Annotated in this window: 85 protein-coding genes and 1 tRNA gene (1 of these 86 running past the window's edge); 54 read left to right on the top strand and 32 right to left on the bottom strand. The window is 65.3% G+C overall.

Annotated elements, in window-relative coordinates; all coding sequences use genetic code 11:
• Positions 1-51: 51 nt before the first annotated feature.
• A complete protein-coding gene (locus IFT63_RS16270) occupies positions 52-2,427 on the bottom strand; it encodes a DUF3772 domain-containing protein (protein ID WP_192085126.1) in 2,376 nt (791 codons plus the stop codon).
• 120 nt (positions 2,428-2,547) lie between these two features.
• The gene (locus tag IFT63_RS16265; RefSeq protein ID WP_042613258.1) at positions 2,548-2,796 is read right to left on the bottom strand and encodes a hypothetical protein; all 249 of its coding nucleotides are present in this window, start codon (positions 2,794-2,796) and stop codon (positions 2,548-2,550) included.
• 164 nt (positions 2,797-2,960) lie between these two features.
• Here IFT63_RS16265 and IFT63_RS16260 point away from each other — a divergent pair, with 164 nt between their 5' ends.
• The 3 genes from IFT63_RS16260 (at position 2,961) to IFT63_RS16250 (ending at position 5,422) form a co-directional block, all read left to right on the top strand.
• Positions 2,961-3,455 (top strand): lipocalin family protein, encoded by a 495-nt coding sequence (locus IFT63_RS16260; RefSeq protein WP_042613257.1) that lies wholly within the window; start codon positions 2,961-2,963, stop codon positions 3,453-3,455.
• Positions 3,456-3,459: 4 nt separating this feature from the next.
• On the top strand, positions 3,460-4,674 hold the full coding sequence (locus tag IFT63_RS16255; RefSeq protein ID WP_042613256.1) for an FAD-dependent oxidoreductase: 1,215 nt from the start codon (positions 3,460-3,462) through the stop codon (positions 4,672-4,674).
• A 232-nt stretch (positions 4,675-4,906) separates the two neighbouring features.
• Complete coding sequence (locus IFT63_RS16250; RefSeq protein ID WP_191771156.1) at positions 4,907-5,422, top strand: hypothetical protein; 516 nt, start codon at positions 4,907-4,909, stop codon at positions 5,420-5,422.
• A 104-nt stretch (positions 5,423-5,526) separates the two neighbouring features.
• Here IFT63_RS16250 and IFT63_RS16245 read toward each other — a convergent pair whose 3' ends face one another.
• The gene (locus IFT63_RS16245; protein WP_152620607.1) at positions 5,527-5,976 is read right to left on the bottom strand and encodes a PepSY domain-containing protein; all 450 of its coding nucleotides are present in this window, start codon (positions 5,974-5,976) and stop codon (positions 5,527-5,529) included.
• A gap of 121 nt (positions 5,977-6,097) precedes the next feature.
• On the opposite strand from IFT63_RS16245, the gene IFT63_RS16240 reads away from it, so the two are divergent.
• From IFT63_RS16240 to IFT63_RS16230, 3 genes are read left to right on the top strand one after another with little or no spacing between them, the layout of a single operon-like run.
• Positions 6,098-6,394, top strand: a complete 297-nt coding sequence (locus IFT63_RS16240; protein ID WP_042613254.1) for a PepSY domain-containing protein — start codon at positions 6,098-6,100, stop codon at positions 6,392-6,394.
• On the top strand, positions 6,394-7,056 hold the full coding sequence (locus IFT63_RS16235) for a response regulator transcription factor (protein ID WP_192085112.1): 663 nt from the start codon (positions 6,394-6,396) through the stop codon (positions 7,054-7,056). Before IFT63_RS16240 ends, IFT63_RS16235 begins: the two co-directional genes overlap by 1 nt.
• Positions 7,057-7,066: 10 nt before the next feature.
• Complete coding sequence (locus IFT63_RS16230; RefSeq protein WP_192085111.1) at positions 7,067-8,389, top strand: sensor histidine kinase; 1,323 nt, start codon at positions 7,067-7,069, stop codon at positions 8,387-8,389.
• A 100-nt stretch (positions 8,390-8,489) separates the two neighbouring features.
• Here the strand turns inward: IFT63_RS16230 and speA are convergent, their stop codons facing one another.
• A complete protein-coding gene (gene speA, locus IFT63_RS16225) occupies positions 8,490-10,379 on the bottom strand; it encodes an arginine decarboxylase (RefSeq protein WP_192085110.1) in 1,890 nt (629 codons plus the stop codon).
• Positions 10,380-10,555: 176 nt separating this feature from the next.
• On the opposite strand from speA, the gene speE reads away from it, so the two are divergent.
• From speE to IFT63_RS17630, 6 genes are all read left to right on the top strand, one after another.
• Positions 10,556-11,410, top strand: coding sequence for a polyamine aminopropyltransferase (gene speE / locus IFT63_RS16220; protein ID WP_042613250.1), 855 nt, complete (start codon positions 10,556-10,558; stop codon positions 11,408-11,410).
• Positions 11,411-11,640: 230 nt separating this feature from the next.
• On the top strand, positions 11,641-12,462 hold the full coding sequence (locus IFT63_RS16215; RefSeq protein ID WP_197974432.1) for a sugar phosphate isomerase/epimerase family protein: 822 nt from the start codon (positions 11,641-11,643) through the stop codon (positions 12,460-12,462).
• A complete protein-coding gene (locus IFT63_RS16210) occupies positions 12,462-13,163 on the top strand; it encodes an AzlC family ABC transporter permease (RefSeq protein WP_192085108.1) in 702 nt (233 codons plus the stop codon). Before IFT63_RS16215 ends, IFT63_RS16210 begins: the two co-directional genes overlap by 1 nt.
• Entirely contained in the window at positions 13,160-13,504 is a 345-nt protein-coding gene (locus IFT63_RS16205; RefSeq protein WP_192085107.1) for an AzlD domain-containing protein, read from the top strand. The genes IFT63_RS16210 and IFT63_RS16205 overlap by 4 nt, the downstream gene beginning before the upstream one ends.
• A gap of 1 nt (position 13,505) precedes the next feature.
• Positions 13,506-14,798, top strand: a complete 1,293-nt coding sequence (locus IFT63_RS16200; protein WP_192085106.1) for an aminotransferase class I/II-fold pyridoxal phosphate-dependent enzyme — start codon at positions 13,506-13,508, stop codon at positions 14,796-14,798.
• A 5-nt stretch (positions 14,799-14,803) separates the two neighbouring features.
• Positions 14,804-15,796 (top strand): PDR/VanB family oxidoreductase, encoded by a 993-nt coding sequence (locus tag IFT63_RS17630; RefSeq protein ID WP_197974431.1) that lies wholly within the window; start codon positions 14,804-14,806, stop codon positions 15,794-15,796.
• A 21-nt stretch (positions 15,797-15,817) separates the two neighbouring features.
• On the opposite strand, the gene IFT63_RS16190 is transcribed toward IFT63_RS17630, so the two are convergent.
• The gene (locus IFT63_RS16190; RefSeq protein WP_192085105.1) at positions 15,818-16,723 is read right to left on the bottom strand and encodes an aspartyl/asparaginyl beta-hydroxylase domain-containing protein; all 906 of its coding nucleotides are present in this window, start codon (positions 16,721-16,723) and stop codon (positions 15,818-15,820) included.
• 407 nt (positions 16,724-17,130) lie between these two features.
• Between IFT63_RS16190 and IFT63_RS16185 the strand changes: the two genes are divergently transcribed.
• On the top strand, positions 17,131-17,796 hold the full coding sequence (locus IFT63_RS16185; RefSeq protein ID WP_042613244.1) for an RIO1 family regulatory kinase/ATPase: 666 nt from the start codon (positions 17,131-17,133) through the stop codon (positions 17,794-17,796).
• Positions 17,797-17,998: 202 nt separating this feature from the next.
• Here IFT63_RS16185 and IFT63_RS16180 read toward each other — a convergent pair whose 3' ends face one another.
• Complete coding sequence (locus IFT63_RS16180; RefSeq protein ID WP_042613243.1) at positions 17,999-18,337, bottom strand: P-II family nitrogen regulator; 339 nt, start codon at positions 18,335-18,337, stop codon at positions 17,999-18,001.
• A gap of 137 nt (positions 18,338-18,474) precedes the next feature.
• On the opposite strand from IFT63_RS16180, the gene IFT63_RS16175 reads away from it, so the two are divergent.
• On the top strand, positions 18,475-18,729 hold the full coding sequence (locus IFT63_RS16175) for an accessory factor UbiK family protein (protein WP_192085104.1): 255 nt from the start codon (positions 18,475-18,477) through the stop codon (positions 18,727-18,729).
• 138 nt (positions 18,730-18,867) lie between these two features.
• On the opposite strand, the gene IFT63_RS16170 is transcribed toward IFT63_RS16175, so the two are convergent.
• The 6 genes from IFT63_RS16170 to IFT63_RS16145 form a co-directional block, all read right to left on the bottom strand.
• Positions 18,868-20,655, bottom strand: coding sequence for a peptidoglycan-binding protein (locus tag IFT63_RS16170; RefSeq protein WP_192085103.1), 1,788 nt, complete (start codon positions 20,653-20,655; stop codon positions 18,868-18,870).
• A gap of 85 nt (positions 20,656-20,740) precedes the next feature.
• Complete coding sequence (locus IFT63_RS16165) at positions 20,741-21,346, bottom strand: hypothetical protein (protein ID WP_249404507.1); 606 nt, start codon at positions 21,344-21,346, stop codon at positions 20,741-20,743.
• A gap of 58 nt (positions 21,347-21,404) precedes the next feature.
• A complete protein-coding gene (locus IFT63_RS16160; RefSeq protein WP_042613239.1) occupies positions 21,405-21,920 on the bottom strand; it encodes a hypothetical protein in 516 nt (171 codons plus the stop codon).
• 236 nt (positions 21,921-22,156) lie between these two features.
• Positions 22,157-23,227 carry a tartrate dehydrogenase gene (locus tag IFT63_RS16155; protein WP_192085102.1) on the bottom strand — a complete coding sequence of 357 codons (1,071 nt, stop codon included), beginning with the start codon at positions 23,225-23,227 and terminating at the stop codon, positions 22,157-22,159.
• A 176-nt stretch (positions 23,228-23,403) separates the two neighbouring features.
• The gene (locus tag IFT63_RS16150; protein ID WP_192085101.1) at positions 23,404-23,790 is read right to left on the bottom strand and encodes a glycine zipper 2TM domain-containing protein; all 387 of its coding nucleotides are present in this window, start codon (positions 23,788-23,790) and stop codon (positions 23,404-23,406) included.
• A gap of 174 nt (positions 23,791-23,964) precedes the next feature.
• A complete protein-coding gene (locus tag IFT63_RS16145; protein WP_192085100.1) occupies positions 23,965-24,915 on the bottom strand; it encodes a glutathione S-transferase family protein in 951 nt (316 codons plus the stop codon).
• A gap of 451 nt (positions 24,916-25,366) precedes the next feature.
• Between IFT63_RS16145 and IFT63_RS16140 the strand changes: the two genes are divergently transcribed.
• A complete protein-coding gene (locus IFT63_RS16140) occupies positions 25,367-25,636 on the top strand; it encodes a helix-turn-helix domain-containing protein (protein ID WP_192085099.1) in 270 nt (89 codons plus the stop codon).
• A gap of 105 nt (positions 25,637-25,741) precedes the next feature.
• Here the strand turns inward: IFT63_RS16140 and IFT63_RS16135 are convergent, their stop codons facing one another.
• The gene (locus IFT63_RS16135) at positions 25,742-26,173 is read right to left on the bottom strand and encodes a hypothetical protein (RefSeq protein ID WP_192085098.1); all 432 of its coding nucleotides are present in this window, start codon (positions 26,171-26,173) and stop codon (positions 25,742-25,744) included.
• Positions 26,174-26,432: 259 nt separating this feature from the next.
• On the opposite strand from IFT63_RS16135, the gene IFT63_RS16130 reads away from it, so the two are divergent.
• From IFT63_RS16130 to IFT63_RS16115, 4 genes are all read left to right on the top strand, one after another.
• On the top strand, positions 26,433-27,929 hold the full coding sequence (locus IFT63_RS16130) for a YifB family Mg chelatase-like AAA ATPase (protein WP_192085097.1): 1,497 nt from the start codon (positions 26,433-26,435) through the stop codon (positions 27,927-27,929).
• 63 nt (positions 27,930-27,992) lie between these two features.
• Positions 27,993-29,633 (top strand): AMP-binding protein, encoded by a 1,641-nt coding sequence (locus IFT63_RS16125; RefSeq protein ID WP_192085096.1) that lies wholly within the window; start codon positions 27,993-27,995, stop codon positions 29,631-29,633.
• Positions 29,634-29,700: 67 nt separating this feature from the next.
• Positions 29,701-30,372: a VOC family protein gene (locus IFT63_RS16120; RefSeq protein ID WP_192085095.1), complete on the top strand. Its 672-nt coding sequence runs from the start codon at positions 29,701-29,703 to the stop codon at positions 30,370-30,372.
• 26 nt (positions 30,373-30,398) lie between these two features.
• Entirely contained in the window at positions 30,399-30,797 is a 399-nt protein-coding gene (locus IFT63_RS16115; protein WP_192085094.1) for a hypothetical protein, read from the top strand.
• A 184-nt stretch (positions 30,798-30,981) separates the two neighbouring features.
• On the opposite strand, the gene ubiA is transcribed toward IFT63_RS16115, so the two are convergent.
• Both ubiA and IFT63_RS16105 read right to left on the bottom strand, forming a co-directional pair.
• On the bottom strand, positions 30,982-31,875 hold the full coding sequence (gene ubiA, locus IFT63_RS16110) for a 4-hydroxybenzoate octaprenyltransferase (protein ID WP_192085093.1): 894 nt from the start codon (positions 31,873-31,875) through the stop codon (positions 30,982-30,984).
• A 120-nt stretch (positions 31,876-31,995) separates the two neighbouring features.
• The gene (locus tag IFT63_RS16105) at positions 31,996-34,218 is read right to left on the bottom strand and encodes a polysaccharide biosynthesis tyrosine autokinase (RefSeq protein ID WP_192085092.1); all 2,223 of its coding nucleotides are present in this window, start codon (positions 34,216-34,218) and stop codon (positions 31,996-31,998) included.
• Between the two features lie 730 nt (positions 34,219-34,948).
• Between IFT63_RS16105 and IFT63_RS16100 the strand changes: the two genes are divergently transcribed.
• The 16 genes from IFT63_RS16100 to IFT63_RS16025 all read left to right on the top strand — a co-directional run bounded on the left by IFT63_RS16100 (position 34,949) and on the right by IFT63_RS16025 (position 50,542).
• Positions 34,949-36,115 carry a nucleotide sugar dehydrogenase gene (locus IFT63_RS16100; protein ID WP_192085124.1) on the top strand — a complete coding sequence of 389 codons (1,167 nt, stop codon included), beginning with the start codon at positions 34,949-34,951 and terminating at the stop codon, positions 36,113-36,115.
• A gap of 9 nt (positions 36,116-36,124) precedes the next feature.
• Positions 36,125-37,099 carry an NAD-dependent epimerase gene (locus tag IFT63_RS16095; protein WP_192085091.1) on the top strand — a complete coding sequence of 325 codons (975 nt, stop codon included), beginning with the start codon at positions 36,125-36,127 and terminating at the stop codon, positions 37,097-37,099.
• Positions 37,100-37,101: 2 nt separating this feature from the next.
• Positions 37,102-37,875, top strand: coding sequence for a WecB/TagA/CpsF family glycosyltransferase (locus IFT63_RS16090; protein ID WP_192085090.1), 774 nt, complete (start codon positions 37,102-37,104; stop codon positions 37,873-37,875).
• 99 nt (positions 37,876-37,974) lie between these two features.
• On the top strand, positions 37,975-39,288 hold the full coding sequence (locus IFT63_RS16085) for a Coenzyme F420 hydrogenase/dehydrogenase, beta subunit C-terminal domain (protein ID WP_192085089.1): 1,314 nt from the start codon (positions 37,975-37,977) through the stop codon (positions 39,286-39,288).
• A gap of 58 nt (positions 39,289-39,346) precedes the next feature.
• Positions 39,347-40,462, top strand: coding sequence for a polysaccharide pyruvyl transferase family protein (locus tag IFT63_RS16080; RefSeq protein WP_192085088.1), 1,116 nt, complete (start codon positions 39,347-39,349; stop codon positions 40,460-40,462).
• On the top strand, positions 40,459-41,895 hold the full coding sequence (locus tag IFT63_RS16075; protein ID WP_192085087.1) for an oligosaccharide flippase family protein: 1,437 nt from the start codon (positions 40,459-40,461) through the stop codon (positions 41,893-41,895). The genes IFT63_RS16080 and IFT63_RS16075 overlap by 4 nt, the downstream gene beginning before the upstream one ends.
• Positions 41,879-42,790, top strand: a complete 912-nt coding sequence (locus IFT63_RS16070) for a glycosyltransferase family 8 protein (protein ID WP_192085086.1) — start codon at positions 41,879-41,881, stop codon at positions 42,788-42,790. Before IFT63_RS16075 ends, IFT63_RS16070 begins: the two co-directional genes overlap by 17 nt.
• Before the next feature lie 94 nt (positions 42,791-42,884).
• Positions 42,885-43,811: a glycosyltransferase family A protein gene (locus tag IFT63_RS16065; protein ID WP_192085085.1), complete on the top strand. Its 927-nt coding sequence runs from the start codon at positions 42,885-42,887 to the stop codon at positions 43,809-43,811.
• Positions 43,812-43,831: 20 nt separating this feature from the next.
• On the top strand, positions 43,832-45,187 hold the full coding sequence (locus IFT63_RS16060) for an O-antigen ligase family protein (protein ID WP_192085084.1): 1,356 nt from the start codon (positions 43,832-43,834) through the stop codon (positions 45,185-45,187).
• The gene (locus tag IFT63_RS16055) at positions 45,184-46,269 is read left to right on the top strand and encodes an acyltransferase (protein ID WP_192085083.1); all 1,086 of its coding nucleotides are present in this window, start codon (positions 45,184-45,186) and stop codon (positions 46,267-46,269) included. Before IFT63_RS16060 ends, IFT63_RS16055 begins: the two co-directional genes overlap by 4 nt.
• An 87-nt stretch (positions 46,270-46,356) precedes the next feature.
• Complete coding sequence (locus IFT63_RS16050; RefSeq protein WP_192085082.1) at positions 46,357-48,240, top strand: acyltransferase family protein; 1,884 nt, start codon at positions 46,357-46,359, stop codon at positions 48,238-48,240.
• 96 nt (positions 48,241-48,336) lie between these two features.
• Positions 48,337-48,413, top strand: a tRNA-Arg gene (locus IFT63_RS16045).
• Positions 48,414-48,581: 168 nt separating this feature from the next.
• The gene (locus IFT63_RS16040; protein ID WP_192085081.1) at positions 48,582-48,974 is read left to right on the top strand and encodes a hypothetical protein; all 393 of its coding nucleotides are present in this window, start codon (positions 48,582-48,584) and stop codon (positions 48,972-48,974) included.
• Positions 48,975-49,405: 431 nt separating this feature from the next.
• Positions 49,406-49,627, top strand: a complete 222-nt coding sequence (locus tag IFT63_RS16035) for a hypothetical protein (RefSeq protein WP_192085080.1) — start codon at positions 49,406-49,408, stop codon at positions 49,625-49,627.
• Positions 49,624-49,914 (top strand): transcriptional regulator, encoded by a 291-nt coding sequence (locus IFT63_RS16030; protein ID WP_192085079.1) that lies wholly within the window; start codon positions 49,624-49,626, stop codon positions 49,912-49,914. Before IFT63_RS16035 ends, IFT63_RS16030 begins: the two co-directional genes overlap by 4 nt.
• A gap of 178 nt (positions 49,915-50,092) precedes the next feature.
• Complete coding sequence (locus IFT63_RS16025) at positions 50,093-50,542, top strand: PA2169 family four-helix-bundle protein (protein WP_042613224.1); 450 nt, start codon at positions 50,093-50,095, stop codon at positions 50,540-50,542.
• Between the two features lie 81 nt (positions 50,543-50,623).
• Here IFT63_RS16025 and IFT63_RS16020 read toward each other — a convergent pair whose 3' ends face one another.
• Positions 50,624-51,313, bottom strand: a complete 690-nt coding sequence (locus tag IFT63_RS16020) for a ComF family protein (protein ID WP_192085078.1) — start codon at positions 51,311-51,313, stop codon at positions 50,624-50,626.
• A 221-nt stretch (positions 51,314-51,534) separates the two neighbouring features.
• Between IFT63_RS16020 and IFT63_RS16015 the strand changes: the two genes are divergently transcribed.
• The 4 genes from IFT63_RS16015 to bioC are packed head-to-tail and all read left to right on the top strand — an operon-like array spanning position 51,535 to position 55,317.
• Positions 51,535-52,749: an aminotransferase class I/II-fold pyridoxal phosphate-dependent enzyme gene (locus IFT63_RS16015; RefSeq protein WP_192085077.1), complete on the top strand. Its 1,215-nt coding sequence runs from the start codon at positions 51,535-51,537 to the stop codon at positions 52,747-52,749.
• An 8-nt stretch (positions 52,750-52,757) separates the two neighbouring features.
• Positions 52,758-53,561 carry a pimeloyl-ACP methyl ester esterase BioH gene (gene bioH, locus IFT63_RS16010; RefSeq protein WP_192085076.1) on the top strand — a complete coding sequence of 268 codons (804 nt, stop codon included), beginning with the start codon at positions 52,758-52,760 and terminating at the stop codon, positions 53,559-53,561.
• A 36-nt stretch (positions 53,562-53,597) separates the two neighbouring features.
• The gene (locus tag IFT63_RS16005; protein ID WP_192085075.1) at positions 53,598-54,380 is read left to right on the top strand and encodes an SDR family oxidoreductase; all 783 of its coding nucleotides are present in this window, start codon (positions 53,598-53,600) and stop codon (positions 54,378-54,380) included.
• A gap of 28 nt (positions 54,381-54,408) precedes the next feature.
• The gene (bioC, locus tag IFT63_RS16000; protein WP_192085074.1) at positions 54,409-55,317 is read left to right on the top strand and encodes a malonyl-ACP O-methyltransferase BioC; all 909 of its coding nucleotides are present in this window, start codon (positions 54,409-54,411) and stop codon (positions 55,315-55,317) included.
• A gap of 207 nt (positions 55,318-55,524) precedes the next feature.
• On the opposite strand, the gene IFT63_RS15995 is transcribed toward bioC, so the two are convergent.
• Both IFT63_RS15995 and IFT63_RS15990 read right to left on the bottom strand, forming a co-directional pair.
• The gene (locus IFT63_RS15995) at positions 55,525-56,130 is read right to left on the bottom strand and encodes a YdcF family protein (RefSeq protein ID WP_192085073.1); all 606 of its coding nucleotides are present in this window, start codon (positions 56,128-56,130) and stop codon (positions 55,525-55,527) included.
• Entirely contained in the window at positions 56,127-57,089 is a 963-nt protein-coding gene (locus tag IFT63_RS15990; protein WP_192085072.1) for a pyridoxal-phosphate dependent enzyme, read from the bottom strand. Before IFT63_RS15990 ends, IFT63_RS15995 begins: the two co-directional genes overlap by 4 nt.
• Positions 57,090-57,242: 153 nt before the next feature.
• Here IFT63_RS15990 and IFT63_RS15985 point away from each other — a divergent pair, with 153 nt between their 5' ends.
• The 9 genes from IFT63_RS15985 to IFT63_RS15945 all read left to right on the top strand — a co-directional run bounded on the left by IFT63_RS15985 (position 57,243) and on the right by IFT63_RS15945 (position 67,788).
• Positions 57,243-57,785, top strand: a complete 543-nt coding sequence (locus IFT63_RS15985) for a hypothetical protein (RefSeq protein ID WP_192085071.1) — start codon at positions 57,243-57,245, stop codon at positions 57,783-57,785.
• A 542-nt stretch (positions 57,786-58,327) separates the two neighbouring features.
• Positions 58,328-60,217: a tRNA uridine-5-carboxymethylaminomethyl(34) synthesis enzyme MnmG gene (gene mnmG, locus IFT63_RS15980; RefSeq protein WP_042613216.1), complete on the top strand. Its 1,890-nt coding sequence runs from the start codon at positions 58,328-58,330 to the stop codon at positions 60,215-60,217.
• 111 nt (positions 60,218-60,328) lie between these two features.
• Complete coding sequence (locus IFT63_RS15975) at positions 60,329-60,859, top strand: gamma carbonic anhydrase family protein (RefSeq protein WP_182656299.1); 531 nt, start codon at positions 60,329-60,331, stop codon at positions 60,857-60,859.
• 131 nt (positions 60,860-60,990) lie between these two features.
• The gene (locus tag IFT63_RS15970; protein WP_249404506.1) at positions 60,991-61,683 is read left to right on the top strand and encodes an RDD family protein; all 693 of its coding nucleotides are present in this window, start codon (positions 60,991-60,993) and stop codon (positions 61,681-61,683) included.
• Positions 61,680-62,678, top strand: coding sequence for a stage II sporulation protein M (locus tag IFT63_RS15965; RefSeq protein WP_042613214.1), 999 nt, complete (start codon positions 61,680-61,682; stop codon positions 62,676-62,678). The genes IFT63_RS15970 and IFT63_RS15965 overlap by 4 nt, the downstream gene beginning before the upstream one ends.
• A complete protein-coding gene (locus IFT63_RS15960; RefSeq protein WP_192085070.1) occupies positions 62,668-64,290 on the top strand; it encodes a DUF4129 domain-containing protein in 1,623 nt (540 codons plus the stop codon). The genes IFT63_RS15965 and IFT63_RS15960 overlap by 11 nt, the downstream gene beginning before the upstream one ends.
• Complete coding sequence (locus tag IFT63_RS15955) at positions 64,287-65,483, top strand: DUF4350 domain-containing protein (RefSeq protein ID WP_192085069.1); 1,197 nt, start codon at positions 64,287-64,289, stop codon at positions 65,481-65,483. The genes IFT63_RS15960 and IFT63_RS15955 overlap by 4 nt, the downstream gene beginning before the upstream one ends.
• The gene (locus IFT63_RS15950) at positions 65,480-66,493 is read left to right on the top strand and encodes a MoxR family ATPase (RefSeq protein WP_249404504.1); all 1,014 of its coding nucleotides are present in this window, start codon (positions 65,480-65,482) and stop codon (positions 66,491-66,493) included. Before IFT63_RS15955 ends, IFT63_RS15950 begins: the two co-directional genes overlap by 4 nt.
• Positions 66,490-67,788 carry a DUF58 domain-containing protein gene (locus IFT63_RS15945; protein ID WP_192085068.1) on the top strand — a complete coding sequence of 433 codons (1,299 nt, stop codon included), beginning with the start codon at positions 66,490-66,492 and terminating at the stop codon, positions 67,786-67,788. The genes IFT63_RS15950 and IFT63_RS15945 overlap by 4 nt, the downstream gene beginning before the upstream one ends.
• A 36-nt stretch (positions 67,789-67,824) precedes the next feature.
• Here IFT63_RS15945 and IFT63_RS15940 read toward each other — a convergent pair whose 3' ends face one another.
• Both IFT63_RS15940 and IFT63_RS15935 read right to left on the bottom strand, forming a co-directional pair.
• Positions 67,825-69,003 carry a glutathionylspermidine synthase family protein gene (locus IFT63_RS15940; RefSeq protein WP_192085067.1) on the bottom strand — a complete coding sequence of 393 codons (1,179 nt, stop codon included), beginning with the start codon at positions 69,001-69,003 and terminating at the stop codon, positions 67,825-67,827.
• 3 nt (positions 69,004-69,006) lie between these two features.
• Positions 69,007-69,579 carry a DUF1190 domain-containing protein gene (locus tag IFT63_RS15935; RefSeq protein WP_192085066.1) on the bottom strand — a complete coding sequence of 191 codons (573 nt, stop codon included), beginning with the start codon at positions 69,577-69,579 and terminating at the stop codon, positions 69,007-69,009.
• Positions 69,580-69,768: 189 nt separating this feature from the next.
• Between IFT63_RS15935 and ilvD the strand changes: the two genes are divergently transcribed.
• Positions 69,769-71,604, top strand: a complete 1,836-nt coding sequence (gene ilvD, locus IFT63_RS15930) for a dihydroxy-acid dehydratase (RefSeq protein WP_192085065.1) — start codon at positions 69,769-69,771, stop codon at positions 71,602-71,604.
• A gap of 184 nt (positions 71,605-71,788) precedes the next feature.
• On the opposite strand, the gene dinG is transcribed toward ilvD, so the two are convergent.
• From dinG to aroE, 3 genes are all read right to left on the bottom strand, one after another.
• Positions 71,789-73,864 carry an ATP-dependent DNA helicase DinG gene (gene dinG, locus IFT63_RS15925; protein WP_192085121.1) on the bottom strand — a complete coding sequence of 692 codons (2,076 nt, stop codon included), beginning with the start codon at positions 73,862-73,864 and terminating at the stop codon, positions 71,789-71,791.
• 157 nt (positions 73,865-74,021) lie between these two features.
• Positions 74,022-74,375, bottom strand: coding sequence for a hypothetical protein (locus IFT63_RS15920; RefSeq protein WP_192085064.1), 354 nt, complete (start codon positions 74,373-74,375; stop codon positions 74,022-74,024).
• 2 nt (positions 74,376-74,377) lie between these two features.
• Positions 74,378-75,220 carry a shikimate dehydrogenase gene (gene aroE / locus IFT63_RS15915; RefSeq protein ID WP_192085063.1) on the bottom strand — a complete coding sequence of 281 codons (843 nt, stop codon included), beginning with the start codon at positions 75,218-75,220 and terminating at the stop codon, positions 74,378-74,380.
• Positions 75,221-75,287: 67 nt separating this feature from the next.
• Between aroE and IFT63_RS15910 the strand changes: the two genes are divergently transcribed.
• Positions 75,288-76,169, top strand: coding sequence for a PD40 domain-containing protein (locus IFT63_RS15910; RefSeq protein ID WP_192085062.1), 882 nt, complete (start codon positions 75,288-75,290; stop codon positions 76,167-76,169).
• A 65-nt stretch (positions 76,170-76,234) separates the two neighbouring features.
• Here the strand turns inward: IFT63_RS15910 and IFT63_RS15905 are convergent, their stop codons facing one another.
• The 4 genes from IFT63_RS15905 to IFT63_RS15890 form a co-directional block, all read right to left on the bottom strand.
• Positions 76,235-76,501: a hypothetical protein gene (locus IFT63_RS15905; protein WP_042613204.1), complete on the bottom strand. Its 267-nt coding sequence runs from the start codon at positions 76,499-76,501 to the stop codon at positions 76,235-76,237.
• 33 nt (positions 76,502-76,534) lie between these two features.
• Positions 76,535-77,524, bottom strand: a complete 990-nt coding sequence (gene hemB / locus IFT63_RS15900; RefSeq protein WP_042613203.1) for a porphobilinogen synthase — start codon at positions 77,522-77,524, stop codon at positions 76,535-76,537.
• Between the two features lie 24 nt (positions 77,525-77,548).
• Positions 77,549-78,466, bottom strand: coding sequence for a bestrophin family ion channel (locus IFT63_RS15895; RefSeq protein ID WP_192085061.1), 918 nt, complete (start codon positions 78,464-78,466; stop codon positions 77,549-77,551).
• Positions 78,467-78,591: 125 nt separating this feature from the next.
• Positions 78,592-78,840 carry a hypothetical protein gene (locus IFT63_RS15890; RefSeq protein WP_192085060.1) on the bottom strand — a complete coding sequence of 83 codons (249 nt, stop codon included), beginning with the start codon at positions 78,838-78,840 and terminating at the stop codon, positions 78,592-78,594.
• Positions 78,841-79,028: 188 nt separating this feature from the next.
• On the opposite strand from IFT63_RS15890, the gene IFT63_RS15885 reads away from it, so the two are divergent.
• Complete coding sequence (locus tag IFT63_RS15885; protein ID WP_249404503.1) at positions 79,029-79,493, top strand: hypothetical protein; 465 nt, start codon at positions 79,029-79,031, stop codon at positions 79,491-79,493.
• Between the two features lie 90 nt (positions 79,494-79,583).
• Here IFT63_RS15885 and IFT63_RS15880 read toward each other — a convergent pair whose 3' ends face one another.
• The 3 genes from IFT63_RS15880 to IFT63_RS15870 form a co-directional block, all read right to left on the bottom strand.
• The gene (locus IFT63_RS15880) at positions 79,584-81,383 is read right to left on the bottom strand and encodes a DUF885 domain-containing protein (RefSeq protein WP_192085058.1); all 1,800 of its coding nucleotides are present in this window, start codon (positions 81,381-81,383) and stop codon (positions 79,584-79,586) included.
• Between the two features lie 113 nt (positions 81,384-81,496).
• On the bottom strand, positions 81,497-83,722 hold the full coding sequence (locus tag IFT63_RS15875) for a S9 family peptidase (protein ID WP_192085057.1): 2,226 nt from the start codon (positions 83,720-83,722) through the stop codon (positions 81,497-81,499).
• 78 nt (positions 83,723-83,800) lie between these two features.
• Positions 83,801-84,490: a glutathione binding-like protein gene (locus tag IFT63_RS15870; RefSeq protein WP_042613197.1), complete on the bottom strand. Its 690-nt coding sequence runs from the start codon at positions 84,488-84,490 to the stop codon at positions 83,801-83,803.
• Positions 84,491-84,599: 109 nt separating this feature from the next.
• On the opposite strand from IFT63_RS15870, the gene IFT63_RS15865 reads away from it, so the two are divergent.
• From IFT63_RS15865 to IFT63_RS15855, 3 genes are all read left to right on the top strand, one after another.
• Positions 84,600-85,214 (top strand): TIGR00645 family protein, encoded by a 615-nt coding sequence (locus IFT63_RS15865; protein WP_192085056.1) that lies wholly within the window; start codon positions 84,600-84,602, stop codon positions 85,212-85,214.
• 161 nt (positions 85,215-85,375) lie between these two features.
• Entirely contained in the window at positions 85,376-86,413 is a 1,038-nt protein-coding gene (locus tag IFT63_RS15860; RefSeq protein ID WP_192085055.1) for an energy transducer TonB, read from the top strand.
• 146 nt (positions 86,414-86,559) lie between these two features.
• The gene (locus IFT63_RS15855) at positions 86,560-87,261 is read left to right on the top strand and encodes a transposase (protein WP_192085054.1); all 702 of its coding nucleotides are present in this window, start codon (positions 86,560-86,562) and stop codon (positions 87,259-87,261) included.
• A 57-nt stretch (positions 87,262-87,318) separates the two neighbouring features.
• On the opposite strand, the gene IFT63_RS15850 is transcribed toward IFT63_RS15855, so the two are convergent.
• Together IFT63_RS15850 and IFT63_RS15845 are read right to left on the bottom strand one after the other, a co-directional pair.
• Positions 87,319-88,503, bottom strand: a complete 1,185-nt coding sequence (locus IFT63_RS15850; RefSeq protein WP_192085053.1) for an ABC transporter permease — start codon at positions 88,501-88,503, stop codon at positions 87,319-87,321.
• On the bottom strand, positions 88,500-88,785 hold the 3' portion of the coding sequence (locus tag IFT63_RS15845) for an ATP-binding cassette domain-containing protein (protein ID WP_042613193.1). 461 nt of this gene lie beyond the right edge of the window; the window shows 286 of its 747 coding nt (coding positions 462-747); its start codon lies off the right edge, out of view — the gene reads right to left on this strand; its stop codon occupies positions 88,500-88,502. Before IFT63_RS15845 ends, IFT63_RS15850 begins: the two co-directional genes overlap by 4 nt.

Below are 88,785 nucleotides of genomic sequence, written 5' to 3'. Positions count from 1 at the left end.
CCACCCCGCCCCGCCAACCAACAGCCCTGCAGCTTTTGACGTTGCTCCTGCTCAGCCGACCCGATCAGCGTCAGGATCCCGCACCAGGTGGATATCCGTCGGCGCGGACAACGCGATGCCTCTCGCCGCCAGTTCCTGCAGCAGGCTGAAGAACAGATCGCTGCGCGCGCCGTACACCTGACGCGGGCTGGAGACGTAGGCAAAGCTGTTGATCGCCACCTGGCCACCGCTGATTGAATCGATGAACACCGACGGCGCCGGGTCGGACAGCACGCTGGCATGCGCCGTGTAGGCATCCATCAACACCTGCTTCACCGCCGCCACGTCCGCGTTCAACGGCAGGGTGAACTGGATCTGGATCCGGCCCTGCGCGCTGCCCATGGTCATGTTGCGCACGGTCTTGGTGATCAACTCCGAGTTCGGCACGATCAACGTCGATTTGTCGCCCACCGTGATCTCCGTGGAGCGCACGTTGATGCGGCGGATGTCGCCTTCCTGGTCACCAATCTTCACCCAGTCACCGATCTTCACCGGCCGCTCGGCCAGCAGGATCAGGCCGGAGACGAAGTTCTGGGTGATCGCCTGCAGGCCGAAACCGATACCCACCGACAGCGCGCTGACCACCAGCGCCAGCTGGCCCATGCCAATGCCCAGCGCGCCCAGTGCCCACAGCACCGCAAGGATGATGCCCAGATAGCGGGCCACGGTACTGATCGAGTTCTGCGCACCCGAATCCAGTTCTGTCTTCGGCAGGTAGGTCTCCACCAGCCAGCGCTGCAGGGCCTGCATCAACGCCAGACCGGCCAGCAGCACGACGATGGCCAGTACGATCTTGCCCGGTTCCAACGTGATGCCGCCGATCGGGATGCCATCGGACAGCGCCTCGATGCTGCCCAGCACCGACCCGACATTGCCGAACGGCGCGGTGAAGATCAGCAGCGCCAGCAGCACCAGCACGATGCGGCTGAAGGCTGACAGCAGCACGCCGGCCTGCTCCACCTGTGCTGCGCTGAGGCCGGTGGTCAGCACCACGGTGCGGCCGATGCGGCTGTCCGGATGCAGCATCCAGGTACACAGGTCGTCGGCGAACTTGAGCAGCAGGCTGGTGGTCAGCGCGACGATTCCTCCCCAGACCAGCTGCGAGGTCACGAACTTGGCGAAATTGAGGTAACCGAACAGCGAGGCGATGATCGCCGCGGCCACCACCACGTTGCCGGCCACGCGGGTCAGTACGATCCAGCCACTGCGGTGCGCCGGGCCACGAGCGCGTGCATCGGCCGCCTGCGCTTCGGCGCGCTCGGCGGCCTCGGCGGTCTGCCGCCGGTGCAACCGGGACAGCGTGACCAGCATCGCCATGATCAGGCACAGGTAGATCAGCGCGATCACCCCATCCAGCGCGATGGTGTTGATCTCGCTGGTGCGCGCCGCGCGATCCACCGCCGCCAGCATGATGCTGATCCAGCTCACCGCCGCCGCGCTCCACGCGTACTTGCGCAGGTTGCGCGCTGCGGTGTCGTCCAGGTCCAACAGGCGCCACGACGGCCGTTTGGGGGCCAGCAGGCAGGCACTCAGGGCGACGATGAAGGCGGCAAAGCACGTGGCGCCCAGGAAGTAATTGGAAAGGGACTGCAGGCGCGGCGGGATGGCACCGACCGCGTCCATCGCCGCCACCAGCGCCCAGGCCGCCAGCCCCGGTATCGCCGTGCCCACCAGCAGCAGCCAGACCGCAAGGCCGGTCCGGCGAAGGCGCCCCTGCGGCGCGTTTTCGGCGGCCGCATAACGCCGACCCAGCGCACGCAGCCACAGCCGCACCGGGAAGAACAGCACCAGGCACACGCCAAGGCCCAGCAGCGGCAGGCCCCAGCCCTCGCGCTTCAACGCATCGCGCACCGCGTTGGTACCCAGCCGGTACAGCGCCAGCACCCGCGTGGTATCGGCCGGTGCGGTCGCGGCGACCTGGCGCCACAAGGCCGGCGACAACGGCGACGCCACCTTGCGACCCAGTTCTTCGCTGAACTGGCTGGCCCGCAGCTTTTCGATGTCCGCGGCCAGCTGGTTGGCGTTGACCACCGCCAGTTCGGCCCGCTTGAGGGTGCCGTCGATGCTGTTCCGCCGCTTGGTCAAGTTGGTGCGCTGCACCTCCACTTCGCGTGCTTCGGTGCTGCCCTCCGCCACTTCGCCCAGTGGCGCCAGCTGCTCGTTGAGCTGGTCCAGCTGCGGCTGCAGCGCCTTGGCGGCCGCGTCCGCATCGTCCTTGGCCGCCTTGGCCCGCTCGCTCAGGGTGGCCAGCGTATCGGGCGTTTCAGCATCGTCCAGCGAGGCCCGCGCCGACTTCAGCGTGGCCTCGGCCCGGGCTACCTGGGCGTCAGGTGTCAGTTCGGCCGGCTCCTGCGCCAGCACCGGAGCGCTGGCCAGGAACAGCAACATCAGCAGGCCGACGGCGGCACCGCGCTTTGGAATCAGGCTGGAAAGAGACAAAACACGATACCGGCATACGCGGACCACCGCGCCTGCGCGGACTATACGACGTGTCGGGTGGGGATCGGGTCAGTACTTCAGGCGCAGCTCTTCCACCTGCGGTTGCTGGGCGGCGTACCACTCCTGGAACTCCTCTTCGGGAATCTCTTCCGGGGCGTACACCACGATCGGGTCCCAGGCGTGGTCGGTGGGCAGCGGTTGGCGCGGGCCGGCACGCAGCGTGTAGGCCACGCCCTCGTGGTCGACCACCTCTTCGACCTGCTCCCAACGCGCGCGCGCGAAGCTGGATTCGGATTTCAACAGGATCACCTGGTACATCGGCATCACTCCTTGTAACTGTTCGTCAGCATGGACCTGCATATCGGCCCGATAAACCCACGGGCCGCTACGCAGTGTTGCGGATACGCCATGGGAAAGCGGCTTCACCTGGCCATGGCGGCGAGCGCGGCAAGGTGGCCTACCGCCTCCGGGACGAGAGCCCCATGACCACCCCCAACGACCTCAAGACCGTCCCCGACCTCAAGCTGCCGCGTTACCTCGGCACCTGGTACGAGATCGCCCGCCTGCCGATGCGCCACGAACCCGAAGCCTGCACCGATGTCTCGGCCCATTACAGCCTGCAGGACAATGGCAACATCCGCGTCCACAACCGCTGCCGCATGGAAGGCGAGATCGAAGAAGCCATCGGCGAGGCGAGCGTCGTGGATAACGACAGCGCGCGGCTGGCGGTCAGCTTCCTGCCCAAGGGCCTGCGCTGGTTACCGTTCACCAAGGGCGACTACTGGGTGATCCAGATCGCTCCCGATTACAGCGTGTCGCTGGTCGGCAGCCCGGACCGGGATTATCTGTGGCTGCTCTCGCGCACTCCGCACCTGGACAAGACTGTTCGCGATCATTATCTGGCGACCGCTCGCCAGCAGGGCTTCGATCTGTCCAAACTGATCGATACCCCCCACACCGGCAAGCCGACGGCCTGAGTCCATGGACCTGAAGAGCGGGTATCCGTACTGGTCCATCCGCAATGGACTGATCCAAGCCTTCCCGCCGCTTGAAGCCGACCTGCACTGCGATGTGCTGGTGGTGGGCGGCGGCATCACCGGCGCATTGATCGCCGACGAACTGTCCGCACACGGCCACGATGTCGCGTTGATCGAACAGCGCGACATCGGCTGGGGCAGCACGGCGGCAAGCACCGCCCTGCTGCAGTATGAGATCGACACCCACCTGATCGACCTGGCCCGCCAGTACGGCCAAGACGATGCGGCGCTGGCCTACCACGCCTGCGCGCAGGCGCTGCCGCAGCTGCGCGAAGTCACCGCCGGCCTGCGCGGGGTGGATTTCAAGCAGATGGACAGCGTGTACCTGGCCAGCAAGCCGCGCCATGTGCCGGTCCTGCGGGAAGAGGGCGCGGCGCGCCGCAAGCACGGGTTGGACGCACGCTGGCTGGACCGCGGTGCCCTGCACGAACGCATGGGGATGGACGGCGACGCTGCGCTGCTGACCCGCCAGGCCGCGCGCGTGGACCCGTACTGCCTCACTTACCGGCTGCTGGAGCGGGTCAAGCGGCGCGGCGGCCATGTGCACGACCGCACCGTGCTGCATGCGCTGCAACCCACCGCGCGCGGGGTCACCGCACGCACCGAAGACGGGATCCAGATCCGCGCCAAGCACGTGGTGCTGGCCCAGGGCTACGCCAACCAGCGGTGGCTGGACCAGCGCGTGGCACGCAACCGCAGCAGCTATGCGCTGATCACCGATCCGCTGCACGCCGACGAACTTGGCGCACTGGCCACGACGATGGTGTGGGAAAGCGCGCGCCCCTACCTGTACCTGCGCAGCACCGGCGATGGCCGGCTGCTGCTGGGCGGGCTGGACGATGCGGTGGATGTCCCGGCACGCCGCGACCGCCGCGTTGACGGCAAGTCGAAGAAGCTCATGAAGGGACTGAAGCACTGGTTCCCGGCGCTGGACCCGATACCGGCGTTTGCCTGGGCCGGGACCTTCGCCGAAACCGCAGATGGCCTGCCGTTCTTCGGGCCGCATGCGCAGTGGGGGCCCCGCGTCCAGTTCGCGATGGCCTACGGCGGCAACGGCATCACCTATTCGATGATCGGCGCCGGCCTGCTGCGCGCGAACATCGAACGCAGGCGCCACCCGCTGCAGTCGCTGTTCGGCTTTGAGCGGCTGGAACGCTGATCGCCAACCCACGCAGGTCCTGCCGTCCGGCACGATGACGTATTCCCGCCCGATACGATCCCGCGGTAGCGCCGAGCCATGCTCGGCGAGCGCAGCGGCGTCTTTGTTGCCCGCCGAGCATGGCTCGGCGCTACCCTGCAGGCGCAACGACAGGCATCATTCAACCAGCAGCTGCTAGCGTCGCCATGAGGGTCCGCGTGCCCTGCCCCGTCCGCTGCTGGAGCGTCGTGCCATGATCCGCCCCTTGATCCTGCTGTGCCTGGCCTGCGCCCCCTCGGCGGTGCTTGCGCAGAGCGCTGCCGGCGCCACCGGCCCGCAGTCGGCCACCGGCCTGAACCTGGCCGTGCCCAGCGAACCGCTGCGCTATCTCAACGATCCCAGCTTCCAGCAGGATGCCCCAGGCACCTACTACGGGGACAAGAGCGGCCCCCGCGCACGTGCCGGCAGCGATAACGGCATCGCCGAGGTCACCGATGACAAGCTGCGCGTTTCGGGAAGTGTCAGCACCGGCATCGGCTATTCCGAAGGTTACGGCAACAGCCACTACAACGCGGCCACGCTGAACCTGAGCAAGAACTACACCACCGACGAAGGCAAGACCCGCGGGGTCAACGTCAACATCCACGTCAGCGAAGGCAAGGGACCGGGCTTCTTTGGTCCCTGGGATGGCCCGTATGGCGGTGGCTTCGGCGGCGGCTATGGTCCGGGCCCCGGCTACTGGGATCGCCCGCCGCCGTTCGGCTGGTAAGCCGGGTTCGGTAGCGGAACGACCGGCATGGCGGCATCCGGAAACGCCGCTGCGCTCGCCGAGCATGGCTCGGCGCTACCGGTTCAACGTTCGTGGCGCGTGGATCAATCCAACCAGCCGTCGCGCTCGCTGTCCAGGATGCGGCCATCGTGTCCGCTCAGGCGTACGTCCACTTTCTGGTTGCGCGCGTTGCGTGCTTCCAGCTGCCACGTTGCACCATCGCGCTCGACCGAATGGATGTCCTTCAGGCCCTGCTCCTTGGCCTTGGCCAGCAGCTGGTCGATGTTCAACTGGCTCCTGCCGTCGAACTCGTCGAAGATCTCGCCGGTCTTCGGGTCGACATAGACTTCGCGGAAGCGGCCATCGTCGCGGGTCACGTCGGCTTCCCACAGCCCGTCATCCTTTTCAATCTCGTGGATGCGGCTGTAGCCGGCGTCACGCAGCTTCTGTTCCACCTGGGCCAGGCCCAGCGGAGCGGCGTGGGCGGTGACCGCCACGGTGGTACCCAGCAGGGCGGCAACGGTGGCGCCAGCAATCAGGGACAGCTTGTTCATGGTGTTCTCCGGAAAGATGGACCGCAGCGGGTCCGGCCAACACAGTCTGCCCAGCACACCTAACAGCCACCTAGCCCCAGCTGTTAGCCAACGGTTAGTCCACTGCGCTATTGATAGGCGCATGTATCCGTTGAAAATCATCGTCGTGATCGCGCTCGCGCTGCTGCCCGCCCTGCCGGTGACGGCAGGCGACGACCATGCCCAGCAGACGGCGCGGCGTGCAGTGGAACAGGGCCGCTACGTGCCGCTGGAAGACGTGGTGCGCGATGCCATGCGGCGCCATCCCGGCAAGCTGCTGGAAGTGGAACTGGATGATGGCGTGTACGAAGTCGAGATCCTGCGCCCCGACGGCGTGGTGGTGGAGCTGGACTATGATGCGCGCAACGGCACGCTGCTGAAGACCGAACTGGACGATTGATGCGGATCCTGCTCGCCGAAGATGACCACGACCTGGCGCAACGCCTGCAGCCCCTGCTGGAGCAGGCCGGCTTCGTGGTGGATGCATTCGCCGATGGCCGTGCGGCCGAAGAACATGGCCAGGTCGAAGACGTGCAGGCGGCCATCGTGGACCTCGGCCTGCCGGGCCTGGATGGCCTGAGCATCATCGAACGCTGGCGCGGCAATGGCCGTACCTTCCCGGTGCTGGTGCTGACCGCACGCGGGCGCTGGCACGACAAACTGGCCGGCTTCGATGCCGGCGCCGACGACTACCTGACCAAACCCTTCCAGCCGGACGAACTGGTGCTGCGCCTGCGTGCGCTGATACGCCGCAGCACCGGCCATGCCAGTCCGCGCCTGCAGTGCGGGCCGCTGCAGCTGGACGTCAACGCGGGGCGCTTCAGCCTGCACGGCAGCGAGCTGGCACTCAGCCCGCAGGAATTCCGGCTGCTCGGCTACTTCATCCACCACGTGGATACAGTGATCAGCCGCGGGCGGCTGGGCGAGCACGTGTTCGACAGCGGCTTCGATCCCGATTCCAATGCGTTGGACGTGCTGCTCGGACGGGTGCGGCGCAAGCTGGACGTCGACCTGATCCAGACCGTGCGCGGCCAGGGCTGGCGCCTGACGGCACCCGCATGAAGGCGGCACAATGAAGCGCGCCTCGCTGCGCAACCGGCTGCTGCTGGCAGGCGGACTCGGCCTGCTGCTGGTCACCGCGCTGGCCACCGCCCTGCTCGGCCACCTGTTCGAACGCGCCGCGCGTGACAGCCTGGATGCGGCGCTGGAGCAGGACCTGCTGACTGTGCTGGCACAGGCCGAAGTCAATCCGGACGGGCGCGTGGTGCTACGGCAGGAGCCCAACGAAGCCCGCTTCCAGCGGGTGTTCTCCGGTGCCTACTGGCAGGTCGGTGCGGCCGACGGAACGCCCCTGCTGCAGTCGCGCTCATTGTGGGATGAAAGCCTCACCGCGCCGGCCGCAAGCAGCGCGGGCATTGCCGCCGACATCACCGGTCCGCTGCAGCAGCCGCTGCGCGTGCTGGCCCGCGAAGTCCGCCTGCCGCGCGCACAGGCGCCGCTGCAGGTTCTGGTGGCGCTTGATCGCAGCGACCTGCAGGCCCAGGTGGCGCAGTTCCGGCAACGCAGCGCGTTGGCCCTGGCGGTGCTGGTCGCGGTCTGGCTGGCGGTGCTGGGCAGCCAGATCCACTTCGGCCTGCGCCCGCTGCGGCGTCTGGGGCAACAGGTGGAAGGCGTGCGCCGCGGCGAAGCCCAGCGGGTGGACACCCGTGGCTTGAGCACGGAGATCGCGCCGCTGGCTGAGGAACTCAACGCCCTGCTCGACCATCACCAGCGCATGGTGGCGCGGGCGCGTACCAGCGCACAGGACCTGGCCCACGCGCTGAAGACACCGCTGAGCGTGCTCGCAGCAGAAGCAGAACATCCCGGTGGCGACTGGCAGCAGACCGTGCGCGCGCAGGGCGGGCACATGCAGGCCAGCATCGAACGCTATCTGGCGGCAGGGCTGGCGGTCGATCACCGGCAGCGCGCCGACGTTGCCCCGGTGGTGCAGTCGCTGTGCCGCCTGATGGCCCGCGTACACGGCGGGCGCGGCGTGCACTTCAGCAACGAGGCCATCGATCCGGCGCTGCGCTTTGCCGGCGATGCCGCCGATCTGGAAGAAATGCTCGGCAACCTGTTGGACAACGCCGGCAAGTGGGCCGCGCAGCAGGTGCAAGTGAGTGCCTGCGTGGACGCGCAACGGCTTCGCATCGACGTGCGCGATGACGGTCCGGGGCTGCAGGAATCGCAGCTGCAGACCGTGCTGCAGCGGGGCGTGCGGCTGGACCAGCGCGAAGGCAGCAGCGGCCTCGGCCTGGCGATCGTCGGCGACATCGCCGCCAGCCATGGCGGCGAGCTGAAACTGGAAAACGCCTCACCCGGCCTGCGCGCCACCCTGTGGCTGCCGCCGGGCTGACCCGCCGGTAGTGGTTTGGTGGGTGACGACCAACGGTCGTCACCCACCAGAAGAGGGTCGTCAACCACCACACGGCGGTCGTCCACCCACCACACCCCGCTTACATCAGCGGTTCGTCGGACAGGTACGTGTAACCGGTCAGCCCGGCTTCCAACGCCTCGGACAGCTCCTGTGCGCGCTCGGCCGTAAGGTCCGCTGCGGCCACCCGCTCGGCGTAGGTCGCGCGCAGTTCGGCCAGGCTGTAGCCCACGTAGTCCAGCATCACATCGGTGGTATCACCACGGCGCTGCTGGGTGATCGCATAGCCCCCCGCGTCGGCACGCACTTCCACTGCATCGGTATCGCCGAACAGGTTGTGGATGTCGCCCAGGATCTCCTGGTACGCACCGACCATGAAGAACCCGATCCGGTAGCTTTCACCGGAACGCAGCGCATGCAGCGGCAGCGAACTGTCCAGGCTCTCGTTGCCGACGTAGGTTTCCACCATGCCGTCCGAATCGCAGGTCATGTCGGCGATGATGCCGCGACGGTCCGGCTGCTCGTGCAGCCGCTCGATCGGCACGATCGGGAACACCTGGTCGATGGCCCACACGTCCGGGATCGATTCGAACACGCTGAAGTTGACGAAGTACTTGTCCACCAGCCGCTCGTTGAGCTCGTCCAGCACCGGCCGATGGCTCTTCTCGTCGAAGCTCAGGCGGGCACGCACGGCATGGGCGATGGCATAGAACAGGTCGTCGATGCGCGCACGCTGCGGCAGGTCGATCTGGCCCAGCGCGTAGCTGGACAGGCCTTCTGCATGGAAATGCTGGGCTTCCTGGAACAGCTCGATCGCCGGGCGCTGGCCCAGTTCGGAATGGATCTCGCGCAGGTGGCGGATCGATGCCGGCTCGTCGTCGTGCTGGTCCGGCACGCGGCCTTCCATCGCCTGTTCCACTTCGGACACGTTGGCGATCAGCACCGCATGGTGGGCGGTCATCGCGCGGCCGCACTCGGTGACGATGCGCGGCGGCTTCAAGCCGTGTTCCTTGCAGGCATCGGCCAGCGGCTGCACGATGCTGCTGGCATACGAGTTGAGCCCGTAATTGATCGAGCAGAAGCTGCGCGAACGGGTGCCTTCATAATCCACGCCCAAGCCACCGCCCACGTCGACGTGGGTGATCTTCGCGCCAAGCTGCGACATTTCCACGTAGTAGCGGGTGGCTTCGCGCATGCCGTTGGCGATGTCGCGCACGTTGGAGATCTGCGAGCCCATGTGGAAGTGAAGCAGGCTCAGGCAGTCGGCGTATTCGGTATCGCGCAACGACTTCCACAGGTCCAGCAACTGGCGCGGGGACAGGCCGAACTTGGCTTTGTCGCCCCCACTGTTCTGCCACTTGCCCGCACCCAGCGAGGCCAGCCGCATGCGCACGCCCAGGCCCGGCTTCACGTCCAGCGCCTTGGACTCTTCCAGCACCAGCTTCAACTCGGAAGGCTTCTCGATGACGATGTAGGTCTGCAGGCCCAGTTTGCGGCCGATCAGCGCCAGCCGGATGTACTCGCGGTCCTTGTAGCCGTTGCAGACGATCAGCCCGCCCGGGCGCGACAGCGCCAGCACGGCCATCAGCTCGGGCTTGCTGCCTGCTTCCAGGCCGAAGCCTTCACCGTGGTGGCTGGCCAGGGTGCCGGCCACGCCGCGGTGCTGGTTGACCTTGATCGGGTACACGGCGGTGTAGCCGCCCGGGTACTCCCAATCGGCCTGGGCCTGCGCGAAGGCGGCCTGCAGCTTGCCCAGGCGCTGGCCCAGGATGTCCGGGAAGCGCACCAGCAGGGGCAGTTTGGCCCCGTTGGCGCGCGCCGCATCGACCACATCGGGCAGCGAAACCACCGGGCCATCGGCCCCGGTCGGCCTCACCACCATGTGCCCGGCCTGATCCACGTCGAAGTAACCGTCCGCCCAATGCGGGATCGAGTAGGTCTTGCGGGCTTGGTCGAGGGACCAATCGGTCATGGAAGTCGGCCTGGTTGGTAAAAAAGGGGGTGCATGATAACCCCTGATCGACGAAGGGTTCGTTATCATGCGCGCCCGCGCCCGTGGTCGCTGCCCTGGACCTGAACGGGCGGGCCGCCCTGCGGCCCCGCTTCCGCCAGCCCGGCGTCCCATCCTCCGAAAAGGATTGCTCCTCCATGACTGACAACAGCAACTGGTATATCGAACACTTCGAGCGCACTGGCTCGGCCATCGGCTACCGCATCACCGGCAAGCTGGACGAAGTGCAGTCACCGTTCCAGAAGATCGAGATCTTCCAGACCACCGACTGGGGCAACCTGATGACCATCGATGGCGCCATCATGTTGACCAGCAAGGACAACTTCTTCTACCACGAGATGATCAGCCACCCGGTGCTGTTCACCCATGCCGCCCCCAAGCGCGTGGTCATCATCGGCGGCGGTGACTGCGGCACCCTGCGTGAGGTGCTCAAGCACAAGAACGTGGAAAGCGTGACCCAGTGCGATATCGACGAGCAGGTCACGGTGATGGCCCGCAAGCACTTCCCGGAACTGTGCGATTCCAACGATGACCCGCGCGCCGAACTGATGTTCGACGACGGCGTGGCCTACATGGCCAACTGCCCGGCCGGCAGCGTGGACGTGGTGATCGTCGATTCGACCGACCCGGTCGGCCCTGGCGAAGGCCTGTTCAACAAGGCCTTCTACGAGAGCTGCTTCAAGGCCCTGAAAGACGACGGCATCCTGGTGCAGCAGTCCGAATCGCCGCTGATGCAGCTGGAACTGATCAACGAAATGCGCACCGAGATGGGCAAGGCCGGCTTCGGTTCGTTCAAGACCCTGCCGTTCCCGCAGCCGTGCTATCCCACCGGCTGGTGGAGCGTGACCCTGGCGCGCAAGGGCGAAAGCGGGTTTGATTTCCGGCAGTCCGATGCGGCCGCCAAGGGCTTCGATACGCTGTATTACACCGCCGCGCTGCACACCGGCGTACTGGTGACCCCGCCGTTCGTGCAGGCCGCGCTGAAGCGCTGACCCGATCAAGGGTGGATAGGGCCGAGCGACCTCGGCCCTATCGCAGCCGCGGACCGCTTACCGCGCACGCCGGCAAACTGCCACCGCCCGGGTCGTTATTGACTGACATACGACGCGTTCTGCGCGGCGCAGAGTAGCTGCACATCCTGCAGCGAGCGTCGACCATGGACAGCCCGGTTTCCGATTACGCAGCGTTTCCCCCTTCGTCCGCCGCGTCATGGCCTGACTTCATGGCCGCGGCCGCCCAGCAGGACTACCTGGACGCCGAGTCGGGCCTCGCCCGCGCCTTGCAAGAGGGCTACAGCCACTGGTACGTGGATGGAAGCCTGCACGGCGAACGCCCGGAAGACTTCCCACCGGAGCGCCTGGAAACATTGCTGGAACTGATGCAGCAGACCGGCATGCGGCCGATCTATCACGGCAACTTCAAATCTCCGCTCGGCAGCGACGTTCCGGCACTGGCCGCCGCCGCGCTGCACTATGCGTGCCGCGAAGTCGATGTCTGCAGCCGGCTGGGCGGCGCGCCGCTGATCGTGCACGGCGGCGGTGTGGTGGAACCACGGCTCGTTGCCGACGTGCGCCGGGCGGGGCTGCACCAGCTGATCGCCAACCTTCGCGCACTGGTTGCCTATGCCGCACCGCGCGGGGTGCAGATCTGGCTGGAAAATCTGTGCAACTACACCCGCTTCCATCCCTTCTATTACATCTGCACCACCCCCGATGAAATCGCCACCGTGCTGGAGCAGGTCCCCGGCCTGCACCTTTTCTTCGATGTGTCCCACGCCTACGTCAACGGCGGCGATCCGGTGGAAATGTTCCGGCGCTTCCACCGTCGCATCGTCGGCATGTCCTTCAGTGACAACAACCAGGATCGCGACGCGCACTTGCCGTTGGGCGCCGGCAACCTGCCCTTCGGTGCGCTGGTAGCCGCCATCGCCACCGCGCGCTGGCGCGGCGTGGTGGGGTTTGAGACCCGTGGCGGCACGCTCGCCGACAGCGTGAAGCTGCTCAATGGGCTGCACCCCCCTGTTGACGATCAGGGAGACGTGTAATGAATGTCTCGCCAGCCACGCGCAACAGCTTCCTGCAGGGGTTCCGCGACTCCCTGCCCATCTGCCTAACCTTCGGGTTCCTGTTCTCGTCAATCGGCGCATTGGCCAGCAAAGCGGGATTTTCACTGCTGCAGGCTACCGTCATGACCTTGACCGTCCACGCCGCCCCGCTACAGGCCCTGATCGTCCAGCAGTCGGACACGCTGGGCCTGGTCGCCCTGCTGGTGGCCACGATCATGGTCAATTTCCGCTTCGTCATCATGTCCTCGGTGCTCGCCGAGCAGTTCCAGCATGTCAGCCTGGGGCGGTCGCTGCTCTCCGCACAGCTGTTGTCCATTTCCACTTTCACGCTTTCCAACCGATGCGGCAATGGGCCCGGCGATGTGTACGCCTACTACCTCGGGTGCGGCATCACGACGCTGGGCTGCGCCATCGCGGCCACCGCCGCCGGCCACCTCATCGGCGCGACGCCGTCAGCGCTGGTTGCGCAGCTCGTCACCATCATCTTGCCGGTGCACTTCACCGCGCTGGCCTGCCACGCTGCCGGTGGAAACCGGGCACTGCAGGCGACCGTGGCCGGCTTCGTGCTCACTCCGTTGATAGGCGGGCTACTGGGAAGCCTGCATGTGCTGGTGGTTCCGATCGGCATTGGCCTTCTTCTATGTGCGGTGGATAACCGCTCACAGAGGGCTGCGCCATGAACAGCTGGCTCCTGATCGGCACCGCTGCGGCCGCTTCCTACCTCATGCGTTCCATCCCCCTGCTGGTGTTCCGGCGACTGACCCTTTCGTCGGAAAGCCCGGTGGTCCGGTTGCTGCAGCATGCGGCCTCGGCGGTGATGGGCAGCGTGATCTACCTGGCCCTATTCGGCGAATCCTTCTTTACGCGACCTGCGGCGCATCTGCACGATGCCGACGCGCTGTTGAAGCTGGCAACCGTCATCCTGGCGGGCGGCCTGGCGCTGTGGCTGCGGAGTGTGTTCCGCCCCTTGATGGCCTGCACCGCACTCTACGCGGCGGCCTTGCTGCTGGGAGCCGGCTGAGATGACCGGCCCCGCCCTTCCCTCCGATGACCTCGGAAAACTGCGGGCATGGCATGCCGCCTGCCGGGACGCCCCGTTGGCAGTGGACATGACCCGTGGGCTGCCTTCTGCCGAGCAGATCGCGCTGTCGCACGCGATGCTGTCGCTGCCGGGACCGGCGCCCTTTGACAGCGAGGACGGCCAGGATTGGCTCAACTACGGCGGTCAACAGGGTATTCCCCAGTTGCGGGCCCTGCTCGCACCGTTGCTGCTCGGCGTTCCGGCCGCTCAGGCCGCAGTGGGCGGCAACAGCAGCCTGGCGCTGATGCACGCCGCCATCGGGTTGGCGTGGCGTACGGGCCTGCCCGGGCACGCCCCCTGGGCAGCGGCCAAGCAGGTGCGCTTCCTCTGTCCGGTTCGGGGGTACGACCGCCATTTCGCCATCTGCCGCGACCATGGCATTGCGATGGTGCCGGTACCGATGGGCGTGGATGGTCCCGACATGGACCAGGTGGAGGAGCGGGTGGCCCAGGATCCGCTGATCCGCGGGATGTGGTGCGTGCCCCGGCACTCCAACCCCTGCGGGGCCACCTACAGCGAAGAGGTGCTGCGCCGGCTGGCAACGATGAAGACCGCCGCAGCGGACTTCACCCTGTTCTGCGACAACGCCTACGCCGTCCATGACTTCGCGCCGCAGGCGTCGACGCTCCCCGGGCTGTACGACGCCTGCGCCACCGCCGGCAATCCGGATCGCGCGCTGCTGTTCGGTTCCACCTCGAAGATGACCATCCCGGGCGCCGGCATTGCGCTGTTGGGAGGAAGTGCGCGCCTGCTGGAGTGGTGGCTGGCGGCGCAGCGGGCGTGCACCATCGGGCCGGACAAGGTGAACCAGGTGCGACATCTGCGTTTCTTCGGCGACGCAGCCGGTGTTTCCCGCCACATGCAGCAGCACGGCCGCCTGCTCCAACAGCGCTTCACGCAGGTCATGCAGGTTTTCGCGCGTCGGCTTTCCGCGCTGCAGGACGTCCACTGGAGCCGGCCATCCGGCGGCTACTTCATCACGCTCTGGGTGCCGCCCGGTTGCGCGCGTCGCGTCGTCCGCCTGGCCGCTGAGGCCGGCGTGGCGATCACGCCGGCGGGAACGACCCACTGCAACGGCACCGATGCCAGCGACCGTTGCCTGCGCATTGCGCCGTCGCGCCTCTCTCCTGCCGACGCAGCACAGGCCGCCGCCATCATCGCAGGGTGCGTGTTGCTCGCCTGCGCGGAAGTGTCCAGCGCTCCAGGCCGTTATGTCTCCAACACACTGAAGTGAGTCCCGTGAACGCCCCCCTCTCCGACACCACCGCAGCGTGCCCGCAGGCCGTCTGGCAATCCACGTTCGTGAGCCGCCTGCAGCGTCGCAGCAGCCGCGTCATCGTGATCGAGCTCGCTCCCGCCACCGCCCTTCCGCTGGCAGGATTCACCGCGGGCGCGCACGTCGACCTGGCGCTTCCGGATGCGCGGGTGCGCAGCTATTCGCTGATGAATGCGCCTCAGCATGCCCGCTGTTACCAGTTGGGCATCCTGCTGGCTGCCGAAGGACGGGGCGGATCGCACTACCTGCATACGCAACTGCGCGAGGGCGATTCCCTGCAGGCCTCCTTGCCGCGCAATGCGTTCCCGTTGCATGAGCCGGCAGAAAACAGCGTGCTCATCGCTGGCGGCATCGGCATTACCCCGCTGCTGTGCATGGCCCGGCATCTTGCCGCACGGCAGCGTCCGGTGCACCTGTATTACAGCGCGCGTTCGCGGCAGGACGCGGTCTTCCTCCAGGACCTCGCGCCCCTGGGAAACGCGCTTACCTGCCTGTTCGACGACGAATGTGGGGGGCCGCCGGATCTGCTGCCACTGCTTGCGGCGCATCCGCTTGATACGCATTTCTACTGCTGTGGGCCGGGGCCGATGCTCGACGCGTTTTCGCTGGCCTGTAGGCGGCTTGGCATCACGCGCGCCCATGTGGAACGCTTCAGCGCTTCTTCGCGCCTGCCCGGCAGCCCGCCCCCCAAGGGATACGACGTCGTGCTGGCGCGCTCGCGCACGCGGCTCCATCACAACGGCCAGGGAAGCCTGTTGGACTTCCTGCTGCGCAGCGGCGTCGCCATTCCCAATGGCTGCCACCAGGGCATCTGCGGTAGCTGCGCCACGCGGGTGGTCAGCGGCGAGGTCGACCACCGCGATGACATCCTGAGCGAGCACGAACGACAGCATTCCTCACTGATGCTGCCCTGTGTGTCCGGTTGCCGTGGAACGCAGCTTGAGCTGGACATCTAGCCCGGCCGGGACCGGCCAGCGTCAGATCGCCCAGATGCCCGCGATCACCGCCACCACCAGACCCCACTTGATCGCGTGGTAGGCCAACGCACTGCGCGCACGAAGCGCCTTGGCCTTCAGCCGCACCTTGTACACGCCGCCAAATGCCTTGTTCACCCCACCGGTCGGGTCGCCTGGCAGGTTCGGCGAGGCGCCACCGGCCAGCAGCGTGGAGGCCACCGCCCGGTTGAACAGGCCAGGCAGGCCGAAACGCAGCGGGCGGGCGATATCGCAGAACAGGATCACGCGGTCCTGCTCGGTCTCGTTGTGCGCGTGGTGGATGTAGGTCTCGTCGAACATCATCCATTCGCCATCGCGCCAGCTTTTACGCACCCCGTCCACCTCGATGTAGCAGCGGTCATCGTTGGGCGTGCTCAGCCCCAGGTGCAGGCGCAGCGAACCGGCGAACGGATCGCGGTGCGGGCGCAGCTCGCTGCCCGGCGGAAGCTGGGCAAACATCGCCGCGCGCACGTCCGGGATCGACTCGATCAGCGCCACCGTCTGCGGGCAGAACTGCTTTGCCGATGGATGCGACGGGCCGTACCAGCGCAGGTAGAAGCGCTTCCAACCACGGCGGAAGAACGAATTGAAGCCGGCGTCGTTGAAGCTGCTCGAGGCGGCGATCTTCTGCGCATCGCGCAACGCCAGCGCCTCGTCGCGGATCACCGTCCAGTTCTGGCGCAGCGGTTCCAGCTGCGGGAAGTCCCTGCCCGGATCCAGGAACGGGGTGGTCGGCACCTTGGAAAACAGGTACATGACCACGTTGATCGGGGCCATGAAGCTGGAGTGGTCCAGCAACTGGCGCGACCAGCGCGCGCGGACCCTGCCGCGGTAATGGATGTACAGCACGCAGGCGATGAACAGCACGGCCAGCACGATCTTGATCATTGACGATTCCTCCGGCGGGGGCCGGACGCAGGTGGGCAGGGAACGGGCGGGCATGCAGCCGCGCCGGTCGCGCACGGGGACGTGCCGACGGGGGCGGTTCCGACCAGGCGCGCAGGGAACGCGCAATGGTCGGCAGCTGAGAGGCGGCGGTCAAGCGCCAAGCTGCCATTCATGTCTGGTTTGGCTTGAAGTGAACGCCGCCCAAGGCGCCAACGTGTTGATAAATAAAGGCGGCCCAATAAGTGAGACATCATTGTCCGAAATGCCATGACGCACTGTTGCGCGGCCGAACCCGTCACAATTATTTAATAGAAAACTGTCGGGTACTAAAATTAGCGCATTCGCTAATGCCCTTCCACCGGTTCGCTTGACGCTCTGCGCCACCCACCGGGCTGTCAGAGAACGCAATGGACACCCCTGCTCCTTCCCCCTCTACATTCTGCGGCGACGACGCCGCGATGCCGCTGCTGCTCAAGCGCGGCGAACGTTTCCTTGAACCGGACGTCTATCGCACCTGCATGGACGGACAGCCGGCCGTGGTGAAGGACTACACGCGCTACCGGGGCACCCCGATGTCCCTGCTTGCGCGCGTTCTGGTACATCACGAAGCCCACATGCTGCAGCGCCTGAGCGGCTGGAAGCATGCGCCCGCCCTGCTGGGCACCATCGGCGGCCTCGCGCTGGGCATGGAGTTCATTCCCGGGCAGACCCTGAGCACCGCGCAGGCGGTGGGCGGTGAAGTATTCGAACAACTGCAGCAGGCGTTGGACCGCCTGCATGCCGCCGGCATCACCCACAACGACCTGCATGGCACCAACGTGGTGGTCAGTGGGGGAGTGCCGGTGCTGCTGGACTTCACCTCGGCCTGGCGCACGCCGCGCTGGCTGCGGCGTAATCCGATCAGCCGCCAGCTGAGCCGCAGCGACCTGAAGAACCTGGTGAAGATGCGCCAGCGCCTGACCGGCCAGCGGCCCAGCGACGCGCTGGCCGCGCGGGTGGCCGACCCGGGCTGGGTGGCCGCCATCCGACAGGGCTGGAAGCGCTTCTACGCGTGGGCTAAACGGGTTGGTTAGGTAGCGCCGAGCCATGCTCGGCGGAGGGTGACGCGCCGCTGCGCTCGCCGAGCACGGCTCGGCGCTACCGTTCTGGCTCCGGTAGTGACGGCCGCTGGCCGTCATGCCCTTTGCATTTGGTGGGTGACGACCGTTGGTCGTCACGCCCTTGCCTTTGCCGCTGCGCTCGCCGAGCACGGCTCGGCGCTACCAGAGCGGCGCCTTACAGCGCGTCTGCATCCAGTTCGCCAGTGCGGATGCGCACCACGCTGCCCAGCTCGTACACGAATACCTTGCCGTCGCCGATCTTGCCGGTGCCGGCCGCCTTGACGATCGATTCGACCACGCTCTCCACCTGATCGTCGGTCACCGCGACTTCCAGCTTCACCTTTGGCAGGAAGTCCACCACGTATTCGGCGCCGCGGTACAGCTCGGTGTGGCCCTTCTGCCGCCCGAAGCCTTTCACCTCGGTCACCGTGATCCCGGTGACCCCGCGCTCGGCCAGCGCTTCGCGCACGTCATCGAGCTTGAACGGCTTGATCACCGCCATGACCATCTTCATCGTGGATCCTCCTGTACTCGGCCGCGAGGATAGCGCCTGTGTACCTGCAGTGGCGAGAGTATCCTTGGCATCCCTCATTCGTAATGCACGTGGCGCCCGCTTGCCGTGGCCGCCACGCGGCAGTCCCAGGAGCCCCCATGATCGACCTCAACCAGCTGGATGACCTCGCCCGCCGTCTCAGCGACCTGGTGCCGCCGGGCCTGCGCCAATCGCGCGAAGAGCTGCAGGCCACCTTCAAGAGCGCCCTGCAGGCCGGCCTGTCCAAGCTGGACCTGGTCACCCGGGAGGAGTTCGACGTGCAGCGCGCGGTGCTGCTGCGCACGCGCGAGAAGCTTGATGCACTCGAACAGGTAGTCGCCGCGATGGAAAAGCCAAAGCCGCCGGTCGAGTGACATAGCGCGGTGGGTGAGCAGCCCCGCTCCGGTGGGTGGGCAGCCCCGCTCCGGTGGGTGACGACCGTTGGTCGTCACGCTTCTCCGCCCAGCAGGTGACGACCCACGGTCGTCACCCACCGGATTACCACCGGAACCTCAGCGCATCGCCACCGCGGCGCGCTGCTGCTCTTCCTGACCCTGCTGCACCTGGGCACTCATACGCTCGCCCAGCAGCGTGGCACTGGTCTGCTCGGCGGCCGGCGCCGGCTGGCTCATGTCCACCATCGCGCGGAAGCCCGGCGTGGTGCCCATCACGAACGCCTTGCCATCCTGCACTGCCACGCCCTGCAGCTTCTCCGGGCTGTCGATGCCCGCCCGCTTGGCCATGTGGGTGATGTGCGCGGCCATGTCGTTGGACACCGCTGACGGCAGCTGGCCACGGATCGCCGCATGCAACGGGGTGTCCGCATGCCCGGCTTCGCCCAGCTGCGGTCCACGTACCGGGGCCTCATGCGAATGCCCGTGCGTGGCCTGCCGACTCTCACCCAGACGACCCAGCGTCTGCGGCCCGGCAATGCCATCGGCCTTCAAGCCATTGGCCTGCTGGTAGGCGGTCACCGCTTCGCGCGTGTGGTCGCCGAAGCGGCCATCCTCGGCCAACCGGTTGCCATTGGCATCGCGGATACCCTGGCGGTTCAGTTCCTGCTGCAGCTTGGCCACCTCTTCGCTGCGTGCGCCGTGGCGCAGCACCGAAGAGGCATCGTCCGCGCGCCCTTGCCCCGGTGCGGCGCCATCCTGCACGCGGCGCTGGTCCCAGAATGCTTCCGGGCTCTGCAGCTTCCCGGCCGGGTCCTTCAGCTGGTAATGCACGTGCTGGGCGTACTGATCGGCACCGTTCGGGCCGCGTCCGCCCATTGTGCCGATCGGCTGGCCGGCCTGGATGGTCTGGCCTTCCTTCACCTGCACGTCCTTCATGTGCAGGATCTCGTGCGAGTTGCCCTGCGCATCCAATATCTTCACCGTGCCGTAGCTGCCACCGGCGAAGGTCACCTTGCCCGAGATCGGTGCATTGATCGTGGGGTGCTGCCGATTGACCCCGGTCTGGCCACCGACATAGTTGAAGTCGGTACCGCCGTGGTCCTTGGCACCGCGCTCCTCACCGTAATGCCCGGTGATGTGCGGCTTGACCCCGTTCTGTGGCGGCAGCATCACCTGCATGGTGTGCTGGAACGATCCCGACTGCCGTTGCGCTGCCGCTGCCTGCACGGCGGCAACGCCTGCCACTGCGCCACCGGCCACGGCAGCGGCCGCGCCCACGGTCTGCGCCGGCGAAGCCTGCGTCTGCGTCTGGCTCTGGCCCTGCGACTGACCCTGCGACTGCGCCAGGCGCTCGTTGACGAACTGTTCGTACTCGGCAAGGCGCGGCATCACCTTGCTTTGCGCCAGCCCCAGGCCGCCGTAATCGCGGGTCGGGCCATCGTGGTGATACTTGTAGATGTATTCCTCGCCCTGGCCGCGACGCTGGGCCAGCTGGCGGTTATCGATGAAGTGCTGCACCAGCGCATCGGACTGCGCTTCCACATCGAAGCGGTTGCCGTTGTTGAGCTGGTAGGCGTTGCCGGTGCCATCGATGAACTGGCCCAGCCCGGAGGCGGACGTGGTGCCGGCGGCAGCATCCGGATTGAAGCCGGATTCGACGCGGGCGATGGCCAGCACATGCGCGGTCTCGCGCGGGGAAAGCCCGGCTTCGCGGGAAGATTCAATCAGCGTATCGATCACGCGTGACTGCACTTCCGGCGAGGCATCGCCCCAACGGCGCGATTCACCATGCAAGCGGCCATCGGTCTGATCGATAGGCTCGCGGTAGTGGCTATAGGGTTTTATCTGATCACTGCGGTATCCGGCCCCGCGGGGCTGGATCATGTTCTGGTAGATGTCAGGCATAGCGGTGCGATCCATTCTATGAAAAAGGGAATTTCCTTAAGGGGTGTTGCTCCAGGTGAAACGGTACAGCGTGCTTCCTATCACTTCAGGGTTTGAAGTAGGTCACCTCCGGGTGGGTCACGCCGAGCTTGGCCAACCACTGCTCGTACTCGTCGTTGTTGGGCTCCTGCGACGGCGCCTCGCCACGGAGCGGCGGGTTGCTGTGGGTCAGCTGCTTGCCGTCGGCGTCATACAGGTAGAACCATTCGCAGAACTGGCAACCGAATGGCAGCTCGCCGTACTGCACGACGAAATACGGCGTGTTGTCCTTGTCCTGCACGCAGGCAAGGCCCACGGCGGTGTAGTCGGTCATCTCGGCCGGCTTGTCCAAGGTGCGGCGCTGGCCGTCCTTTTCGATATCCAGCCGCGTCTGCGGCGGGACGTCATTGCCCTGGTCAGGCAGCCCCGCCACGGTCAGGCGGGTTCCCTGGCATTCGATGTGCATTCCTGTGTCGTCCTGCTGGGTGGAGGGGGTCGTGGAAGCAGTGGCGGGTGTCGCCGGGGGAGCAGCGGTGGCGCCTGCAGCCGGGGTGGCCGGCGCAGCCGGGGTGGCCGGCGCAGCCGGTGCGGCGGGCGCGGACGGTTCAGCCGCCGGATCGCTGCAGGCGGCCAACAGCAACATCAGGGCAGGGGCGACAAACTTTGACGTCATGCGTCGTGCTCCGGGAAGCGGCAGCAGGGCCCGTCAGCAGGCCCTGCCGCCAATGGCATCAGATCGATTGATCGTCCACGCTCTGCAGCTGCCAGCACGGCTTCTGCGCGAACGTATAGATCTGCTGGTCGCTGGTGTTCGGCTTGCGGATGAGCACCTGCACGCTGCCATCGGCCTGCGGGGTGACCTGCAGTTCGCGGCCTTGGCGCGACAGCGCCGCCGGGTCCGGAATCACCGGCCACTCCACCTCCGCCAATGGCACCTGCTTGGTCACCTTGGCCGGCTCGGGCTCGGCGTTGGCATCGATGGATTCGGTGAGCAGCGGGTCGGCGACGGACTTCTCCTGCAGGGCGATGTCGTTGCCGAAATGCGCCAGGAAGGTGTTGAAGTCGGCATGCGGGCACTGTGTGGCAGCATCAGCCGGAGCGGCGGGTGCGGTGGTTGCTGCAGTAGTTGCCGGTGCCGGGGTAGCCGGCTGTGTTCCTGCCGGCGTCGTCGGCTCGGTGGGTTTGCACGCGGTAAGGGCCAGGCCCAGCGAGAGCGCCAGCAGCGCGAGAGAGCGTGATTGAGACAACGGATCCTCCTGATCGGTCGTTCGCGCGCCTACGGCGGCGCGCGGGTGCATGGAGCATACCGGGAGACCTGTTAAGCGATTTAGACGGTTGTGAAGGTGTGCTTTCGGTCACATTTTCACGCACGCTGAATGCGGCGTAGAGCGGCGCAGGCCTGCAGTCCGCAAGGGCTCGGCGTGGGGGCCCCCGTACACGACGCTGAAACGCCCACGACTCAGCATCTGGAAGCCGCTTCGCGCTAGCCTGCCACCACCCTTGCCACCGCCTCACCCAACTGCGCCGTAGTCGCCTTGCCGCCCAGATCCGGCGTCAACGGCCCCTGCGCCAGCACGCCCTCGATCGCCGCCATGATGGCGTCGTGCGCTTCCTCGCAACCTAGGAACTTCAGCATCAGCGCGCCTGACCAAATCATCGCGATCGGGTTGGCGATGCCCTTGCCGAAGATGTCCGGTGCCGAGCCATGCACGGGCTCGAACAGCGACGGGAAATCGCGCTCCGGATTGATGTTGGCTGATGGCGCCAGGCCGATCGTGCCGGTGCAGGCCGGGCCCAGGTCGGACAGGATGTCGCCGAACAGGTTGCTCGCCACCACCACGTCGAAGCGCTGCGGCTGCAGCACGAAACGCGCGGTGAGAATGTCGATGTGCTGCTTGTCGACGGTGACCTCCGGATAGGCCGCGCCGACCGCATCCGCGCGGCCATCCCACCACGGCATGCTGATGGCGATGCCATTGCTCTTGGTCGCCACGGTCAGGTGCCGGCGCGCACGCGACTGCGCCAGTTCATAGGCGTACTTCAGCACGCGGTCCGCCCCGTGGCGGCTCATCACCGTTTCCTGGATGACGATCTCGCGCTCGGTGCCGGCGTACATGATGCCGCCCAGGTTGGTGTACTCGCCTTCGGTGTTTTCGCGCACCACCAGAAAGTCGATATCACCTGGCCTGCGCCCTGCCAGGGGGCACGGCACGCCCTCAAACAGACGCACCGGACGCAGGTTGATGTACTGGTCGAACTCGCGACGGAATTTCAGCAGCGACCCCCACAACGAGATGTGGTCCGGCACCGTGTCCGGCCAGCCCACCGCGCCGAAGAAAATCGCATCCATGCCCTGCAGCTGCGCTTTCCAGTCGTCGGGCATCATCTGACCGTGCTGCTGGTAGTAATCGCAGCTGGCCCAGTCGATGTGGGTGAACTGCAGGTCCAGCTGGAAGCGGCGTGCAGCGGCTTCCAGCACGCGCAGGCCCTCCGGCATGACCTCCTGGCCAATACCATCGCCGGGGATGACGGCAATCTTGAAGGTCCGGTTCATGGTCCGCTCGCATGGGGAAATGGATATTCCCGATGCTAGGCATTGACGGATCGCATTGCTATCAGCGCGAGCGTGATCATCCGTTCGGGCCAAGGTGCGCGCCTGCGAGTGGGTCCTGCAGGACGCGCTGGCCCGGTAGTGACGGCCGCTGGCCGTCAACCCGATCCGGAATCAACTCAGCGCCAACCACCATGATGGCGATCATTGCCACGACGGCCGTTGTTCCAATGACGGCGGTCATCGCGACGGTCGTGACGGCTGCTGCGCTCGTAGCGGTAGTCACGGTCATAGCGACGATCACGGTCGTAGCGATAGCTGCGGTTGTCGCGGCGATCCTTGGTGGTCACGTTGCCGATCGCACCGCCGGCCACCGCACCGCCTACCGTCATCAACGGGTCACCATTGGACAGGACGTGACCTGCGACACCACCGACCACTGCACCGATCGCAGTGTTCTTGTCCTTGCGCGACATGGCGTCGGCTTCGCTGGCGACGGTAACGCCGGCGGTGAGTGCCAATGCCAGGGCCAGGCCACGGAATACGGAAGCGGTTGAGGTAAGCATCGTCAAATCCTCCAACAGGACAGGTGATCAGTAGCGGGGAGCGGGCGGTGTGCTGTCCCCGCACGGTTCAATCTCGTCGCCGAAGATTGCCGGAACATTGCGTACCCGGACATGAACCGACCCCTGTTCAGGTTGGCGCAGGCGTTGCGCAAGCAGGAGAAATAACCCGTCCCCTTAGTAAGGAATAGCAGGCCCTGCCGGCACGATCCCGGACGGATTGATGTGTTTGTGGCTACCGTAGTAGTGGTGCTTGATGTGCTCGAAATTGACCGTCCCCTCCACTTCCGGGATGGCCATCATGCGTTGCACGAACGCATGCAGGCCGGGGTAATCGGCGATGCGCTTCACGTTGCACTTGAAGTGCACGTAATAAACCGAGTCGAAGCGGATCAGTGTGGTGAACAGCCGAATATCCGCCTCGGTCATGACCCCGCCAACCAGCCATTGCTGATCCGTCAGCAAACCATCCAGCCAGTCCAGAGTCTCGAACAAGGGCACGATGGCCTCGTCATAGGCTTCTTGGGTGGCGGCGAAGCCGGCCTGGTACACGCCGTTGTTGAGCGTCTCGTAGACACGCTCGTTGATACGATCGATCTCCTGCCGCAACGCCTCCGGGTAGTAGTCACCAGGTCGTGCACCCAGGTGATCGTAGGCGCCGTTGAACATGCGGATGATGTCGGCTGATTCATTGCTGACGATCTCCCCCTCCGTGCGGTCCCACAGCACAGGGACGGTCGCCTTTCCGGTCATGCCGGGCTTGGCGGCCTGATACAGCTGATGCAGATACTGCGCACCGCGCTCGGGGTCAGGCGTCACCAGCGGGCCCGGCGCGAAGTTCCAGCCGTTGTCGCCCATATGCCAGTTCACGATGGACAACGGGATCAAGGGCTCCAACCCTTTCAGCGCACGCACGATCAACGCACGATGGGCCCATGGGCAGGCCAGGCTGACGTACAGACGGAATCGCTCGGGCTCGGCGATCAGCACCGGTTGTCCGTTCGGGGCGCAGCCGCCGTCCGCGCTGAGCCAGCGGCGGAAGGTGGATTCCTCACGATGGAAATGCCCGTCTTCGCTTGCACCGCCTGCGGTACCGGTCTGCCATTCGCCATCAACCAACATGCCCATCGGGGGAGCCCTTTATCTGAGGTCGACTCCCGTTCTAACGCAGGCGGCGGCAACGTAGTGTCGAGCTTGCTCGACACCCGCCTGTATCGAGCAAGCTCGACACTACGCGGCAAACTCGGCAAGGCGCAGCGGAGCGCGTCCCTTTCAGTCAATGTAGTGGCAGTGATATGACGGATAAGAGCAGGCAGACGTTCCACGTGATCATGGGCGCCGTTGCGCTCGTGTATTGCGTTCTCTACGCGGGCTATCTCCTCGGCAAGGATCTGGCGAAACGGGATAACAGTGTCAGTGAAGCCGCGAAACGCTGATAGGTGAGCATCAGATCGGAACAGCCCCATCAACGCATCCGGGCTGGCTAGCGTGGTTACGCGCGTAATCCTTACAATCTTGAGGATTGTTTACTAAAGTAGCCCCGCCAGGTCAGAAATCCGAACGATTGGCAGGATTCCGCATGAAGATCACGCTCAAGAGCTATGAGGACCTGGGCCCGCTGGTTCGTGCCACGCGCAAGGCCCAAGGCATGCGCCAGGACGATACCGCCGAAGGTATCGGCGTCAGCGAGAACTTCCTCGCCAAGGTAGAGCGCGGGGGAGGAACCGTGCAGTGGCAGAAGCTTTTTCAGGTTCTCACCGAGCTGGGCATCCGCGTAGAAATCGACGTGCCAGATACAGCAATGGCCATGCTGCAGAAGCAGGTGAAGAAGCGTGGTGCCGCGAGATAAGCCAGCGTTTCATCAAGGGAGCCAGCGACTGTCGTCGTAGTCACTTCGGAGGCATTGACACAGCAGAAGCGCTCGTGGGCGGAACACGTGGCTTCCCGCCGTCCTTCACTCCGATGCCGGCAGGTTCACCTGGATCGGCACGTTATCAATCGCAGCCGCAACACCGGGCAAGTAGCCGATCACCGGAAGCAACATCGCCAGCATCGGCGGACGCTCCTCGCCTGACTGCACCCATCTCACCCCGCATGCTGCCACCGTGGCAACGAATAGTGCGAGGGCAACGCCCGCCCCGCGCCGCCAATTCAGCCGCATCGCAAGCAGCGCACCACCTGCGTGCACGGACACAGTGACGGCTGCCCATATCGCCGTCTGCTGCACTTGGAACGCATCTGACAGCGGGCGGCCCGACAGTGCCGAGGGAAGCAGATACACCAACGCACTCGCGCACAGCAGGACGTAGAACTCGAGCGCCCTCGACGCCGTCAACAGCGGAACATCCTTGAACCACAACCACTGTGCGGCAAGACTTGCGGCCAAAGCGAAGGCGTAAAAGAAGGAGATTTAGCCAAGATTGCTGGCCGACAGCGCCCAGCAGAGTGCTGCAATACCGAAGGCGGTATAAGTACGTGCCCGTGAAGCTTTCCCGACCATGCTGCGCGTCTTCTTCGCTTGAGTAGCCCACCCGATGTAGCAGCGGTCGTAAGTAGCTCCACCTACAGTACTGCCTTCCCTCCACCGACGTACAGCCAGCACCGCCTGCACCACACTAGGTTCCTGCATCCGAGGGAGTCACCGCATGAGCCTCGCGCTGGTCCACAGCCGCGCCCGTGCCGGCGCCGATGCGCCGCTGGTTCGTGTCGAGGTGCATCTGTCTGGTGGCCTGCCCGCTACACAGATCGTCGGCCTGCCGGAAACCACCGTCCGCGAATCGCGTGAACGCGTGCGCGCGGCGCTGCTCTGCGCGCGGTTCGACTATCCGCAGCGGCGCATTACGATCAACCTGGGCCCCGCGGATCTGCCCAAGGAGGGGGGCCGCTTCGATCTTGCCATTGCGATGGGCATCCTGGCCGCCAGTGGCCAACTGGACCCGCAGCAGGTGGTCCGCCACGAGTACGTGGCCGAGCTCGCGCTCACCGGCGAACTGCGCCCGGTCGATGGCGTGCTACCGGCCGCGATTGCCGCAGCGGAGGCCAACCGCACGCTGTTCGTGCCGCCCGCCAATGCCGCCGAAGCCGCGCTGGCCGAGCATGCGGATGTGCGCGTGGCGCGCACGCTGCTGGAAGTCTGCGCATCGGTTGAAAATCCCTCGCGGCTGCCCCGCGCGGAGCGTGCCAGCATCGAGGCCGATCCGCCGCTGGACCTCACCGATGTGCGCGGCCAGCCGCATGCGCGGCGTGCGCTGGAAGTCGCTGCGGCCGGCGGTCACCATCTGCTGCTGATCGGCAGTCCCGGCTGCGGCAAAACCCTGCTGGCCTCCCGGCTGGCCGGCATCCTGCCCGAAGCCAGCCAGGCCGAGGCCCTGCAGAGCGCGGCCATCGCCTCGATCAGCGGCAGTGGGCTGGATCCGCGGCGTTGGCGACAGCGCCCCTTCCGTGCGCCGCACCACAGCGCCAGCCCGGCCGCTTTGGCCGGTGGAGGGAACCCGCCGCACCCCGGTGAGATCTCGCTGGCGCACAACGGTGTGCTGTTCCTGGACGAACTGCCGGAGTGGTCACGGATGGCGCTGGAGATCCTGCGTGAGCCATTGGAATCGGGCCATATCCGCATCAGCCGCGCGGCGCGCAGTGCGGTGTTCCCCGCGCGTTTCCAGCTGGTCACCGCGATGAACCCCTGCCCTTGTGGTTGGGCTGGGGATCGCAGCAACCGCTGCCTGTGCACCAGCGAGCGCATCCAGCGCTATCGCGGCCGGGTATCCGGACCATTGTTGGACCGCATTGATCTGCATGTGACGGTGACGCGGCTTTCGCCAGAAGAACTGCGCGAGGGGGCTCCGGCAGGCGAGTGCAGTGCGGATGTACGCGCACGGGTGATCGCGGCACGTGAACGCCAACTGCAGCGTGGCGCGCTCAATGCCCATATGGACAGCAAGGCACTTCGTTTGTGCGCGCATCTTTCCGAGGCCGACCAGAATCTTCTGGAGCAGGCTATCGAGCGGTTGCAGCTATCTGCTCGTGCAATGCACAGGATACTGAGGGTGGCGCGCACGATTGCGGACCTGGCGGGGAGCGATGGCATCGGCACCGCGCACCTGGCCGAGGCGATCGGCTATCGGCAGCTGGATCGGGGGGCGTAGGCGGCCGCCACCCACACCGCCACTCAACCGGGTATCGTGCCAGACACGCCCCGGAGCCCGCCCATGACCTATCAACGTGCCGTGGATGACTTCAACCTTCACGACTGGGAAGGCCGCCTGCACGGCGACCTGCAGAACGGCATCAATGCCTGCGTGGAATGCTGCGACCGCCATTGCGGCAGTGATCGCTTGGCGCTGCGCTGGATCAGCACTGACGGCAGCCTGCACCTGTACACCTTCGAAGACCTACGCGACGCCGCGACCAGGGTCGCGCATGTGCTCAGCGCTCAGGGCATCGGCCGCGGCGACGTGGTGGCCGGCATGCTGCCGCGCACCCCGGAACTACTGGCCACGATGCTCGGCACGTGGCGCGTGGGCGCTGTGTACCAGCCCCTGTTCACTGCCTTCGGCGCCAAGGCCATCGAATCGCGGCTGCGCACCGGTCGCACCAAGCTGGTCGTCACCGACCACGCCAACCGGCACAAGCTGGATGATGTCGAATACTGCCCGCAGGTCGCCACGATTCTTCCCGCCGGCCAGTCCGCCGATGCCGCGGACATCGACTGGCGCGCGCGCCTGGCCGACGCCGGCAGCGCCCCCTTCGAACCGGTGATGCTGCGCGGCGATGAGCTGATGGTGCTGCTGTCCACCTCCGGCACCACCGGCGCGCCGAAGGGCGTTCCGGTACCGCTGCGGGCGCTGATGTCCTTCGCCAGCTACATGCAGTTGGCGGTGGATCTTCGTCCCGGTGATGTGTTCTGGAACATCGCCGATCCCGGCTGGGCCTACGGGTTGTACTACGCCGTCATCGGCCCGCTGATGCTCGGCGAGGCCACCACCTTCAACGAGGCGCCCTTTACCGTGCAGGGCCTGCACGAGGTGATCGAACGGCTGGGCGTGACCAACCTGGCGGGCTCGCCGACCGCCTACCGGCAGATCATCGCGGCGGGCGAGGCATCGGCCGCGCGCGTCGCTGGCCAACTGCGTGCGGTGAGCAGTGCCGGCGAGCCGCTGAATGCCGAGATCGCCCGCTGGTTCGCTGCCCACTTGTCCACCACCGTGCTGGACCATTACGGCCAGACCGAAACCGGCATGGTGGTCAACAACCATCACGCGCTGGGGCATGCGGTGCGTGCGGGGTCGTCCGGCTTTGCGATGCCGGGCTACCGGGTGGCGGTGCTGGGCGATGACGGCCGCGAGCTGCCCGCACGCACGCCGGGCATCCTGGCGATCGACATCGCGCGCTCGCCGCTGATGTGGTTCACCGGCTACTACGGTACTGATACACCGGCTATCCGCGATGGCTACTACCTGACCGGCGACACCGTGGAGTGCGAGGACGACGGTTCGATCAGCTTCATCGGGCGATCCGATGATGTGATCACTTCGTCCGGCTACCGGATCGGTCCGTTCGACGTGGAAAGCGCACTGCTGGAGCATCCGGCTGTCGCCGAGGCAGTGGTGATCGGCGTACCGGATCCGGAGCGCACCGAGATCGTGAAGGCCTTCGTGATCACCAGTAGCGGGATCCAGGGCGATGCGGCCTTGGCTGCGCAGCTGCAGCAGTACGTGAAAACACGGCTGTCCGCGCACGCCTATCCGCGGCTGCTGGAGTTCGTCAGCGAGGTGCCGAAGACGCCGAGTGGCAAGGTGCAGCGCTTCGTGCTGCGGGCAGCCGAAGTGGCGCGACAGGCGGGGCAATGAGCTGGCGCGCGTGCGCTAGAATCGCATCAGGAGAGGCATGGGCCCTGCGCCCCTGCAGTGACTGAACATGCGTATCCAAAACCTCACCCTTCCCGTATCCGATCCCGACAGCGTCGCCCGCTACTTTCGCGACGCGCTGCAGCTGCCCGTGCACGAATACCAGGTAGTGATTGGCTGGAGCACCATCACCCTCGCTCCCTCCGATGGACGGCCGGTCGGCGGCGTGCACCTGGCCTTCAACGTGCCGGATCACCGCTTTGTCGAGGCGACGGCATGGTTGCGCGCTCGCACGCCGTTGCAGCGCTCGCCCGATGGCAAGGACTACTTCGCGCTTGAAAGCAGTTGGCAGTCCCAGTCGGTGTACTTCACAGGCCCGGATGGGCTGATACTGGAATTGATCGGCCGGCGGCGCCTGCCCGCGTCATCGCGCGTGGGGGCCTTCGATGGCAGCGAGCTCACCTGCCTGAGCGAGGTCGGACTGCCGGTTGCCGATGTGCCGGCGACGCAGCGTGTGTTGAGCGAGCGCTTCGGGCTGCAGCCGCTGTCGGAACCTTCGCAGGTGTTCGCACCGATGGGCGATGACGAAGGCCTGCTGATCCTGGTGGATGCCACGCGTCACTGGTTCCCCGAACAGGTGGACCTGCCGAATGCACAGGGACTGGTGGTGGAGATTGAAGCGCCTAGTGGGGCTGCGGAAGTGGCCGATGCCGGCCAAGGCTGGAGCGTGCGCAGCCGCTGAGGGCCCTCAAAAACAAAGCCCCGCGGGTGCGGGGCTCTGCTTCTTCAGCGCAGTGCAACAACTCATTCTTCTTCTTCGTTGGTGCCCTGCTGCTGGTTCTGGTTGCGCTGCTGCTGTTCCTGCTGCTGTTGCTGCTGCTGGTCGCGCTGACCCTGCTGACCCTGCTGGTTCTGCTGGCCCTGCTGGCCCTGCTGGCCCTGCTGGTTCTGCTGACCCTGCTGGTTCTTCTGGTTCTGCTGATTCTGCTGATTGGCCATCTGGATGTCTCCCTAAAGCCGCATGCGGAATGCCGCGGTCATGGCCATCCTCTGCAGGCGCTGGTTAACCATGTGTGCGCATGTGTGGAGGACGGCGTCACGACGTTGCTTGCGCGCCTGCAAAACACCTCGAAACCCTTATGGCACAAGCACCTTAAGAGTTCATAATGGGATTGCATGTGTTCATGGCGCGGCGTGCTTTGGCCTATTCAGCCGTAGCCTGGATCGTGACGTTCCGATGACGATCTCCACCAAGCGTGCCCACCAAGGGACGCCATGCCGTTGCATGGGGTGGGTGACGACCGTTGGTCGTCACGCTCTTCCCGCTGCGCTCGCCGAGCGTGGCTCGGCGCTACCTGACTGCCAGTGCCAGCGCGAGCCCCGCGAACAGCGCCGCCCCCACCCAGTTGTTGTGCAGGAACGCCTTGAAGCACGGATCGCGCTCGCGATTGCGGCACAGCCAGAACTCATACGCCACCAGCCCGGCCGCCACGCCTACCGAAACGAAGTAGTACACCCCCAGCTCTGCCCGCACGCCCACCAGCGTCATCGCCGCCAGGAACAGCGCGTACAACACGCCCTGGATCACCAGGTCCAGATCCCCGAACAGGATCGCGGTGGAATGCGAGCCCATCTTCAGATCGTCATCGCGGTCCACCATCGCGTACCACGTGTCATAAGCGGTGGACCACAGGATGTTGCCGACATACAGCAGCCACGCCAGCGCCGGCACCTCACCTTGCACGGCAGCGAAGGCCATCGGAATGCCCCAGCCGAAGGCCATGCCCAGGTACACCTGCGGCAGGTGCGTATAACGCTTCAGGTACGGGTAGCTCGCCGCCAGGAAGATGCCGACGAAGCTCAGCGCCACGGTCAGCCAGTTCATCGTCAGTACTAGGGCGAACGCCACCAGCATCAACGCCGCGAACAGCATGAGCGCGTGCCGACTACGTACCGCCCCGCTGGCCAGCGGACGATCCTTGGTGCGCTTGACGTGCGGATCCAGCCAGCGGTCGGCGTAATCATTGATTACGCAGCCCGCCGAGCGGGTCAGCCAGACCCCGGCGGTGAACACGAACAGCGTCCACAGCGGCGGCAGCCCGCCCGACGCCAACCACAACGCCCACCAGGTGGGCCAAAGCAGCAGCAGCGTACCGATCGGGCGATCGGCGCGCATCAGTTTCCAGTAGTGCCGCCAGCGCGGCGTCGCATCCGCGCGGGACGCATCAAGGGGAGTGTGTGACATGGGGAAATGATACTCCCGCCGGACAAAGGCCCAGGTAGTGACGGCCGCTGGCCGTCATGCGTCAGCAATCGGTGGGTGACGACCGTTGGTCGTCACGCCTTGGCCCTCAGAACAACAGCCTCAATCCTTGCCGTCAGACTTGTACTCGTAGTACCCGTAGCTGTAATAGCCCGTCGCACGCTTTTCCACCGCGTTGAAAATCGCGCCCTTGATCTGCACGCCGTTCTGTTCAAAGCGCTGCAGGGTAAGCAGGATTTCCTTCGCCTGGTTCACGCCGAAACGGGTGACCAGCAGGCTCGATCCGGCATGCGTAGCGACCAGCGCCGCATCGGTCACGGCCAGGATCGGCGGGGTATCCACGATGATCAGGTCGTACTGCGCCGACAGCGACTCCAGCATCTGCTGGAAACGCGGGTGCATCAGCAGCTCGGCCGGGTTCGGCGGAATGTCACCACGCACCATGTAGTGCATGTTGTCCAGGCCCGGCACCGGATGGATGGCCGCCTCGATTGCCAGCTTGCCACCCAGAACGTCCGAAAGACCCTTCTGGTGCGAGATGCCCAGCAGCTTGTGCAGGGTGCCCTTGCGCATGTCCGCATCGATCACCAGCACGCGCTGGCCGGCCTGTGCGATGACCGCGCCCAGGTTGCTGGACACGAACGTCTTGCCAACACCCGGACGTGGGCCGGAGATGGTCAGGATGTTGTTTTTGGCTTCCAGCATGGCGAAGTGCAGGCTGGTCCGCAGGCTGCGCAGCGCTTCCACCGTGGGATCTGCCGGGGAGCTCACGGCCAGCAGATGCTGGCGGCCATCGGCAACAACGCGCGTGCCGTGCTTGCCCTTGCGCAGCTTCGGCAGCGTGGTGGACACGCTGAGCGGGATGGCGGCGTAGACAGGCAGGCCGAGCTCTTCGATAACCGCCGGGTCTTCGATGCCCGGGTTCAGCATGCGCTGCAGGAACACGAAGGCCGTGGCGAGGAAAGCGCCAAGCAGGGTGGCGATGGCCACGATCAGCGACTTGCGCGGCTTGACCGGGTGAGCGATGTCCACGGCGGCCGGATCAACGATGCGCACGTTGCCCACCGCACCGGCACGGGCGACGTCCAACTGTTGGGCCTGGTTGAGCAGCGCGGTGTACATCTCGTTGCTGACCTGCAGGTCACGGGTCAGGCGCAGCAGTTCCTGCTGCGTATCCGGCAGCTGGCCGACCTGGCGCTGGAAACCGACCTTGCGGCCTTCCAGGCTGCTGATCTGCGACAGCAGGGCGCGGTAGGCGGGATGTTCGCGGGTGAAGCTGCGATCCATCTCCGCCTGCTTCAGGCGCAGCTGCTGGATGCTGGCCTCAACGGCAACTTCCTGGTCCAGCAGACCCTTGGTCTGCATGGTGATGTCGACCGAGTTCGCCTTCGATTGATAAGCGGTCATGGCGACCTGCGCCTGCTCCACCTGGCGGCGGACCACCGGCAGCTGCTCGCGCACGAAATCAAGCTGTGAGGCTGCTTCAGCGGAGCTGCGTTCGACGTTCTGGCGGACATAGGCATCGGCGACACGGGCGATGACCGCCTCTGCCAGCATCGGATCCTCGTTCTCGTAGCTGAGCTGCAGAATGCCCGATTCCTTGCCCTGCTCCACCGCCTGCACAGCCTGCTGCAGGCCGGACACCACATCGAAGCGGCGCAGCTTTACTACGTCAAAGCGCGTATCCGGATTGGCGCGCAGGGCGACCACTTCCAGCGTCACGCCACGGCCTTCGGCGGCCTTGCCCGCCTGGCCGCGCAGGATTTCTTCGCCTTCGTCGTCGTACAGCACGAAGCTGCCCGAAGCGCCGGCCTGCAGCACCAGCGGCGCGCCGATCATTTGCGCAGGAACGTCCAAGCGGTGGATCTGCACGGCTTCGCCACCCCAGCCGTAGCTGCTGGCACCGAAACGCGGCGGCGCGACAGCGTCGGGGGTGTCCGGCTTGAATTTGCGTGCGAAGTACTCGCCCACCAACGGGAATCGACGCGGGGTAATCACGGTGTCCAGCTGCAACTGGTCCACCGCAGTACCAATGACGGTGCGCGAGGTAAGCAGCGCGACTTCGGTCGTCGCCGCAGCACTGGTCGGGGCACCCATCGATGCGAGGTCCGAAATGCCGGGGATAGCTGGCACCTTCGACTCCACTTGCACCATGGACTGCGCCTGGTACACCGGCGAGGCGAGCAGTGCGTAGGCTGCGCCGACGATGAAGAACAGCACCGTCGTGCCAATGATCCACCACTTACGGTCAATCAGAACGCCCAGCAGCTCCCGCAGATCGATCTCGTCTTCCTTGACCACACTTGATCCCGTTTGCTTTGTCATTGCTTCCACTTGATTCAGGACCAGCCGCGCAAGGCGCAGGGCGGATCGGTCGGATTTCTATATCAGGGCAACCCAGGACAATCGCTCCTACGGGCCACCAACCACGTCGCATCATGAAGCCTGTAGCAGGGACCAATTCCTTTCCCCATCAAGCACTTGACACCGATGCTCAGGGCCAAGCGCGACAGTTTACCGCATCACAGCAAACGAGCGGGCCGTTATGCCAGGCTGGGACCGAGAAAAGTGTGACGCAGTTCCAACGAATCTCGCTTGTGGTAAGGCGTGTCTGCTGAAGCAAGATTACGCATGCCGCGTGAGCCCACGATTGGTATCATCGCTGCCCCGATCGGCGAGGGCATGAACCTGTTCATGACCCTCTGTGCAAGCAGCCGACCCGCTATCGGACAACAGCGATCAGGACTGAAGGACCAGTACCCATGCCAGCGCCACGCTCCGCAGCACCCCTCTTTCGAAGCATGGATGAGAATGAATCACGCCATGCCTGCGGTGGCTATAAGTGTGATTCCGATGGAATCTGTCGCATCTGCCTGTAGTACGATCCCCTACGCTTGCCGGGAGCAGCCCTACAGGGAGCATCCCGCAGCACAAGTTCCATCAGTAACGGGTAGTGGCGAACAGTGGCGCGTCTGAGGGGGCACGCGCCTTTACTGGCTTCGTCATTCCTGCCTCCCCCATCGCAGTGCGTAAAAGATACAAAGGATCCCCCGCAATGAAGATTGCCGTGGCCGGGACAGGGTATGTCGGCCTGTCCAATGCTGTCCTGTTGGCGCAGCACCACCAGGTTGTTGCATTTGATATCAACGCCGCACGCGTGGAAAAGATCAACGCGCGCAAGGCGCCGATTGAGGACCGCGAGATCGAAGATTTCCTCGCCAACAAGCCACTGAACCTGATCGCCACGCTGGACCGGCGCGAGGCTTACGAAGGCGCTTCGTTCGTCATCATCGCAACACCGACCGACTACGATCCGCAAACCAATTACTTCAACACCTCCTCGGTGGAGTCGGTGATCCGCGATGTGCTGGAGGTCAATCCAGATGCGGTGATGATCATCAAATCCACGGTGCCTGTGGGTTGCACGGCAGAATTGCGGACACGGTTCGGCACTGAGAACATCATCTTCTCGCCGGAGTTCCTGCGCGAAGGCAAGGCGCTGTACGACAACCTGCACCCCAGCCGCATCATCGTAGGCGAGCGCTCCGAGCGCGCCGCGACGTTCGCCGGCCTGCTGCAGGAAGGAGCCATCCGCAAGGACGTGCCGACGCTGTACACCGACGCCGCAGAAGCGGAGGCGATCAAGCTGTTCGCCAACACTTACCTGGCGATGCGCGTTGCCTACTTCAATGAACTGGATACGTACGCTGCCACTGCCGGCATGGATACGCGGCAGATCATTGAAGGCGTGAGCCTGGATCCGCGCATTGGCGGCCATTACAACAACCCCTCGTTCGGCTACGGCGGTTACTGCCTGCCGAAGGACACCAAGCAGTTGCTGGCCAATTACAGCAACGTGCCGCAGAACCTGATCAACGCGATCGTGGATGCGAACCGGACCCGCAAGGACTTCGTGGCCGATGAGGTGATCCGCCGCAAGCCGAGGGTTGTTGGCATTCACCGGCTGGTGATGAAAGCCGGATCGGACAACTTCCGGGCCTCGGCCATCCAGGGCGTGATGAAGCGGATCAAGGCCAAAGGCATTGAAGTGATCGTTTACGAACCCGTCTTGGATGAAGCGACGTTCTATGGATCGCGGGTGGAGAAGGATTTGGAGGCATTCAAGCGCGAAGCGGATGTCATCGTGGCCAATCGGGTGACGCATGACCTGCAGGATGTCGCCGACAAGGTTTACAGCCGTGATCTTTTTGGCGCTGACTGAGGTTGCCGTATGAGAATTCTTGTAACAGGAGCGGCAGGCTTCATTGGCTTCCATAGCGCCACACGCCTGCTTGATGCAGGCCACGAGATAGTGGGAATCGATAATATGAATTCTTACTATGACATCGGATTAAAGGGACGACGCCTAGCCCATCTCGAGGCGCGCGACGCTTTTTCATTCATGAAGCTGGACCTAGCCGATCGTGACGGAATGGCACATTTGTTCGAAACAAGTGGCTTTGATGCTGTCCTGCATCTTGGTGCCCAGGCCGGGGTCCGCTACTCCATCGACAATCCTTTTGCTTACATAGACAGCAACGTGACCGGCACCCTCACCGTTCTGGAAGGATGTCGTCACCACAAGGTCAGACACCTCGTGTATGCGTCCTCATCCTCGGTGTATGGCGGCAACACCAAGCAGCCATTCTCGATCGAAGACCGCGTTGACGACCCTGTATCACTCTATGCGGCCACAAAACGGTCCAATGAGTTGATGTGCCATACCTACGCGCGCCTTTATGGCGTGCCTATCACAGGACTTCGATTCTTTACCGTGTATGGCCCTTGGGGCCGCCCTGATATGGCCTACTTCAAGTTCGCCAATGCAATCACTGAGGGGCGGCCAATTGACGTCTACAACGATGGCGACATGCTCAGGGACTTTACATACATCGACGACATCGTCGATGGAATAACATCGCTGATCGAAGCGCCTGCACCCGGCGCGAGCGACCCGATTCCTCATCGGGTCTATAATTTGGGAAATAACCGACCGGAAAAGCTCATGGATATGATCACCCTCCTTGAGCAAAAGCTGGGCAAGACGGCTGTGAAAAACTTCCTGCCCATGCAGCCGGGCGATGTGTATTCAACCTATGCCGACATCGAGGCGACCGCCCGCGACATCGGGTTCTCGCCGAAGACAAGTCTTGCCGATGGCTTGACACACTTCGCCGATTGGTATCAAACGCGCCATCAGGCCTGACCATGTCAACGACCTCCTACGCCTTCCCTATCGTGTCAATCGGCGGCTTGCCGACCGCGTCCATTACACGCACTGCGCTCGCGCAGTGCATGGCGCAAGACTGCGCAAGTGCACGTGAGCAGCCCGACACATGGCTGCCCCGCGTTGTGTTTTCATCGAATGGACAAGGCATCGCACTTGTCGGCCGGGATGAGGACTTTGCTCGAACCATGCTGCAAGCCGACATCATCCATGCCGATGGCATGCCGGTGGTATTCGCCAGCCGGTTGACTGCGAATCCGCTGCCAGAACGCATTGCAACGACCGACTTCTTTCATGATGCAGCCCGCATTGCTGAAGAAAAGGGCTTGCGCTTTTACATGCTGGGCGCCACTTCTGCACAGAATGCAACTGCCATCGCGGCTATTCGGGCCAGCTACCCCGATCTACAGATCGTTGGTAGCCATGACGGCTATTTCGGAGATGACCAGGACGCTGAAATCTGCGAGAACATCCGCAATAGTGGCGCAGATGTTGTGTGGGTCGCACTCGGAAAGCCACGCCAGGAGCACTGGTCCATCCGCAACCGATCCCGACTTCAAGGTGTCGGCTGGATCAAGACCTGCGGCGGGCTTTACTCCTTTCTCGCCGGTGATGCACCAAGGGCACCTTCATGGATGCAGGCGGCCGGACTGGAATGGCTGTATCGAGCTGCCAAGGAGCCAACGCGTCTTGGGTGGCGGTACCTTACGACGAACCCTTATTCGCTATATCGCCTTCTCAGGTACACCAAGTAGCCGCAGGCCACCGCAGCACTGAACAAGCAGTGAGAGAACCGTTCCCGGAGGAAGGGGCAGGTGCATCTCGCTCGAACATATAGTGAGATCAATGAGCCGATGAAGAATGCCAGCAGCCAGAATCCCGTAAGTCCTTACTGCACCGGATGCGGCGCGTGCATTGCTGATTCCGATCAGACGCTGCGCATGGATTGGGATGTGCACGGCTTTCTTGTCCCACACAAAATATCCGATCGCCCGGTACCTGAGTTGGCTATAAAGGCATGCCCGTTCGCAGCGGCTGCAGTGGGAGGCGCCACGGATGAGGATAAGCTGGCAGAAGACCTCTTCCCGGACGCGCCGACGTCCGACCCAGAAATCGGCAGATTCGAACAGACTTACATTGGATACTCGCCAAGCCATCGCGAGACCTCGTCATCTGGCGGCTTGGCTACCTTTGTGTTCGATGAAGTGCTTACCCAAGGAATTGCCACCCACCTCTTTGTTGTTCTGACTGATGGTGCCGGCTACAAGTATCGGCTCGTGGAAGGCAACGCCGATCTAGTGACCACGTCGAAGACCCGGTATTTCCCGGTCACGCTGCAGGAGTTTTTTGAACTGGTCCCCACACTGGACGGAAGAATCGCGGTCTCCGGTGTGGCCTGCTTCGTCAAGGCCGTACGAATGCGACAGAGGTCGTTCCCGGAATTCGATCGGAAAATTGCTTTTGTTGTCGGCATCATTTGTGGCGGACTAAAAAGTAAATATTTCACCGATTACCTCGCAGACAGCGCCGGCGCTGGCGCACGCTACCGTCATCCGGAGTATCGCGTAAAGGACGCAACCGCGTCCGCCAGCAACTATGCGTTCTCGGCTGAGGGCGAAGACGGCACTGTGCACACCATGAAGATGGCCCGCGTTGGTGACATGTGGGGAACCGGAATGTTCAAAGCCAAGGCATGCGATTTCTGCACCGATGTGCTGACTGAATTAGCCGACATATCGCTCGGTGATGCGTGGCTTCCAGAGTACAGAACTGATGGGCTCGGGAACAGCGTCATCGTTACCCGATCGCGACTCGCTGATGACATCATTCGACGGGGTATCGAGCAAGGCAACCTGCATGTAGCGAGCTGCGCGCCCTCGCAGATAACGAGTTCGCAGCGGGCAAGTTTTCTCCACCGGCGCGACGCGCTCAAGTTCCGGATAGGTCAGGCCAGAATACAGGGACAGCCTGTCCCTGAAGTGAGGAGTCGCGTTCTAAAGCGGATCTCCTTCTCATATGCACTTGTACAGATCCAACGCGAACTTACCCGGTCAGCCAGCTTCACCAGTTGGCGTCGGTCGAGAAGCGCCAATGGGTTTGATAGGACGATGCGACCATACCGCATACTCCTAAAGATAGTCACGCGACTAAATCGCATGCTGAGATGATGGATTTGCCGCCGCCACGCAGCAAACCACACCCCCACCTTCTCCTCGAAAGCATCTTATGAATATCCTGCTCCTCACTTACTCGTTCAACTACAACTACGGAGGGTTGCTTCAAGCGTATGCTACCGTGAAGTATCTGGAGAGCCAGGGCCATTCAGTTACGGTACCCAAGAGTCATCCAGCATACCTGGTCGGAAACACGTCTCTGTTTCGTGGGCTTGGATTGCGCCGAAAGAATCCACTAGGTTCTGTTCTGAGGCGCTTGCGTCAGTTTGTTCGTTACAAGCGGTTCGACAGCTTCCGTTCGCTGCTTCCGATCGACCCCTCCCTCTCCAGCAAGGAAGCAATCGCTCGGAGCGTTGTGCGTTTCGACGCGGTACTCACTGGCAGTGACCAGACATGGAATACAAAATTCATGCCGTCATATGAGCCGTATTTCTACCAGGGCTTTATTGCAAAGGGTCCGCTCAAGGTCAGTTATGCCTCCTGCTTCGGTACGCGACAGCAAAAGGAAGAGATCCTCGTCCAGGCAGCAAAGGACCTTGGCGATTTCGACCACATTGCCGTCCGGAACGAGGTCAGTCGGGAGATTGTCGAACGTCTGACACAGAACGATCCTGCCGTGGTGGTGGATCCCACCTTGTTGCACGACTTCAATGAACTGCGCATCCCCGACGAGGTGAAGCAACACCACCCATTCATCATGGTCTACGCACTGGACGTCGATAACTTCGTGGTGGCTGAAAGTATCGTTAAGGAAGTCCAGGTTCGCCAGCCCGGCATTGAAGTCCACTTCGTCAACGGCGAGAAGAACTTCGAAAAACCTCACTGGGCGACGCACCTTGTCAATTCCTATGGCCCAGCGGAATTTCTTGCGTCGATGCAGGAAGCGAGCTTGATCGTGACCGATTCCTTCCACGGCTTGATATTCGCTCAGAAATTCGCGAAGCCTTGTATCGGCTACTCATCCGGCTGGCGTTCAGAGCGCATCGTCAGCATCATGAGTGACTTTGATGCCAGCGACCTCTTGCTCCTCGATGGCGAGCCGGCCAACGTGAAGATCGTGGTTTCAAAGGTGATGGAGAAAGGGGCACGCTTGCAACTGGGCGCTGCGTTGCAGGCAAAGATATCCGCATCCAAGGCGTACTTGGCGACTGCTCTTTCCAACGCATGAATCTCAGCTCTGTCGGCCGCAAGGGCTTTCTCCACCTGTTGCTGATCGTCGTATCCAGCAGGGCATCAGCGTTCCTTGCGCAGTGGGTGATGGGAATCTTTCTTTTCAAAGAAGATTTCGGCGTCATCGCGATCATTTCGGTGATCTACCTGTTTGCGTCGGGCTTCAAGGAAGTCGGGCTTTACCAGATCCTTCAGGAGCACCGCACCAATTTTGAAGAGAAGGCCCCGGAGCTGGTCTCATCGGCGCAGATCGTCAACCTGACCGGTGTCCTGCTACTGTTGTGTGCCGCTCCTCTGATCGCACATCAGTACGAAGACACACGGCTGCTCTGGATTACGGCCGCGCTGGTTCTCGCCATGCCGTTCAACATCGCTGCCTTGTCATACAAAGCCAAGCTGGCCATCAGTTTTGACTTCAAGCGCATCTCCCGTGTGGAATCCGTCTCGATCCTTGCGAGCAATCTCAGCATGGCAGCGCTTGCCGCGGCCGGCGCCGGTGTCTATAGCTTTGTGGCATCCCAGATCATCCTCACACTGACAGCCTTCATCATGTATCGCGCGGGACAGACGCCGATTCGAGCAAAGCCATGGCCTGGCCTCCATGCGCTTCGAGGCTTCATCGCGCGGTCCAAGTGGCTTGTCGTGAGCTCCTATATGAATAACGTTGCGACACGCGGGGACTACCTCGTCCTTTCCCTGGTCGTCGCCAAGGCTACGTTAGGGCTGTATTACTTCTCGTACCAGTTGATGGCCGCCTCAGTGCAGTTGATAGGCATGGCGCTCAACCATCTCCTGCTTCCGCTGTTCTCGGCAATCAAGGACGACATTTCTCGAGTGCGCTCCGGGCTGCATAAGGCAGCGGAGGCGCTGAGTTTGATTTCCGGGGCACTATGCCTCTCGCTCCTGGTCTGGTTCCCTTTCGTGATCCACTTCGTCTGGCGCGGGAAATGGGACGATGCGATCTCATTGACACTGATTGTAACGGTCGTCGTCCCGCCTCGACTCCTTTCCTCGCCGCTTGGATCTTCAGCTCTGGAAGCAATGGCCCGTTATCGCGCGCGCACATTACTTTCGATCGTCGACGCAGTATCCCTGATTGGGCTGGTCTGGATTGGCGGGGTGCTTTACGGCGTAGTCGGCGCGTGTGTCGGAGTGGCGATCCAGCGAGTCACAGCGGGGATGCTTTTCTATTTCGCTGCAGCCGTCGCAGTTGACCTAGGGCCGCGAGGCGCAGCGTGGCAGCTCATCAGGCACATGGGGCCCTATATTCTCTGTGTCGGCTCGTTGGGCGTTTTTGGCTACTTCGTCGTCGGCTACGATGCATACCTTTCCCAAGGATTTTGGCAGACCCTACTTACGTACCTTCCCTTGATGGCCCTCTATGCAGCTCTCAGTCGAAAGCAGATCATCCGCCATGTCCTCAGACGCTGATTTTTCAGGAACAACTGTAGATGTACACCTCTGCCTATGCGCGGACGGACGGTATGTTGATTTCATCATTCCTGCGGTTGAGTCGATTGTGCGCTCGGCTGCGCCCGGCAGCCGCATTGCAGTTGACGTGATCGTTGACCATGAGCCACTGCCTGCCTTCAAGCAGGCATTGGAGATGTTCTGCCCCGGACGTAATAGCATCCACGTCATACGCGCCGATCAGTTCGCCGACCTGCTTGAAGTGACCCATATTTCGCGGGGCATGTACTACAGGTTGATGATCCCGGAGCTGGTCAAAGCCGATAAAGTACTCTACGTAGACTGTGACATCCTTGCCCGCCACGACCTCAGCGCGTTGTTCGCGACTCAGCTGGGAGATGCCCTGGCTGCGGCAGTGGTGAACCCTTTTCACGATGCAAGCAGGCTCGGCCTGGCACCGGACGAAGTGTATTTCAACTCGGGCGTCATGCTGATCAACACGCGTGCATGGCGCGAGTTCGAGATGAAGCGGCGGGTCTTGGACTACCTGCGCAGCAATGTTGACCTGCTGCGCATGCCAGATCAGGATGCCCTGAACGTGATGATGCGCGGAAAATGGATCGAGCTGGACCCCTCCTACAACTGTCAGGTCTCCATGCTGATCCGGCATGAGGAGCTTGCGCGCGAACTTGCGCCAAGGTGGAATACTCGCTTCTTGGCTGACCCTGCCATCATGCATTTTTCCGCGGGCCACAAACAGTGGCACAGCAGCAATCGTATTCTTTTCTCGAAGGAATACAGGCTTCTCAGTACGCATCTCATGGAGAGGCGTCGCGGACTCGCGCAGGATTTTCTGATAGGTCGGCTTCGACAGTTGAAGTATGCGGTCCTTGGGGCAAATCCCTACTTCTATTGACTCATCGAAGTGGGTCTGGCGACTGGAGCGAGACGCCCAGCAGATCAAGGGCAGCCCCCGCTGCCTGCCTTTTGAAGCAGCATGGAGTTACAGCATGACCACGCGCGATCCCACCGGAACCACGGAACTCGTTTCCGTCGTCATCCCGCTATTCAACAGAAAGGACACGATCCTGCGAGCAGTTCAGTCGGCCCTTGATCAGAGTCACAGGAACATTGAAGTTGTGGTCGTAGACGACGGTTCAACTGACGATCCCGCCAGCGTCCTCGACAGTGCTGATGATCCCCGGATCAGGTACGTCAGACAACCCAACAGCGGAGCGTGCGCTGCGCGAAATCACGGAATTGATGTAGCTCGTGGTGAGTACGTTGCTTTTCTCGATTCAGATGACGCTTTCCTTCCTGATCACCTGTCGACGTCGATTGCTGCTCTTCGAACCGCTCCGAAATCCACCGTCGTGTACGGTAGGATCCGCGTTGATCGTGGTGAAGAGCGATATTTCACCAAGCCTCCGAGAGCTCCGCGACACAACGAGCCGATTTCAGAGTACCTGCTCTGCGACCGTGGTTTCATCCAGACATCCACGGTAGTGCTAAGACGCCAGTTTGCTGCACAGGTGCGCTATAAGGTTGGCCTGCGATTTGGCCAAGACACCGATTTCGCTATCCGCTTGGCTGCCGCAGGGGCCAGGTTTGTCATGCTCGATTCGATCCAGGCGCAATGGACGGACCATGCGCAGGCAGGCCGGGTTTCCAACGCGCTCGATGCGGCAGCGAGACTCGAATGGCTGGACAGCGTATCTGACTTGATCACACGGCGAGCACGCGAAGGCGATGAGGGCTGGTATGTCGCCAAGTCACATTTCAAGCGAGGCAAGCCGCTGAAGGCAGCCTGGCTGTACGCCAGAGCAGTCGCGCACGGTTGCTACAGCCCCTCACTGGCCATGCGGATTGGTGCTCAGATCTTCTTGTCAACGGCGGCGTACCGTAAAATCGCCGATCTGACACTCAAGCCTCGCTGAGGCCCCAGGCATATCCGATCATGAAAATCAGCGCGCTAAGAGTGCTCACGACAACCTTCATGCTGACGCCGCTCTGGTGGGTGTTGGGCACGGGATTCTTTGTATTTCATATTGCCGCGCTGCTTGCTGCCGTAGCAGCGCCACAGGCGCTGCGGCCGCGTGATGCGTTCCAGTATTTGCTGCTCACGCTGATCAGCTTGCTTGGATTGTCAATGATGATGTCTGCCGCCTCTGGTGCAGCGGATCTGTCGCGCGTTGTCGCTGCCCTGAACAACATTTCCATTCTCCTCAACGGCTACATCTTCTACAGCTTTCTCAACCATAGCTTCCGGACGAATGCTGGGGCACTCGACAATCTATTCAAAGCACTGGGGAAGGTGGGCCTGTTCTCGGTAGTGATTGGTGTCCCGTGCGTATATCTTCTGTTCTTCCGCGGCGTCGATAGTCTTTCTTTTCCGACACTTTTTGGAATCATGACCCCGCCGCAGGACAATCTGCTGGGGCTTTACCAGAAATCCTGGCTCATTGACGTCGACTGGTTCGCCGAATCCAGCATTCCCAGGCTCACGATACTCTCGACCAACGCCACCTCGAGCGCAGCTTTGATCGCCTTCGCCAGCTATTTTTTCCTGGCGTCACTTAACCGTGGTCGCCGCGCCCTCAGCTATGCCTTCATTTTCGCACTTCTTTGCACGATGGCCGCTACGCTGACTCGCGGCGCCATTTTAGGCGTTGTTATCGGGCTGGCAATCTACTTCGTGCTTTCGCTGCGAAAGAACAGAAAGCTGATAGTGGCAGGCTCAGTGTTGGCCGCAGTTATTGGTCTCACCTTCGCGGCACCAGTGCTCGAGGCCATCAATTCGGCGCGGCAGGCATCTTCGGATACACGGTTCGCCATCTATGAGATGTCTCTCGATGTGACACTCAATGAAGGTCCCTTGATTGGGCTTGGCGTGAAGCCAAGGCTGGACCAGACCGCAATTCCCATCGGATCCCATTCGACGATACTGTCGTTGCTAGTCCGAGGTGGACTCATCGGCGCAGCGCTTTCATTCACACTGTTCCTCGTAATCCCAGTTGTGTGGTCGGCCAAAGCACTACTCAGGGCACTGGCGGCCGGACATGTTGGCGACCCCCGCGGCTACTCCATCGCGATGATCGCAGCAATGCCCTCGTTCCTGGTTTATTGCATCTTCCAGGATATCGACGCGTACGCTCCGCTTTCTGCCTTCCTGTTTGCCTACCTTGCCGTGATCTCGTTCATTGCCAAGGGGCCATACTTCTCCAAAGCAGCAACCGCACAAGGCGAGGATCGAGCAAAGGCGGCTCCGTCCCGCCAAGCCTTCTGGCAGCCACAGCGGAACTCGGGCCGGTGATCCCTGTAAAGTACACCTCCAATGCAGCGATGAAGAGGCATGAACGTGCAGCGCGCTCATCGTACTGGGACAACTGGAAAGGCATCGCAATTGTTGCGGTAGTTATAATCCACTCCTGCGGCGAGCTTTCGAACTTCCCTCCGGACTCCCTTACGGGCTTGTTTGGCATCGGATTACGTCAAGCAGTAAACTTTGCAGTTCCGATTTTCTTGGCGATCGCCGGCTTCTTCGCTGGGCGCGGCTCATCCGGCCCTTCAGGCGAGTTCTATCGCAAGAGACTGACCCGAATACTTGCTCCATACTTGGTCTGGACCACGATCTATCTTGTCCGCGATGGATTGGCTGATTCATTGACCATTAGACAGGTGATCAAGGGCTACTTCTTCGGCACCGGAATCGGCATTGGCTATTTTGTAATCGTACTAATCCAGTTTACGTTACTTACACCGTTCATCACGCGCTTGAATAGCCGGCGCAAGCACTTTTCGATCATGATCACAATGACCGTCGTCGGAGTATTCTTCACTTACTACTTCCCAGCGCTTCACCCAGATAGTCCGCTGGCCAGATTCCCGGCGTATGCCTTGCCGTTCTTCGTGTGGTACCCCTTCTTTCATCTCGGAGTCTACGTCTCCCAGCAAGGCGTGGCTGGCATCACGTTTGACAGGCCACGCACCTTTATCGCCCTTGCCTTCACCTTCGCCGTCGCAGGCTTCATCGAAGGGTACTTCTGGGCCATTCAGGGCAACTATGGCTTTGGAACTTCGCAATTGAAGTTGAGCAACATCCTCTATTCAGCATCACTTTTCCTGGCAATAGCTGCATTGTCTAGGGGTAACAGCGTCTTCAACCACGAGTCATGGCTCGCAGTAGCGGGGCGAAACTCTTACGCGATCTACCTCATCCACATGATGCTGCTGGTCCCGTTCCAGCAGGTTGCAAACAGCTACTCAGGGCTTGTCGGAGTTCAGCCGCTCTATATTTTCATCTCCGCATCAACGACATTGATCGCTTGCGTCGCCCTCGCATTGATTCTTCGCCGACTGCTTCCTCAGCGCGTAGCAACCATGGTTCTTGGCTGACCTGTTAAAACTAGAAACTTGAACGCTCCGCTGATGTAACGTCGTTCAACCAGAGTCAACAGAAAATCCAGCAATAAAAGGTCCTGCATGAGCCCCCCGAAGTATCGTCCGGATATAGATGGCCTCCGATCGCTCGCCATCCTTCCCGTCCTTCTGTATCACGCAGGGGTTCCAGGGTTTCCCGGCGGCTTCGTTGGCGTAGACATCTTTTTCGTCATCAGCGGCTACCTGATCACGCTGATCCTCGTCCGCGAAATTTCGGAAGATCGCTACAGCATCAGGTCATTCTATGAGCGACGTATCCGAAGGATATTCCCTGCGCTGCTTACAGTACTTGCCTTTGTCTTGGCTGCATCACCAGCTTTCCTTCTACCAAGCGAGTTCGCCAGCTTGGGTCGCGATTCCATATCGGCACTTCTTTTTGTCGCGAATATAAACTTCTGGCGACAATCCGGCTACTTCGCGGCCGACGCAGAAGCGAAACCACTGCTTCATATGTGGTCGCTCGGGGTCGAAGAGCAGTTTTACCTGGTTGCACCGCTCGCGCTTTTCGTGATCTTCCGATTCGCGCCTCGCCTGAAGGTCCCCCTGATCTTCGCGGGTTTAGCCGCCTCTCTAGCAGCATGTATTTACTTCACTCCGCTAAAGCCCAGTGCATCTTTCTACCTTCTGCCAACTCGTGCATGGGAGCTGCTCGCTGGTTCGCTTTTGGCAATTCTTTCCTCAAGGCGAGACCAGTCCTTTCGCTCTACAGCAAGGCTCCTAGATAACGTCCTCGGCGTCATCGGCATTTGCCTGATCTTGTTTGCGGTGACGTACCTTACAAAGTCCGCAGAATTCCCTGGCTACTGGGCCGTCCTGCCAGTGTTGGGTGCTGCCCTCTTGATCTCCAGTGGCCAATCGAGCTGGACCGGGCGACTGTTGTCGACCGCTCCCTTGGTACGCATCGGACTCATTTCATATTCGCTATATTTGTGGCATTGGCCATTAGTGGTCTTTTTCCGGAATTCGGGCTGGCTGGAAAGTTCTGGAGGAAAACTTTCGGTCATCGGTCTCTCTGTTGCAGCCGCCTGGCTCACTTGGCGATTCATTGAATCGCCTACCCGAAACAAAGCCGCTTTCAGCGGCCGACATCTTGCCTTTACGGTAGTCATTTCGTCCCTGTTGGTAATTGCAACGTCGGCGGCATATTCGTCGCTGAGGGGATGGCCTTCTCGCTTCCCTGAGTCTGTAGTCGCCTTTGATGCTAGTCGGGACGACCGCAGCTCTGACCGTGAGCGTTGTCATTTCGAGGGCGGGCTTCCCTCGGTTGAGACCTCCTGCGTGCTGGGCGAAGGCGGCCCGTCCGTGGCAGTCTGGGGTGACAGCCATGGCGTTGAGCTCGCAAAGGCGATCAGCGAGGAGGGTTTCGCCGTCCGGGAGCTCACCTACTCTTCGTGCCCACCCGCACCGGAACAGCCCAGCAAGCCTGACCGCCCCTATTGCCGGGCGCACAATTCCCGGGTTTTCGACTACCTTTCATCGGACACCTCAATCCAGTCCGTTGTGCTTGTCGCTTACTACGGCGAGCCCATTGGACAGTCGTATTTGCTTCAGACCCGCATGGCCGACACTGCAAGGCGACTCAGGGACGCGGGTAAGCAAGTAATTATCGTAGGGCCCTATGCTGGAATCGACGGACACTCCGATGTTCCTACATATTTGGCTCGCGGGGGCCTGCCTTTCGTCAAATTGGATTCCGAGGGAGTCAACCGCTTCCAGCAGACAATGGAGGCGTCAGCGGAAATCTATATGCCAACCGATCTATTCTGCCGTTCCGGTCAATGTGCGCTTACCGCAGGAGGCTCCTCTCTGTTCTTCGATGCCCATCACCCCAGCATGCAGGCAGCCAGAGCGCTCGCAAAGGGGCTTGCTCCGCATATCCGCGGAACGCGGAATGGGATTACAGATTCGACCTCAGTCCCCAGATGACCGGGAGCCCCGCCTTATCATGCTTCGCCCAATTGCGGTCCGTGGCCGGCCTCAACTGCCCAATCATCCAACTTTCCGCTACACTAGTCGGCCAGCGCGCTCGTAGCTCAGCCGGATAGAGTAGTGGCTTCCGAAGCCATTGGTCGGGGGTTCGAATCCCTCCGGGCGCACCATCTCCCTCGCTTCCCCCCCAGCGTCCCAGGCCTACCGCCCGGACGCCGCGAACAGGCCCCCTGAAGGCCTGTTCAGCCACGGCAGCGACGCTTCACACCCCCTCCAACTCCCCTGCGACAGCATCGGCCTCCCACGGGCACCTGCCCGCCTGCAGAGGAGTGGCATTGATGAATATCCTGCGTACCCCGCTCGCCCGGTCCCTGGCCGTGGCTGTCGCCTTCGCCATGGCCGTCCCCGCTTTCGCTGCGCCGTCGAACAAGTGGAACGTCGAGCTCAAGGGCCGATCCAAGATCGACGGCGAGATCACCCTCGCGGTGACGCCGCAGGCAGGCGAAGCCACCAATGTCGCCATCGCCATCCCGGCCGCCACCAACCACGAAGCGGCTGCGGTGCTGATCTCCAATGCGTTGTTCAAGGAGTTCGGTGCGGGCGTCTACAGCATCAAGACCGACGACACCGATGAGGTCGAGATCAAGGCCGTCAATGGCAACCGCGATTTTGATGTGATCGTCGTACGCAACACGGCAGATGGTCTGGAGCTCAAGCTCGACCGCGATTGAGCCAGGCGGCCCCCGCGCCATGCGGGGGCCTGCCTTGAACCGGCGGCGCATTCCGCATTACAGCCCCCGTGGACACGTAGCCTTCGACTGACGCCCTGCGCGGCCGTCCATGCGACGCGCCGACCCTATACCGCACCCACAAAACTGCAACTTTGCCCATGTACGCAAAGGCGCCTGACTGATGGGATGAACCTGCTGGCGACGAAGAGCGCCAGCCGGGATTCGCATCCTGATTTGAAGGCGGTATTTGGCTCTGTTTTGCCCTCTGGGCACGGCGGAGAATGCACTGCATCGCGCACCGTTCATACGGCGGGCGATGTGGGGGATCCCTGATCCGCCGGATTTTTGACCGTCTTCAACCGGTATGCGAACCCGCATCGCCCGCCACCTGACGCCTCGGCGCAGGTGGCCCCAGCCTTGTGAGGTTCGTCATGGATACGCCGACTGAATCGCAACATCCCCGGAGCGCCAAACGCCTGTACACGCTGATGGGCGACAAGACGCACGACTTCCCGCCCCACTTCATCGAACGTCTTGAGCGGCGGCTGGAGGAGTTCGAAACCTCCCTGACGAGCGCCCACGTCGTCCTGCACCCGCAAGCTGACCCTGACAACGGATGCGACGCCCGGCAGGACACGGGGAGGCAGGAATGACGCCCTATCAGCAGGCAAAGGCGCATCTGGCCAACCGCCGTGCCGCTGAGATGGCCGAGTACCTCGACGGCCGTCTGCACATGGCCCACTACGATGAGAGCACGTTCGCGCGCTCGTTGCTGTCGGTAGCCGAATTGCACGGCATAAGCCTGGTTGCGCAGCAGTGCGGCCTCAGCAGCGAGTCCATGCGACGGCAGTTGAACGGCACCCGTCCGTTGTATTTCGACAGCGTGCTGGGCGTGATGCGTGCACTGGGAATCCAGCTGCGGGTAGAGGCCTCCGCCTGAGCCCGCCCAGATGGCCATTCAAGGGCTGCATGCCGGCAGCGTCAGCCCCCGTTGGGCCACATGACGGGCGCATCAAACGGTGCTCACCTGCAGTGGACTCGCTCCTGTCCAAGGTGGTCTCCAACGGCACGGCATCACTCCCGCCGTTCCATTCGACCACTCACACGGAGCACTATCCATGAGCACCCAGTCCAAGATCGAACACAGCCTCAATGACCTGATTGAGATCGCCCGTGATGGTCAGAAGTTCTACAGCGAAGCCGCCACCAAGGTGAAGGACGCCGAACTTGCCGCCCTGTTCACCCGCATCGCCGGCAGCAAGGCCGACATCGTCACCTCGCTGAGCGCGACCGTTGCCGCCACCGGCGGTGAGCCGGCGGAACACGGCACCTTCGTCGGTTCGGTGCAGAAGATGTACGGCAACATCCGCGCCACCCTGGGCGACACCGAGTACGGCTACGTTGCCGAACTGGAAGAGTCCGAAGATCGCCTGCTGAAGGCTTTCAAGGACGTGCTGACCGACAACGACGTGCCGGCCCCGGTGCGCACCGAAGTCACCCGCCTGTTGCCGGAGGTGCAGGAGACCCATGCGGTCATGCGCGCCCGCAAGCATGCAATGAAGTCGTAAGACTCCACGCTGCATCTTTCTGAAAGCCGACGCTGCCTGGCAGCGTCGGCTTTTTTGTGGGCGCCATGAAGTGATGCCCCATCACGGCACCCGCGCACAAACCCACGCGTTCACCTCTTTGCACCCTGCTTTCCGCAACGTCTCCGCACACGCATGAAGGGTGCTGCCCGTGGTCATCACGTCGTCCACCAGCACCACCGCCTCCGGCACCTCCCCCACTACTGCGAAGGCACGATCCAGGTTGTGCCGACGCGCATCGGCGTTGCGCTTGGACTGTGGTGCAGTAGCGCGGATCCGGCGCAGTCCTTTCCAGCGCGGTGCGCCGATGAGGCGGGCCAACTCTGCGGCCTGATCGTAGCCGCGTTGCCGCAGGCGGCGGGGATGGAGCGGCACGGCGACCAGTGGCGCCAGCGGCCACGGCGGTGGATTGAGGGCCATCAGCTGCGCCATCAATCGCCCTGCGGCCAGATCGGAATGGAATTTATAGCGCAGCAGCAGCCCGGACACGGGGTCTTCGTAGCGCAGGCTGGCCCAGCAGGCATCCAGCGGTGGCGGGGATTCTTCGCAGTGGAAGCAGAGTTCGTTGGCGTCCTCGTGCAACGGAAGTGCGCAGCGCGCGCAACCGTCGCTATGCCAGGGGAGGGTCAGGCTGCAGGCACCGCAGAGTTCGTGGCCGCGTTCGCCGGGGTCGGCGCAGATCTGGCAGACCGGGGGCAGCAGGCCGCCCAGCAGGGAATTGGCGAGGGTGCGGATGGTGGTGGGCAGCGGCATGGTGGGGATCAGGATGCGGCTGCTGGGGGGTGTCTGGTATCGGAGGACGGCGCGGAGTGCAGCGGGGCTATGCCCCGCCTGTGACGACCAACGGTCGTCACCCACCGAAGAGCGTTGACGACCAGCGGTCGTCACTACCGACCGGCGGTGGGGTCGGCTCACGGACCCGTTGGCGGTGGGTTTGTTACGCTATCGGCCCGTTCATCTGTAGTGCCCCCCCGATGGCCCGTCCTGATCTGTTCGAGCGAATCCAGACCCTGCGCGCCAGCGCGGATAGCCTGCGTTCGGGCGCGCCGGTGCAGGCCGTGGGCCGTCGTGATGGCGTGCGCGTCGATGTCGATGGCCATGCGCTGACCAGCTTCCGCGGCAGCGATTACCTCGGCTTGGCGCAGCAGTTCGGCGTGGTCAATGCGCTGCAGGATGCCGTCGCGCGCGAAGGCGTCAACGGCGGTGCCGCGCCGGCCGCCGGTGGCCGCCATGCGCTGCACCAGGCGCTGGAAAGCGAAGCCGCCGAGTGGCTGGGCCATCCGCGTGCCCTGTTGTTCAGCAGTGCCTATCTGGCCAACCTGGCCGTGCAGCAGGTGCTGCTGTGCGAAGACGGCGATGTCTGCGCGCAGGACCAGCTCAACCATCCCAGCCTGCTGGATGCCACCGCACTGTCCGGTGCGCGACTGCGCCGTTACCCGCATCTGGATGCCGAAGGCGCGATGCGCCAGCTCAAGCATGCCGCCGAGGGCGCGGCGATGCTGGCCACCGATGCGGTGTTCTGCATCGATGGCGATAGTGCGCCGCTGCGCTCGTTGACGCTGGTTGCGCGCATGCAGGAGGCGCTGCTGTGCGTGGACGATACGCATGGCATCGGCGTGCTCGGCGAGGGCGGCCGTGGCAGCGTGTCGGCCGCCGGGCTGGGCACCGCCGATGTTCCGCTGCAGGTGTTCGCGCTGGATGCCGCACTCGGTGGCTCCGGCGCGCTGGTGGTCGGCGACGCCGCGCTGCTGGCGCATCTGGCCGCCACCGCGCGGCCCTATCTGTATTCCCCCGCCCTTTCGCCCGCATTGACTGCTGCATCGCTGGAGGCAATGCGGCTGGCGCGCCGCGATGACTGGCGCCGCGAGAAACTGGTGGAGCTGGTGGGCGTGTTCCGCAGCGCCGCGCGCGGCCACGGGCTGGGCCTGATGGCTGCCGAAACCCCGATCCAGTCGTTGTCCTTCGCCACCGATCAACAGGCCATCGCGCTGGCGCAGAACCTGCAGCAGGCCGGCATGTGGGTCGGCACGGTGCCGGCCAGCCTTACCGGCGATGGCGCGGCGCGCGTGCGCGTCAGCCTGTCGGCGTTGCACGTGCCTGCGCAGGTGCAGGCCCTGGTGGATGCGATCGCGCGCGCACGCGATGGCCTGCACGCCGGCACGTTGCTGCCCGCCGCCGCGCTGGCCTGACCCCGCGCATGCATATCGCCGTCAGCGGCAGCGGCCCGGCGCTGGTCCTGATCCATGGCTGGGCCCTGCAGGGCGAGGTCTTCGCGCCGCTGGTGGAACGCCTTTCCGATCAGTTCACCCTGCACGTGGTGGACCTGCCCGGGCATGGCCGCAGCCGCGACGATGCCACCCCGCTGGAATGCGAATCCGTGGTGGCTGCCATTGCCGCGGCCACGCCGTCGGCGGTGTGGTGCGGGTGGTCGCTGGGCGGCCTGTTCGCGCTGCATGCCGCCGCGACCCGGCCGCAGGTGCAGGGGCTGGTGATGCTGGCCTCCTCGCCACGCTTCGTGCGTGAGGACAGCTGGCCGCATGCGGTGCCGGCACCGGTGTTCGCGCAGTTCGCGCGTGACCTGGCCGAGGATTTCCCGGCCACGGTGGATCGCTTCCTCGCACTGGACCTGATGAACACAGACCCGGCCCGCGCCGACCTGCGTGGCCTGCGCCAGCGACTGGTGGATGCCGGCGCGCCGGCCCCGCGCGTGCTGGAAGCAGGCGCGCGGCTGCTGCAGTCGGCAGACCTGCGCGGTGTGTTGCCGTCGCTGCGCACGCCCAGCCTGTGGTTGCCCGGCCACCGCGACCGACTGGTGCCACCGGCCGCAGCGCATGCCGCCGCAGCGTTGTGCCCGGCCGGTGCAGCGACCGCGCAGACCATCGCCCATGGGGGCCATGCGCCGTTCCTCGGCCAGGCCGACGAGGTTGCAGCGCAGCTGAAACACTTCATCACGGCCCAGGTAGTGACGGCCGCTGGCCGTCAACCGACAATGCAGCACTGACGGCCAACCGCTGTCCGCAACAGAAGGTGGACTGACATGGATCTTGGAATCGCAGGCCGTTGGGCTTTGGTGTGTGGCGCAAGCAAGGGCCTCGGCCTGGGCTGCGCGCGTGCGCTGGCGGCCGAGGGCGTGAACGTGGTCATCGTCGCCCGCGGCGAGCAGGCCCTGCAGCAGGCGGCCGACGCCCTGCGCGCCCTGCCCGGTGCCGGTCAGGTAGTCGCGGTGGCCGCCGATGTCACTACCGAAGCCGGCCGCGCCACCGCGCTGGCCGCCTGCCCGCAGGTGGACATCCTGGTCACCAACGCAGGCGGCCCACCGGCCGGGGACTTCCGCCAGTTCGAGCGCGATGACTGGATCGCCGCACTGGATGCGAACATGCTCGCGCCGATCGCCCTGATCCGCGCCACCGTGGACGACATGATCGCGCGCGGTTTCGGCCGCATCGTCAACATCACGTCCTCGTCGGTGAAGGCGCCGATCGACATCCTGGCGCTGTCCAACGGCGCGCGTTCCGGGCTGACCGGCTTCGTCGCCGGGCTGGCGCGGCGCACGGTGTCAGCCAATGTCACCGTCAACAACCTGCTGCCGGGACAGTTCGACACCGACCGCCTGCGCGGCAACTTCGCCTTCCTGGCCAAGCAGCAGGATGCCGATGCGGAGACCATCGCCGAGCAGAAACGCCGCCACATTCCGGCCGGGCGCTTTGGCCAGCCCGACGAGTTCGGCGCGGCCTGCGCGTTCCTGTGCAGTGCACAGGCCGGCTACCTCACGGGGCAGAACCTGCTGATCGACGGCGGCGCCTACCCGGGCACCTTCTGACGCCGCACCCTGCTCCACCGAGACCCGCATGAACCAGCGTACCGATCCCCGTCCCGATCCCCGTCCCGATCCCCGCCACGTGCGCCGCGCGTTTTCCCGCGCCGCCGCCACCTACGATGCGGCCGCCGCGCTGCAGCGCGAGGTACAGCAGCGCCTGATGGAATCGCTGGAGTATCTGGAAGCCCGCGTGCCGGAGGTGGTGCTGGACGTGGGTGCAGGCACCGGACATGCCAGTGCGCTGATGAAGAAGCGCTGGCCGAAAGCGCAGGTAATCGCGCTGGACGTGGCCGAACCGATGCTCGCCCAGGCCAAGCGCCAGGCCGGCTGGTGGAAGCCGTTCCAGCGCGTGTGCGCCAGCGCCACCGCGCTGCCGCTGGCCGACAACAGCGTGGATGTGATCTTCAGCAATCTTTGCCTGCAGTACGTGGATGACCTGCCGGCGGTGTTCGCCGGCTTCCGCCGCGTGCTCAAGCCCGGCGGACTGCTGCTGTGTTCCACCTATGGGCCGGAGACCCTGATCGAACTGGCCGAAGCCTTCCACGCCGCCGACGAGCAACCGCACGTGAGCCGCTTCGCGCCCATCGCCCAGTTCGGCGATGCGTTGATGATGGCCGGCTTCCGCGACCCGGTGCTGGACCGCGATCTGTTCACCCTGACCTACGACGACCTGCCCGCGCTGATGGCCGAATTGCGCGCGCTGGGGGCGACCAACGCGCGGCTTGATCGGCGGCGCGCACTGACCGGGCCGGGGCGTTTCAAGGCGGCGGCAGCGGCGTATGAGCCGATGCGGCGCGCCGACGGCAAGCTGCCCAGCAGTTGGGATGTCATCTATGCCCACGCATGGGCGCCACAGGCCGGCGCGCCGATCCGCGAACAGGGCCAGGACATCGCGGCGGTGCCGGTTTCGGCGATCCCGATCCGCCGCCGGCCGGGTTGAAACCGCGGCGCTCCGCGCTCGCGGTAGCGCCGAGCCATGCTCGGCGGCTCGTCGTCCGGACCGCGCGCCACCTCTGATACAGCCCGCGCTGCGCGCTCGCGGTAGCGCCGAGCCATGCTCGGCGGCTCTTCGTCCGGACCGCGCGCCACCTCTGATACAGCCCGCGCTGCGCGCTCGCCGAGCATGGCTCGGCGCTACCAAAGCGGGTCACCAACCCGCCTGCACGAACAGGTCGCGGTGGAAGTAATAGATTTCCTGCGCCAGGAAGCGCCAGCTGGTGTGGAAGCTGCGGAAGCGCGTGCTCGGCGTGGACGAGGCCAGCGCATCGATGCCCATCGCTTGGCTCAGCCGCAGCGCGCGTGCCATGTGCAGCGGATCGCTGACAATGATTACCCGGTGCAGTCCGCGCTGGTCCATCAGCCGCTTCGCTTCCACCAGGTTCTGTACGGTGTTGCGTGACTGCGTTTCGATCAGGATCGCCTTCGCAGGTACGCCCTGCTTCAGCGCGTAGCGCCGCGCCACCTGCGATTCGGAAAAGCGCGCACCACTGCCGCCATAGCCGCCGGTGAAAATCAGCAGCGGCGCATAGCCGGCTTCGTACAGGTCAAGCCCGTGGCGGATGCGCTCCTGGAACACCGGCGACGGCTTGGCATCATAAGCGGCGGCACCGAGCACGATGATCGCATCGGCCTTGGCCGCCTGGTCGCGTTCGCCGATCCACATGATCCAGCCGGTCACGCCCAGCAGCCACACCACCACCAGCACGAACAGGCGCCACATCCAGCCCAGCAGGCCGACACGGTGGCGGCTCATGCGGCCGACCAAGGCAAGGCGTCGGTGTCCACGTTGCCGCCGGACAGCACCAGCCCCACGCGCAGGCCGACGAAGCGCTGCGGCTGCGCCAGTACCGCCGCCAGGGCAATCGCCGAGGACGGTTCCACCGTCTGCTTGAGCACCTGCCACAGCAGGCGCATGGCGGCCACGGTGGCGGCATCGTCGACCACGATCACCTCTGCGCCCGCCGCCTGCAGCACCTGGAAGTTGGGTGCCCCGAGCGTGCCACGCAGCCCATCGCAGACCGTATCGGGCACGAAGTCGATGCGACGCTCACCGGCCTGCAACGAGCGCGCGGTGTCGGCAGCGCCGGCCGGTTCGGCCAGTACCAGCCGGGTCTGCGGGGACACCTGCTGCAGCGCCAGTGCCGTGCCTGCGGCGAGTCCACCGCCGCCTACCGGTACCACCAGCACGTCAAAGGGCCCTTCGGCCTGCAGCAGTTCCAGTGCGGCAGTCCCCTGCCCGGCCATCACCGCCGCGTCGGTATACGGGTGAACCAGCGTGGCGCCTGTATCGGCCTGGACCTGGGCGCACATCGCTTCGCGTGCGGCGATGGTCGGCGCGCACTGCCACAGCGTGGCGCAGTGGCGGGCGATGTTGGCCAGCTTGGCGGCCACCGCCCCTTCGGGCACCACCACGTGGCAGGCAATGCCGCGGGTGACCGCGGCCAGCGCCAGCGCGGCACCGTGGTTGCCGGACGAATGGGTGACCACCCCAGCCGGCGCCTGCTCGGCAGGCAACGACCACACCGCATTGCAGGCACCGCGGAACTTGAACGCGCCGCTGCGCTGCAGGTGTTCGGCCTTGAACGCCAGCTGCGCGCCGGCCAGCGCGTCGAGCGTCTGCGAGCGCAGCACGGGCGTCACGGCCGCATGCGGCGCGATCCGCGCGGCGGCTTCAAGTACGGCATGGGCGGGGGGTGGTGGCGCCTCGTTCATCTGCAAAGATTAACGTATGCCCCCACCCGCTCGCAGCGCCTACCGCGGGCCCCCTCGGGCCGATTGCCAACCATTCATGCTTGGGCGGGCGAATTTAGCGGCGATTCAATGCGAAAGGCTAAGCTGGAGACCTTACCCTTGGGGGGCCGTACCATGAAGATGCGCTTGATCGTTGCCGGAGGCCTGTTGCTGGCCTTGTCCGGCTGCGCCACGTATGATTATGTCGGCAGTGGCGGTGGTGGCGGCGGCAGTGGGTATTACCATGGCGCCCCGTCCACGCAGTACCGCTACCCGGCGGGTTATCCCTACGGCTACGGCAGCAGCCCCTATGGTTACGGCAGCGGCTACTACGGTGGTGGCTATTACGGTGGCGGCTATGGCTATGGTTACCCGGTCTATCGTCCCTACCCGAATTATCGTCCGCCGCATCATGGCCACCGTCCGCCGGGCAATCGTCCGCCGGACCGTCCGCGTCCGCCGAACACCCGCCCGCCGGGCAACAACGGCGGCTCGCCGTGGCGCAACCTGGATTCCAACACCCGTCCGTCGCGTCCGCCGCAGGGCCAGGGCATGAGCCGTCCACAGCCGCAGCAGGTACGTCCGTCACCGCCGCCACGCCCGGCGTCGGCACCGCGTCCCAGTGGTTCGCCGTGGCGAAATTTGAACCGCGCCACAGAACGACAGCAGGAGCGGTGATCGCCTCTTGAACCTTCCGCCGGGAAGGTTCAAAGTAGGCCCGGATTGACCCGCCGCGTCCAAAAGTGACAAAGTCGACGCAGCCGGTCATACGATCTACGTCGATATCCGCCAGGAACATCTGGATCCCCCCTGTTCCGGCCCTGTCGGATGTCGGCACCTAAAAAGACAAGGCCCCGCGCAAGCGGGGCCTTGTTGTTTCAGCGTCTGTTGCAGGTGGAACGGCCTTGCTCCAGTGTTCCGGAAAAAAACAGGGCCGGACAGTCCCCCGACTGCCGGCCCTACGCTTCCCCAATGTGCATCTGGACCAGCCCCTGTTCCAATTCCGGTCCATAGCGCCAATGGCGCCGATCACGCTGGGTGCTAAGGATATATCTGCAGGTTCCATGCCAACTTTAGGGTCGATTCACGAAATCCGCCCGGATTTCTGTCCAGCGGGGCGAACGGAGTCTGACCCCGGCCACGATTGGCGTTAAAATCGCCACCCTCCAAGGCGCCTGCGCCTGCCCAACCGATGGCTGCGGCCACCCCCTGCGTTCCCCATGACCGACTCCTTCCATCGCTACGACGTCATCGTGATCGGCGGCGGCCACGCCGGCACCGAAGCGGCCCTCGCCGCGGCACGCGGTGGCGCGCGCACCCTGCTGCTCACCCACAACATCGAAACCGTGGGCGCGATGAGCTGCAACCCGGCGATCGGCGGCATCGGCAAGGGCCACCTGGTCAAGGAAATCGATGCACTGGGCGGGGCGATGGCGCATGCCGCCGACCGCGCCGGCATCCAGTGGCGCACGTTGAACGCGTCCAAGGGACCGGCGGTGCGCGCTACCCGCTGCCAGGCCGACCGCAACCTGTACCGCATGGCGATCCGCGCCATCGTGGAAGCGCAGCCGAACCTGACCGTGTTCCAGGCCGCCGTGGATGACCTAGTCATCGAGGGCGACCAAGTGCGTGGCGTGCTCACCCAGACCGGCCTGCGCTTCGATGCGGCAGCGGTTGTGCTGACTGCCGGCACCTTCCTGGCCGGCAAGATCCACGTCGGGCCCACCCAGTACGCCGCCGGCCGCATGGGCGATCCGCCGGCCACCACGCTGGCCGCGCGCCTGCGCGAACGCCCGTTCCAGGTGGACCGGCTGAAGACCGGCACGCCGCCGCGCATCGATGGCCGTTCGCTGGATTACAGCGTGATGGACGAGCAGCCCGGCGACGATCCGCGGCCGGTGATGTCCTTCCTCGGTTCGGTGGATGAGCATCCGCCGCAGGTCAGTTGCTGGATCACCCATACCAGCGCGCGCACCCACGACATCATCCGCGAGTCCCTGCATCGCTCGCCGCTGTACAGCGGCCAGATCGAAGGCATCGGCCCGCGTTACTGTCCGTCCATCGAGGACAAGGTGGTGCGCTTCGCCGAAAAGGAAAGCCACCAGATCTTCGTCGAACCCGAAGGCCTGGGCATCGTGGAGATCTACCCCAACGGTATTTCCACCTCGCTGCCGTTCGATGTGCAGCTGGCGATGGTGCGCAGCATCCGCGGCTTCGAGAACGCGCATATCACCCGCCCCGGCTACGCCATCGAATACGACTACTTCGATCCGCGTGGGCTGAAGGCATCGCTGGAAACCAAGACCGTGGGCGGGCTGTTCTTCGCCGGCCAGATCAATGGCACCACCGGCTATGAGGAAGCCGCCGCGCAGGGCCTGTTGGCCGGTTTGAATGCCGCCCGCCAGGTGCGTGGGCTGGATGGCTGGTGCCCGCGCCGCGATGAAGCGTACCTCGGCGTGCTGGTGGATGACCTGATCACCCACGGCACCACCGAGCCGTACCGCATGTTCACCAGCCGCGCCGAATACCGGCTGCAGCTGCGCGAAGACAACGCCGACCAGCGCCTGACCCCGGTCGGCCGGCAGATGGGCTTGGTGGACGACCGCCGCTGGGCGGCGTTCGAGACCAAGCAGGCCGCAGTGGGTGCCGAAAGTGCGCGGCTGCGTGCGCTCTGGGCAACGCCGGGCAATGCCCTGGGCCGCGAAGTGGAACAGGTGCTGGGCGTGGCGGTGAGCCGGGAAACCAACGTGCTGGACCTGATCAAGCGCCCGGAACTGGACTACGCCAAGCTGATGCAGGTGCCGTCGCTGGGCCCGGGCGTGGACGATGCCAAGGTGGCCGAACAGGTGGAGATCGGCGTCAAGTACGCCGGTTACCTTGACCGCCAGCGCGATGAGATCGAGCGCCAGCAGCGGCATGAATCCACCCCGATCACCGAGGGCTTCGATTACGCGATCGTGCGTGGGTTGTCGGCCGAAGCGCTGCAGAAACTCGAACGCGTGCGGCCGCAGACCATCGGCCAGGCCCAGCGCATCCCCGGCATGACCCCGGCGGCGATTTCGCTGCTGCTGGTGCACCTGGAGCGTTCGCGCCGCGGGCGCGTGGCGTAAGGCGGCCGCTGCGCTCGCCGAGCATGGCTCGGCGCTACCCTTATGGCCGAGCATGGCTCGGCGCTACCTTTTTTCTGCCGGGCAGGGCTCGGCGCTGTACCGGAGAACCCGATGAACCCGCTACGCCCCTTCCGCGACAAGATGCCGGTACTCGGCGCGCGTGCCTACGTGGATCCCGCCTGCACGATCATCGGCGATGTGGAAATAGGCGAGGATGCTTCGGTGTGGCCGGGCACGGTGATCCGTGGTGACGTCAACTTCGTGCGCATCGGTGCACGCACCAACGTGCAGGACGGCACCATCATCCATGTCAGCCACCACAGCCCGTTCAACAAGGCCGGCTATCCCACGCTGATCGGCGAAGGGGTCACCGTCGGGCATGGCTGCATCATCCATGCCTGCAGCATCGGCGATTACAGCCTGATCGGCATGGGCGCCTGCATCCTCGATGGGGCGCGGGTGGAGAAGCACGGTTTCGTCGGCGCCGGTGCGGTGGTGGGCCCGGGCAAGGTGGTCGGCGAAGGCGAGCTGTGGGTAGGCAACCCGGCCCGCCCGGCGCGCATGCTGAAGGACAGCGAGATCGAAGCGCTGCACTATTCGGCCGACCACTACGTGCGGCTGAAGGACGAGTACCTGGGCTGAGGCCCAGCTGCGGTAGAGCCGACTTCAGTGGGCTCGGTGAACGCGACAACCTGCTAAAGTCAGACTCCGACCCAGGATGACGTCGAGACTCACATGCCCGTGGCCGCCTGCCGGAGAGGAATCCGGCACAGATGACCGCAACGCCGATGCTGGATACCTACCGCGAAGTGGTCACGCCGGAAGGCGTGCCGTTGCAGCTGCGTGCCGCCGGCCCACTGCCGCGGGCGCTGGCCTGGCTGATTGATTTCGCGATCCGCGCGGCGGTGCTGATCGTGCTGGCCTTCCCGCTGGCACTGCTGGACGAGTTCGGGCGCGGGCTGCACCTGGCGTTGATGTTCCTGCTCTACTGGGCCTACACCATCGTGTTGGAAGCGATCTGGGGCCAGACCCTGGGCAAGCGGGCGATGGGCCTGCGGGTGATCTCCCGCGATGGGGCACCGGTGGGCTGGAGCGGATCAGTCACGCGCAACCTGCTGCGCACCGTGGACATGCTGCCGTTCGGCTACGCGCTGGGCCTGCTCAGCAGCCTGTTCGATGCGAATGGACGGCGGCTGGGCGATCTGGTCGCCGGCACCCTGGTGGTGCATGGCGATGCGCGCATCCGGGCGCCGGCCGCCACCATCGACAGCGCGCTGCCGCCCCCGGTTCCGCTGCAACCGCTGGAACAATCGGCAGTGATCGCCTTTGCCGAACGCGCGCCACTGCTGACACCGGCCCGCCAGCAGGAACTGGCAGCCATCGCCAGCCCCCTGACCCAGGCCAACGGGCAGGTCGGCGTGCTGCGCCTGTATGCCATGGCCAACTGGTTGCTGGGACGGCGATGAAGCAGGAACAGTTCGTCAGCCGTTACCAACCCGAATGGCAGGCCCTGGAAGCCTGGCTGGAGCAGCGTGCGCACCTGGGCCGTCGCCGCCGCGCGCGCGCACCGGTGGATCCAGCGTTGCCGGCCGATGCCGAATTCCCGCAGCGCTATCGGCGCCTGTGCCAGCAGCTGGCGCTGGCCCGCCAGCGCGGCTACAGCCCGCAGCTGGTGGAACACCTGCAGCAGTTGATGCAGCGCGGCCACACGCTGCTGTATCGCACGCCCGCGTTCCGCTGGCGCGGGGTGCTGGAGTTCCTGCTCGCCGATTTCCCGCAGCTGGTGCGCAGCCAGGCCACGGTGATGTGGGTGGCGCTGGCCTTGTTCGCGGTGCCGCTGGTAGGCAGCTTCGTGGCCGTGCAGCTGCGGCCGGAGCTGGTCCACCTGTTGATGGACAACGCACGCCTGGCGCAGGTGGAACGCATGTACGACCCGTCTTCACCCAACCTGGGCCGCGACAGCGGCACCGACTGGATGATGTTCGGCTACTACATCATGAACAACATCAGCATCGGCCTGCGCACCTTCGCCAGCGGCCTGCTGGCCGGTGTCGGCACGGTGCTGGTGCTGCTGTTCAACGGCATCACCATCGGCGCGGTGGCCGGGCACCTGCAGCACGTCGGCCACGGCGATCCGTTCTGGCGTTTCGTGGTGGGCCATGGTGCCTTCGAACTCACCGCGATCGTGATCGCCGGCGGCGCCGGCCTGCAGCTGGGCCTGCGGCTGGTGGCGCCCGGGCGCAGGCGCCGTCTGGATGCACTGGTGGAAGGCGGACGGATCGGCGCACGGCTGTGCTTGGGCATCGCCGCGATGCTGCTGGTGGCCGCCTTCATCGAAGCATTCTGGTCCTCCATCGCCAGCGTTCCGGCGTGGGGCAAGTACAGCGTCGCCGCAGTCCTGTGGACGCTGGTACTGCTGTGGCTGTGGCGCGGTGGCCGCGGGGGTGCGCATGCGGATTGACCAGCTCAACGTAGCGCTGCGCGCACGCAGCAGTTGGGAGGCGATGGAACTGGGCATGGCGCTGGTACGTCGCCAACCGCGGGCGGCGTGGGGCGCTTGGTTGCTGGCCAGTGCGCCGCTGTTCCTGCTGTTCAATGCACTGGCGTGGTGGCACGGCGATGCCTTTGGCTGGGCGTGGCTGCTGTTGTGGTGGTGCAAGCCGGCGTTTGATCGCGTGGTGCTGTATGTGCTCTCACGCGATGTATTCGGCGAACCGGTGACCGCGTGGCAGGCATTGCGCACGCAGCGCGGCTGGGGCGTCAGTGGATTCTGGGGTTACCTCGGCTGGCGGCGCTTCAGCCCGGTACGCAACGTATGCCTGCCAGTGAACCTGCTGGAAGGCGCCGACGCGCCGTTGCGCAGCCTGCGCCGGCGCGCGGTGCTGAGCGCGGCGGCCGGTCCCTCGATGCTGCTCACGCTGCTGTGCCTCGGCTTCGAAGCGGTGCTGGTGATCGGCGCGCTGTCGGCGATCTTCCTGTTCGTGCCGGTGGAACTGTTGAGCGATTCCTGGCGCGCGGCGTGGGAACTGGTGCGGCAGGACACCCCGGCCTGGGCGAAATTTGGATTGAATGGCGTGTTCTGGCTGGTCGCCAGCGTGATCGGACCGTTGCATGTCGGGGCGGGCTTCGGCCTGTATCTCAACCGCCGCACGCAGATGGAAGCGTGGGACGTTGAAATCAGCTTCCGCCGCCTGCGCGAGCGCCTGCAGCAGGCCGCGCCGTTGCTGCTGCTGGTGCTGCTGTTCACGCTGCCGGGGGCCTATGCACCGGTGCACGCGCAGGACGCCCCACAGGACGTGGCCGACGACGCGGCAGCGTCAGCCGAGGAAGAAGAGGAAGAAGAAGAGACGCTTTCGCCGATCGATCCCGACGACACGCCGGCCGGCATCTTCGGTGATGCACCGGTCGACACCGCCGGCTTCCGCCAGGCCGTGCAGCGCGCGTATGAAGACCCGCTGCAGAGTCCCACGCGGGAGGTCACGGAGTGGAAGACACGTGAACCCGAGGACGAAGCCGAGCGCAAGGAACGCGAGCGGCTGAAGCGCGAAAGCGACGCAGGGAAATCCAAAGAGCTGGTGGGATCGGCCGCGAAGATGGTCGCGCTGGCGATGGAATGGGGACTGTGGCTGCTGCTCGGGGTGCTGCTGCTGATCCTGCTGCTGACCGCGCGGCGCTGGCTGCCGTGGCTGCGCGGATCCGGCCGGCGCAAGCCCGCCGCTCCGGGCGCGCTGGTCGAAGATTCGATCACCCTGCCCGAGGTGGTGCCGCCCGACGTGGCGACCCGCGCACGCGAATTGTGGGGTCGCGGTCTGCCGCGCCAGGCGTTGGCCCTGCTGTACCGCGCCAGCGTGGGGACGGTGGTCGACCGCAGCGGCGTGGTACTGCCGCCGGGCGCCACCGAAGCGCAGGTGCTGCGTGCATCGCGCCGCATGCCCGACGCGCGCGACCGCGAACTGTTCGGTGCCATCGTGCGCATGTGGCAGTACGCCGCCTACGGCAACCGCCTGCCCTCGCGCGATGCCTTCCAGGCACTGGCTGACAGCCTGCAGGCGCAGTACCGGTGGCCGGCATGAAGGCGCGCGTGCTGTGGCCTTTGTTGATCGGCCTGGCGGTGTTGGTCAGCGTGCCGCTGGTGGTGTGGTTCCTGCGTACCCATGAGCAGGTGACCAGGACCGAAACGCTGCCGCCGCAGGGCGAGGCCAGTTACAACCCGTTGTACGTGCTGGGCCAGGCGCTGCGCGCCGATGGCCTGCAGGTGCAGGCACGCGCGCGGCTGGACATGGCAGCGATGTCTCCCGCTGCCGGCGATACCGTGGTGCTGCTGCAGGACAGCGGCGAACTGCCCGCACCGGAAGTGGCCGCACTGCTGGCCTGGGTCCAGCGCGGCGGCCACCTGCTGGTGCGCACGCCCCCTACCGGCGACGATGACAAGCGCCAGGAACCGGCCCTGCTGCAAGCGCTGGGCGTGGGCAGCCTGGGCTTTGGCAGTGCCTGCCAACCGTTCCAGGTAGAAGGCGAGGACCGCCACCGGGAGTTCTGCAGCGGACGCCGTTTCGACGTCAGCGATGCCGCCTACGCCAACGTGCAGCGCGAGTGGGGCAACGAAGACGGCTATGTGTTTGCCCGCATCGGTCACGGCCGCGGCGTGGTGGATGTGCTGGCGGACATGGAGTTCATGAAGGGGCAGACGGACACCGACTCCTTCCTGCCGGCCGCGTTGCGCCCGGACGGGATCCAGACCGCCGCTGTCGATGGCCTGCACGACCGTCCGCACCGCGACCTGACCCGCTACCTGCTGCAACCGAACTACGGCAAGGGCACCATGTGGCTGGTGTACGCCAGCCGGCCGCCATCGCTGTGGGCGCGGATGTTGTTCGAGGGATGGCCGGTCTGGCTGCCCTTGTTGCTGTCCCTGCTGGGCGGGCTGTGGATGCGTTCGCAGCGCTTCGGCAGCGAACTGCCCTCGCCGCTGGCCGAACGCCGGTCGCTGCTGGAACACGTGCGCGCCAGCGGCGAACTGCTGCTGCGCCAGCGCCAGGGCCCGCGCCTGCATGCCGCGGTACGCGGGCTGTTCCTGCGCCGGCTGCAGGCGCGCGCGCCAATCGCCGCCGCACTGGAAGGTGCCGCCCAGGAACATGCCATCGCCGCCCTGCTGCAATGGCCGGCCAGTCGCGTGCACACCGCGCTGGCCGCGCCCGCTGCCAACGACCTCACCGCCCTGAAAGAGCGGATTGCCCTCCTGCTGCAGATGAGACGCCTGCTATGACCGAACTGGAAAACACCCCTACGACCCCGCCACCGCTGGGTGGGCCTTCGCCGGTTGCCGGTGACCTGGTCGAACGCGTGGACGCGATCCGCGAAGCGGTCGGCCATGCCTTCATCGGCCAACAGGAGGTGCTGGACCAGATCCTGATCGCGCTGCTGGCCGGTGGCCACGTGCTGATCGAAGGCGTGCCCGGACTGGGCAAGACGCTGCTGGTGCGCGCGCTGGCACAGGCGCTGGAGCTGGACCACGGCCGGGTGCAGTTCACCCCCGACCTGATGCCCAGCGATGTCAGCGGCCACGCGGTATACGACCCCAAAAGCGAGAGCTTCAAGATCCGCCGCGGGCCGGTGTTCACCAACCTGCTGCTGGCCGATGAGATCAACCGCGCGCCGGCCAAGACCCAGTCGGCGCTGCTGGAAGTGATGCAGGAAGGCCAGGTCACCATCGAAGGCAAGTCGTTCCCGCTGGCGCCGCCGTTCATGGCGCTGGCCACGCAGAATCCGGTGGAACAGGAAGGCACCTACCCGCTGCCGGAAGCGCAGTTGGACCGTTTCCTGCTGAAGATCATCATCGATTACCCGGCGCTGGAAGAAGAGAAGCGCATGGTCGATGCAGTCACCACCGGCCGCAGCGCCAGCGACTTCGACCTGCAGCGGGTGCCGCGCGTGCTCAGCGCCGGCGACGTGGTCGCGCTGCAGCAGGCCACGGCCGCGATAACCGTGGATGCCGAAGTCATCGACTACGCGGTGCGCATCGTCGCCGCCACCCGCAAATGGCCGGGCATCGCGCTCGGCGCGGGGCCGCGCGGCAGCATCGCACTGGTGCGTGCCGCACGTGCACAGGCGCTGTTGTCCGGGCGCGATTTCGTCACCCCGGACGACGTGCGCGATATCGCACGCCCGGCACTGCGCCACCGCATCGCGCTGGCACCGGAGCTGCAGATCGAAGGCCAGGACGCCGACGATGTGCTTTCGGCCCTGCTGGCCAAGGTGGACGCGCCGCGCCGATGAGGCCTGCCCTGCCCCTGCTGTGGCTGCTGCTGGCCTGGGCCGGCGTGGGTGGTGCGGTGCTGGCCGGCTGGCTGCCGCGCTGGGGCTGGTGGGCGCTGCTGGCGGCCCTGCTGGTGGTCGGGCTGGTCGACCTGCTGCGGCTGCGCCGGTTGCCCTCGCCACGCGTGCAACGGCACATGCCGGAATCGCTGGCGCTGGACGTGCGCCGCGAGGTGCAGCTGAGCCTGCAGGCCGAGCAGCCGGTGCGGCTGGAGGTGTTTGATCTGGTGCCTGGTGGGTGGCACAGCGAAGGCCTGCCGCGACGGCTGCGCCTGCGTGCCGGCTTTGCGACCACGCTGGCGTACCACGTGCAGCCGCCGCAGCGGGGCGCGTTCTGCTTCGATGGCGTGCAGCTGCGCCTGCAGTCGCCGTGGCGGTTGTGGAGGCAACGGCGCACCGTACCGCCTGCACTCGATGTGCGGGTGTTCCCGAACTTCGTGCCGCTGACCCGCTTTGCCTTGTTCAGTGCCGAACAGGCCTCGCGCATGGTCGGCGCGCACCTCAAGCGCCGGCGCGGCGAAGGCACCGATTTCCACCAGATGCGCGAGTACCGCATCGGTGACAGCCTGCGCCAGATAGACTGGAAAGCCACCTCGCGCGCGCGCCGGCTGGTATCGCGCGAGTACCAGGACGAGAAGAACCAGCAGATGCTGCTGATGCTCGATACCGGCCGCCGGATGATGGCCAGCGACGGCGGGCTTTCGCACTTCGACCAGGTACTGAATGCCGCGCTGGTGCTGTCCTACCTGGCGCTGCGGCAGGGCGACGGCGTGGGCCTGCATGCCATTGGCGGCGAGCCGCGCTGGGTGGCCCCCAAGCGCGGCATGGGCACCATTGACGACCTGCTGCGCGCCAGCCATGACCTGCAGCCACAGCCGGTGGCGACCGATTACCTGGCAGCGGCTACCCGGCTGTCGGTACTGCAGCGGCGGCGCGCGCTGGTGATGCTGGTGACCAACGTGCGCGATGAGGACATCGAAGACCTGCTGGCGGCGGTGAAGCTGCTGCAGCGGCGCCACCTGGTGTGCGTGGCCAGTCTGCGCGAACAGGTACTGGACCAGGCCCTGCTGCAACCGGTGGACGAGACCACCGATGCCGCCCATGCCGGTGCCGCGGCGATGTACCTGGAACAGCGTGCGCAGGCACATGATGCGCTGCGCAGCCATGGCGTGATGGTGCTGGATGTCACCGCCGAAGCCCTGCCCGGCGCGCTGGTGGAGCGCTACCTGTCGGTCAAGCGCGACGGCCTGCTGTAAGCGGTAGTGACGACCGCCGGTCGTCACCGCGTTGGGTCAGACGTAGATCTGCGTCGGCGCTTCATCGATGATCGCGTGCGGCACGAAACGCGCACTGTCACGGGTGATCGCGCTGTCATCCTCGCGGATGCCGATCCCACAGGCGTGGTCGCCGATCACCCAGCTGCCGATCAGCGGATAGCCGCCTTCGAAACGGGTCAACGGATGCGCCTTCTGCAGGATCGCCGGGCCATCGTAGGGTCCGTCACTACGCTGTACGCTGCCATCGTCCAGGTGCATTTCGATGTTGGCGCCTTCGCGTGAGAACAACGGCTTGCGGACCCAGCCCGCGCCCAGCGTACGGCCATCGTCGAAGTGCGATTCCAGCAGGTTCGGGTGCCCTCGGTGTCGCTCCCACAGCAGCGGCAGGATGCCCTTGTTGCTCAGCACCGCCTTCCATGCCGGTTCCAGCAGCTGCACTCCGGACGCCGGCAGCGCGCGGCCGAATTCCTCGGCCATCAGGTCTTCCAGCGGATACAGCTTGAACAGCGTGCCGATCACCGTGTCATCCAGCGCGGTGAAGCGTCCATCTTCGGAGAGTCCGATGTCTTCGATGGCGATGCCCTGGCCATGCAGGTTGGCCTGCGCGGCGCAGTCACGCAGGTATTCCACCGTGCCCACGTCTTCCTGCGAACTGCCCACGGCGCTGAAGAACAGCGGCGGCGGCAGCTTGGCGGCGAGCTCACCGAAACGCTCCACCAGGGCTTCATGCAGGGCGTTGAACTGGTCGGCGTGCTGCGGCAGGCGGCCGGCATTGCGCTGGTCTTCCAGCCACTGCCACTGGAAGAAGCTGGCTTCGAACAGCGAGGTCGGGGTGTCGTAGTTCAGTTCGTATAGTTTGGCCGGGCCGCTGCCGTCATAGGCCAGGTCCAGGCGGCCGTACAGGTGCGGCTGGCGCTGGCGCCAGCTGTCGGCGATCCAGTCGCGGTAATGCGCCGGGATCGCCAGCTTGTCCATCAGCGCATCGGACGCCACGACCTCGTCGACCAATGACAGCGCCATCTGGTGCAGTTCGGCGCTGGGGTCTTCGATGTCCTGTTCGATCTGGCGCAGGGTGAAGGCGTAGTACGCCGTTTCATCCCAGTACGGCTGGCCGTCGATGGTGTGGAAGCGGAAGCCGGCTTCTTCGGCACGAGCGCGCCACTGGGCGCGCTCGGCAATGCGTACACGCTGCATCGATCAGCCGCCGAAGCTGCCGCCGCTACGGCGCGCACTGGTGCTGCCGAAGCCGGCACGGCTGGCGGTGGTGGCGCGGTTCGGCACGTTGCTGACCGGGGCCAGGCCGGCCTTGCCGGCACCGATGCCGCTGGCCGTGTTCAGCCCGCCGCTGCCACCCGGGGCCGCGCGCGCCCAACCGGCGCTCTTGTCCTGGTAAGCGGGACTGGCGGCGGCCGGCTGCTGGGCCAGGCCGGCACGTCCGCTGTTCATCATCTGCGACATGAAGAAGCCCATCATCATCGGACCGATGAACGAAGTGCCCGCCGAGGTGCGCTGTTCCACGCACTGCTCCGGCTTGTAATCGGCTTCGCAGGCCGCCTTGTCGGCGTACTTCGGCGCGGCATCGGCAGACTGCCGCTGCGCCTCGGCAAAGGCAGTGCGGCACGAGGAGGGATCGCCGGTGGACTCGGTACAGGCCTGCACGGAGGTATACAGCCCTTCCTGCACCTGCACCGGTTCGTCCTTCTGGCAGGCGGTGAACAGCAGCGGTGCGGCGCTCATCAACAGCAGCGCGGTGGTGCGGGAACGTTTCATGGCCTCGTGCCTCATGCGGATCAACCCACCAATAATGCCGCATCAGCGCCTGCAACCAAAGTCGGCAAAGCAAGCAAGATGAACGGCGGGTCAGAACGGCGCTCGCGGAGTGGTTGCAAACGCAACCGGAAAAATTGGGCATCATCGGGAGACACCCACGTCGTACGGCCCGCCCGTTCCTGCCAGCCCATGCCTGAGTACCGTTCCCGCACCTCCACCGCCGGCCGCAACATGGCCGGCGCCCGCGCCCTGTGGCGCGCCACCGGCATGAAGGACGGCGATTTCCACAAGCCGATCATCGCCATCGCCAACTCCTTCACCCAGTTCGTGCCCGGCCACGTGCACCTGAAGGACCTCGGCCAGCTGGTAGCGCGTGAGATCGAGCAGGCCGGCGGCGTAGCCAAGGAGTTCAACACGATCGCGGTGGATGACGGCATCGCCATGGGCCACGACGGCATGCTGTACTCGCTGCCGAGCCGCGAGATCATCGCCGACTCGGTGGAATACATGGTCAACGCGCATTGCGCCGATGCCATCGTCTGCATTTCAAACTGCGACAAGATCACCCCCGGCATGCTGATGGCCGCGATGCGCCTGGACATCCCGGTGATCTTCGTTTCGGGTGGCCCGATGGAAGCGGGCAAGACCAAGCTGTCCGACCACAAGCTGGACCTGGTGGATGCGATGGTGATTGCCGCCGATGACAGCGCCTCCGACGAAAAGGTCGCCGAGTATGAGCGCAGCGCGTGCCCCACCTGCGGTTCGTGTTCGGGCATGTTCACCGCCAATTCGATGAACTGCCTGACCGAAGCGCTGGGCCTGTCGCTGCCGGGCAACGGCACCACGCTGGCCACCCACGCCGACCGCGAGATGTTGTTCCGCCGCGCCGGCCGGGTGATCGTGGAACTGTGCCACCGCTGGTATGGCGGCGAAGACCCGCGCGCGCTGCCGAGCGGCATCGCCACCGCCGCGGCGTTCGGCAACGCGATGACGCTGGATATCGCCATGGGCGGTTCGACCAACACCATCCTGCACCTGCTGGCAGCCGCCCAGGAAGGCGGCGTGGACTTCGACCTGACCCACATCGACGCGCTGTCGCGGCGCGTGCCGCAGCTGTGCAAAGTGGCGCCGAACACGCCGGAATACCACATCGAAGACGTGCACCGTGCCGGCGGAGTGTTCGGCATCCTCGGCGAACTGGACCGCGCCGGCCTGCTGGATACCGCGGTGCCGACCGTGCACAGCCCCTCGCTGGCCGATGCGTTGAAGCGCTGGGATGCCACGCTCACCGATGACGCGAAGGTGCATGAGTTCTTCGCCGCCGGACCGGGCGGCATTCCCACCCAGGTGGCTTTCAGCCAGGCCACGCGCTGGCCGTCGCTGGACCTGGATCGCGCCGAAGGCTGCATCCGTTCGCTGCAGCACGCCTATTCGCTGGAAGGCGGGCTGGCGGTGCTGCGCGGCAACCTGGCGGTGGACGGCTGCGTGGTGAAAACCGCCGGCGTGGACGAGTCCATCCATGTGTTCGAGGGCAACGCACGCGTATTCGAAAGCCAGGACGCGGCGGTGGCGGGCATCCTCGCCGACGAGGTGAAAGCGGGCGACGTGGTGGTGATCCGCTACGAAGGACCGAAGGGCGGACCGGGCATGCAGGAGATGCTGTACCCGACCAGTTATCTGAAATCGAAGGGTCTGGGAAAGCAGTGCGCCCTCCTGACCGACGGGCGCTTCTCCGGCGGTACTTCGGGCCTGTCGATCGGCCACGTGTCGCCTGAAGCCGCCAGCGGCGGGGTGATCGGCCTGGTGCAGGATGGCGACCGCATCCGCATCGACATCCCCGCCCGCGGCATCACCCTGCTGGTGGACGAAGCCACCCTGGTCGAGCGTCGCGCTGCCGCCGATGCACGCGGCTGGAAGCCACGGGAAGCACGCCCGCGCAAGGTGACCAGCGCACTGAAGGCCTACGCGCTGCTGGCCACCAGCGCCGACAAGGGTGCCGTGCGCAATACCGCGCTGCTGGACTGACGAGCGGGCGCGAGCACGGTAGCGCCGAGCCATGCTCGGCGAGCGCAGCGGAAGGCAGGAGCGTGACGACCAACGGTCGTCACTACCGGCAGCCGTGGTAGCGCCGAGCCATGCTCGGCGAGCGCAGCGGAAGGCAGGAGCGTGACGGCCAGCGGCCGTCACTACCGAATCCGAGCGAAGGCGGTCAGCCGATGATGCGCTTGAACGGGGGCAGTGCGTCGATGATGCGCTTGCCGTAGCGGCGGCTGAGCAGGCGCGAATCTAGGATGATCACGCGGCCGGTGTCGGTGGAGGTGCGGATCAGGCGGCCGGCGAACTGGGTCAGCGTGCGCAGCGCGTGCGGCACGGCGATCAGGTTGAAGGCATTCAACCCGCGGGCTTCGAACCACTCGCTCAGGGTGGCGGTCTGCGGATCGGTCGGCACCGCGAACGGCACCTGGGTGATCACCACCGTGGTGCAGGCCTCTCCCGGCAGGTCCAGGCCTTCGCCGAAGGAGTTCAGCCCGAACAGCACCGAGCCTTCGCCAGCGGCAACCCGGCGCAGGTGCTCGTCGATCAGCCGGGTCTTGGACATTTCACCCTGCACCAGCACCTGCTTGCGCTTGGCGGCAGGCATCAGCCCAGCCACTTTTTCCATCTTCCAGCGCGAGGTGAACAACACCATCGAGCCCTTCTTCCAGTCCAGTTCCTTGCCGAGGTAACGCGCCACTTCGCGCGGGTGGCCCTCGCGGTCATCCGGCGTGACCGGGAACGGCGGCACGATCAGCTCGGCCTGGTTGGGCAGGTCGAAGGGCGAGGACAGCGACACCATTTCGGCGTCCTCCGGGATGCCGTTGTCGATCGCCAGTGACTGGAAATCACCGCCGCCGGTCAACGTGGCCGAGGTCATCACCACCGAGTCCACTTCGTCCCACAGCAGCTTGCGCAGTACATGCGCGGCCGATACCGGCGAGCCGTGCAACACCAGGTCGCCTTCGCGCGTGGCGGTGATCCAGCGTGCCATCGGCGGCGCGCCTTCCCTGTCTTCGCGGCGCCAGGCCTGCCACAGGTTGTACTGGCCTTCGATCATTTCCAGCGCCATGCCAAGGTTGCGCTGCAGGCGCTCGCGGGCGGGGTCGTCCTGCTTGCCCTTGGCCACCTGTGCATTGGCCGCGTGCGCCCAGTTGAACAGGCTGCGGGTGTCATCGGCCAGCGCTTCGATCGGCTCGCGCCAGGCCTCCGGCAGGCGCCCGTTGGCCGCGCGCCACATCGGTTCTTCGTCGGCCGGCGCCGGCATCCACAGGGCTTCCACGTGATCGCGGAACGCGCGCAGCTGCTTGGCCACGTTGGTGGCGACATCGATGGCCTCGTTCGGCAGCAGGTTGCCCAAACGGTCTTTGTCCACCGCACGGTAAGCACCGGCGATCAGGATCTGCAGGCGTCCCACGCGCTTGGCCATGTCATCCAGGGCCAGGCTGGCCGCGCCCTGGTCGATGGCTACGTTGCCGATGTGGTGGCCTTCGTCCAGCACCAGCAGCATGTCCGAAGGCGCGGCGATCAGCGGCTGGTTGTTCTCACTCTCGCCGATGGACAGCGCTGACAGCAGCAGCGCATGGTTGGTGACCACGATCTGCGCATCGCGCACGGTGTTGCGCGAACGCAGCACCGCGCATTGCGCCGAATAGGCGCAGCGCCGTCCGGCACAGGCAGAGGCCGGGGTGGTGATGCGGCCGCGCAGTCCCGGGCTGATGGTTTCCGGGGCGTTGTCGATGTCACCGTCCCAGCTGCCGGAGGTGAAGGCCACCGTCAGACGCGCGGCGATGTCCATTTCAATCGGTGCCAATGGCCGGTCGTACAGCGGCTGCTCGTCTTCGAACATGCCCCCTTGCGAGGCCTCGCCCTGCGCTTCGGCGGCATTGCGCGTGCACAGGTAACGGGTGCGGCCCTTGGCCAGCGCCACGGTGGCTTCCAGCCCGGTGGCCTTGAGGAAGTTCGGGATGTCACGCTCGACCAGCTGCGACTGCAACGCCACGGTGCCGGTGCTGATCACCAGCTTCTTCTTGGTGGCGATGGCGATCGGTACGCCGGCGGTGAGGTAACCCAGGCTCTTGCCGACGCCGGTCGGTGCCTCCACCACGCCTACGCCGCCGCTCCTGGCCAACGCACGCGACACCACGCCGATCATCTGGCTCTGTGAGCGGCGTGTGGCAAAGCCGGGGGTATTGGCCTGCAGCGTGGTGTACGCCTTGCGGATTGCATCCTTCAGGGCGTCATCAAGCATGCGCGGCACGGCGACGGGTTCGGTCACGCCAGGATTACCGGTACGGGATCAGGCTGCATATTGTCGCACGCTGGACCGCCCCACCCGGTTCGGCGACGCTGAACCTGTCAGCCCGCTGCGGGCCGGTCCCTGCGCTGCCGCAGGGACCTGTCAACGGTCAGGCTAGGCGCGGCACGCCACCGCGCAGGGCGCGGGTCAGCGCCCAGACCACCAGCACCAGGCCGAACGCTTCGACCAGCGACAGCGCGAAATGGACGCCGTTGAGGATCATGCCGAGCCCGGCAATCGATCCGTACTGCCCGCTGTTGATCAGCCACAGCGGCAGCAGCGAAGCCAGCAGGCCGAACACACTGGTCGCGGCCAGCAGCAGCAGCCCGGTCAGCGCGCCAGTGCGCACCGGGCCGCGGGGTACATCCATCACCCAGACCAGACCGACGGTCAATGCGATCAGCACCGGCAGGCGCACCGCCGCCATGCTCAACACGGTCATCAGCAGATCGGTGCTCTCCATGTTCATTCCTCTCCGGTGAGGCGCGTGTTGCCACGCAGCCCGACATACACCGCGTCGGTGTCCGGGCGGACTTCATGCCACTGCTGGAAGCTCTCGGCGGCCTGTTCGACCAGCATGCCCAGGCCATCGACGGTGTTGCGGCATTCGGCCGAACGCGCCCACGCCAGGAAGGCGATGGCGGCGTCGCCGTAGTTGAGATCCACCGCCGTAGTCATGCTGTTGACCAGCGACAGCGGCAGCTTGAAGGACGCACTGGGATCGCGGCCGGCCGAGGTCGCGTTGACGATCAGTTCGAAGTCGCCCAGGTCGTGCAGGTCGTCCCAGTAGCGGCTCAATGCACGGCCCGGCTCACCCATCGCATCGATCAGCTCATCGGCGCGTTCCGGCGTGCGGTTGACCACCACCAGTTCGCGGATGCCAGCATCCAGCAGCGAGGGCGCCACCGAGCGTGCCGAACCGCCGGCACCCAGCAGCAGGACGCGGCGGCCGCGCAGATCCTGGCCGTGGCGGTCGGTGAGGTCACGTACCAGCCCGGCACCGTCGGTGGTGTCGCCGTGCCAGCGGTCACCCTTGCGCAGCAGCGTGTTGACCGAGCCGGCACGGGTGGCGCGCGCGGTGCGCGTGGTGCACACCGCGAAGGCCGCTTCCTTGTGCGGAAGGGTGATATTGGCGCCACGTCCGCCTTCGGCCGCGAACGCTTCCAGCGCGGCAAGGAAGCCGTCCGGGGCTGCGTCGATGGCACGGTAGTCCACCGCGATGCCTTCCTGCCGGCCGAACGCGGCGTGGATGTCCGGCGACAGGGAGTGGGCGATGGGGTGGCCAAAGACAGCGTAGCGATCGGTCATGGAATCCTCGGATGGTTCGAAGGGGACGCCCTACACTGGGCCTCCCTGTACTGCCTGGACCTGGACGATGCGATCTGCCCTGCCCCTGCTGGTTGTGGCCGCCAGTTTACTCTGCACCCCCGTGGCGATGGCGTTGAATGAGTTCGGCATCGAAGGCATGGGCGTTGTCTCGACCAAGGCCGGGGAAGGCCGCGCCAGCCTCCGCCCGGACGGCCAGCGCATCGTGTTCGCCAGTGACCGCGTCGGCGGCAGCGGTGGCTGGGACCTGTGGCAGGCCGAGCTGCGCGAGGGCCGCTGGCAGGCGCCGCAGCCGCTGGCTTTGAACAGCACGGCCGATGACCTGGACCCATACTTCAGCCACGACGGGCGCTGGCTGCTGTTCGCCTCCGACCGCGATGGGGCGATGGCGCTGTACCGGGTGGCCATCGATGCGGACGGACACTTCGGCGCAGCGGAGCGCTGGCAGGAGGGCGGGGTGCTCACGGCGGAGCGCGGCGCGGCCTTGAGCGCGGACGGGCAGCGCTTGCTGTTCGCGCGGCAGGCTGGCAAAGGACGCGGTTGGGACCTGCATTTCGCCCCCGTAAGCGAAGGAAAGCGTGGCCCGGCGGTTGCGCTGGAGGCACTGAACAGCGCGGCCGACGAAACCGACGGCGAGTGGTTGGGGAGCGACGGTGCGGTGGTGTTCACGCGTGCCGGCGAGGGCACGGCGCAGCTGTGGCGCAGCGACTGCGCGTGGTCCGCGGCGGCGGTGCAGCCGGTGGCGTTGTCGTTCAATACGGCCGACGGGATGACCCGTGCCGCGGTGGTCGATGCGGCCAAGCCGGGTGAGCTGTTGCTGGTGAGCAGCAGCGCACGCGCACCACGCGCGGGCGGTAGCGATGTGTATCGGATGATGGCGCCACGGGCGGTGGCGGTGGCCGGGTGTGGGGTGCGGAAACTGGCCAGGTAGCGCCGAGCCATGCTCGGCGGGCAGTGGCCGGCGCGTGGGTAACGGCAGACGGCCAGCGGCCGTCTTTACCGGTCCAGCAGGCTGGCGCGGGCCTGTTCGTACTCTGCTTCGCTGATGCGGCCCTCGTCCTTGCGCCGGTTCAACGCGGCCAGTTCGGCCTGCACCGCTTCGGGCAGCTGCAGCTCGCGCGATACGCGGGCGGCGGCCGACGGCAGTTCCGGTGCACGCCGTTTTTCGCGGAACGACGCCAGCGCCAGCCAGACGATCAGCGCGCCGAACACTACCACCCCGATGATCCAGATCATCCAGTGGCCAACGCCCAGGATCTCCATCGTTCCGTCCTCCTCGTGCAGAAGCCGCTATTGTCAGCGCTCGTGCAGCCAGCGCGCCACCTGCGGCGCGAAATAGGTCAGCACCCCATCGGCGCCGGCGCGCTTGAAGCACATCAGCGATTCCATCACGCAGGCACGTTCGTCCAGCCAGCCATTGGCCGCGGCCGCCTTCAACATCGCGTACTCGCCACTCACCTGGTAGGCGAACGTTGGCACGCCGAAGGTTTCCTTGACCCGCCGCACCACGTCCAGGTACGGCATGCCCGGCTTGACCATCACCATGTCCGCGCCTTCTTCCAGGTCCAGTGCGATCTCGCGCAGGGCCTCGTCACCATTGGCCGGATCCATCTGGTAGGTCTTCTTGTCGGCCTTGCCGAGGCTGCCGGCACTGCCCACCGCGTCGCGGAACGGACCGTAGAAGGCCGATGCGTACTTGGCCGAGTAGGCCATGATGCGGGTGTTGATGAAGCCGGCCTCGTCCAGCCCACGGCGGATGGCGCCGATGCGCCCGTCCATCATGTCCGACGGCGAAATGACATCCACGCCGGCCCGCGCATGCGACACCGACTGCTTCACCAGTGCTGCCACGGTGATGTCGTTGAGCACGTAGCCACTGTCATCGATGATGCCGTCCTGGCCGTGGGTGGTGTAGGGGTCCAGCGCCACGTCGGTCATCACGCCCAGCGTCGGGAAGCGTTCTTTCAATGCGCGCACGGCACGCTGCGCCAGCCCGTCATCGGCCCATGCGGCTTCGGCGTCCAGCGACTTCAATGCCGGATCGATCACCGGGAAGATGTCGAGCACCGGGATGCCCAGCTCCACCGCCGCTTCACCGACCTTCAGCAGTTCTTCGATGGACAGGCGCTCCACGCCCGGCATCGACGGGATCGCGGTGCGGCCGGCATGCTCATGCACGAACACCGGATGGATCAGGTCGTCCACGGTCAGCGTGTTTTCACGCATCATCCGGCGCGAGAAATCATCGCGGCGCATGCGACGGGGGCGGTACAGGGGGTGCGACATGGGGGGCTCCGTCAAGGCATCAGGTCACTGCAGGCGATAGTCGCGCGGCAGCAGGGGGTCGGGTAGCGGGCGCTGGCCGAGCGCGTCCAGCTGGTCGATTTCAATGGTACGCACCATCGCATCCAGCGGCAGGTCGTTGGGCTCGGTACCGAAGGGGTCTTCCATCTCTTCGCCCAGCTGGTCCAGGCCGAAGAAGGCATACGCCAGCACCGCCGACAGCACCGGCGTGGCCCAGCCCAGTGAACTGGCCAGGCCGAACGGCAGCAGCACGCAGAACAGCCACGCGCAGCGGTGCAGCAACAGGGTATAGGCGAACGGCAGCGGGGTGGCGAGGATGCGCTCGCAGCCGGCCTGGATGGATGACAGCGCATGCAGGCGCTCTTCCAGCTGGGCATACAGGATCGGCGACAGCCGGCCGGCGTGCAGCGGCACGGCCAGCTCGGCGGCGATCATCGACAGCAGCGTGTCCAGGGTGTTGCGACGGTCATGCAGCAGCACGCGCTGGTCGGCATCCAGCCATCGGCGTGCCGCCTGCGCTTCGTCCGCGCCGCGCAGGCGCGCGGCCAGGCCGTGCGCGAAGGCAATGGCGAGATGGCCGATACGCGTGCGCCGTGGCGCATCGTCGGGCAGCAGCTGCTGCACCTGGCGGGCCAGCGAGCGCGACTCGAAAATGAGCTGGCCCCATAGCTTGCGGCCTTCCCACCAGCGTTCATGGCAGGCGTTGTTGCGGAAACTGAGGAAGATCGACAGCACCAGGCCAAGCAGCGCGAACGGCGCGGAGGACACCCGTTCCATGCCCGGCACGTTGCCCAGTTCGACCACGGCGGAAACGGCGATGGCCAGCAGCAGGATCGCCAGCACCTTGGGCGCCACCGCCGGAACGATGGAACCCCGCAGGATGTACAGCAGCTGCCAGCCGTGCGGACGTGGGCGGATGATCATGGGGCGTCGGGGGCGTTGCGCGCCGATCTGGCGCTGGGCAGGGCCGGGCGGCCCTCGGGCTGGTCATTGTACGCCCCCCACCCTGCCCTCCCTGCGCACCTGCGACCGAGGGTCGCACCGCAGCCTCAGACGATGCCGCCGCCCAGCCCCAGGCGGAAGATGCCGACCACGATGACGATGCCGTTGAGGATCAGCCCGGTCCAGGCCCGGCCGCGCTTGCTGGGATGGGTGAACAGGATGCCGATCGCTGCGATCAACGCACCCACGGCGGCGAACGGGATCAGGAACCAGTTGCCCCAGCCGAGCAGCGGCACCAGCGCGACCACCATCCATACCAGTGCCGCGATGCCCCACAACAGACTGATCAGTCCCATACGCCCTCCTCGCCGATGGATTGGGGCCCACCATAGCCGTTCGCGTGGGCGTCGGATAGGCCCGCATGGGCTTGCCGCCGCGCTCACCGCTGCGGTGCTAGCGTGCCTGCAGGGCCCCGGCGTTGGGGCCGATTCAGATCGATGGACCGATGATCCGCTGCCTACCTACAGGGGTTCGAGCCATGAAGATGACCACCACGACATTCCGCTGGACCGCCGCTGCCGCCGTGCTGCTGGTGGTGGCCGGCTGTGCCAGCACCTCGCGGGTGATGCTGGGCCAGGCCCGCGCGCCCATCGACCCTGCCCAGGTGCAGGTGTATTCCACCCCGCCGGCCGGTTCGGTGGAGATCGCCCAGTTGGAATCGTCCAGCGCGGTGGGCTTCGGCACGCAGGGCCAGACCGATGCGGCCGTGGCCCGCCTCAAGCGCGATGCCGCCGCGCTGGGCGCCAATGGCGTGATCCTGATGGGCGTGGGCTCCAGCGGCTCGCCGGTGGGCATGTCGGTGGGTGCCGGCAGCTACGGTTCGCGCGTGGGCGGCGGCGTGGGCATCGGCATTCCGACCACCCAGCGCAAGGCGGCCGGCGTGGCGATCTGGGTGCCCAACCCGCCGCCCGTCCCGCGCCTGCCGGCCCAGCAGATCCCGGCACGCTGATCCACAAAAAGGGGACGGAGGGAATTAAGTCGTTTTCAGCCTTAAACGGGCCAGAAACGACTTAATTCCCTCCGTCCCCTTTTTTGCGGGTCAGCGGTATTTCGGGATGAAGGCTTCGTTGACCGCCTTGGCCAGCTGGTCCGGCGGCAGCAGGCCCTGGTCCAGCAGGAAGTTGTTGAAGGCCTTGCGGTCGAACTTCGCGCCCAGCGCCAGCTCGGTCTGCATGCGCAGTTCCAGGATGCGGGTGTAGCCGTAGAAGTAACTGCCGGCCTGGCCGGGCATGCGCACGGTGTAGCGGTCCAGTTCCTGGGTGGCCATCGCCTTGGACAGGCTCACTTCGTCGATCAGCACGCGCTCGGCGTCGGCGCGTTCGATCAGGCCCAGGTTGAGCATCGGATCCAGCATCGCGCGCGCGGCGCGCAGCAGGCGGAACTGCAGCGCGATCAGCTGCCCGTCCAGCGGTTCGTAAGGCACCATTTCCGCTTCGGCATACAGCGCCCAGCCTTCGACATTGACCGAATTGAACGCGAACATCGTGCGCGCCAGCGAGACGCCGCGCTCGACCATCGCGGTGAACTGCAGTTCGTGGCCGGGACGGCCTTCGTGCGCGCTCAGCGTCCAGGCCGCGGAGCCGAAGTTGAAATCATCGTACTGCGCGCCTTCGCCGGCCGCCGGGTTGCCCAGCGGCAGCACGAAGGTGCCCTGCTGCCCGGTATTGTTGACCAGCGGTGCCGGGAGGAAATGCGGGGCCGGGCTGGCCGCGCTTTCCGCCGCCGAACCCAGTCGCATCTGCATCGCACGCTGCGGCACATCGACGATCTGGTGTTCGTGGATCAGCGGATCGATCGCATCGATGACCTTGCGGTAGTGGCCTTCCAGCTGGTCGTTGGCGATGGTTTCCTTCTTCAGCGCGCGGATCACCGCGACCGGATCGGTCGGATCGCTGACCTTCAGGCCCTTGGCCTGCACCACCAGCGGTGCCAGCTGGCGCATCGCCGAACGGGTTTCCATGAACTCCAGCTGGGCGCGCTGCATCAGCAGCTTGGGGTCGATGTCGATACCGACCTGCTTGAGCTGGTAGGCATACACCGGCGCGGGCAGGCGGGTGTCTTCGCGCGCCTTCGGCAGCACCGTGCTGCGCGTCCACGCCGCGTAGTCCTTCAGCTGCCCAGCGAGGGTCTTCATCGCCTCGTCGGCACCGGCAACCTTGTACTTCTGCAGCAGCGATTCGATGCCGCTGATGTAGGTCTCCACGTTGTCCAGCGACTGCTGCACTTCGATCTTCGTCGGCTGCAGCAGCGCACTGTTGGACAGGCGTTCTTCGTAACGCTGGCGGGCCAGCGTGGTCAGCGGCGTACCGCCCGGCTGCAGGCCGGCATAGGCCTTCAGGCGATCCACCGCCTTGGCGCGGCGCTCGGCCGGCACCTGGTCGGACAGCAGCAGGTTGAGACCGCTGAAGATGGTCTGCGGCGCGTCGCTCCACGGCAGGAAGTACTGCTCGCCCAGCGTGCTGCCCTCGATGCTTTCGCTCGCCGCACCGATCATGATCTCCAGGTCCTGGCGGACGTTGGGGTCCTTCTCGCTGGCCAGCTTGGCCTGCAGTTCGCCGCGCGCCTTGGTCATCGCCTCGCGATAGCGCCTGGCGTTGTCCGGGCCGAGGTCGGCAACCTTGTCGTCGTAGCCGGGCACGCCGAAGAAGCCGGTGCTTTCCGGCTGGAACGGGCCCTGCGCATCCAGCAGGATCTGCGCCAGCTGGTTGCTGCGCGCCACCCAGGCCGGGGCCGCGGCGGGCTTCTTGGAAGCGGCGGCCGGGGCCGCATGGGCCGGAGCGATGGACAGCAGCGGGGCAGCACCCAACGCGAGGGCAATGGCAAGGACAAGCGGCTTCATCACACACTCCAGGATGCGGGCAATGCCAGCACCCTACGCATTCATGGCCGGGGCGGCAATGCGCCGGAGGTCACGGCCGAAGGCGCAGCCCCGCCAACAGCGGGGCCAGGCGATCAGGGCTTCAGGCAGCGGCCGAGGAAATCCTCTGCCACGCGATAACGGTGCAACGCGTCCGCACCGGACAAGCCGTGCTTGGCGCCCGGGTAGGTCATCAGTTCAAACGGCTGGCCGCGCTTCTGCAGCGCGCTCATCAGCACCGTGGAATTACTGAACAGCACGTTGTCATCGGCCATGCCGTGGATCAGCAGCAGGCGCGAACGCAGGCCATCGATATGGGTCAGCACGCGCGCTTCGGTGTAACCCGCTTCGTTGCGCGCGGGCAGGTCCATGTAGCGCTCGGTGTAGTGGGTGTCATACAGGCCCCAGTCGGTGACCGGTGCACCGGCCACGCCGCAGGCATAGCGGTTGGACGCCTTGGCCAGCAGCATCAGGGTCATGTAACCGCCGTTCGACCAACCCTGCACACCGATCCGCGCCGGGTCCACCCACGGCTGCTTCTGCAGCCATTCCACGCCACGCAGCTGGTCGGCCACTTCCACCGTGCCCTGCTTGCCATACAGTGCGCCGCCGAAGTCGCGACCACGGCGCGGGGTGCCGCGGTTGTCCAGCGAAAACACCACGTAGCCCTGCTGCGCCAGGTACTGGTTGAACAGGTGATCGCCGCGGCCCGGCCAGGCGTTGGTGACGGTCTGCGAAGCGGGGCCGCCGTACACGTACACCGCCACCGGATAGCGCTTGGCGGCATCGAAGCCGGCCGGCTTGATCACGCTGTAGTTCAGTGGCGTGCGGCCATCGGCGGCGGTCAGCGTGCCGAACTCCACCGGCAGCTGTGCGTCCCGGTAGCGCGCATAGGGATGCGCCGGATCGGCCAGGTTGTTCTCCACCAGAGTGGCGATCTTCTCGCCGTTGGCGCGGAACAGTTCGATCTGCGGCGGCGTGCCGGTGTTGGACCAGCTGTCCACGTAGACGCTCGCGTTGCGCGCGAAACTGGCACTGTGCATGCCCGGGGACTGAGATAGTTTCTTCGGCGCTCCACCCTGCAGCGGCACGCTGTAGATGTGACTCTCGCGTGCCGATTCCATGCCGGCACGGAAGAACACCAGCCCGGCCTTTTCATCCACGGCCAGCAGCTCATCCACCGACCAGTCACCCGTCGTCAGCGCGTGCGCCTTGCCGGCCTTGTCGATGCGGTACAGGTGTTCGAAACCGGTGCGTTCGGACGACCACAGCAGGCTGCCGTCATCAAGGAAACGCAGGCTGTTGTGCAGCGGCACCCAGGTCTTGCTGGTCTCACGGGCGAGCACGCGCTGGCGGCCGTCGGCCAGCGTGGTTTCCACCAGCTCCAGCTGGCGCTGGTCACGGCTCTGGCGCTGGAAGCTGAGGTGCTGCGGATCGCGCCAGTCCACGCGCGCCAGATAGATGTCCGCCTCCTTGCCGAGGTCGATCCAGCGCGGCTGTGCGTCCAGCGCCGGCGCGATCACGCCCAGCTGCACGCGCACGTTGGCATCGCCGGCGGCCGGGTAACGCTGTTCGATGACATCGGTGCGGTCGGGGTAGACCTCGTAGCGCTTCTGCACCGGCACCGGGCTTTCGTCGATGCGGGCAAAGGCGATCGCCGAATCGTCCGGCGCCCACCAGTAACCGGTGTGGCGATCCATTTCCTCGTCGGCCACGAACTCGGCCACGCCGTTGCCGATGGCCGCGCTACCGTCGCCGGTCAGCTGGCGCTGCTGGCCGCTGGCCAGATCGATCACCCACAGGTTGCGGGCGCGGATGAAGCTGACGAAGCCACCGCGTGGGGACAGCTTGGCATCGGTGGCGAAGCCCTCGCCATGGGTCAACTGGCGCACGGCGGCGGTGCCCTGCTTGCCCAGGTCGTACAGATACAGTTCGCCACCGAGCGGGAACAGCAGGCTGCGCGCATCGGGCGACCACTGGTAATCCACGATGCCGGTCATGGCCGCGATGCGCTGGCGCTCGCGGCGTGCCTTTTCTTCATCGCTCAGCGTTTCGGTGCCGGGCAGGACGACCTTGGAATCCACCAGCAGGCGGGTCTGCGCGCTGGCGATATCGTAGGTCCACAGGTCCAGCTGGTTGCGGTCGCTGTCCTTGCCGCGCAGGAAGCTGACCTGCGATCCATCGGGCGCCACCTTGGGCTTCATCAACGTCGGGCCGGACAGCGGCAACGCGCCGGTGATGGCTTCCAGGGTAAGTTTTTCAGCGTGGGCGGTGGTGGCGGTAGCGAGCATCAGGGCAAGGGCAGCGAACAGGTGGCGCATGAAAGGTTCCGGTATACGGCTGCCCCAATCCTAACCCGGCGCCGCCGCCTGCGCGGCAGCACCAGGCAGGGTCCGGCGTCAGCGCTTGCCGAACAGGTGCTTGCGTTGCTCATCGCTGAGCGGCTTGCCCGCATCCGGATTGACCTGCTGGCGCAACGCGTAGGCGCGTTGGGTGGCCGGCCGCGCGGCGATTGCCTGGTGCCAGCGCTGCAGGTTCGGGAACGCGGCGAAGTCCGGCGGCAGCTTGTCGTAGGCCCCGATCCACGGATAGCTGGCCATGTCGGCGATGCTGTACGCGCTGCCGGCCAGCCATTCGTGCTCGGCCAGGCGCTTGTCCATCACCCCGTGCAGGCGGCTGACTTCGTTGCCATAGCGTTCGATGGCATACGGGATTTTCTCCGGCGCATACACGTTGAAATGCCCCATCTGCCCGCTCATCGGGCCCAGCCCGGCCATCTGCCAGAACAGCCACTCCAGGGTTTCCACGCGCTCGCGCGGGTCGCGGGACAGGAAGCTGCCGGTCTTTTCGGCCAGGTACAACAGGATCGCGCCGGACTCGAACACGCTCAGCGGCGCGCCACCACCGGCCGGGGTCGGGTCGAGGATCGCCGGCATCTTGTTGTTGGGCGAGATGGCGAGGAATTCCGGCTTGAACTGGTCGCCGGTGCCGATGTTGACCGGATGGATGCGGTACTCCAGCCCGGCCTCTTCCAGGAACAGGGTCACCTTGTGGCCATTCGGGGTGGGCCAGTAATACAGATCGATCATGGCGGGTCACTCATCGGGGATGTGCTGCGAGTGTAGTAGGTGCACTGGCTTGGCACTGTCTCATTGGACCAGTACTCTGCGCCCTCTCCTGCAACGCAGCATGCCGTCCATGACCCCTCAGCATCGCCCCAACCCCCTGTCCACCCTGATCTTCGCCTCGCGCTGGCTGCAGCTGCCGCTGTACCTGGGCCTGATCGTCGCCCAGGGCGTCTATGTCTACCTGTTCGGCAAGGAGCTGTGGCACCTGATCATGGATGCCAGCAACCTGGGCGAGCAGCAGATCATGCTGATCGTGCTGGGGCTGATCGACGTGGTGATGATCTCCAATCTGCTGGTGATGGTGATCGTCGGTGGCTATGAGACCTTCGTTTCGCGCCTGCGCCTGGAAGGCCACCCGGACCAGCCGGAATGGCTGAGCCACGTCAACGCCAGCGTGCTGAAGGTGAAGCTGGCGCTGTCGATCATCGGCATCTCCTCGATCCACCTGCTGAAGACTTTCATCGCCGCTGGCGCGCTGGATGGCCTGCCGCTGTGCCCGCCGGAGCTGATGAACGCCGCCGCTTCGGCCGCCAACGCCGGCGCTGCCAAGTGCGCCACGCTGACCTCCACCGGGGTGTTGTGGCAGACCATCATCCACGCCGTATTCATCCTGTCGGCGATCGGCATCGCCTGGACCGACAAGCTGATGGGCGGCGGCAACAGCACCGCCCGGGGCCCCCACTGACCTGGTGGCAGGGGTGGCTGATCCGCCCCTGCCCTTCCCCCCCGGGGGATGCTAGATTGCACAGCTGACAGTATCTGCCTACGGCGTCGGGAAACGCCGCAGGCTCGTGCCTGGGACCATTGCCAGGTCTTTCGTATCGTCGTTTCAAAGGGGGAAACAGGATGTCGTACGCCAGGAAATCCGTCGTTGTTCGTGCGCGCCTGCTCGCGCCTGCCGTCCTGCTGATCGGCCTCGCCGCCTGTTCAGGCAAGGACGAGACAGCCGCACCCGCTACCGATGCCAAGCCCGCCGCCGCCGCGCCTGCCGCCACCGCGCCCGCCGCCGAACCGGCCGTGTCCAGCAAGGTCCAGGCGATGGGCAGCGAGGAACTGCGCGAAGCGGCCAGCCAGGCACTGCGCGACAACCGCATGTACGCCCCCGCCGGCGACAATGCGATCGAGTACTACCTGGCGCTGCGCGACAAGACCCCGGACGATGCGTCGGTGAAAAGCGCGCTGACCGACCTGCTGCCGTACACGCTGATCGCCGCCGAACAGAACATGGCGCGCGAGGACTTCGAGGAAGGCCAGCGGCTGATCGCGCTGATCGAGAAAGTGGACCCGAAGGCGCCGGCATTGCCGCGCCTGAAGCAGGGCATCACCCGCGGCGTGGAAGTGGCCGCGCTGCGCACCACCGAAGAAACCGAGCGCGTCAAGCGCGAAGCCGAAGCCAAGACCAAGCAGCTGGCCGAACAGCAGAAGCTGGCCGAGCAGCGCACCCGCGAGGCCGCCGCGGCCCAGCAGATCGCGGCACAGCAGGCCGCTGCCACCCCGGCGGCCGCTGCACCCGCGCCGGCCGCGCAGGATGCCGAACGCCAGGCCGCCGCTCGCCGCGAAGCCGAACAGCGCCAGCAGCAGGCCGCCGCACAGGCCGCCGCTGCTGCCGCCGCACGCCAGACCGCAGCGCCCACCCTGCGTCCGGTCAGCACGCCGGCCCCGCGCTACCCGGCCGACGCGCTGCGTTCCAATACCTCCGGCGAAGTGCTGGTGGAGATCACCGTCGGCACCGACGGCTCGGTCACCAGCGCCCGCGTGCTGCGCGCCACCCCGGCCCGCACCTTCGACCGCGAAGCCCTGGCCGCCGTGAAGCGCTGGCGCTTCGAACCGGTCGCCGCACCGGTCACCACCCGCCGCACGCTGGCCTTCAGCCCGGGCGGCTGAAAAAGGGGACGGAGGGGATTAAGTCGTAATCCCCTCGTTTCCACCACCGTGTGCCTTGCTGCCACAGCGTGGCACGACGTGGCCTGATAACGCCGCGCGTCCTCGCCCCGCAGGCTGGGCTTCCATCCAACATGGAAGCCCGCGCCATGCCCCGCCATGCCCGCCTGCTGGTGCCAGGCCTGCCGTTCCACGTCGTCCAGCGCGGCGTCAACAAAGGCGCGATATTCGCCGACGATCTGGACCGCGACCATTTCCTGCGCGTGATGCACAAGGCCTTCGTCAAGCATGACGTTGCGCTGCACGCGTATGTGCTGATGGACAACCATGTGCACCTGCTGGCTACGCCGAAGACCACCGATGGTCTGGCCCATGCGATGCGGGCGCTCGGTACGGGCTACGTGCAGGCGTTCAACCAGCGACACGGTCGATCCGGTCCGCTTTGGCAGGGTCGCTTCCATTCCAGCATGGTCGACAACGACGCCTACCTGCTTGCGGTCTACCGCTACATCGAACTCAATCCAGTGCGCGCCGGCCTGGTGGCCGCCCCTGAGCAGGCAGCCTGGTCCAGCGTGCACGGCAATCTGGGCCTGCGCCGTGACCCGTTGCTGACCCCCCATCCCACCCTGCTGATGCTGGGTGGCACCCCCGCGCAACGCCGTGTCGGCTACCGGGCGTTCCTGACCGATCATCGTCGCGCCAGCGCGGACGCGCCGGCAATCCGCGAACATGGGTGGAAGCAGTGCCCGCTGGGCAGTGCGCGGTTCCTGGAAATGCTGACTGAAACCCTGGGGCGCCCCGTAGCGGCACGGCCACGGGGCCGCCCGCGCAAGCCAGGCAGCGAATCGTGATGGAGGGACGGAAAGGACGAGTCGAAAACGACTTAATCCCCTCCGTCCCCTTTTTGCTCAGCCGGAGATCGCGAGGCGTTCCTGGCGGTAGCGGTGGATCGCGGCGAACCACAGCAGGGCGGCCAGGCCGAGGTTTGCGCCGAGGTAGATCACCCAGATGGTGGGGCTGATGTGCTCGTGGCGGATCACCTTCAGCAGCATCTGGTTCTGCGACAGGAACGGGATGGCGTACTGCCACACCACGCTCTTCAGCGGATACACCAGCAGCGCGTAGCTGGGCAGCATCGGCAACAGCATCAGCCAGGTCATGTGGCTCTGGGCTTCCTTCATGCTCTTGGACGCGGCCGACAGGAAGGTCAGCAGCGAGGTGCCGATCAACAGCATCGGCAGCATCACCAGCAGCATCTGCAGCATCGAACCCAGGCCCATGTTGAGCTGGCGGCCGACGCTGCTGTCGGACAGCTGGGCGCTGAGCTTGAACGCCACCAGGGTCAGCACCAGCGAGGCGATACCCATCACGCACGCGGCGGCGATCTTGCCGCTGACGATGGCGCTGCGCTTGGCCGGGGTGGCCAGCAACGGCTCCAGCGACTGCCGTTCGCGCTCGCCGGCGGTGGTGTCCATCACCAGGTAGGCTCCGCCCAGGAACGAGGTGATGGTCAGCAGCAGCGGCAGCAGCATCGACAGCATCATGCCCTGCTTGGCCTCGGCCGAGGCCAGGTCCTGGGTCGCCACGTCCAGCGGACGGGCGACCTGCGCGTCGATGCCGCGTGCCATCAACCGCAACGAACCGACCTGCCCGTTGTAGGTCTGCAGGGCTGCCTTGAGGCGCGCGGTGGGCACGTCGGCGGCGCGTCGGGTGCTGTCCTGCAGGATCTCCACCAGGGCCGGGCGGCCATCGCGCCAGCGTTCGTCGAACGCCTCGCTGATACGCAGTGCCACGTCGATGCGCTGGTCACTGATCGCCTCGTTGAGGTCCTTCGGGGCAGCGGTCGCGTTGAGGCCCTGCGCGGCCAGGAACCGCACCAGGTTGGGTGCGTTCTCCGCGCCGATGGTCGGGATTTCCAGCGGCTGCTCGATCTGCGACTTGACCCGGCTTTCGGCCAGCTTGCCCATGCCCAGGATCAGGATCGGGTACAGCAGCGGGCCCATCAGCAGGGTCAGGGCAAGGGTGCGGCGGTCACGCGAGAGGTCGCGCAGTTCCTTGCGCATCACGGTGAACAACGTGGACATGATGCTCATGCGTGCAGGCCCTCTTCGGTGCCGATCAGTTTGACGAAAGCGTCTTCGAGGTTGCTCTCGCCGGCCTGCGCGCGCAGTTCATCGGCGCTGCCGGCGGCCATCACCGTGCCCTTGGCGACGATCACGATGTGGTCACACAGCGCGGCCACCTCCTGCATGATGTGGCTGGAGAAGATCACGCAGCGGCCTTCGTCGCGCAGGCCATGCAGGAACCGGCGCATCGCGCGGGTAGTCATCACGTCCAGGCCATTGGTCGGCTCGTCCAGGATCACGTTGCGCGGG

Origin of the sequence: Stenotrophomonas sp. CFBP 13724, from assembly GCF_014841975.1 — a bacterium.
In the GTDB taxonomy this organism is placed as follows: domain Bacteria; phylum Pseudomonadota; class Gammaproteobacteria; order Xanthomonadales; family Xanthomonadaceae; genus Stenotrophomonas; species Stenotrophomonas lacuserhaii.
The sequence above is the reverse complement of the archived record's forward strand: the minus strand, read 5'-3'. Positions and strand labels throughout refer to the sequence as shown.

Bases quoted from the DNA above. Each gene is read 5' to 3' on its own strand.
- IFT63_RS16185 (WP_042613244.1), top strand. From the start codon at position 17,131: ATGGACACCCCTGCTCCTTCCCCCTCTACATTCTGCGGCGACGACGCC.
- ilvD (WP_192085065.1), top strand. From the start codon at position 69,769: ATGCCTGAGTACCGTTCCCGCACCTCCACCGCCGGCCGCAACATGGCC.
- IFT63_RS16205 (WP_192085107.1), top strand. From the start codon at position 13,160: ATGAACAGCTGGCTCCTGATCGGCACCGCTGCGGCCGCTTCCTACCTC.
- IFT63_RS16030 (WP_192085079.1), top strand. From the start codon at position 49,624: ATGACGCCCTATCAGCAGGCAAAGGCGCATCTGGCCAACCGCCGTGCC.
- IFT63_RS15955 (WP_192085069.1), top strand. From the start codon at position 64,287: ATGAAGGCGCGCGTGCTGTGGCCTTTGTTGATCGGCCTGGCGGTGTTG.
- IFT63_RS16070 (WP_192085086.1), top strand. From the start codon at position 41,879: ATGTCCTCAGACGCTGATTTTTCAGGAACAACTGTAGATGTACACCTC.
- IFT63_RS15910 (WP_192085062.1), top strand. From the start codon at position 75,288: ATGCGATCTGCCCTGCCCCTGCTGGTTGTGGCCGCCAGTTTACTCTGC.
- IFT63_RS16005 (WP_192085075.1), top strand. From the start codon at position 53,598: ATGGATCTTGGAATCGCAGGCCGTTGGGCTTTGGTGTGTGGCGCAAGC.
- IFT63_RS16210 (WP_192085108.1), top strand. From the start codon at position 12,462: ATGAATGTCTCGCCAGCCACGCGCAACAGCTTCCTGCAGGGGTTCCGC.
- IFT63_RS16180 (WP_042613243.1), bottom strand. From the start codon at position 18,337: ATGAAGATGGTCATGGCGGTGATCAAGCCGTTCAAGCTCGATGACGTG.
- IFT63_RS15985 (WP_192085071.1), top strand. From the start codon at position 57,243: ATGAAGATGCGCTTGATCGTTGCCGGAGGCCTGTTGCTGGCCTTGTCC.
- IFT63_RS16265 (WP_042613258.1), bottom strand. From the start codon at position 2,796: ATGTACCAGGTGATCCTGTTGAAATCCGAATCCAGCTTCGCGCGCGCG.
- IFT63_RS16065 (WP_192085085.1), top strand. From the start codon at position 42,885: ATGACCACGCGCGATCCCACCGGAACCACGGAACTCGTTTCCGTCGTC.
- IFT63_RS15995 (WP_192085073.1), bottom strand. From the start codon at position 56,130: ATGAGCCGCCACCGTGTCGGCCTGCTGGGCTGGATGTGGCGCCTGTTC.
- IFT63_RS16175 (WP_192085104.1), top strand. From the start codon at position 18,475: ATGATCGACCTCAACCAGCTGGATGACCTCGCCCGCCGTCTCAGCGAC.
- IFT63_RS15975 (WP_182656299.1), top strand. From the start codon at position 60,329: ATGAACCCGCTACGCCCCTTCCGCGACAAGATGCCGGTACTCGGCGCG.
- IFT63_RS15905 (WP_042613204.1), bottom strand. From the start codon at position 76,501: ATGGAGATCCTGGGCGTTGGCCACTGGATGATCTGGATCATCGGGGTG.
- dinG (WP_192085121.1), bottom strand. From the start codon at position 73,864: ATGCTTGATGACGCCCTGAAGGATGCAATCCGCAAGGCGTACACCACG.
- IFT63_RS16215 (WP_197974432.1), top strand. From the start codon at position 11,641: ATGGCCGCGGCCGCCCAGCAGGACTACCTGGACGCCGAGTCGGGCCTC.
- IFT63_RS16190 (WP_192085105.1), bottom strand. From the start codon at position 16,723: ATGATCAAGATCGTGCTGGCCGTGCTGTTCATCGCCTGCGTGCTGTAC.
- IFT63_RS16145 (WP_192085100.1), bottom strand. From the start codon at position 24,915: ATGGGCATGTTGGTTGATGGCGAATGGCAGACCGGTACCGCAGGCGGT.
- IFT63_RS16060 (WP_192085084.1), top strand. From the start codon at position 43,832: ATGAAAATCAGCGCGCTAAGAGTGCTCACGACAACCTTCATGCTGACG.
- IFT63_RS16120 (WP_192085095.1), top strand. From the start codon at position 29,701: ATGCGTATCCAAAACCTCACCCTTCCCGTATCCGATCCCGACAGCGTC.
- IFT63_RS16035 (WP_192085080.1), top strand. From the start codon at position 49,406: ATGGATACGCCGACTGAATCGCAACATCCCCGGAGCGCCAAACGCCTG.
- aroE (WP_192085063.1), bottom strand. From the start codon at position 75,220: ATGACCGATCGCTACGCTGTCTTTGGCCACCCCATCGCCCACTCCCTG.
- IFT63_RS16075 (WP_192085087.1), top strand. From the start codon at position 40,459: ATGAATCTCAGCTCTGTCGGCCGCAAGGGCTTTCTCCACCTGTTGCTG.
- IFT63_RS16090 (WP_192085090.1), top strand. From the start codon at position 37,102: ATGTCAACGACCTCCTACGCCTTCCCTATCGTGTCAATCGGCGGCTTG.
- IFT63_RS16015 (WP_192085077.1), top strand. From the start codon at position 51,535: ATGGCCCGTCCTGATCTGTTCGAGCGAATCCAGACCCTGCGCGCCAGC.
- IFT63_RS15855 (WP_192085054.1), top strand. From the start codon at position 86,560: ATGCCCCGCCATGCCCGCCTGCTGGTGCCAGGCCTGCCGTTCCACGTC.
- IFT63_RS16085 (WP_192085089.1), top strand. From the start codon at position 37,975: ATGAAGAATGCCAGCAGCCAGAATCCCGTAAGTCCTTACTGCACCGGA.
- IFT63_RS15890 (WP_192085060.1), bottom strand. From the start codon at position 78,840: ATGGGACTGATCAGTCTGTTGTGGGGCATCGCGGCACTGGTATGGATG.
- IFT63_RS16170 (WP_192085103.1), bottom strand. From the start codon at position 20,655: ATGCCTGACATCTACCAGAACATGATCCAGCCCCGCGGGGCCGGATAC.
- hemB (WP_042613203.1), bottom strand. From the start codon at position 77,524: ATGTCGCACCCCCTGTACCGCCCCCGTCGCATGCGCCGCGATGATTTC.
- IFT63_RS16105 (WP_192085092.1), bottom strand. From the start codon at position 34,218: ATGACAAAGCAAACGGGATCAAGTGTGGTCAAGGAAGACGAGATCGAT.
- IFT63_RS16255 (WP_042613256.1), top strand. From the start codon at position 3,460: ATGGACCTGAAGAGCGGGTATCCGTACTGGTCCATCCGCAATGGACTG.
- mnmG (WP_042613216.1), top strand. From the start codon at position 58,328: ATGACCGACTCCTTCCATCGCTACGACGTCATCGTGATCGGCGGCGGC.
- IFT63_RS16040 (WP_192085081.1), top strand. From the start codon at position 48,582: ATGAATATCCTGCGTACCCCGCTCGCCCGGTCCCTGGCCGTGGCTGTC.
- IFT63_RS16100 (WP_192085124.1), top strand. From the start codon at position 34,949: ATGAAGATTGCCGTGGCCGGGACAGGGTATGTCGGCCTGTCCAATGCT.
- IFT63_RS16155 (WP_192085102.1), bottom strand. From the start codon at position 23,227: ATGAACCGGACCTTCAAGATTGCCGTCATCCCCGGCGATGGTATTGGC.
- IFT63_RS16235 (WP_192085112.1), top strand. From the start codon at position 6,394: ATGCGGATCCTGCTCGCCGAAGATGACCACGACCTGGCGCAACGCCTG.
- IFT63_RS16080 (WP_192085088.1), top strand. From the start codon at position 39,347: ATGAATATCCTGCTCCTCACTTACTCGTTCAACTACAACTACGGAGGG.
- IFT63_RS15860 (WP_192085055.1), top strand. From the start codon at position 85,376: ATGTCGTACGCCAGGAAATCCGTCGTTGTTCGTGCGCGCCTGCTCGCG.
- IFT63_RS16150 (WP_192085101.1), bottom strand. From the start codon at position 23,790: ATGCTTACCTCAACCGCTTCCGTATTCCGTGGCCTGGCCCTGGCATTG.
- IFT63_RS16165 (WP_249404507.1), bottom strand. From the start codon at position 21,346: ATGACGTCAAAGTTTGTCGCCCCTGCCCTGATGTTGCTGTTGGCCGCC.
- IFT63_RS16240 (WP_042613254.1), top strand. From the start codon at position 6,098: ATGTATCCGTTGAAAATCATCGTCGTGATCGCGCTCGCGCTGCTGCCC.
- IFT63_RS15945 (WP_192085068.1), top strand. From the start codon at position 66,490: ATGAGGCCTGCCCTGCCCCTGCTGTGGCTGCTGCTGGCCTGGGCCGGC.
- IFT63_RS15965 (WP_042613214.1), top strand. From the start codon at position 61,680: ATGAAGCAGGAACAGTTCGTCAGCCGTTACCAACCCGAATGGCAGGCC.
- IFT63_RS16250 (WP_191771156.1), top strand. From the start codon at position 4,907: ATGATCCGCCCCTTGATCCTGCTGTGCCTGGCCTGCGCCCCCTCGGCG.
- ubiA (WP_192085093.1), bottom strand. From the start codon at position 31,875: ATGTCACACACTCCCCTTGATGCGTCCCGCGCGGATGCGACGCCGCGC.
- IFT63_RS15895 (WP_192085061.1), bottom strand. From the start codon at position 78,466: ATGATCATCCGCCCACGTCCGCACGGCTGGCAGCTGCTGTACATCCTG.
- IFT63_RS15950 (WP_249404504.1), top strand. From the start codon at position 65,480: ATGACCGAACTGGAAAACACCCCTACGACCCCGCCACCGCTGGGTGGG.
- IFT63_RS15990 (WP_192085072.1), bottom strand. From the start codon at position 57,089: ATGAACGAGGCGCCACCACCCCCCGCCCATGCCGTACTTGAAGCCGCC.
- IFT63_RS16130 (WP_192085097.1), top strand. From the start codon at position 26,433: ATGAGCCTCGCGCTGGTCCACAGCCGCGCCCGTGCCGGCGCCGATGCG.
- bioC (WP_192085074.1), top strand. From the start codon at position 54,409: ATGAACCAGCGTACCGATCCCCGTCCCGATCCCCGTCCCGATCCCCGC.
- IFT63_RS16260 (WP_042613257.1), top strand. From the start codon at position 2,961: ATGACCACCCCCAACGACCTCAAGACCGTCCCCGACCTCAAGCTGCCG.
- IFT63_RS15865 (WP_192085056.1), top strand. From the start codon at position 84,600: ATGACCCCTCAGCATCGCCCCAACCCCCTGTCCACCCTGATCTTCGCC.
- IFT63_RS15960 (WP_192085070.1), top strand. From the start codon at position 62,668: ATGCGGATTGACCAGCTCAACGTAGCGCTGCGCGCACGCAGCAGTTGG.
- IFT63_RS15875 (WP_192085057.1), bottom strand. From the start codon at position 83,722: ATGCGCCACCTGTTCGCTGCCCTTGCCCTGATGCTCGCTACCGCCACC.
- IFT63_RS15970 (WP_249404506.1), top strand. From the start codon at position 60,991: ATGACCGCAACGCCGATGCTGGATACCTACCGCGAAGTGGTCACGCCG.
- IFT63_RS15885 (WP_249404503.1), top strand. From the start codon at position 79,029: ATGACCACCACGACATTCCGCTGGACCGCCGCTGCCGCCGTGCTGCTG.
- IFT63_RS16245 (WP_152620607.1), bottom strand. From the start codon at position 5,976: ATGAACAAGCTGTCCCTGATTGCTGGCGCCACCGTTGCCGCCCTGCTG.
- IFT63_RS15870 (WP_042613197.1), bottom strand. From the start codon at position 84,490: ATGATCGATCTGTATTACTGGCCCACCCCGAATGGCCACAAGGTGACC.
- IFT63_RS16200 (WP_192085106.1), top strand. From the start codon at position 13,506: ATGACCGGCCCCGCCCTTCCCTCCGATGACCTCGGAAAACTGCGGGCA.
- speE (WP_042613250.1), top strand. From the start codon at position 10,556: ATGACTGACAACAGCAACTGGTATATCGAACACTTCGAGCGCACTGGC.
- IFT63_RS15880 (WP_192085058.1), bottom strand. From the start codon at position 81,383: ATGAAGCCGCTTGTCCTTGCCATTGCCCTCGCGTTGGGTGCTGCCCCG.
- IFT63_RS16140 (WP_192085099.1), top strand. From the start codon at position 25,367: ATGAAGATCACGCTCAAGAGCTATGAGGACCTGGGCCCGCTGGTTCGT.
- IFT63_RS16095 (WP_192085091.1), top strand. From the start codon at position 36,125: ATGAGAATTCTTGTAACAGGAGCGGCAGGCTTCATTGGCTTCCATAGC.
- IFT63_RS15940 (WP_192085067.1), bottom strand. From the start codon at position 69,003: ATGCAGCGTGTACGCATTGCCGAGCGCGCCCAGTGGCGCGCTCGTGCC.
- IFT63_RS16050 (WP_192085082.1), top strand. From the start codon at position 46,357: ATGAGCCCCCCGAAGTATCGTCCGGATATAGATGGCCTCCGATCGCTC.
- IFT63_RS16270 (WP_192085126.1), bottom strand. From the start codon at position 2,427: ATGTTGCTGTTCCTGGCCAGCGCTCCGGTGCTGGCGCAGGAGCCGGCC.
- IFT63_RS16020 (WP_192085078.1), bottom strand. From the start codon at position 51,313: ATGCCGCTGCCCACCACCATCCGCACCCTCGCCAATTCCCTGCTGGGC.
- IFT63_RS15920 (WP_192085064.1), bottom strand. From the start codon at position 74,375: ATGGAGAGCACCGATCTGCTGATGACCGTGTTGAGCATGGCGGCGGTG.
- IFT63_RS16230 (WP_192085111.1), top strand. From the start codon at position 7,067: ATGAAGCGCGCCTCGCTGCGCAACCGGCTGCTGCTGGCAGGCGGACTC.
- bioH (WP_192085076.1), top strand. From the start codon at position 52,758: ATGCATATCGCCGTCAGCGGCAGCGGCCCGGCGCTGGTCCTGATCCAT.
- IFT63_RS15935 (WP_192085066.1), bottom strand. From the start codon at position 69,579: ATGAAACGTTCCCGCACCACCGCGCTGCTGTTGATGAGCGCCGCACCG.
- IFT63_RS16125 (WP_192085096.1), top strand. From the start codon at position 27,993: ATGACCTATCAACGTGCCGTGGATGACTTCAACCTTCACGACTGGGAA.
- IFT63_RS16025 (WP_042613224.1), top strand. From the start codon at position 50,093: ATGAGCACCCAGTCCAAGATCGAACACAGCCTCAATGACCTGATTGAG.
- speA (WP_192085110.1), bottom strand. From the start codon at position 10,379: ATGACCGATTGGTCCCTCGACCAAGCCCGCAAGACCTACTCGATCCCG.
- IFT63_RS15850 (WP_192085053.1), bottom strand. From the start codon at position 88,503: ATGAGCATCATGTCCACGTTGTTCACCGTGATGCGCAAGGAACTGCGC.